This window comes from Hymenobacter latericoloratus, from assembly GCF_014199535.1.
Classification (GTDB): domain Bacteria; phylum Bacteroidota; class Bacteroidia; order Cytophagales; family Hymenobacteraceae; genus Hymenobacter; species Hymenobacter latericoloratus.
Genome location: NZ_JACHNV010000001.1, coordinates 969,445 through 1,084,787 on the forward strand (window position 1 = coordinate 969,445; position 115,343 = coordinate 1,084,787).

99 protein-coding genes (2 of these 99 only partly in view) are annotated in these 115,343 nt (G+C 59.0%); 49 read left to right on the forward strand and 50 right to left on the reverse strand.

Annotated features, from left to right (window positions below; all coding sequences use genetic code 11):
• Together rho and GGU46_RS04270 are read left to right on the forward strand one after the other, a co-directional pair.
• Nucleotides 1-1,085: the end of a transcription termination factor Rho gene (gene rho / locus GGU46_RS04265; protein WP_183402291.1), read on the forward strand. It extends 1,138 nt beyond the left edge of the window; 1,085 of the gene's 2,223 nt are visible here — the last part of the coding sequence; its start codon lies off the left edge, out of view; its stop codon occupies nt 1,083-1,085.
• 416 nt (nt 1,086-1,501) lie between these two features.
• Nucleotides 1,502-2,155: a DsbA family protein gene (locus tag GGU46_RS04270; protein ID WP_183402292.1), complete on the forward strand. Its 654-nt coding sequence runs from the start codon at nt 1,502-1,504 to the stop codon at nt 2,153-2,155.
• Between the two features lie 16 nt (nt 2,156-2,171).
• On the opposite strand, the gene GGU46_RS04275 is transcribed toward GGU46_RS04270, so the two are convergent.
• The 4 genes from GGU46_RS04275 to GGU46_RS04290 form a co-directional block, all read right to left on the reverse strand.
• Complete coding sequence (locus GGU46_RS04275) at nt 2,172-2,807, reverse strand: hypothetical protein (RefSeq protein ID WP_183402293.1); 636 nt, start codon at nt 2,805-2,807, stop codon at nt 2,172-2,174.
• 67 nt (nt 2,808-2,874) lie between these two features.
• Complete coding sequence (locus GGU46_RS04280) at nt 2,875-3,756, reverse strand: UbiA family prenyltransferase (RefSeq protein WP_183402294.1); 882 nt, start codon at nt 3,754-3,756, stop codon at nt 2,875-2,877.
• A gap of 61 nt (nt 3,757-3,817) precedes the next feature.
• A complete protein-coding gene (locus GGU46_RS04285) occupies nt 3,818-4,612 on the reverse strand; it encodes a class I SAM-dependent methyltransferase (RefSeq protein WP_183402295.1) in 795 nt (264 codons plus the stop codon).
• Between the two features lie 64 nt (nt 4,613-4,676).
• On the reverse strand, nt 4,677-5,111 hold the full coding sequence (locus GGU46_RS04290) for a hypothetical protein (protein WP_183402296.1): 435 nt from the start codon (nt 5,109-5,111) through the stop codon (nt 4,677-4,679).
• A 472-nt stretch (nt 5,112-5,583) separates the two neighbouring features.
• Between GGU46_RS04290 and GGU46_RS04295 the strand changes: the two genes are divergently transcribed.
• The 5 genes from GGU46_RS04295 (at nt 5,584) to GGU46_RS04315 (ending at nt 11,782) form a co-directional block, all read left to right on the forward strand.
• Nucleotides 5,584-6,222 carry a hypothetical protein gene (locus GGU46_RS04295; RefSeq protein WP_183402297.1) on the forward strand — a complete coding sequence of 213 codons (639 nt, stop codon included), beginning with the start codon at nt 5,584-5,586 and terminating at the stop codon, nt 6,220-6,222.
• 121 nt (nt 6,223-6,343) lie between these two features.
• Nucleotides 6,344-6,643 (forward strand): winged helix-turn-helix domain-containing protein, encoded by a 300-nt coding sequence (locus GGU46_RS04300; protein ID WP_183402298.1) that lies wholly within the window; start codon nt 6,344-6,346, stop codon nt 6,641-6,643.
• 51 nt (nt 6,644-6,694) lie between these two features.
• A complete protein-coding gene (locus GGU46_RS04305; protein ID WP_183402299.1) occupies nt 6,695-8,317 on the forward strand; it encodes a DUF4153 domain-containing protein in 1,623 nt (540 codons plus the stop codon).
• 185 nt (nt 8,318-8,502) lie between these two features.
• The gene (locus tag GGU46_RS04310) at nt 8,503-8,745 is read left to right on the forward strand and encodes a hypothetical protein (protein WP_183402300.1); all 243 of its coding nucleotides are present in this window, start codon (nt 8,503-8,505) and stop codon (nt 8,743-8,745) included.
• Nucleotides 8,746-9,394: 649 nt separating this feature from the next.
• A complete protein-coding gene (locus GGU46_RS04315; protein WP_215906252.1) occupies nt 9,395-11,782 on the forward strand; it encodes a transglycosylase domain-containing protein in 2,388 nt (795 codons plus the stop codon).
• Nucleotides 11,783-12,072: 290 nt separating this feature from the next.
• Here the strand turns inward: GGU46_RS04315 and GGU46_RS04320 are convergent, their stop codons facing one another.
• From GGU46_RS04320 to GGU46_RS04330, 3 genes are all read right to left on the reverse strand, one after another.
• Nucleotides 12,073-12,984: a TIGR01777 family oxidoreductase gene (locus tag GGU46_RS04320; RefSeq protein ID WP_183402301.1), complete on the reverse strand. Its 912-nt coding sequence runs from the start codon at nt 12,982-12,984 to the stop codon at nt 12,073-12,075.
• Between the two features lie 83 nt (nt 12,985-13,067).
• Nucleotides 13,068-13,754: a GTP cyclohydrolase I FolE gene (folE, locus tag GGU46_RS04325; RefSeq protein WP_183402302.1), complete on the reverse strand. Its 687-nt coding sequence runs from the start codon at nt 13,752-13,754 to the stop codon at nt 13,068-13,070.
• Nucleotides 13,747-14,154, reverse strand: coding sequence for a 6-pyruvoyl trahydropterin synthase family protein (locus tag GGU46_RS04330; RefSeq protein ID WP_183402303.1), 408 nt, complete (start codon nt 14,152-14,154; stop codon nt 13,747-13,749). Before GGU46_RS04330 ends, folE begins: the two co-directional genes overlap by 8 nt.
• Before the next feature lie 282 nt (nt 14,155-14,436).
• On the opposite strand from GGU46_RS04330, the gene GGU46_RS04335 reads away from it, so the two are divergent.
• The gene (locus GGU46_RS04335; RefSeq protein ID WP_139925908.1) at nt 14,437-15,147 is read left to right on the forward strand and encodes a DNA repair ATPase; all 711 of its coding nucleotides are present in this window, start codon (nt 14,437-14,439) and stop codon (nt 15,145-15,147) included.
• 86 nt (nt 15,148-15,233) lie between these two features.
• On the opposite strand, the gene GGU46_RS04340 is transcribed toward GGU46_RS04335, so the two are convergent.
• Both GGU46_RS04340 and GGU46_RS04345 read right to left on the reverse strand, forming a co-directional pair.
• Nucleotides 15,234-15,818: an inorganic diphosphatase gene (locus GGU46_RS04340; RefSeq protein ID WP_183402304.1), complete on the reverse strand. Its 585-nt coding sequence runs from the start codon at nt 15,816-15,818 to the stop codon at nt 15,234-15,236.
• Between the two features lie 47 nt (nt 15,819-15,865).
• Complete coding sequence (locus tag GGU46_RS04345) at nt 15,866-18,838, reverse strand: M1 family metallopeptidase (protein ID WP_183402305.1); 2,973 nt, start codon at nt 18,836-18,838, stop codon at nt 15,866-15,868.
• Nucleotides 18,839-18,976: 138 nt separating this feature from the next.
• Between GGU46_RS04345 and GGU46_RS04350 the strand changes: the two genes are divergently transcribed.
• The gene (locus GGU46_RS04350; protein WP_183402306.1) at nt 18,977-19,402 is read left to right on the forward strand and encodes a hypothetical protein; all 426 of its coding nucleotides are present in this window, start codon (nt 18,977-18,979) and stop codon (nt 19,400-19,402) included.
• A 111-nt stretch (nt 19,403-19,513) separates the two neighbouring features.
• Here GGU46_RS04350 and rplS read toward each other — a convergent pair whose 3' ends face one another.
• The 8 genes from rplS to GGU46_RS04390 form a co-directional block, all read right to left on the reverse strand.
• The gene (rplS, locus tag GGU46_RS04355) at nt 19,514-19,897 is read right to left on the reverse strand and encodes a 50S ribosomal protein L19 (protein WP_183402307.1); all 384 of its coding nucleotides are present in this window, start codon (nt 19,895-19,897) and stop codon (nt 19,514-19,516) included.
• A 181-nt stretch (nt 19,898-20,078) separates the two neighbouring features.
• Complete coding sequence (gene trmD / locus GGU46_RS04360; RefSeq protein ID WP_183402308.1) at nt 20,079-20,756, reverse strand: tRNA (guanosine(37)-N1)-methyltransferase TrmD; 678 nt, start codon at nt 20,754-20,756, stop codon at nt 20,079-20,081.
• Nucleotides 20,757-20,768: 12 nt separating this feature from the next.
• Nucleotides 20,769-21,350, reverse strand: a complete 582-nt coding sequence (gene rimM, locus GGU46_RS04365; protein WP_183402309.1) for a ribosome maturation factor RimM — start codon at nt 21,348-21,350, stop codon at nt 20,769-20,771.
• Nucleotides 21,351-21,465: 115 nt separating this feature from the next.
• Nucleotides 21,466-22,011, reverse strand: a complete 546-nt coding sequence (locus GGU46_RS04370) for a 30S ribosomal protein S16 (RefSeq protein WP_183402310.1) — start codon at nt 22,009-22,011, stop codon at nt 21,466-21,468.
• Nucleotides 22,012-22,201: 190 nt separating this feature from the next.
• Nucleotides 22,202-22,957 (reverse strand): acyl-CoA desaturase, encoded by a 756-nt coding sequence (locus GGU46_RS04375; protein ID WP_183402311.1) that lies wholly within the window; start codon nt 22,955-22,957, stop codon nt 22,202-22,204.
• 235 nt (nt 22,958-23,192) lie between these two features.
• Complete coding sequence (locus GGU46_RS04380; protein ID WP_183402312.1) at nt 23,193-23,900, reverse strand: RluA family pseudouridine synthase; 708 nt, start codon at nt 23,898-23,900, stop codon at nt 23,193-23,195.
• Between the two features lie 129 nt (nt 23,901-24,029).
• Nucleotides 24,030-24,845, reverse strand: coding sequence for a 3-methyl-2-oxobutanoate hydroxymethyltransferase (gene panB, locus GGU46_RS04385; RefSeq protein ID WP_183402313.1), 816 nt, complete (start codon nt 24,843-24,845; stop codon nt 24,030-24,032).
• A 143-nt stretch (nt 24,846-24,988) separates the two neighbouring features.
• Nucleotides 24,989-27,868, reverse strand: a complete 2,880-nt coding sequence (locus GGU46_RS04390; RefSeq protein ID WP_183402314.1) for a putative LPS assembly protein LptD — start codon at nt 27,866-27,868, stop codon at nt 24,989-24,991.
• Between the two features lie 99 nt (nt 27,869-27,967).
• On the opposite strand from GGU46_RS04390, the gene GGU46_RS04395 reads away from it, so the two are divergent.
• From GGU46_RS04395 to GGU46_RS04430, 9 genes are all read left to right on the forward strand, one after another.
• A complete protein-coding gene (locus GGU46_RS04395; protein ID WP_183402315.1) occupies nt 27,968-28,783 on the forward strand; it encodes an N-acetylmuramoyl-L-alanine amidase family protein in 816 nt (271 codons plus the stop codon).
• Nucleotides 28,784-28,848: 65 nt separating this feature from the next.
• Nucleotides 28,849-29,874: an MlaD family protein gene (locus GGU46_RS04400; RefSeq protein WP_183402316.1), complete on the forward strand. Its 1,026-nt coding sequence runs from the start codon at nt 28,849-28,851 to the stop codon at nt 29,872-29,874.
• Nucleotides 29,875-30,010: 136 nt separating this feature from the next.
• Nucleotides 30,011-31,639 carry an acyl-CoA carboxylase subunit beta gene (locus tag GGU46_RS04405; RefSeq protein WP_183402317.1) on the forward strand — a complete coding sequence of 543 codons (1,629 nt, stop codon included), beginning with the start codon at nt 30,011-30,013 and terminating at the stop codon, nt 31,637-31,639.
• A complete protein-coding gene (locus GGU46_RS04410) occupies nt 31,639-32,133 on the forward strand; it encodes a hypothetical protein (protein WP_183402318.1) in 495 nt (164 codons plus the stop codon). Before GGU46_RS04405 ends, GGU46_RS04410 begins: the two co-directional genes overlap by 1 nt.
• Before the next feature lie 6 nt (nt 32,134-32,139).
• Complete coding sequence (locus GGU46_RS04415; protein WP_183402319.1) at nt 32,140-32,505, forward strand: zeta toxin family protein; 366 nt, start codon at nt 32,140-32,142, stop codon at nt 32,503-32,505.
• A gap of 22 nt (nt 32,506-32,527) precedes the next feature.
• Complete coding sequence (locus GGU46_RS22285) at nt 32,528-32,659, forward strand: hypothetical protein (protein WP_262890920.1); 132 nt, start codon at nt 32,528-32,530, stop codon at nt 32,657-32,659.
• A gap of 117 nt (nt 32,660-32,776) precedes the next feature.
• A complete protein-coding gene (locus GGU46_RS04420; protein WP_183402320.1) occupies nt 32,777-33,244 on the forward strand; it encodes a hypothetical protein in 468 nt (155 codons plus the stop codon).
• A 102-nt stretch (nt 33,245-33,346) separates the two neighbouring features.
• Nucleotides 33,347-35,074, forward strand: coding sequence for a ubiquinone-dependent pyruvate dehydrogenase (gene poxB / locus GGU46_RS04425; RefSeq protein WP_183402321.1), 1,728 nt, complete (start codon nt 33,347-33,349; stop codon nt 35,072-35,074).
• A 245-nt stretch (nt 35,075-35,319) separates the two neighbouring features.
• A complete protein-coding gene (locus GGU46_RS04430) occupies nt 35,320-36,195 on the forward strand; it encodes a transglutaminase-like domain-containing protein (RefSeq protein WP_183402322.1) in 876 nt (291 codons plus the stop codon).
• A 165-nt stretch (nt 36,196-36,360) separates the two neighbouring features.
• Here GGU46_RS04430 and GGU46_RS04435 read toward each other — a convergent pair whose 3' ends face one another.
• Nucleotides 36,361-36,972, reverse strand: a complete 612-nt coding sequence (locus GGU46_RS04435; RefSeq protein WP_183402323.1) for a redoxin domain-containing protein — start codon at nt 36,970-36,972, stop codon at nt 36,361-36,363.
• A gap of 88 nt (nt 36,973-37,060) precedes the next feature.
• Nucleotides 37,061-37,720 carry a 4'-phosphopantetheinyl transferase superfamily protein gene (locus GGU46_RS04440; RefSeq protein ID WP_183402324.1) on the reverse strand — a complete coding sequence of 220 codons (660 nt, stop codon included), beginning with the start codon at nt 37,718-37,720 and terminating at the stop codon, nt 37,061-37,063.
• Between the two features lie 215 nt (nt 37,721-37,935).
• Between GGU46_RS04440 and GGU46_RS04445 the strand changes: the two genes are divergently transcribed.
• From GGU46_RS04445 to folB, 3 genes are all read left to right on the forward strand, one after another.
• Nucleotides 37,936-38,862: a WD40 repeat domain-containing protein gene (locus GGU46_RS04445; protein ID WP_183402325.1), complete on the forward strand. Its 927-nt coding sequence runs from the start codon at nt 37,936-37,938 to the stop codon at nt 38,860-38,862.
• 113 nt (nt 38,863-38,975) lie between these two features.
• A complete protein-coding gene (locus GGU46_RS04450; protein WP_183402326.1) occupies nt 38,976-40,025 on the forward strand; it encodes a DivIVA domain-containing protein in 1,050 nt (349 codons plus the stop codon).
• Nucleotides 40,026-40,246: 221 nt separating this feature from the next.
• On the forward strand, nt 40,247-40,603 hold the full coding sequence (gene folB / locus GGU46_RS04455) for a dihydroneopterin aldolase (protein ID WP_110977029.1): 357 nt from the start codon (nt 40,247-40,249) through the stop codon (nt 40,601-40,603).
• A 191-nt stretch (nt 40,604-40,794) separates the two neighbouring features.
• On the opposite strand, the gene GGU46_RS04460 is transcribed toward folB, so the two are convergent.
• Nucleotides 40,795-41,436: a hypothetical protein gene (locus tag GGU46_RS04460; protein WP_183402327.1), complete on the reverse strand. Its 642-nt coding sequence runs from the start codon at nt 41,434-41,436 to the stop codon at nt 40,795-40,797.
• A 266-nt stretch (nt 41,437-41,702) separates the two neighbouring features.
• Between GGU46_RS04460 and GGU46_RS04465 the strand changes: the two genes are divergently transcribed.
• The 3 genes from GGU46_RS04465 to GGU46_RS04475 all read left to right on the forward strand — a co-directional run bounded on the left by GGU46_RS04465 (nt 41,703) and on the right by GGU46_RS04475 (nt 47,844).
• Entirely contained in the window at nt 41,703-42,122 is a 420-nt protein-coding gene (locus GGU46_RS04465) for a BlaI/MecI/CopY family transcriptional regulator (RefSeq protein WP_183402328.1), read from the forward strand.
• Nucleotides 42,119-45,016, forward strand: a complete 2,898-nt coding sequence (locus GGU46_RS04470; RefSeq protein ID WP_183402329.1) for a M56 family metallopeptidase — start codon at nt 42,119-42,121, stop codon at nt 45,014-45,016. The genes GGU46_RS04465 and GGU46_RS04470 overlap by 4 nt, the downstream gene beginning before the upstream one ends.
• Nucleotides 45,017-45,249: 233 nt before the next feature.
• Nucleotides 45,250-47,844, forward strand: a complete 2,595-nt coding sequence (locus GGU46_RS04475; protein WP_183402330.1) for a DUF5916 domain-containing protein — start codon at nt 45,250-45,252, stop codon at nt 47,842-47,844.
• A gap of 137 nt (nt 47,845-47,981) precedes the next feature.
• Here the strand turns inward: GGU46_RS04475 and meaB are convergent, their stop codons facing one another.
• A complete protein-coding gene (gene meaB / locus GGU46_RS04480; protein WP_183402331.1) occupies nt 47,982-48,959 on the reverse strand; it encodes a methylmalonyl Co-A mutase-associated GTPase MeaB in 978 nt (325 codons plus the stop codon).
• A gap of 137 nt (nt 48,960-49,096) precedes the next feature.
• Here meaB and GGU46_RS04485 point away from each other — a divergent pair, with 137 nt between their 5' ends.
• On the forward strand, nt 49,097-50,497 hold the full coding sequence (locus GGU46_RS04485; RefSeq protein ID WP_183402332.1) for a DUF5723 family protein: 1,401 nt from the start codon (nt 49,097-49,099) through the stop codon (nt 50,495-50,497).
• 207 nt (nt 50,498-50,704) lie between these two features.
• Here the strand turns inward: GGU46_RS04485 and GGU46_RS04490 are convergent, their stop codons facing one another.
• The 3 genes from GGU46_RS04490 to GGU46_RS04500 all read right to left on the reverse strand — a co-directional run bounded on the left by GGU46_RS04490 (nt 50,705) and on the right by GGU46_RS04500 (nt 53,498).
• A complete protein-coding gene (locus GGU46_RS04490) occupies nt 50,705-51,805 on the reverse strand; it encodes a YncE family protein (protein WP_183402333.1) in 1,101 nt (366 codons plus the stop codon).
• Nucleotides 51,806-52,147: 342 nt separating this feature from the next.
• Nucleotides 52,148-52,705 carry an NUDIX hydrolase gene (locus tag GGU46_RS04495; RefSeq protein ID WP_183402334.1) on the reverse strand — a complete coding sequence of 186 codons (558 nt, stop codon included), beginning with the start codon at nt 52,703-52,705 and terminating at the stop codon, nt 52,148-52,150.
• 37 nt (nt 52,706-52,742) lie between these two features.
• Nucleotides 52,743-53,498, reverse strand: coding sequence for a L,D-transpeptidase family protein (locus GGU46_RS04500; protein WP_183402335.1), 756 nt, complete (start codon nt 53,496-53,498; stop codon nt 52,743-52,745).
• Between the two features lie 173 nt (nt 53,499-53,671).
• On the opposite strand from GGU46_RS04500, the gene GGU46_RS04505 reads away from it, so the two are divergent.
• Nucleotides 53,672-54,661: an alpha/beta hydrolase gene (locus GGU46_RS04505; RefSeq protein ID WP_183402336.1), complete on the forward strand. Its 990-nt coding sequence runs from the start codon at nt 53,672-53,674 to the stop codon at nt 54,659-54,661.
• Nucleotides 54,662-54,783: 122 nt separating this feature from the next.
• Nucleotides 54,784-55,230 carry a DUF4174 domain-containing protein gene (locus tag GGU46_RS04510; protein WP_183402337.1) on the forward strand — a complete coding sequence of 149 codons (447 nt, stop codon included), beginning with the start codon at nt 54,784-54,786 and terminating at the stop codon, nt 55,228-55,230.
• 148 nt (nt 55,231-55,378) lie between these two features.
• Here GGU46_RS04510 and GGU46_RS04515 read toward each other — a convergent pair whose 3' ends face one another.
• Nucleotides 55,379-56,170 carry an SDR family NAD(P)-dependent oxidoreductase gene (locus GGU46_RS04515; protein ID WP_183402338.1) on the reverse strand — a complete coding sequence of 264 codons (792 nt, stop codon included), beginning with the start codon at nt 56,168-56,170 and terminating at the stop codon, nt 55,379-55,381.
• A 206-nt stretch (nt 56,171-56,376) separates the two neighbouring features.
• On the opposite strand from GGU46_RS04515, the gene GGU46_RS04520 reads away from it, so the two are divergent.
• Complete coding sequence (locus GGU46_RS04520; protein WP_183402339.1) at nt 56,377-56,865, forward strand: ankyrin repeat domain-containing protein; 489 nt, start codon at nt 56,377-56,379, stop codon at nt 56,863-56,865.
• A gap of 245 nt (nt 56,866-57,110) precedes the next feature.
• Entirely contained in the window at nt 57,111-58,133 is a 1,023-nt protein-coding gene (locus GGU46_RS04525) for an SDR family oxidoreductase (RefSeq protein ID WP_246398630.1), read from the forward strand.
• A gap of 328 nt (nt 58,134-58,461) precedes the next feature.
• On the opposite strand, the gene GGU46_RS04530 is transcribed toward GGU46_RS04525, so the two are convergent.
• Together GGU46_RS04530 and GGU46_RS04535 are read right to left on the reverse strand one after the other, a co-directional pair.
• Nucleotides 58,462-58,761, reverse strand: a complete 300-nt coding sequence (locus GGU46_RS04530) for a hypothetical protein (RefSeq protein WP_183402341.1) — start codon at nt 58,759-58,761, stop codon at nt 58,462-58,464.
• A 53-nt stretch (nt 58,762-58,814) separates the two neighbouring features.
• Complete coding sequence (locus GGU46_RS04535; RefSeq protein ID WP_183402342.1) at nt 58,815-59,546, reverse strand: metal-dependent hydrolase; 732 nt, start codon at nt 59,544-59,546, stop codon at nt 58,815-58,817.
• Between the two features lie 162 nt (nt 59,547-59,708).
• Between GGU46_RS04535 and GGU46_RS04540 the strand changes: the two genes are divergently transcribed.
• Together GGU46_RS04540 and GGU46_RS04545 are read left to right on the forward strand one after the other, a co-directional pair.
• Nucleotides 59,709-59,870 (forward strand): hypothetical protein, encoded by a 162-nt coding sequence (locus GGU46_RS04540; protein WP_183402343.1) that lies wholly within the window; start codon nt 59,709-59,711, stop codon nt 59,868-59,870.
• A gap of 87 nt (nt 59,871-59,957) precedes the next feature.
• A complete protein-coding gene (locus tag GGU46_RS04545; RefSeq protein ID WP_183402344.1) occupies nt 59,958-60,122 on the forward strand; it encodes a hypothetical protein in 165 nt (54 codons plus the stop codon).
• A gap of 94 nt (nt 60,123-60,216) precedes the next feature.
• Here the strand turns inward: GGU46_RS04545 and GGU46_RS04550 are convergent, their stop codons facing one another.
• The 5 genes from GGU46_RS04550 to GGU46_RS04570 all read right to left on the reverse strand — a co-directional run bounded on the left by GGU46_RS04550 (nt 60,217) and on the right by GGU46_RS04570 (nt 66,115).
• On the reverse strand, nt 60,217-60,657 hold the full coding sequence (locus tag GGU46_RS04550; protein ID WP_183402345.1) for a hypothetical protein: 441 nt from the start codon (nt 60,655-60,657) through the stop codon (nt 60,217-60,219).
• A gap of 32 nt (nt 60,658-60,689) precedes the next feature.
• Complete coding sequence (locus GGU46_RS04555) at nt 60,690-61,277, reverse strand: 3'-5' exonuclease (protein ID WP_183402346.1); 588 nt, start codon at nt 61,275-61,277, stop codon at nt 60,690-60,692.
• Nucleotides 61,261-62,070: a hypothetical protein gene (locus GGU46_RS04560; protein ID WP_183402347.1), complete on the reverse strand. Its 810-nt coding sequence runs from the start codon at nt 62,068-62,070 to the stop codon at nt 61,261-61,263. Before GGU46_RS04560 ends, GGU46_RS04555 begins: the two co-directional genes overlap by 17 nt.
• 34 nt (nt 62,071-62,104) lie before the next feature.
• The gene (gene scpA, locus GGU46_RS04565; protein ID WP_183402348.1) at nt 62,105-64,225 is read right to left on the reverse strand and encodes a methylmalonyl-CoA mutase; all 2,121 of its coding nucleotides are present in this window, start codon (nt 64,223-64,225) and stop codon (nt 62,105-62,107) included.
• A 111-nt stretch (nt 64,226-64,336) separates the two neighbouring features.
• Nucleotides 64,337-66,115, reverse strand: coding sequence for a methylmalonyl-CoA mutase family protein (locus GGU46_RS04570; RefSeq protein ID WP_183402349.1), 1,779 nt, complete (start codon nt 66,113-66,115; stop codon nt 64,337-64,339).
• Nucleotides 66,116-66,272: 157 nt separating this feature from the next.
• On the opposite strand from GGU46_RS04570, the gene GGU46_RS04575 reads away from it, so the two are divergent.
• The 4 genes from GGU46_RS04575 (at nt 66,273) to dnaA (ending at nt 71,176) form a co-directional block, all read left to right on the forward strand.
• Nucleotides 66,273-67,514 (forward strand): porin family protein, encoded by a 1,242-nt coding sequence (locus GGU46_RS04575; protein ID WP_183402350.1) that lies wholly within the window; start codon nt 66,273-66,275, stop codon nt 67,512-67,514.
• A gap of 137 nt (nt 67,515-67,651) precedes the next feature.
• Complete coding sequence (locus GGU46_RS04580) at nt 67,652-68,416, forward strand: 5'-nucleotidase C-terminal domain-containing protein (RefSeq protein WP_183402351.1); 765 nt, start codon at nt 67,652-67,654, stop codon at nt 68,414-68,416.
• 128 nt (nt 68,417-68,544) lie between these two features.
• Complete coding sequence (locus GGU46_RS04585) at nt 68,545-69,474, forward strand: bifunctional metallophosphatase/5'-nucleotidase (RefSeq protein WP_183402352.1); 930 nt, start codon at nt 68,545-68,547, stop codon at nt 69,472-69,474.
• Nucleotides 69,475-69,676: 202 nt separating this feature from the next.
• Nucleotides 69,677-71,176 carry a chromosomal replication initiator protein DnaA gene (gene dnaA, locus GGU46_RS04590; RefSeq protein ID WP_183402353.1) on the forward strand — a complete coding sequence of 500 codons (1,500 nt, stop codon included), beginning with the start codon at nt 69,677-69,679 and terminating at the stop codon, nt 71,174-71,176.
• A gap of 244 nt (nt 71,177-71,420) precedes the next feature.
• Here dnaA and GGU46_RS04595 read toward each other — a convergent pair whose 3' ends face one another.
• Nucleotides 71,421-72,008, reverse strand: coding sequence for a hypothetical protein (locus GGU46_RS04595; RefSeq protein ID WP_183402354.1), 588 nt, complete (start codon nt 72,006-72,008; stop codon nt 71,421-71,423).
• Nucleotides 72,009-72,051: 43 nt separating this feature from the next.
• The gene (locus tag GGU46_RS04600; protein ID WP_183402355.1) at nt 72,052-72,480 is read right to left on the reverse strand and encodes an OsmC family peroxiredoxin; all 429 of its coding nucleotides are present in this window, start codon (nt 72,478-72,480) and stop codon (nt 72,052-72,054) included.
• Between the two features lie 240 nt (nt 72,481-72,720).
• On the opposite strand from GGU46_RS04600, the gene GGU46_RS04605 reads away from it, so the two are divergent.
• The 6 genes from GGU46_RS04605 (at nt 72,721) to GGU46_RS04630 (ending at nt 78,619) form a co-directional block, all read left to right on the forward strand.
• Nucleotides 72,721-74,214: a GH3 auxin-responsive promoter family protein gene (locus GGU46_RS04605; protein WP_183402356.1), complete on the forward strand. Its 1,494-nt coding sequence runs from the start codon at nt 72,721-72,723 to the stop codon at nt 74,212-74,214.
• A gap of 129 nt (nt 74,215-74,343) precedes the next feature.
• Entirely contained in the window at nt 74,344-74,646 is a 303-nt protein-coding gene (locus GGU46_RS04610; protein ID WP_183402357.1) for a hypothetical protein, read from the forward strand.
• 37 nt (nt 74,647-74,683) lie between these two features.
• Nucleotides 74,684-75,133, forward strand: a complete 450-nt coding sequence (locus GGU46_RS04615; protein ID WP_183402358.1) for a 3-oxoacyl-ACP synthase — start codon at nt 74,684-74,686, stop codon at nt 75,131-75,133.
• Nucleotides 75,134-75,178: 45 nt separating this feature from the next.
• Nucleotides 75,179-76,354 carry a 1-deoxy-D-xylulose-5-phosphate reductoisomerase gene (locus tag GGU46_RS04620; protein WP_183402359.1) on the forward strand — a complete coding sequence of 392 codons (1,176 nt, stop codon included), beginning with the start codon at nt 75,179-75,181 and terminating at the stop codon, nt 76,352-76,354.
• Between the two features lie 219 nt (nt 76,355-76,573).
• The gene (locus GGU46_RS04625) at nt 76,574-77,989 is read left to right on the forward strand and encodes a site-2 protease family protein (RefSeq protein WP_246398626.1); all 1,416 of its coding nucleotides are present in this window, start codon (nt 76,574-76,576) and stop codon (nt 77,987-77,989) included.
• Nucleotides 77,990-78,103: 114 nt separating this feature from the next.
• Nucleotides 78,104-78,619 (forward strand): DUF6702 family protein, encoded by a 516-nt coding sequence (locus GGU46_RS04630; RefSeq protein WP_183402360.1) that lies wholly within the window; start codon nt 78,104-78,106, stop codon nt 78,617-78,619.
• A 164-nt stretch (nt 78,620-78,783) separates the two neighbouring features.
• On the opposite strand, the gene GGU46_RS04635 is transcribed toward GGU46_RS04630, so the two are convergent.
• A complete protein-coding gene (locus tag GGU46_RS04635; protein WP_246398623.1) occupies nt 78,784-80,799 on the reverse strand; it encodes an OmpA family protein in 2,016 nt (671 codons plus the stop codon).
• A 314-nt stretch (nt 80,800-81,113) separates the two neighbouring features.
• Between GGU46_RS04635 and lon the strand changes: the two genes are divergently transcribed.
• The 4 genes from lon to GGU46_RS04655 all read left to right on the forward strand — a co-directional run bounded on the left by lon (nt 81,114) and on the right by GGU46_RS04655 (nt 87,156).
• Nucleotides 81,114-83,570 carry an endopeptidase La gene (gene lon, locus GGU46_RS04640; protein ID WP_183402361.1) on the forward strand — a complete coding sequence of 819 codons (2,457 nt, stop codon included), beginning with the start codon at nt 81,114-81,116 and terminating at the stop codon, nt 83,568-83,570.
• 121 nt (nt 83,571-83,691) lie between these two features.
• Complete coding sequence (gene porQ, locus GGU46_RS04645) at nt 83,692-84,753, forward strand: type IX secretion system protein PorQ (RefSeq protein ID WP_246398620.1); 1,062 nt, start codon at nt 83,692-83,694, stop codon at nt 84,751-84,753.
• A gap of 142 nt (nt 84,754-84,895) precedes the next feature.
• Nucleotides 84,896-86,308: an ATP-dependent protease ATPase subunit HslU gene (gene hslU, locus GGU46_RS04650; RefSeq protein ID WP_183402362.1), complete on the forward strand. Its 1,413-nt coding sequence runs from the start codon at nt 84,896-84,898 to the stop codon at nt 86,306-86,308.
• A gap of 119 nt (nt 86,309-86,427) precedes the next feature.
• On the forward strand, nt 86,428-87,156 hold the full coding sequence (locus tag GGU46_RS04655) for an SDR family NAD(P)-dependent oxidoreductase (protein ID WP_183402363.1): 729 nt from the start codon (nt 86,428-86,430) through the stop codon (nt 87,154-87,156).
• 52 nt (nt 87,157-87,208) lie between these two features.
• Here GGU46_RS04655 and GGU46_RS04660 read toward each other — a convergent pair whose 3' ends face one another.
• The 5 genes from GGU46_RS04660 to GGU46_RS04680 form a co-directional block, all read right to left on the reverse strand.
• Entirely contained in the window at nt 87,209-88,576 is a 1,368-nt protein-coding gene (locus GGU46_RS04660) for a RagB/SusD family nutrient uptake outer membrane protein (protein ID WP_183402364.1), read from the reverse strand.
• Between the two features lie 22 nt (nt 88,577-88,598).
• Nucleotides 88,599-91,673 (reverse strand): SusC/RagA family TonB-linked outer membrane protein, encoded by a 3,075-nt coding sequence (locus tag GGU46_RS04665; protein WP_317171856.1) that lies wholly within the window; start codon nt 91,671-91,673, stop codon nt 88,599-88,601.
• Nucleotides 91,674-91,992: 319 nt separating this feature from the next.
• Nucleotides 91,993-92,565 carry a hypothetical protein gene (locus GGU46_RS04670; RefSeq protein WP_183402366.1) on the reverse strand — a complete coding sequence of 191 codons (573 nt, stop codon included), beginning with the start codon at nt 92,563-92,565 and terminating at the stop codon, nt 91,993-91,995.
• Between the two features lie 53 nt (nt 92,566-92,618).
• The gene (locus GGU46_RS04675; protein ID WP_183402367.1) at nt 92,619-94,184 is read right to left on the reverse strand and encodes a SusD/RagB family nutrient-binding outer membrane lipoprotein; all 1,566 of its coding nucleotides are present in this window, start codon (nt 94,182-94,184) and stop codon (nt 92,619-92,621) included.
• Nucleotides 94,185-94,212: 28 nt separating this feature from the next.
• The gene (locus GGU46_RS04680; RefSeq protein ID WP_183402368.1) at nt 94,213-97,422 is read right to left on the reverse strand and encodes a SusC/RagA family TonB-linked outer membrane protein; all 3,210 of its coding nucleotides are present in this window, start codon (nt 97,420-97,422) and stop codon (nt 94,213-94,215) included.
• 1,324 nt (nt 97,423-98,746) lie between these two features.
• Here GGU46_RS04680 and GGU46_RS04685 point away from each other — a divergent pair.
• Nucleotides 98,747-101,791 (forward strand): SusC/RagA family TonB-linked outer membrane protein, encoded by a 3,045-nt coding sequence (locus tag GGU46_RS04685; protein WP_183402369.1) that lies wholly within the window; start codon nt 98,747-98,749, stop codon nt 101,789-101,791.
• Between the two features lie 17 nt (nt 101,792-101,808).
• Complete coding sequence (locus tag GGU46_RS04690) at nt 101,809-103,227, forward strand: RagB/SusD family nutrient uptake outer membrane protein (RefSeq protein WP_183402370.1); 1,419 nt, start codon at nt 101,809-101,811, stop codon at nt 103,225-103,227.
• Nucleotides 103,228-103,317: 90 nt separating this feature from the next.
• Here GGU46_RS04690 and prfB read toward each other — a convergent pair.
• From prfB to GGU46_RS04730, 8 genes are all read right to left on the reverse strand, one after another.
• Nucleotides 103,318-104,395 (reverse strand): peptide chain release factor 2 gene (prfB, locus tag GGU46_RS04695; protein WP_183402371.1). Its coding sequence is split into 2 segments (ribosomal slippage): nt 103,318-104,334 and nt 104,336-104,395, totalling 1,077 coding nucleotides; the frame shifts between segments, so codons are not numbered across the junction.
• 173 nt (nt 104,396-104,568) lie between these two features.
• Nucleotides 104,569-105,633 (reverse strand): branched-chain amino acid aminotransferase, encoded by a 1,065-nt coding sequence (locus GGU46_RS04700; protein WP_183402372.1) that lies wholly within the window; start codon nt 105,631-105,633, stop codon nt 104,569-104,571.
• Between the two features lie 159 nt (nt 105,634-105,792).
• Nucleotides 105,793-106,341 carry a cob(I)yrinic acid a,c-diamide adenosyltransferase gene (locus tag GGU46_RS04705; RefSeq protein ID WP_183402373.1) on the reverse strand — a complete coding sequence of 183 codons (549 nt, stop codon included), beginning with the start codon at nt 106,339-106,341 and terminating at the stop codon, nt 105,793-105,795.
• A 90-nt stretch (nt 106,342-106,431) separates the two neighbouring features.
• Nucleotides 106,432-107,151: an ABC transporter ATP-binding protein gene (locus GGU46_RS04710; protein WP_183402374.1), complete on the reverse strand. Its 720-nt coding sequence runs from the start codon at nt 107,149-107,151 to the stop codon at nt 106,432-106,434.
• Nucleotides 107,152-107,167: 16 nt separating this feature from the next.
• Nucleotides 107,168-110,164, reverse strand: coding sequence for a tetratricopeptide repeat protein (locus GGU46_RS04715; RefSeq protein WP_183402375.1), 2,997 nt, complete (start codon nt 110,162-110,164; stop codon nt 107,168-107,170).
• Nucleotides 110,165-110,227: 63 nt separating this feature from the next.
• Nucleotides 110,228-110,515 carry an Asp-tRNA(Asn)/Glu-tRNA(Gln) amidotransferase subunit GatC gene (gene gatC, locus GGU46_RS04720; RefSeq protein ID WP_139920000.1) on the reverse strand — a complete coding sequence of 96 codons (288 nt, stop codon included), beginning with the start codon at nt 110,513-110,515 and terminating at the stop codon, nt 110,228-110,230.
• A gap of 87 nt (nt 110,516-110,602) precedes the next feature.
• A complete protein-coding gene (locus GGU46_RS04725; RefSeq protein ID WP_183402376.1) occupies nt 110,603-111,406 on the reverse strand; it encodes a lysophospholipid acyltransferase family protein in 804 nt (267 codons plus the stop codon).
• 82 nt (nt 111,407-111,488) lie between these two features.
• Complete coding sequence (locus GGU46_RS04730; protein ID WP_183402377.1) at nt 111,489-112,061, reverse strand: NUDIX domain-containing protein; 573 nt, start codon at nt 112,059-112,061, stop codon at nt 111,489-111,491.
• A 431-nt stretch (nt 112,062-112,492) separates the two neighbouring features.
• On the opposite strand from GGU46_RS04730, the gene GGU46_RS04735 reads away from it, so the two are divergent.
• Complete coding sequence (locus tag GGU46_RS04735) at nt 112,493-112,738, forward strand: hypothetical protein (RefSeq protein ID WP_183402378.1); 246 nt, start codon at nt 112,493-112,495, stop codon at nt 112,736-112,738.
• A gap of 177 nt (nt 112,739-112,915) precedes the next feature.
• A complete protein-coding gene (locus GGU46_RS04740; protein ID WP_183402379.1) occupies nt 112,916-113,491 on the forward strand; it encodes a ribonuclease HII in 576 nt (191 codons plus the stop codon).
• A 287-nt stretch (nt 113,492-113,778) separates the two neighbouring features.
• Here GGU46_RS04740 and GGU46_RS04745 read toward each other — a convergent pair whose 3' ends face one another.
• Both GGU46_RS04745 and GGU46_RS04750 read right to left on the reverse strand, forming a co-directional pair.
• Complete coding sequence (locus GGU46_RS04745) at nt 113,779-114,222, reverse strand: response regulator (RefSeq protein WP_183402380.1); 444 nt, start codon at nt 114,220-114,222, stop codon at nt 113,779-113,781.
• Nucleotides 114,223-114,308: 86 nt separating this feature from the next.
• Nucleotides 114,309-115,343: the 3' portion of a sensor histidine kinase gene (locus GGU46_RS04750; protein ID WP_246398614.1), read on the reverse strand. It continues 471 nt past the right edge of the window; the window shows 1,035 of its 1,506 coding nt (coding positions 472-1,506); the start codon falls outside the window, past its right edge; the stop codon is at nt 114,309-114,311.

Genomic DNA, 115,343 nt, shown 5'->3' on the forward strand with positions numbered 1-115,343 from the left:
AAATGATGCCCGATGGCGGCTATGGTTTCCTGCGCAGCCCCTTTTACAACTACCTGGCCTCGCCCGACGATATCTATGTGTCGCCGCAGCAGGTCAAGCAGTTCGGCCTCAAAGCCGGCGACACGGTGAAGTGCTCCATCCGGCCGCCCCGCGACGGAGAGAAGTATTTTGCCCTGGTGGGCGTGGAAGGCATCAACGGGCGCTCCGTGGAGGAAGCCCGTGACCGGATACCGTTCAACAACCTCACCCCGCTGTTTGCTGAAGAGCGCCTGAAGCTGACCACCAAGTCGGCCCAGTACAGCACCCGGATTCTGGATTTGTTTGCGCCCATCGGCAAAGGCCAGCGCGGCCTGATTGTGGCCCAGCCCAAAACCGGTAAAACGGTGCTGCTCCAGGAAATTGCCAACGCCATTTCGGAAAATCACCCCGAGGTGTACCTGATGATTCTGCTCATCGATGAGCGCCCGGAGGAAGTAACGGACATGGCCCGCTCGGTGAAAGCCGAGGTGCTGAGCTCCACCTTCGATGAAACGGCTGACCGCCACGTAAAAATTGCCACCATTGCCATGGAAAAGGCCAAGCGCCTCGTGGAGTGCGGCCACGACGTGGTGATTCTGCTTGACTCGATTACCCGCCTGGCCCGCGCCTACAACACGGTGCAGCCGGCTTCGGGCAAAATCCTCTCGGGTGGTGTGGATGCCAACGCCTTGCACAAGCCCAAGCGTTTCTTCGGGGCCGCCCGCAACGTGGAAGATGGCGGCTCGCTGACCATCATTGCCACGGCCCTCATTGAAACCGGCTCGAAGATGGACGAGGTTATCTTCGAGGAATTCAAGGGCACTGGCAACATGGAGCTGCAGCTGGACCGCAAGCTGGCCAACAAGCGCATTTTCCCAGCCATTGACGTGCCCGCCTCCGGCACCCGCCGCGAAGACCTGCTCATGAGCAAGGATGAGCTGAACCGCATCTGGGTGCTGCGCAAGTTCATGTCGGACATGACGGCCTCCGAAGCCATGGAGTTCCTGAAAGACCGCATGAAAGGCACCCGCGACAACGAGGAGTTCCTGATGGCCATGAACGGGTAGTCCCCGTCTGGTACTTGGCCATACGCCAAGCAAAGGCCCGTTCTGCAGCTGCGGAACGGGCCTTTGCGCATAGTACGGGGGGTAGGGGAGAGTACGAAGTAGGCTAATGAAAAACCGGCGCCAATACAGCGAAGACAGCGCGGCCAGTATTACCCCAGGTGTAGCGCACAATGCTGGCCTCGGAGAGTTTAGAGGTGACACTGCTACCCAACCTAGGCCTTGCAGCGCGCACCAGTGCATGATTAGACCTGAGAAACAAAACCGGAATAGTTATACTGGTTAAGGTTACTGCCCTATTTATATACTACTCCTCTCCCTGTAAGCCCTGCTGAGGAGAAGGCAGGATGGTGTAAAATGCCGCCTTTCGTTTACCGGGTAGTTGTGCCGCTGCCCGGAACGCCGGTTCTTTGCAGCCTATGGAACAGCCGCTTGATCTTCCCGAACTACTTTACATTTTCGACCCTCTGTGTGCGTGGTGCTACGGTATGAGCCCGGTGGTGCAGCAGGTCCAGGAGGCCTTTGCCGGCCGCCTGGACGTGTCGGTGCTGTGCGGCGGCATGATAACCGGGGAACAGGTAGGCCCTATTGGTGAGGACTGGCATTTCCTGACCGGAGCCCTGGCCCAGGTAGAAAAGATTACGGGCGTGCAGTTTGGCGCAGCCTTTCGGGCCCGGGGGCAAGAGGGCCGCTACGTGCAGGATTCCGAGCCGCCCAGCCGGGCTATTCATACCTTCCGGCAGCTGCGCCAGGAGCACGCCGCCCGGTTTGCCCACGCCGTGCAGCAGGCGTATTTCCGGGATGGCGCCGATTTGAACGACCTGGCTACTTACGAGCCCCTGGCCGCTGCCTACGGCGTAGAGCCCACAGATTTCCGGCAGCAGCTTACGCGCCCCGAAACCATTCGGGGAACCCAGCTGGAGTTTGCCGCCGTGGGTAAAACCGGGGTGCAGGGCTTTCCAACCCTGATTCTGCGGGTAGGCAGCCAAGGTTACGTGCTGGCCCGCGGCTTCCAGCCGTTCAACGCCCTCCGCCGCGACTTGGAAGAAGCTTTGCGCCAGGCGGAGGGGTAGGGTTGCCGCATACCGGCTAGGGTATGCGCACAACCTGCTTGCGCAACGGCGACCAGGCAATGGTGTGGCGGTCTTCTTTCCCTACCAGATACTGAAAGCCTATTGCCTCGGGGCGGCGGCGCAAATCGTCCCAGGCGGCGCGGTCGGTACCGGCAGGGGCGTCGGCGGCGGCCGGAAAGGTAGCGGCGGCCGCTACGGCCGGGCGGCGGAAGTTTTGGTCGGCAAAGAACTCCCGGATGCGGCGGTGTACATAAGCTTCCCGCTCGGCCTGAGTGGCGGTGGGGCCCGGCATGTCGTACACCATGGCTGCTTCCAGATCAGGGGCCGACAGCACTTCCCGGAAAATAACCTGGCCCGCGGCCGTTGTAATCGTGAGCGTGGCCTCCGCGGTGAGCACCGAGGCTCCGCGCAGCACCAGCGAAAATGCATCCGGGGAGCCGGGCGAGGAAAACAGGTGCCGGCGGCGGGCTGTCAGCAGCGTATCGGTTTGGGCATCAACGGCTGCCGGACGCGCCGTATCCAGGGGCTCGGCGGCAGTAGCCGTGGCCGCATCGGGGGTGGCCGGGTCGGGAGCGTCTTTCCCAGACTCAGGGCTGGGAGAAGAGCAGGCCGTAGCCAGCAGCAGGAGAGGGGAGAGCAGCAGGGCGCGCATAGGAAAAGCAGCAAATAGGAGTGAGCTAATGTACGCAAGCGGACTGGTTACCAGATGCTGCCCGTAGCTACCACCGCTGCCAGAGCAGCATCAGCAGAAAGGCCGCGCTTAAACACAGCGAGGAAACCTGGTTCATGCGCATGGTATGGTCGAAATCGGCGGCTGACTCGTTCTGCCACACGGCCCGGGCCCAGCGCAAAAACAAAACCACTACCGGGCCGGTAGCAAGCAGAAAAATAACGGCATGGGCGGGCTCCCGGCGCCCCAGGTAAGCGGCCACCAGTACGGCCGCGCCCGTAGCCAGGGCCGCGCCCGCAAAAACAAACGTGCCCCGGATACCCAGGCGCAGGCTTAGGGTCCGGTCGCCGCGGCGGGCATCTTCGGCGTGCTGGTACACCTGGGTAAGGGGGTAGGAGCCGCACAGAAACAGGCTGCTCACTAGAGCCAGCAGCAGGTTATCGGGGGCCAGCACCCCGGCGGGGCCGGCGCCTACCCCCACCTGCGTCATCAGAAACGTGTAGGCCCCCTGAAATACCACTACCACCGCCGTGCTCAGCAGTGGATATTTTTTGAGGCGGATTCCCTCGTAGCTATACGCCTTCGAAACCAGCAGATACACGGCCACCATTCCCCCAAAGGCCAGGCTCAGCAGCCCGGCCCCCAGCACCGCCAGCGCGTCGAAAAGCCAGACCAGGTGCAGCAGCTCCCGCGATACTGTGGGTGGCTGGCGCAACCCGCCAATGCTGCCCTCATCCCGGTCGTAGTAGCTGTTGTAGCCGTTGGAGGCGGGGTAAGCCAGCAGGTGCAGCACCCCAAACACCGCCGCGGCCCGCCACCCCCCGAAGGGTTGGCGCAGGGCACTCAGGCCAAACCAAAACACGGGCATCAGGTACACCGAAAACGGAATGCGCAGCAACGGCAGCGCGCGGCGGTAAGCAGCAAGAGGCATAGCACAGGGAGGGGAACGGGCCGACAAGCCGCCGGGAGCAGCCTGAGGCGCAAGCTACGGCTTACCGCCCGGTTTCGTGGGGCACCCCCAGCAGATACGTAACCTCCGGCCCCCACCAGTGCCGCACTACCCCCGCCTGCCACCGAAACGTGCCCGCCGGATCGGCGCGGTGGGCCAGGGCCAGCAGCTGCCCGGGCGGATAGAGTCGCAGAATGGATACGCAGCCGTCCCAGATAGTAAACAGCGGAATCAGGGGCAGCACGTAGGTAAAGAACAGCCGGCTGAGGCGGAAAGGCCGAATGAAGGGTGTAATCAGCAGCTGGGCCACGGGTAGCACGGTGCAGGCCAGCAGTAGCTCGGCCCAGTGCTTGCCGGCCCCCTCAAACACCCCAATACCGGCCCGCTGCCGCACGGCATCGGCCAGAATGGCCTCGGCCGCAGCGGGCGGGAAGTGGTGAAACGCCGAGAAAATGGCGCGGAAGCCGGTGAGGGCAGCCGGTACGGCGGTGGCATCTACGGCGGCGGCCTCGTAGCCCAGGCCGGGCGTGTGGGCCTGCAGCAGCTGCCAGGCGGCGGGCTGGGGATAAAGGTCCGTAAGCGTTACGCGGGCCTCGGGCAGGCCGGTAGCCCGGAGGCGGCGCAGCACCCCGGCCGTGCCGCCCCCAGCGCCGGCGCCCAACTCCAGCATGTGGGCCTGCCGGGTTTCGCGCAGGGCGTCCCGCAGCAGCGGCACAATGGGCTGGTAGGTACCCAAAGCCGATATCATAAACCGCAGGTAATCCATCATGCCCGCCCGGATTACCGCCGGAAACCAGGACAAATCTTCAAACTCAAACAACTGGAGGCGCAGCTTCATGGGAGTACCCTACGCGAAGCAGCTGAAGATGGCTGTGCCCGGGCCAGGTGGTGCCCGCCGCGCGTTAGTCGCAGGCGGTAGTGCGGTTGGTGCTTTCGCGCTGGCCGGGGCTGTAAAGCCAGAGCACCGTGAGCATGGCGGCGGCCCAGTACGGTAGCGACATGCTCAGCAGGTCGTGCACCGAGTTGATGGGGAGCAGTAGTTCCAGCAGCTTGTTGGCCAGCAGGAAAAACAGGGTTACGCCAATCAAAGCCAAAGAGCGGCGCGACAACCCTACCTGCAGGTGACACATCAGACTGAAGAAAGGAATGACGAGCGGCACGATGCACAGCGAAACCAAGGCTGCAACCAGGCCCGTGAGCAGGGCAACCGGGTAGTCGTCCACCCGCTCGAGGGAAAAGTCGAGCAGCAGCCACAGGGTGCCGCCCAGGTTAGCAAAAGCCCAGAGAATAAAGGCGCGGGCAATAGTGGAGTAGGCCGAAGTATTCAGTGTTGCCATAATGGTAAGAAGTAAAGGAAACGTAATGAGGCAAAGCGGAGTGGGAGGTAGCAATGGGGGTAGTCAGAAGGTCAATACGCCCTGAAAACATAGCTGGATTGATGTAGAGGCAATTTTTTGTTGGGAATGTCCTGTCTCGAATTGGGCCGTTTGTGGGCGTGAGCCGGGCTGACACGCTTTCGTTTCCTGAAAGCTGGCGTGCCGGTGCCCCCCGCCCCGGCGTGCCCACCCACTTAGCTCCTTGGCCGCCCTGCCTCGCCCGCGTGGTAATTCGCTGGGAGGCTGAAGCTTGAGTCTTAGAATAACCCAGGGCATTCGGGGCGCGCCCTGGGCTGGGCGGGCAGCAACCAACGTCAGCCTTACTCAAGGGCGACGAACCATCTTGGGAAAGAAGCCGCAAAAAAATGTTGGCTACACTGCTAGGAAAGTCGGGTAAACCTCACTTGCTTTGCAGTGCAAAGTTCTTTAAGCCATGTCGAAGCCCGGACCTGACCCGCTTGCTCAACTCACCGAGATTCGCGCCATCATGGAGCGGTCCTCCCGCTTTATTTCGCTCAGTGGCCTTTCGGGGGTAGGGGCGGGGGTAGTGGCATTGCTCGGCACGTGGGCGGGGCATGGGTATCTGCAGTGCATTTATCCGGCCGGGGGGTACCTGCAGCTGGTAGATAGCAGCCCGGCTGAGCGGGAGCAGCTATTACCACAACTGCTGCTGCTGGCATTCGGCATCATTGGGGCGGCCCTGGCGGTAGCTACTTTCTTCACGGTGCGCCGGGCCCGGCGGGCGGGCCAGCCCTTGTGGAGCGCCCTGGGTCGGCGGCTGGCCCTGAGCCTGATGATTCCGTTGGTGGCCGGCGGCTTGTTTTGTCTGGCGCTGTACTGGCAAGGGGCCGTGGCGCTGGTAGTGCCCGGCATGCTGCTGTTTTACGGGCTGGCCCTGCTCAATGCCAGCAAGTACACCCTCGACGAAATTAGATGGCTGGGCCTCACCGATATCGGGTTGGGGTTGGTGGCCGTGTTGTTCCCCGGCTTCGGGTTGGCGTTCTTTGCGCTCGGTTTCGGCCTGGGGCACATCATTTACGGTCTGCTGATGTATAACCGCTACGAACGGTAAGCGTGTGATGAAGAGCTGAGGGAAGAAGCAAGGAGTGCCCGGTGGCCTACGCGGCTTGGGCGCATCCAACGTTCTTGTAGCCTCACTACTGCATCACTCCATCACCTCTTTAGTTCTCTCCTTGAAACACGTCATCCACACGCTCAATAAAGCCTTCGACAACCGGGTCCGGTTGGGCGTAATGGCCGTGCTGATGGCCAACGACTCGGTGAGCTTTAATGAGCTGAAGGAAGCCCTGGACCTAACCGACGGCAACCTGGCCAGCCACGTTGCGGCCCTCGAAAAAGCGGGCTATGTGCTGGTAACCAAGCAGTTTGTGGGCAAAAAGCCGAACACCACGTACGCGGCCTCCACCGAGGGCAAATCAGCCTTCCAGGACCATTTGGCCGCCCTGGAAAAACTGCTGCGCGGCGAAGCGTAATTTTTTTGTGCCTGTACTTTGAAACACAAAGTTCTTTATAAAACCAACTTCATGAACGCTATTACTTCTTCCCGGCTCGCACCTGCTCCCGCGGCGGCCCTGTCCCGCCCGGCGCCCATTCCGCTGTCGGTGCGGCAGAAGCTGCTGATTCCGCTGGGCGCGGTCCTGTTCGACGTGTTGTTCTGGAATCAGGAGGTAGGACTTAACCTAGCCTTATACACCCTGCTGGTGGTTGGGGCTACGCTGGCCGGCTTGCCGCGGTACGCCGCCGCACGCCGCTCCGGCTACTTCTGGCTGATGGTGGGGGGCACGGTGCTGAGCGCGGGCTGTGTGCTGCTGCTGGGCTCGGGGGTAGCCAAGCTGGCCTGCGTAGCCTCCCTGGTGATGATGCTGGGCTACGTCAATCAGCCCCATCTGCGGCTGGTGGTCTTTGCCTTGCTTACGGCCCTGAGCAGCGCCGTGCGGGTAGGGCCCGGGCTGTTGCCTTACCTGCGGCTGCCGCAGAACAAGGCGGGCTCCTGGCGCCGCACGCGCTTTTACGGCCGGGTGCTGTTGGTGCCGGTGGCTATACTGGTGCTGTTCCACGTCTTGTTCAGCCTGGCTAACCCACGCTATAGCCAACTGGCGTCGGTCCTATTCCAGCGGCTGGGCGAGTGGCTGGCGGCGCTGCTACCGGCCATATCGGTGCCGCACCTGCTGTTTTTTCTGCTGGGCCTCTTGCTTACGGCCGCGGCGCTGGTAGTCGTGCCGTTTCACTTCTTCCAAGATCAGGAGTCGCGCCTGGGGGAATTTGTGCGCCGGCAGCGCGACCGGGTGGCTTCCCTGAGTGTGCGCAACCCCAATTTCCGGGCCCGCCGCTTTCGCTCCCTTGATCTGCGCAAGGAGTACCTGGCCGCCCTGGCCGTGTTCGGGCTGGTGAACGTGCTGCTGCTGGTAGTGAACATCATCGATATCAACTGGATCTGGCTGGGCTTCACACCTACCCCTGGCTTCGACCTGACCCAATTTGTGCACGAGGGCACCTACGTGCTGATTCTGAGCATTCTGGTGGCTATGGGCATTGTGCTGTGGTTTTTCCGCCGCAACCTCAACTTCTACGGCCCCGGCCTGCGGGCCTTGCGTTGGGGCGCCACGGTGTGGGTGGTGCAGAATGCGGTGCTGGTAGTGTCGGTGGGCCTGCGCAACTACTACTACATCACCTACACGGGCCTGGCCTACAAGCGCATTGGGGTATATGGGTTTCTGCTCCTGACCTTGTTCGGGCTGGGCACGGTGCTCTTAAAAATCTGGCAGCGCCGCTCGGCTTACTCGCTGGTGCGCCTCAACGGGCTGGCCGCGTACGGCGTGCTGCTGCTGCTGGCCCTGGGCAACTGGGAAATCTGGATGGTGCGCTACAACCTGAGTCCGCGCTTCCGGGAGGTGGATCTGGGCTTTCTGCTGGAAATGCCCGAGCGGGCACTGCCCGAGCTGGTTGCCCGCCAGAGCGTGCTACAGGGCATGACGCGCATCGTTGTCAGTTCGCCCGGCAGCTACACCGAGCTGCGGGCTACCCCCTCTGAGGCCCAGGAAGCCATCCGGGGCCGCGTGGCGGCCTGGCGCCGCAACTACCCCGAGTACCACAGCTGGCAAAGCTGGACCTACGCCGAGGCTACCGCTTACGAGCAGCTGCGGTAAGTTCTGGCGGCTTCCCTGGCAGCCATGTGTTTATCCGACCCGCCTGTATTGCTACCCCCATCTATTCCAGAAACCTATTGGCTATCCTTTCTCAATTATGGCTGCCAGGCTGACCGCTGGTTCAGGGCAAACCGCCTGATTACGCAAGTTCTGTTTTCCCTTTACTTCCTACCCCTTCTTATCTCATGAACCTTGCCCAACTTGGCCTTACGCTGGCAGGTAGCCTGCTCTGCGCCGGCTGCATCGGCGCCCTGGCCGTTCTGCTAACCTGGCGCGAACGGGCCGCCTCGGCCCCGGAGCGGTGGCAGCGGCTGGTAACGGTGGTGCTGCCCGGCTCGGTGGTGCTGCTGGGCCTCATGCTCTGGACGCTGCTCCACGTAATGCTGCTGTGGGCACCCGGTGCGGGCGGCTCGGTGGCGGCTCGCTAGTGTGTAGCCCGGCGGCTCCCAGCCACTGTTTTGCTTCTTCTGTACCAGAAACGGGTTTGGGCTTCACCAGGGGGTAGGGGTTGATTACCCGATGCCCCGGACCCACTTCTCTCAAGATTTCTTACCCAGCGCAACTGCTTTATTTTATCCGCTACACTGTGCTGCGGGCCGTACCGTGGGCTTTGTGGTGGGTAATGGGGGTAGGGTTCTTCTGTGTCCTCAACCTGGTTTTGGCAGATGAGGTATGGCCGAATACCCCTAAGGCGGAGCCTGTATTCACGGGCGGACTGTGCACCGCCCTGGCTACGCTGCCTTGGTTTGCCGCCGTTACCGCCCGGCGCATAAGCCAGAAAGTGGGGAGCTGGTGGTGGTGCGGCATGTGGTGGCTGGTGGCCCTGGGATGTTACCTTGTAGCCGCAGTATCTACTTTTATATTCTGTATAGTCGTGGTAAGTATGTGCTGGAATATGGTGGCGTTGATCTTTCGCTAACACAGAACGCTAAGCTGATGGATAGTTTGCTGCCAGAAGCCAGGTAGCAGGGGTGACGCGGGTGAAGGATGCCTTTTCATCTTCAGGCCGCCCGTAACTGGTATATTTGCGGCTCCCAAACCGGTCCCGCCGGCTTTGCCCGCCTCACTGCGCTCTGCATGTCCGCTCCTGATTCGTCAACTAAGAAGCCTTCCGCTCGTCCCGCCCGGAACTGGCCTAACATTCTCTCGCGCACGCTGTGGGGGATTTTTGTGCTCGGGGCCGGCATTTTTCTGCTTTACCCCATTCTGGTGAGCATGAACTTCATGTTCCTGTTCGGGAAGTCGCCGAGCCTGGAGGAGCTGGAAAACCCGCGGGTAGAGCAGCCCTCCCAGGTGTTCACCGCCGATGGGGTGCTGATTGGGCGCTACTTCCGCGAAAACCGCTCCCCGGTGCCGCTGAGCAAAATGTCGCCCTGGCTGATTAAAGCCTTGGTTGCCACCGAGGACGTGCGCTACCAGGACCACTCCGGCATCGACCCCAAGGCCATTGCCCGCGCCGTGGCGGGGGTAGCTACCGGCGGCAACGGCGGCGGGGGCTCCACCATCACCCAGCAGCTGGCCAAAAACCTCTACAAAACCCGCCGCAAGGAGAATATCGGGCTGCTGGGTCACCTGCCGCTGGTAGGAACCATCATCAGCAAAACCAAAGAGTGGCTGACGGCCGTGGAGCTGGAGCGCCGCTACACCAAGGATGAAATTCTGGCCCTGTACTTTAATACCGTAGAGTACGGCTCGCAGGCCTACGGCATCAAGGTAGCGGCCAAAACCTTCTATAGCACCTCCCCCGACAGCCTGACCATTGAGCAGGCCGCCATGCTGGTAGGCATGCTCAATAACCCCACGGCCTACAACCCCAAGTTTCACCCCGTGGCGGCCCGCAAGCGCCGCGACCTGGTACTGACCCGTATGGGCCAGGCCGGGGTGCTGACGGAAACCCAGGTAAAAGCCGAGCAGGCTACCCCCATTGTGCTTCAATACCAGGTTGAAAAGCACGTCGATGGGCCCGAAACGTACTTCCGCGGAGCGGTGAGCCAGTTCGTGAACGAGTGGTGTAAGAAGAGCGGGTACGACATGTACCGCGACGGACTGCGCATCTATACCACCATCGACTCGCGCATGCAGAGCCACGCCGAAGAAGCCGTGCAGAAGAAGATGAAAACTCTGCAGCGCACCTTCGACAACTTCTGGCGCAACCGTGGTAAAAACCCGTGGGTAGATGAGGAAGGCAATGAAATTCCCGACTTCATTGAAACCCAGATGAAGCGCACCGAGCAGTACAAGGAGCTGGCCGAGCAGTACAAGGGCCGGCCCGATCTGCTCGACTCCGCCCTGCACCGCAAGCGCCCCATGAAGGTGTTTACCTGGAAGGGCGACGGGGACACCACTCTGGTGATGTCGCCGCTCGATTCGCTGGCCTACTACAAGCGCTTCCTGCGGGCGGGCATGATGACCATGGACCCTTTCACGGGCCAGATTAAGGCCTGGGTGGGTGGCCTCAACTACCGCTTCTTCCAGTACGACCACGTCAAGCAGGGCAAGCGCCAAGCCGGCTCTACCTTCAAGCCTTTCGTGTACCTCACGGCCCTCGATAACGGCTACTCGCCCTGCGACCGAATCCGGGATGAGCGCGTAACCATTAACTACGTGGAAAACGGGCAGCCCATGGAGTGGAAGCCCGACAACGTGACCCGCGAGTACACTGGCATGAACATGACGCTGCGCTACGCCATGGCCCGCTCGGTAAACTCCGTAACGGCTCAGCTAACCGAGAAAGTAGGTTGGGATAATGTAGCCAAATACGCCAATAAAGTAGGCATCCGTAGCAAGCTGCTGCCGGTACCCAGCATCGGTCTGGGTTCGGGCGGTGACGTTAGCGTGTACGAGATGGTGAATGCCTACAGCACCTTCGTGAACCAGGGCTTCCGACCCGAACCCATGATTGTAACCCGCATTGAGGACCAGAACGGCAACGTGCTGGCTCAGTTCGACCCCCAGCAAAAGCGCGTGATACCGGCCGAAACGGCTTGGCTAATGACCTACATGCTGCGCGGCGGCATGGAGGAGCCCGGTGGGACTTCCCAGGCCCTGTGGGACTACGAGCTCTGGAAGAAAAACAACCAGATCGGGGGCAAAACCGGCACTACCTCCAACTACTCCGACGGCTGGTACATGGGCGTCACCAAGGACCTGGTAACCGGCGTATGGGTAGGGGGTGAGGACCGCAGCATCCACTTCCTGAACTCCCAGCAGGGCGAAGGCGGCCGCACGGCCCTGCCCATTTTCGGCACCTACATGGAGAAGCTGTATCAGGACCCCGAGCTGGACATCCGCATGGGCCCCTTCCCGCAGCCCACCGTCAAAATCACGAAGAAGTACGTCTGTGTAACCGCTGAGCCGCGCCGCCGCCGTGAGGCCGAAACCGTGGATACCATTGTGGTAGATAACCTGCTGGAAAACCTCAATAACGGCAGTGTGCCCCTGCCCGATAGTCTGGGCGGAGGATAAAAAACGGGCTACCTGCAACCAACAAGGCTCCCTTGGTGCATTGCAAGGAAGGAGCCTTATTTGTTTTAGCCGCGGCGAAACCGATGCAGCCCCCATAGTCCGAGCAGGCACCCGGCGGCTACTACCCCGGAAAGCAGCTGAAACTTGCGGCGCCACGGCTGCGTCGTGTGCATAGCATGGGTTGTTTCCAGGGAGTTGCTCCAGGCAATAAATGCGTCTGCAATTCAGGTACCCCAGAAGCACCAGCCAGCTTCCGAGCACCAAGCGCAGCAGCCCGCGCATGGGGCAGCCTACTGTTCTCCGTAAAACGACTCCAGGGCTTCCCGCAGGGTCGGAAACTCGAACCGGAAGCCCTGCTGCAGCGTCTTCTCGGCACTTACCCGCTGAGAGGCCAGCACAATTTCGCTCATCTCGCCCATCACCAGCTTCAGCCCGAACTCGGGTACTTTCGGTAGCACCAGGGGGCGATGCAGCACGGCCGCCAGGGTTTCGGTAAACTCTTTGTTCGTGACGGGGGTAGGGGCCACGGCATTGAAGGTGCCCTGCCACTGGGGCTCTTCCATGGCTTGAATAAAGAGCCGGCACAGGTCATCGAGGTGAATCCAGGACATGTACTGCCGGCCCGAGCCCAGGGGGGCGCCGGCCATCAGCTTCACGGTGCGGGCCAAGGGCACCAGAGCACCACCCTCGGGGCTCAGCACAATGCCAATCCGGAAAATAGCCGTCCGAATCCCGTCTTCGGCCACGCTCTGAGCAGCAGCTTCCCACTGCCGGCATACCTCGGCCAGAAAATCATCCGGGGCCGGCGGGGTTTCCTCCGTTACTATCCGGTCGTCCTGGTCACCGTAAATACCGATGGCTGAAGCCGAAATGAAGGCTTGCACGTGGTGGTTGCCCGTGGCCAGCTCCCGCGCCATCAGCTGGGTACCCGCCAGGCGGCTCGACAAGATTTCGCGTTTGCGCTCCTGGGTCCACTTCCCATCCGACACACTGCTGCCCGCCAGATTGATAATATAGTCGGCGTAGGGCACGGCGGCTTCATCAATGGTACCGGCCAGCGGGTCCCAGCGGAAGCTGCGGTAGCGCCCGTTGCCGGGTGTGCGACTCAGCAGGGCCACTTCGTAGCCGGCATCAATAAGCATTTCGGCGAGGCGGGTGCCAATCATACCGGTGCCCCCGGTAATCAAAACTTTGCGCGACATGGGTGGGAACGGGTAGCTCAGCGCCCCCGTGGGGTAGCGCCTGGGGTAATAGGTGCGAAAACGACGGGAAAGCTAACAGCTTTTTATTTGCCAAGCAGCCGCAGAAATTCCTGCCGCAAGGCGTTGTCGCGCCCGAAAGCGCCCCCGTATTCGGCCGTAAGGGTGCTGCTGCTCGTGTCGTTCACGCCACGGCTCATTACGCAGAGGTGGTCGGCCTCAATCAACACGGCCACATCGTTGGTGCGCAGGGTGTTTTTGAGCTCTTCGGCAATCTGGCGTGTCAGGCGCTCCTGCACCTGGGGGCGGCGGGCAAAGTACTGTACTACCCGGTTCAGCTTGCTCAGGCCCACTACATGCTCGCCGGGCAGGTAGGCCACGTGGGCCTTCCCGATAATGGGCACAAAGTGGTGCTCACAGCACGAAAACAGCGTGATGTCGCGCTCCACCAGCATGTTCTGGTACTGGTAGCGGTTCTCGAACAGCTTCACGTCGGGGCGGTGCTTGGGGTCGAGGCCCTTGAACCACTCCTGCACGTACATTTTCGCTACCCGCTTCGGGGTGCCGCTCAGGCTGTCATCGGTCAGGTCAAGCCCAAGAATCTGCATGATTTCCCGGAAGTGGCCCGAAATAGCTGTAATCTTCTCGTCGTCGCTGAGCTGGAAAGCATCAGAGCGAAGGGGGGTGCGCAGGTCGGCCGGTAGTTGGGCATCAACGGCGGGACGGTTCGCGGCGCCGTCCGCGGCAGCAGCCGCAGCAGCGGTGTTATCCATGGTATTCTACAAAATTGCGTTCGGTCTCGTACAGCGTGACCGACATGGTCAGGTGCTCTTCCACGTGGGGGCGCAGCCGGTTCCAAATCACTACGGCAATATTTTCGGCCGTAGGATTCAGGTGGCGAAATTCCTCCGTGTCCAGATTCAGATTCCGGTGATCAAAGGTATCCAGAATCTCGCGTTTGATCAGGTCGCTCAGCCGCTTCATATCATATACATAACCGGTGGCCGGGTCAATCTCGCCGGTCAGGCGCACAATCAACTCGTAGTTATGTCCGTGATAGTGAAGATTATTGCACTTGCCAAACGTGTCCTGGTTCTGCTCAGCGCTCCAGGACGGATTGTGCAGGCGGTGAGCGGCGTTAAAATGTTCCTTGCGGCAGACGGTAATAGGCATAGTCGAGACTAAACGCGGCCACGCGGCTTTTGTTTACACCATATCCGAGAATATCAGGCAGTTGCCCTCGGGCAGACGGATAAGCTCAACAGGAAGAAATGCCAGTTATTGGTATATAAGCAACTATGAATATTAATTTTCCAACAAAAGACAGCTTTCTTCAAAAAAAACAATCTGCTCCCTGGTAAGATGCTGGGACACTAGTTAAATTTGATGAGTTGGAACTGAGTTGACCAACCTTCAAACCTGCAAATCATTTTTTCTCAACCCATTTCATTGTCTATGAAACGAGGCGTACTCTTCTCTCTGCTGCTGATGTTGGCAACGTCGGTGACTAGCCTGGCGCAAAAGTCGCCTGTTGATGAAACGGACATGGCCGTAAAAGGCATTCCGCGCAAAGGGCAGCGTGTTTCCGTGCAGCTGGACAGCAAGCGCGTAGAAGAATCCTGGAAAAAGCAGCTGGACGAGCAGTTCGGCAGCAAAGTAAAAGCTGACAAAGGCGTGTACACCATGGACGGGGTCGTAATCGAATCCGTATCCAAAACGCCGGTGCGCGTAATCAGCAAAGTAGATGCTGTGCCGACGGGCACCACCATCTGGTGGTCGATTGACCTGGGCAACGCTTACCTGGGCAAAGAAGCTACTCCGGTGCAGTGGAAGGCCGCCGAGGGCTACCTCAAGGATTTCGCCCGGAAGCTGTACCGCGAAGACTTGGCCGTACAGGTGGCCGAAGCCGAGAAGGCGCTGGTGTCGTCGCAGAACAACCACATGGCCGTAATTGCCAAGGCCGATGCCATCAAGAAGGACATCGAGAAGAACAAGGCTCGCAAAATTGAAATTCAGCAGCAGCTGGCCCAGAACGCCGCTGAACTGCAGCAGTACAACAACCAGGTGGACATGAACCTGAAAGAGCAGGAAGCTGCCCGCGCCGACATTGTGAACATGCGCGTAGCCCTGGAAGCCGTGAAGGAGCGCATGAACAAAATTGAGTAGTCTGCTTACTGCTATCCTCCGCGTATAGAGAACAAAAAGCCCCGCCTGAATCAGGCGGGGCTTTTTGTTTGCGTAGCATCTGGTGGTTACCGCAGCCACCGGCGGATATACTGCTCGGCGGCTTTCTCATCTTTCCAGCCCGCAATGCGGGTTGCGCCGGGGCGGCCCCGGTGCTGAAACCACAAACTCAGTGACTGCCGCACACCGGGGTAGCGGCGGTTAAGCGTAGCCCAATCGGTAGCATCGGGTAGGATGCGCTGGGCCGGCCGCGCGGGTATGGCTACTACTACCGGTTCCAGAGAGCCATTGCTATCCAGTAGCAACAAGGCCAGTGGTACCACTTCCAGCACAGTGCCCGCCGGCTGGGTTTCGGCCAAAACCAGGGCGGGTACCGGCTTGGCGACTGAAGCCGGAGAGTCTGAAACCTGCGTGCCGGGTACAAAGCCCAGGTTGCCAGGCACTGGCAGAAATTCAATCGTCTGCCCGACGCCTGCCTGCTGCACCGGCTGAAACTCTTGGGCGCTGGTATTGTAGCGCACCTCCTGGTTGGTACCGGCCGGCATTTCTACCACCACTTGTACCAGCTTGCGCTCGGCCGAATAAGTAGGCAGGTCAGTGTAATCGGTGCGGCAGCCGCTGAGCCCAGGCGCACCTGTGCTGGCTAAGGTCATCAGTAAAATCCAACGCCAGTGCATAGCGGAAGTTTTATGATTCGCCTCTACTGGGCCAGCTGTTCGTCGAGCAGCCGGAACGGGTTCAGCTGTTCTATATGCAGTACAAACCGGATGCGGTCCGTGAAATCCTTGCGGCTGCCGGGTAAACCGTTGGTGTACTGGGAGCCGACCACGGGCAAATATACCCGCAGGATGTTCTTGGCCAAAGGCAGCACCAAGCCGGCATCGTAGTACAGGGTTTGGGCACCCTGGTCGCCGGGGCGGATCTGGCGGGAGCGGCTAACAGCGCCGAAATCGGCGAACAGGGCCAGGCTGGTCACCGGCAAATCGGCTTCCAGGCCCAGGGTACTGAGCCAGCGCTGACTGCCCACAGGCAGGTAGGCCTTGAAGGCCCCGTCCCGGTCATCCGTCTGGTGTATCTGGGCCGTGAAGGTATCCGAAATCTGTTGCCGGTCAAGGAAAGCCGTCTGACGACGATAGTCCGGGCTACCGCTCAAGCCCACATAAAATGGATTATCAGCCGATGACTTCAGGAAGTAGCCGCCAAACAAACGGGCCCGAATCTGCTTTTTAGCGCTGTAGTAACGACCATAAGTGGCCGTAGCCCGGAGCAGGGCGGCTTCCCGGCTCGGGTTATCAACCGATAAATCCGGGGTTAGGTAGTTGAACTCCAGGTGGCCCGACCAGTTCTGGAGGGCATTACCGTGGCGCACCCAATACTCCAGGGTCTGGAAGCTGCTGGTTTGTCTCAGGTCCTGGTCCCGGACGGCGGTATTGGCAAAGCGCAGCAAGTGCTGAGGCCCACCAAAGGCCGAATGGGGCAGCATCAGCGTAAGGCTGGGTTCTACCTTGCGGTAACGCTCAAAGCGCTGAACCAAGATACCCGTCAGTAACTGCCGGGCTACCGTGCGGGGTAGCACATTCAGGCTAATGCTGCCAATGCCGTTCAGTTCCCGGCGGTTGAAGCTGTACATGGGCATAGCCAGATAGTTCAACCGCTTGGGCGCCAGGATATTATTGTAAAAGGCGGCTCCCAACATAAATTTATCGGAAGTGTTAGCGCCTACTACCGGCAGCCAGTTGATGAAGTTCCGGTCCCAGCGCTCCACACTGGCCAAGGGCTTCAGCTGCAGGGGTTCCCAGGTGCGCAGGGCACCGCTAATCCGCAGCTGATCGTCGCGGCGGTTTAGTTGGGGCGTCAGGTAGGCCGGGTCCACTACCACGCTGGCCACACCGGCCCGCCGAAAGTTCAGCTGGGTTTCGTCCTGTTCGTCATCCTTGGTGCCACCAAATACGGGCGTCCATTGCATTTCCAACACCTTGCCCTGGGCATCGAGGGTCGCAACGGGTACCGCAAACGGAGCCGGCGAATCGTTGCGCACCAGCACCTTCACGGCATCCGGTTGCACCAGCAAATCAGACACGGCCGCCTCGTAGCGGTTCTGGGTTGCAAGCATGTCGCGGAAAAACCAATCCAGCTTCTGTCCGCTCACTTCCTCAAACACGGCCTGCATATCGGCGGGATAGGGGTGGCGAAACTGCCAGCGCTGATAGTACGTGCGCAGGGCAGCATCAAACTTTTCCTGACCCAGATAACCCGCCAGATATTTCAGCAAAGACGCCGTTTTGCTGTACACGATAATGCCATAGTTGAGCTTACCGTAATCGGGCGAAGCAACGCCGCTCACGGCCTGATCGAGGCCCCGGGCGGCTACGGCCTGGTAGGGAACCTGGTTAAGTGCCGCCGCCGGCAGGCCATCCAGTCCCAGCTTCGTGGCCAGGCCCGGCGACTTCACCAGAAACTCCAACTGCCCGGCCACTGGGTTATCCAACTCGGCCACGCGGTTTTCCACGTAGGAGTTCACGCCTTCATCCAGCCACGGAAATTCCCGCTCATTGGAGGCCAGGATGCCGTAAAACCAATTGTGGCCTACCTCGTGCACAATGGCCGCGGGTTGCGTTACGGTTACCATTGGGTACTCCATGCCTGAGCCGGCACTCAGGGCGCCGTCCACGGCCGTTGCGGAGGCGTACGGATACTCGCCCACCCACTGCGAGTAGTAGGTTAGGGCCTTGTTCACATCCTGCAGGCCCTGCACCCACTTTTCGGCGTCTTTGTTGGTAAACAGAACCCACGAGGTTACTGGCTTGCCGGAGGGTAGGGTAACGCCGCTTTTAAGCACGTTAAAGCGTTTGTCGGCAAACCAGGCAAAGTCATGTACCCGGTCCTGAACGTAGCGTAGCGTTTTAGTTTCGGCAGCCGAAGCCGGAAACGACAGGTCGTTGCCGAAATCCTTTTGGGTTTTCTTGGCAGCCGTAGCCGCGGCCAACTGGTCGAGGCGGTGTTGCTCGTCGGGGTTCTGCAATACCCCCGTAGCCCCTACCACGTAGTTGGCTGGCAGGGTAATGCGAACGTCGAATGAGCCAAACTCCGAGTAGAACTCGCCCTGATCCAGGTAAGGCATGGGGTGCCAGCCCTTCTGATCGTATACGGCAGGCTTGGGGTACCACTGCGTAATCTGGTAGCTCTGGTTAACGTGCCCGAAGCGGGAAAAGGAATCGGGAATTTTAACCCGGAAGGGAGTAGTAATGGTGATGCTGGCGCCGGGTGCCAGGGGCTGGGGCAAAACCAGGCGGGCCATATCGGGGCTGCTTGCCTCAGGCACCAGCTGGGCGGGCTGCCCGTTCACCCGAAAGTCCAGCCCATCTATAAAGCCGCGCTGTTGCTGGGTTGCAAACTGAAACTTACGGCTACCGTTGCGAAGCTGCTGCCGGGCAAAGGCCGTTTCGTTGTTGCGGTACGCATTAGGCCAGAGGTGAAACCAAAGGTAGGGCAGGGCATCGGGCGAGTTATTCGTGTAAATAATTTCCTCACGGCCGTTGAGCATATGCTGCTGGTCGTCCAAGGCTACGTCAATGGAGTACTCTACCTGTTGCTGCCAACCCGGAGCCGGCGCTTGCGCGTAGCCGACGTAGGATAGAAGTACCAGACCAGACAGGCTGAAAAACTTTTTCATGCGGAGAGGAGGGGAGGATACCGGAACGAAAGTAGGTCTTCGGCCCGGAACATGCGTTACAACCTTTGGCTGGTGGGTGCGTTTGCACGGATATTCATAACCATACCGCTGCCCGGCAGCGGCCTAACCCGACTACCTATGTCTTTCCACAAGCAGCCCAAAGACGACACCCAGCACCAGAACCACCTCGATGGCGCCGTGAATATCCTGACGGGTAACCTGCAGGAAGAAGCTACCCGCGCTGGTCTTGATAACCACTTCCAGCGTTGGATCGAGGACCTGAAGGACACCAACAACCCCGAGCTGCACCAGATTGTAGTGGATATGCAGGCGTTGAAAGCGCACTTTGGCGGGGGTACTATTGATAAGAGCTTGGTAAGCCAACTGCTCAGCCGCCTCGGAGCCAATACCAGCAAAGCAGCAAACTTCGCCGATAACCCCAACACTGCGCAGCGCATTACTAATTTAGGCGAGGCGCTCAGCGCCGCCGCCCGGCAGGTAAGCAGCGGCGGCCAGTCGAGCCCGGAGCAGGACTTGCAGCAAAACTCCGCCCAGAATTCATAGCAACTACCAGCCCAGGCAGCGCGCGCTGTTTCGCTCTTGCCTTGTACAAAAGCAACAGGCCGGCTCTCCTTGCGGAGGGCCGGCCTGTTGCTTTTGCATATGCCGGGTTGCTTACGCAGTAGCTTTGGCCACCACGTTGGTGTTGCGCTTCTCTTTGATGCGAGCTGCTTTGCCCGACAGGCCACGCAGGTAGAACAGACGGGCACGACGAACCTTACCACGACGCACCATCTCGATTTTCTCGATGTTGGGCGACAGCAGCGGGAAGATACGCTCAGTGCCAATTTGGTTTGAAATCTTACGAACCGTGAAGGTTTCACCGTTCGAGTTGGTGTTCTTGCGCTGGATAACTACGCCCTGGAACTGCTGCACGCGCTCCTTGTTGCCCTCACGAATTTTCACGTGGACATTGATGGTGTCACCGGCGGCAAAGTCGGGGAAGCTGGCGCGGCGCTCCTGGGATTCCTGCTGGATAAAATCGAGTAGTACGCTCATGGCTGGAAAAACTGTGAAGGACGGCCGCGCCGCCCTGAAGGGTTTCAGGTAAAGAGGCGCAAATATAGCCCTCTATTTTGGAATTGTGAAATGGTGAGCCGATGAAATTGTGAGTTCAACGTTCTGCCTGCGTTACTTACAGGTGCGGCGGGGCAAATCCGTTCTTCACAATAGTGTAGGCTTACTCTTGTAATAAATCTGGCCGGCGCTGTTCAGTGCGGGCCAGCGCTTGCTCGTGTCGCCAGAGGTCAATTTTCGGGGTGTTGCCCGAAAGCAGAATTTCCGGTACCGGCAAGCCACGCCATTCGGCAGGGCGGGTGTAAACCGGCGGCGCCAGTAAGTTATCTTGGAAAGAGTCGCTTAGCGCCGATTCTTCATTGCCCAGTACGCCCGGCAGCAACCGTACCACGGCATCCACCAGTATGGCAGCCCCGAGTTCCCCGCCGCTCAGCACGAAATCACCAACGCTGATTTCGTGGGTGATGTACGCCTGCCGGATTCGTTCATCCACGCCCTTGTAGTGGCCGCAGAGAATGAGCAGGTTGCCAGCCAAAGAAAGCCGGTTTACCAGGGGCTGACGCAGGGTTTCGCCGTCGGGGGTCATGTAGATTACCGCCGCGTAGGAGCGCTGCGCCAGTAGCTCATCAAAGCAGGCTGCAATCGGCTCGACGCGCAGTACCATGCCGGCTCCACCTCCAAACACGTAGTCATCAATCTGACCGTGTTTGTTAATGGCGTAGCGGCGCAGGTCGTGCAGATGAATTTCGGCCAGTCCTTTGTCCTGGGCGCGCTTCACGATGGAGTGCGCAAAAGGGCTGACCAGCAAATCCGGCTGGCACGTGACGATGTCAATCCGCATAGCAACGACCGGCTAAGGCTCCACGAATTCGTCGGGCTCGTCCCGCTCCCGCGAGGCCGGGGTCAGGTACACGTCAAGCAGGCCTTCCGGCAGATTCACGTGGAGCTTCCGCGCCGGCTGGTCGGCGTGCAGAATCAGCTCATCCACCACCGGAATCAGGATTTCCTGCCCTTTGTAGCGCATGGCCAGTACATCCTGCTGGGGCAACTCGTAGAAGGTTTCTACGGTGCCCAACTCGCCCAACTGCTCATCTACTACCAGGTAGCCAATGACGTCGTGGAAGTAGAACTGGTCGTCGGGCAGAGCGGGCAGCTCGGTTAGCGGGCGCCAAAGCTTGGCGTTACGCAGGGGTTCGGCCTCTTCAATGCGGTCCAAGCCTTTGAACTTCACGAGGGCACGCTCTGTGCTTTGGGGCTGGAACTTCTCAACGGTGTATTCCGTGAGCTTACCGGGCGTGGTGGGCAACTCCACCCACACCGATTTTAGCTTGCGGTAATCATCGAGGTTATCCACGTCGAAGGCAGCAACCACAAAGCCTTTCAGGCCGTGGGGCTTTACTACCAAACCCAGCTCGTAGCAGTCATCAAGAGTCATGGCGAGGAAAGGGGAGAAGAGAAAACGTGCGAAGGTGATGAGGCGGAATAAGGAAAAGGCGGTTAGACCGTCTATCGTCCTTATTGCCTCATCACCTCCTTACGTGAGCCTGAAATTAGGCGCCGGCTTCCTCAGTGGTTTCGGCCGAAGCTTCCGCGTCGGTCGTTTCGCCTTCGGCGGCAGGAGCGTTAGCAGCCTCCAGAGCGGCTTGCTTGGCACGCTGCGCTTCGGTGCGGGCTTCTTTTACCTTGGTTTCAGCGGCCAGACGCTGCTGACGAGCTTCTTCCTTGGCGTTGCCCAGGTTGGTGCGCTTGCCTTCGATTTTAGCGTCCTTCTGCTCTTTCCAGGCGGTGTAGCGCTCATCGGCAGTTTCCTGCGAGATGGCGCCTTTGATTACGCCCAGCTGCAGGTGCTTGCGGTAGAGCACACCACGGTAAGAGAGCATAGCACGCACGGTATCGGTGGGCTGGGCACCTTTCATGATCCAGTCGAACGCCTTGTCACCATCGAAGTTGATGGTAGCGGGGTTGGTCTGGGGGTTGTAGGTACCGATTTTCTCGATGAAGCGGCCGTCGCGGGGCGAGCGGGAGTCAGCAACAACGATGTCGAACTGAGCGGCCTTTTTGCGGCCGCGACGGGCGAGGCGGATTTTAACTGCCATAAACCGGTTTGGTTAAGCGACGCATCCCGTGCGTCTGGTTGAAAATGAGGTGCAAAGGTAATCATAGATTTCGCGGATTAAAAGCATTACCCGGATTCAATCTGTGCCTCGGCGCGACTGGTAAGCTAAACGGCATGAAAAAAGGCTGCTTCCGGTGGGAAACAGCCTTTTCAAGAGTGGTGTCAGTTGCTTACGCAGCCATGTGTACGGGTTGCTGCCACTTGCGCTTGACCTTCACTACCCCTATCTTATCCAAACTCCAGATAAACATGTAAGTGGGGTCAAGCTCCCACTTCTTCACGCCGAAGTTGACGCGCATGGGCAGCTTGTGGTGGTTGTTCTGGAACAGCTCCCCGAAGGCCAGGAAGTCGAAGGGAAGCGTGTTCTTGGAGTGGTCGTGGTTATCGAAGTTCTGGTAGCCGTATTTGTGGCCGCCCCAGTTCACGATGGCTCCGTGGATAGGACCCATCAGGAAGTGGATGGGCAGCAGCAGGAACTGCCACCAGGCCGTAGCGAACTGCACATAGAACAGCACATACAGCGCGCCCCAACCGATGCGGGAATACCACTTGTCGCCGAGGTTCTCTACGGCCCGCCACTCGGGGTAGTCACCTTCGAAACGCTGAGCCAGTTCGTAGCGGTTGTTCAGCACATCATTGTAGATGTTCTTGGTCTTCCACATCATCGTGAAAGCATTAGAAGAGTACAATGGGGAGTGAGGGTCCAGTTCCGTATCGGAGTAGGCGTGGTGCATGCGGTGCAGCAGCGCGTAGGCCCGGGGCGAAAGAAACGAGGAACCCTGGCAGATGTACGTGAACAGGAAGAAGAACCGCTCCCAGAATTTATTCATCGTGAACATCTTGTGAGCCGCGTACCGGTGCAGATAGAACGTCTGCGTAAAGAGCGACAGGTAGTAGTGCGCTACGAAAAAGAAGAGTATCGCCATGGGCAAAAAGTTAGAGGTCGAATCCAGTGGTGGCCGAAGCCCCAACGCGCAAAGCGGAAAAGCGGGGTATTAGTTCAGCCGTGGTTTTACAAAACTACGGCCACCCCTACCCAGAGTGCAATTCGCCTTTTCAAAAGGCCAAAATGTTGTTCAGGTTCAGCAAAGGTGAGGGGGTAGCAGATAACGACCTATGATCTTCGTCATCTGCTACCCCCTTTATCGGGCTGAAACGCTTTTAGTAATAGGCCTCAGCGGCTTGCCAGTGGGCTACCTCAGGCAGCGGGGCCCGGAAGCACATTTCCTCCTTGGTAACGGGGTGCTGAAACTCCAGCTGCCGGGCGTGCAGGGCAATGCTCACATCGGGCAGGGGCGCCAGGAACCCGTACTTCACATCTCCCACAATGGGCGTACCCAGACCGGAGCTAAGCTGCACCCGAATCTGGTGGGGGCGGCCGGTAATAGGATTAACCTGCAGCAGCCAACGGGAGCCTGCCTGGCCCAGCACCTGGTAATCCAGCTCCGATTTCAGGCCCTGGCTGTGACGCTCCGGGTAGGCTTTGGTGGTGTTGCGGATGGGATCTTTTACCAGCCAGTGCGTCAGGTGGCCGGTAGTGGGCTCCGGGCACTTACCGGTCAGGGCCCAATACGTTTTGTGCACCTTGTTGTCGCGGAACATTTCGTTCAGGCGGCTCAGGGCCTTGCTGGTTTTGGCCAGCGCTACCACGCCGCTCACGGGCCGGTCGAGGCGGTGAGCCACGCCCACGAAAGCGGCGCCGGGCTTCTTGTACTTGAAGCGCAGGTATTCCTCGGCCTTAGCGGAGAGGGGCTCGTCGCCGGTGGCATCGCCCTGCACGAGCAGGCCCGCGGGCTTATTGATGATGAGCAAGTGGTTGTCTTCGAACAGAATTTCCTTCTGCTCCGACCACAAATTCGGACGATTCACTCTGGAAAAATTACCAATTAATAATTAGCAATTAAGAATTGTAAAAGCGCTTTGAAGGCGTACAAACGCGGCAAAGTGGGCAAAAGCAATTCTAATTATTAACTATTAATTATTCAGTACTACTTAAAATTAATACGCTTCGTCCTGGGTAGGGAAGTCGCGCGACTTTACATCCTGAATGTAGCGCTGCACCGCGTCGTGCATCACATTGCCGAGGTCGGCATACCGGCGCAGGAAGCGGGGCTTGAACTCCTTGGTGATGCCCAGCATATCGTGCACTACCAGCACCTGGCCGTCCACCTCGGGTCCTGCTCCGATGCCAATAACCGGAATGGTAAGCTTCTCGGCTACCTGCTTGGCCAAAGAGGAAGGTATTTTTTCCAACACCAAGGCAAAACACCCAATTTCTTCCAGCAGCAGCGCGTCTTCAATCAGCTTCTGCGCCTCCGCCTCTTCTTTGGCCCGCACCGTGTAGGTGCCAAATTTATAAATACTTTGCGGAGTAAGGCCCAGGTGACCCATCACGGGAATGCCAGCCGTCAGAATGCGGGTGATGCTGTCCTTGATTTCGGCCCCGCCTTCCAGCTTGATGCCGTGGGCCCCCGATTCCTTCATAATCCGGATGGCCGAGCGCAGGGCTTCCGACGAGTTGCCCTGGTAGGAGCCAAAGGGCATATCTACCACCACAAAGGCCCGCTTTACGGCCCGCACCACACTCTGGGCGTGGTAGATCATCTGATCAAGGGTGATGGGTAGGGTAGTTTCGTGGCCGGCCATCACGTTGGAGGCCGAGTCGCCGACCAGCAGCACATCTACCCCGGCACCGTCCAGAATCTGGGCCATGGAGAAGTCGTAGGCAGTGAGCATGGAAATTTTCTCGCCGCGTTGCTTCATGGCCAGCAGTTGGTGCGTGGTCACGAGTTTGACTTCTTTGTGCTGGGACATGGGCTTGGGGGTCTTAGAGTCTTGGATATCGTGCGGAAAGCCGGTGGCCTAACCGGAAGCCAAAACTGCGGATTTTTTTAGAAAGAGGGCCACCCGCCCATTCTGCCCAAAGCCTACTACCCCGCCAGGCCCCAAACTCCTGCTTAGAAATTCAGGAAGGTTTTGTTGCGGCTCAGCTTCAGATCCTGAAGTAAGGTTGATTTCGCGGCGATATTGACGAAGTAGCCCCGGGTAGGGCCAAACGGGCGCCAGTTGCCGGTGATCTGCCAGCAGTGCAGGTCCTTGGTGATATCGAGGTTGGTAAAGGCCGGCGTCTTGTTCACAAAATCGTAGTTGGTGCTGAAGCCGAAGCGCAGGGTTTCGGTGAGCTTTACGGAGCCGTTCAGGTTCAGAGAAGCTCCCGAATAGGGGTTAAGGCGAGGACGGTTCAGCCGGGACGGCAGCGGCCCCGGGTCGCGGTAGGATATGGTCAGGTTGGTGTTCAAATCCCAGGGAATGCTGAAGTCCACGTAGTCCTCGTAGGGGTCGATGCGGGTAGGGGAGCCCAGGGAAGGGTCGTTGACGGGGGCTACGTCGCGCCGAATGGTGGACTTGCGGTTGCCCTGGGCGGGGTTGAACTGGTAGGTAATGGTAGTGGAAGCGTCCATCAGGCGGGCCAACCGGATTTTGTCCTGCTGCCACAAGTACTTGTCCTTCAGCATACCCAATGAGTCGCGCTGATAGAAGCTGAAGCGGGCGTTTATATTGACGCTCAACTTCCGGGCTATCTGCGTGCGGAAGCCACTTTGTAAGTCCTGGAGCTTAAAGCTGGGAGCGGCAAAATCGTAGGCCGTGCTGAAGTCCAGCCCATCAATGAGGCTTACTTTGTTGAAGGGGGTAGTGCCGGTGGTATCGTTGGAGTTGCGCACCTTCATTTCTACCTGGTTTTGCAAGGAAAAAGTCAGCAGCCGCACGTCGCGGGTGGTGCGGGCCGCAAACAGCGAGTTGGTAAAGCGAGGCAGCAGCAGCCCGCCCTGGTTGTCGCGGTACAGCGCGGATTCGGAGTAGAGCTGGCCGGTAGATGGGTCGCGCAAGTCTCCCAGCTGCACTAACTGATACGGCTGGTTCCGGTTGTTTCTGTCGAGCGGGGAAGGCGGGGCCGGCGAGTAGCTGAACGTAAGCAGGGGCGTTACTTTGTGGCGCAGGGCCTGAATCTTGCGCGTGCCCTTGCGCACAATGGTACCGTAGAAATTGGTGCCCAGGTTGGCATTGGCCGAGAAGTTATACAGGCGGTTGAAGCCGCGAATGGTGTCGATGCGCACGGCCTGGGCTTCCCGCACAAACTGGTAGTTCAGCTCCTTGAAGTACCAGGTTTCGCCGTAGGTTATCCCCGGGTTGAAGTTGAAATACTTCAGTAGGTTGAAGCTGCCCAGCGTAATGCCAAAATCGTGCTGCATGCCAGTCTGGGAGTTGCGCAGCAGCTTGTTGAGGTTGGAAAACCGCACGGGCAGCACGGTGGTTTCGTTGGAGCCGCCCAGCAGCGGAATGGCTCCCCCGTTGATCTGGCGGGCCGGCAGCGAGTTGGACAGCGTGTTGTTGTAGCGGACGGTGTAGGAAAAAGCCAGCTGCTCGTAAATTTTACCCCGCGACTCCAGACCCAATAGCTCGTACACGTACTGGCGCGCCAGCTGCGCCGATACGTCGGGCAGAATGAAGTCCATGGTGCCGGCCTGGGTGTTTTGGTTCTGGCTCAGGTTGACGCTGTAGTTGATGGGCGCGTTGCGCAGCTGCTTGGAGTAGCTGATGTTGGACTGGAACGCGGGCGTGAGGTAGAGGCGCTGGTTGTAGGAGTTCTGGCGGTAGTAGTTGTTGCTGCTCACGTTCACGTTGGCCGAGAAGCGGCCGCCGTTGGGGCGCGGCACGGGGGTGTGGTTCCAGGCCAGGGCGAAGTTGCGCGAGGAGCGCGGAATGTTGTAGGCCGGGTTGGTATTGACGTCGGTGCTGCCCAGCAGGCGCTCAGTCGGCTGCTCGCTGTAATTGAAGGAGAACAGCCCACTAAAGCGGTAGCGCGTGATGTACTGCATTTCGGCCGTGCCCCGCCAGCCCCCGAACCGGTCGGCGTTGCCGGAGTAGATGTCGCCGGTGAGGCGCACGCCAATGTGCTCGTTAGCAGCCCAGTAGTAGCCGCCGTTGCGCAGAAAAAAGCCCCGGTCAGCGGCCTGCCCGAAGGTAGGAATGATCAGCCCCGAAGCCCTTTTGTTGCTTTTGGGGCTGGGAAAATAGCCAAACAAAAAGCCCAGCGGCGTCGGAATATCGCCGATAACCAGATTGAAAGGACCGGTTACTACCTTTTGCTTCGGGCCCGGGACCAGCTTCATTTTGCTGGCGTTGATGTAGAAGTGCGGGTGCTCCAGGTTGCAGGTGGTATATACCGCGTTGCGGCCGAAGGCTTCCCCCAGCGCATTCTTTTTGAGGGTTTCAGCGTGAATAAAGCCCTCACCCTGCTGGGTAACCACGTCGGTAATGCGGCCCCGCTTGGTTTTGATGTTGTAATCGATGCGGCCGGCCTGGTAAGATTCGGCACCCTGCTTGAACAGGGGGCGGTCCTGCACCCGGCCGGTGGAGTCCTTGGTGCCTTCGGCCGTAACCAGGTTTTTGCTGTAGTCAACGGTAATCAGCGCGGCCTTCAGGTTCATGGTCCCGTAGTCCACGTTGGCTTTGTCGTACAGGATGGCGCGCTTGTTCTGCACCTCAAACCGGATGGAATCTTGGGCCGTGTACTTAACGGTGGTTTCCACGGCGCCTTTGCGCCCCCCGGCCGCCACGTTCAAGGAGTCGGGAGTGCCCTGAACAACCGCCGCAGTATCGCGCACGGGGGCCGCGGGCTGAGGGGCGTTCAGGATGCGGGGCGCGGGCCGCACGTCTTCGGGCACGTTCGTCGTGCGGGGCCGTTGCTGCGCCTGCCCGGAGTGCAGCAGGCCCAAGCTCAGGAACAGAAAGAGCAGTAGTGGTAGCCGCGGCAGCGGGGAAAGCGCACTCCACATAGAATTGAACACAGGCGCGAGTGGGGCCACGTAGTTTTTATCGTTTATTTTGTGGCGGTTTGCAAAGGTAGCGGGTCGCTGCCCCAACTAACGAACTCCGTGCGGAATATTGTCGCTCTGGGCACGGCGGCCCTGCTATTTCTCGCCGGCTCTACTTCCTCTTCTACTCCGCGGGCTACGGCGCCCGGCGGGGCGGCTCCCTATAAGTATCGGCTGCGGACGGTGGTGCTGGATGCCGGCCACGGCGGCAAAGACCGGGGCTGCGTCGGCGTGAAGGCTCGCGAGGCCGATGTGGCCCTGAAAATTATTCTGGAGCTGGGCCGGCAGATTGAGGAAAACATGCCCGAGGTGAAAGTGGTGTACACCCGCAAAACCGACGTGTTCGTGGAGTTGGCCGACCGCGCGGGCATCGCCAACAAGCATAACGCCGACCTGTTCATCTCGGTCCACTGCAACGCCAGCGCCCCGGCGGCCATCGGGACGGAGGTCTGGACCATGGGACCGCACAAAACGGACGCCAACCTCTCGGTAGCCAAGCGCGAAAACGCGGTAATTCTGCAGGAAGAAAACTACCAAGAGCGCTACAGCGGCTTCGACCCCACCTCGCCCCAGAGCCACATCCTGTTTTCACTCTACCAGAGCGCCCACATGGTTAACAGCCTGCGGTTTGCCCAAAAGGTGGACCGGCAGTTCCGGACCACCGTGGGGCGGCCCTCGCGGGGCGTGAAGCAGGCCGGCTTTCTGGTGCTCTGGAAATCCACCATGCCTTCGGTGCTGATTGAGTCGGGTTTTCTGACTAACCGCCAGGAAGAGCAATACCTAAACGATAAAGCCGGGCAGTCGTATATGGCCTCGGGTATCTACCGGGCCTTCCGTGACTATAAAAATGAGCTGGAAGCTACCACCGGTGAATAGCCTTGCCTGGCCGGTGCCCCCCGGTCCGCTGCTCCCGACTCCCTCTTCACCCAACTGCTGACCCCGTGTCGAAAGAAATCAAAGTGGCCCTGCTGGGCATTGTGGCCGTGGCCCTGCTGATTGTAGGGTTTAACTTCCTGAAGGGTAGTAATATTCTCTCCACGGACCGCACGTACTACGCCAAGTACGACAACGTGGACGGCCTGAACGTGGGCAACCCTGTTATCCTTAACGGTATTAAGGTAGGCCAGGTCAAGGAAATGACCCTGGTGCCGGAGGAAGGCAACCGCGTGAAAGTAGCCGTGGAGCTGCAGAAAGGCGTTACCGTCGGCGACTCCACCGTGGCCAGCCTGAGCGGCTCGCTGCTGGGCTCCAAAACCATTACCCTGTTTCTGGGCAAGAACACGAAGGTGTATGATGGGGGCGAGGAGCTGAAATCGTACACTGTGGCCAGCATTACCGATGCGTTTCAGGCCAAAGCCCTGCCCGTGCTGGGCACCGTTGACTCTACCTTGATTAAGGTGAACGGCTTTCTGAACAAGGATGCCAAAGTAAGCCTGCAGGCTACCCTGCAAAACGCCCAGGGCAGCACCGAGGCCCTGAAAAATCTGCTGCTGATGAACCAGCGCAATATCAACCAGATTACCTCCAACATGGCCCGCCTCACGGCCGACCTGAACAAGACCAGCGCCAAGTTCGACCGGATTGCGGCCAACTTCTCTACCCTCAGCGACTCGCTGAAGAATGCACCCGTGGGTCCGGCCATGCGCAAGCTCAACGCCACCATGACGGAAGCCCAGGGCACGATGACTACCCTGAACCGCTCCCTCAGCGACCAGCAGGGCTCCCTGGGTAAGCTCCTGCGCGATTCTACTCTCTACAACAACCTCAATGCTACGGCCGCAAGCTCCAACGCCCTGCTGCAGGATTTGAAGGCTAACCCCAAAAATTACGTGCACTTTTCGGTGTTCGGGGGCGGCAAGGCCAAGCAGAAAACCGAAACGACCACCAAGCCTAACGGCGAGGTAGAAAAGGAAACCAAAACCGTAGTGCCCGCCACCGGCGCGGTTGTGACGCCCGCCGCTAACTAGCGCCGTGAGGGCGTGCAACTGGCAGCAAGCATGGTAGGACCACACCGGCAAATCCTTTTACCTTTGAAATCCGCCCCACCCAGGGCGGATTTTTTGCTCTTACCCACCCATCCCACCCACTTTTTATCCCACCCCAATGGACCTCGAGTTCAACAAAAACGAAGACAGCATTAAGCAACTCAACTTTCAACTGCAGCAGCGCCTGCAGCGCGTGGCCCTGGGCGGCGGTGAGAAGCGCATTGCCGCCCACAAAGCCAAGGGCAAGCTCACGGCCCGGGAACGAATCGAGTACCTGCTCGACAAAGGCGCAGAAACCGTGGAAATCGGGGCGTTTGCGGGCGAGGGTATGTACAAGGAAGAAGGCGGCTGCCCCTCGGGCGGCGTGGTAGTGGTTATCGGCTGGGTGCAGGGTAGGCAGTGCGTGGTCGTCGCCAACGACGCCACCGTGAAGGCCGGAGCCTGGTTCCCGATTACGGCCAAGAAAAACCTGCGGGCCCAGGAAATCAGCATTGAAAACAAGCTGCCCATTATTTACCTGGTGGACTCCGCGGGGGTGTACCTGCCTATGCAGGACGAAATTTTCCCGGATAAAGAGCACTTCGGCCGCATCTTCCGCAACAACGCCGTCATGAGCAGCATGGGCATCGTGCAGCTGGCCGCCATTATGGGGCCCTGCGTGGCCGGCGGGGCGTATTTGCCCATTATGAGTGATGAGGCCATGATTGTGGACGGCACCGGCTCAGTGTTTCTGGCCGGTTCCTACCTGGTGAAATCAGCCATCGGCGAAACCATCGACAACGAAACCCTGGGCGGGGCCACTACCCACTCCGAAATTTCGGGCGTGACGGACTACAAGTTTGCCAATGACGAGGAATGCCTCGACCACATCCGCAACATCTTCGACAAGCTGGGCGGCCACGCTACGGCTGGTTTCTCGCGCAAAGCCCCCGCACCGCCTAAGGAGAACCCCCAGGAAATCTACGGTCTGCTGCCCGCCGACCGGGTGAAGCCCTACGATATGATGGACATCATCCGGCGTCTGGTGGATGACTCGGAGTTTGAGCCCTACAAGGACCTTTACGGCCAGAGCCTGATTTGCGGCCTGGCGCGCATAGATGGCTGGGCCGTGGGCATTGTGGCCAACCAGCGCAAAATCGTGAAAACCAAGAAGGGTGCCATGCAGATGGGCGGCGTTATCTACTCCGACTCCGCCGACAAAGCCGCGCGCTTCATCATGAACTGCAACCAGAAGCGCATTCCGTTGGTGTTTCTGCACGACGTGTCGGGCTTTATGGTGGGTAGCCAGTCGGAGCACGGCGGCATTATCAAGGACGGGGCCAAGATGGTGAATGCCATGAGTAACTCCGTGGTGCCCAAGTTCTCGGTAATTGTGGGCAACTCCTACGGGGCTGGCAACTACGCCATGTGCGGCAAAGCCTACGACCCCCGCCTGATTGTGGCCTGGCCCACGGCCCAACTGGCCGTAATGAGCGGAGCCGCCGCCGCCAACACTCTGCTGCAGATTCAGGTAGCCGCCGCCGAAGCCAAAGGCGAGAAGCTCACCGACGAGGCCAAGAAGGAGATGTTCGACCACATCAAGGCCCGCTACGACGAGCAACTCTCGCCCTACTACGCCGCCGCCCGCCTCTGGGTCGATGCCATCATTGACCCGCTGGAAACCCGCAAAGTCATTTCCCAAGGCATCAGCATGGCCAATCACGCGCCCATTGAGAAGGCATACAACGTGGGCGTGATTCAGGTGTGATGACTATTCTGCTGGAGGATCCACCTCAGTTTCGGTGGCAAACGGACTTAGATAGGTTGCTGCCAACGATTCGCCAACCGGTTGAAGAGTTGAATTGGGTTGTTTCCAATCTGCAGTGCTGGCATTTAAAAGAGTTTGTACCGACGGTTGCTGCTTGGGAGGCACAAATGGAGCATTATTACTCCTACACTGTAGTGTCCGGCAAAACGCTTTATGACACTTTTGTTGATAAGAACATACAGGTGGTATGGGGTGTTTTCTGTGGCATTTCGGGCAACTTACCGGATTTGTCCAAAGATGAAGTTCCTTATGCTGATGGCAACCGAGAACTGTGGACTGAGCCGGAGTCGTTTCAATTGACTGCGTCTGAAATAGAAATTGTGTGCTGGGACAGTCACATCACTTGGGTAAAGTTTCGAGATGAAAGCCAAGGGGATGAGTTTCTAAAGGCATTTCCAGGCGGACAAATCTTACGAAACCCTATAGCAGAGTAGAATCAGGTGAAAGCTCTCTACCTCCTGGCCGGCTGCAATGGCGCGGGCAAAACTACGGCCGCCTACGCTCTGCTGCCGGGTCTGCTGGAGTGCCGGGAGTTCGTGAATGCCGATGAAATTGCGCGGGGCCTCTCGCCGTTTCAGCCCGAAACCGTGAGCGTACAAGCCGGGCGGCTGATGCTGACGCGGCTGCAGCAACTCTTGGCGGCCAGCGAAACGTTTGCGCTGGAAACCACGCTGGCTACCTGGCACTACCTGTCTTTTATCCGCAAAGCCCAGACACTGGGGTATTCGGTGCATCTGTTCTTCTTCTGGCTTAGTACCCCGGAAGCCGCCGCTACTCATGAACAAACCGGAAGAAGTGCTTTATAGCAGTGAGCAACTGCAAGCTGCATTGCATATTGCATACGAAAACATGCTGGCCTTCAAGCGCTACAAGCAGACGCCTGTAGTAATCGTGCGCGACGGGCGGGTAGTGGAAGTATCACCCGATGAGTTGACTGCTGCTGATCAGAAGGCCGCGTAACCGGATACTGAGTTGAACCAGCAACGGCCCGCCTGCACCACCCGGTGCGGCGGGCCTTTTGCGTTTCATAGGCACCGGCCCCGTACCTTTGCCGCCCACCTTACCGCCTACCCCTCCGTGACCGACGCACCCTCTGCCGCCTTCGAAAAAGCCCGTACCGGCCTCTGGACCAGCCTGCAGAAACACCTGGCGGCTGTGTACGCCGCCGAGAAAACGTTTCTGGCGGCCACGGCTTTCGTGGAAGCCTACCCCTTTGCCCTGCACACGGCCACTGAGGAGCAGCAAGCTGCTTACCAAAGCGCCCGCCACAGCCTGCGCGACCTGTACACCGACGAAACCACCCAGCTCGATACCCTGGTAAAAGCCATCCGGACCAAAGGCTACTCCGAGGATCAGAAGAAACAGCTCTACCTCCTGATTCTGGGCTATATGGATATTGCCGCCTCCGTATTTGAGCTGCTGCATACCCACGTGCCCACCAAGCAGCCCGAGGACGAGGAGCTGGCGGCCACCGCCGATAAGTTTGAGCGAGTGCGCAAATTCGCCCGGCTGAACGTGAAGGGGTTGGCGGGTTTGCTGGGGTAGGAGCCAGCAGACAGAGCCGCCGCTTCTGCGCAAAATACCGGTAGCAGGCAGCGCCCGGCGGCTTCCGGCCGTATAGCCCCTCTGGACTTAACCCGGAAGGCTATGGCGAAGAAAACTGTCTCGGAAATTATTGTGGATACCCTGCAGGCCGCCGGCGTGACGCGGGTGTACGGCGTGGTGGGCGACTCGCTCAATGGCATTACTGAGGAAATTCGGAAGCGGGAGGGCATTGAGTGGGTGCACGTGCGCAACGAGGAAGCCGGGGCCTTCGCGGCCGGGGCCGAGGCTCACCTGACCGGCGCGCTGGCCGTGTGCGCCGGCTCCTGCGGCCCCGGCAACACCCACCTGCTCAATGGCCTCTACGACTGTCACCGCAGCCGCGTGCCGGTGCTGGCTATTGCCGCCCAAATTCCCAGCGTCGAAATCGGGACGCAATATTTCCAGGAAACCCACCCTGAGCATACGTTTAAGGAGTGCAGCGCCTACTGCGAGCTGATTGGCGTTCCGGACCAGGCCGTGCGCACTACCGAAATAGCCATCCAGACGGCCCTTACCCAGCGCGGGGTTGCCGTTATAGTAGTCCCCGGCGACATTAGCCACCAGAAAGCAGAAGCTCCGGAGCCCCGCCTCCCCGTGCTGCGCAGCCGGGCTACCCTAGTACCGGCCCTGGAGGATATCCGCGCCGCCGCCGACCTGCTCAACACGGCCGACAAAGTAACCATCATGGCCGGGGCCGGCTGCGCCGAAGCCCACGCCGAGCTGCTGCAGGTAGCCGAGCTGCTGGGCGCCCCCGTGGTCCATGCCCTGCGCGGCAAGGAATACGTGGAGCCCAACAACCCCTACGACGTGGGCCTGACCGGACTGCTGGGCTTTCCCTCGGGCTACGAGGCCCTGATGGACGCCGACGCCATGCTCATGCTCGGCACCGATTTTCCCTACGCCCAGTTTTTGCCCCAGGATGTGCGCACCGTGCAGGTGGACGTTCGTGGGGAGCACATTGGGCGGCGGGCCCGGGTAGAGGTAGGCCTCGTGGGCGACGTGGCCGCCACGCTGCGCGAGCTGCTACCCCTGCTCAACCACAAACAGGACCGCCACCACCTGGAAAAAGCCCTGGAAAACTACCGTGACACCCGCGCAAGCCTCGATGAACTGGCCACCGGCGAGCCCGGCGACACCAGCATGCACCCCCAGTACCTAGTGCGCCTGCTGAATGAGCAGGCCGCCGAAGACGCCATCTTCACCTGCGACGTGGGTACGCCTACCATTTGGGCGGCGCGCTACCTGCGCATGAACGGCCGGCGCCGCCTGGTAGGCTCCTTTAACCACGGCAGCATGGCCAACGCCATGCCCCAGGCTCTGGGAGCTCAGCTGGCTTTTCCCGGCCGGCAGGTAATTGCCCTGGCCGGCGACGGGGGCTTTGCCATGCTCATGGGCGAGCTGCTGACGCTGAAACAGCTGAAAGCCCCGGTGAAAGTTGTTATCTTCAACAACAACAGCCTGGGGTTTGTGGAGCTGGAAATGAAGGCTGCTGGCATTCTGGAGTACGGTACCGAGCTGGAAAACCCCAGCTTCGCGGCGCTAGCCGAGGCGGCCGGCGTGCGTGGCATTCGGGTAACGGACCCGGCCCGGCTCCCGGCCGCCATTGCGGAAATGCTGGCCCACCCGGGGCCGGTTATTCTGGATGCCGTTGTCAAGCGCGCGGAGCTTTCCATGCCGCCTACCATCCAGAAGGAGCAGATGTTGGGCTTTAGCCTGTACACCCTGAAAGCCATTATGAGCGGCCGGGGTGATGAAGTGCTGGAGCTAGCTAAAACCAATTTGTTGCGGTAGCCGGCCCCGGGCTGGCCCGAAAGGCCGGGGGGCTGGTTGCCTCGCCCCGCGAGGGGGGGTAGGGCAGCGCATCTGGGGCCTACCCCAAAAGGCGGCCGATGGGTGCGGAGCCGGTATTTTTGAACAATCTAGCCCTTTCGCTATGTTATCCAGTGGCAACCGGCGTCTACCAACCGGCGTCAGTTGCTTTTATTTGCTCTTTCCTGCCGTTAGGGCTACCCTGAGGTAGCCCGTTTGTCCGCTACATGACCAACAAAGAAATTAAAGCCCTCATCTCCCTGCTCGATGACCCCGAAGTTGCCCCGCAGATTCAGGAGAAAATCCAGACGCTGGGCGAAACCATTATTCCGTTTCTGGAGGAGTCGTGGGAGGAAAGTCTGGACCCGCAGCAGCAGCAGCGCCTGGAAGACCTGATTCACCATCTGCAGTTTGAAGGGCTGCAGCAGCGCTTGCGCGTGTGGCGCGACTCGGGTGGTGAGAACCTGCTGGAAGGCATGTGGCTGCTGAACTCCTACCAGTACCCCGACGCCGATTTTCAGGTACTGAACCGGGCCATTGAGCAGTTGCGCTTTGAGGTCTGGACACTGCTGCAGCCCAACATGCACCCCGCCGACCAGGTGCAGACCCTGAACCACGTACTGTTCCGGACGCATAAGTTTGCCGCTAACACCCAGAACTTCCATTCGCCGGCCAACTCTATGCTGCACCGGGTACTGGAAACCCGCCGGGGCAACCCGCTCACGCTCTGCGTAATTTATCTGCTGGTGGCTCAGCGGCTTAAAATGCCCGTGTTCGGTGTGAACCTGCCCAACCTGTTCGTGCTGACCTACCGGCCCGAGGGCGCGCTGGAGCCGTTTTATATTAACTGCTACAACCGGGGCCTTGTGCTTTCGCGCACCGATATTGAGCACTACATCGGGCAGCTCAACCTTACGCCCAACGAAATGTTCTTCGAGCCCTGCTCGCACATTGATATTGTGCGCCGGGCCCTACGCAACCTGCAACTCAGCTTCGAGAAAATGCAGGAACCAGCCAAGGCCATAGAAGTAGGCCAGCTGTTGGCTATCCTGACCAGCGAATCAGACGCCACGGATGGAAACTCCGGGCCGAACGAGGAATAAGCGTGTGCCTCAAAAAAAAGCCGGGCCGCCGATAGTACATCGGCGGCCCGGCGCGTTTGGCGGAATGTGGTAGTGGTATAAGCAGCAGGTCAAACGCTTCGTTTCCGCCCGACAGAGCATTCTGGCAGGCTGTTTACTACCCGGCCGCTCAGTTGGCAATGAGCCTTAAAACCGCCTGATGAGGCAGCCGGCGGCGCGCTTATCGGTAACGCCAACGGGCCTGCCCGCCAGCAGGTTATTGAGGGCATCGGCCAGGTAATGCTCCTTGGCGTAACCCTCCACCTGCGGGTTATCGTCGATGGCGCCCTTGTAGCGCACGGCAAAGCCGTTGCCCACGGGCTGCAACACCACTACTTCCGGGGTTTTGGTAGCCCCCAGCAGAGTGCTCACTTTCTGGCCTTCATCCGTAAGCAGGGGTAGGGCAACGCCCCCCGTGGTTTTTACTTTAAGTTTTTCGGCGTCGCCGGTATCGGCGCTGGCTTCCAGGTTAATGGGAGCATTCACGAACAGAAACTGCACCCCTTTGGCGCCATACTCAGCGCTCAGCGAATGCAGCCGGCCTTCGTAGAGCTTAGAGAACGCACAGGTGGGGTTCATGAAAACTACCACCACGGCCTTGCTGCCCGAGTAGCTTTTCAGGGCTACCTCCGTGTTGGCGCTGTTTTTCAGGCTGAAGTCGGCCACCGAGCGGCTGCCCTGCGCGCGGGCCACGCCCACCGCAACGGTGCAGAAAAGCAAAGCAGCAGCAGCAACAATGGAAATGCGACGAAGGGACATAGGAGAAGGGAAGAGGTGAACTTGTGAAATGGCGAGTTTGTGCTTGAAATAGTGCGAATGACCTGGCTTAAGCGACCAGCCCACTGTTTCACCAATTCACTACTTCACCAATGGCGTAAGTTAAAACGTAGTCGGGAGTTGGGCGCAGGTAGCGAATGTGGTGTTGGCTGCGGAAGTTTTCGAGGAGCAGGTGTCCCGTCAACACACCGGCCTCCCGCAGCTCAAACGGGCTGAGCAGTAACTGCTCTTTAAACACCAGGCCCCGGCGACTATGCAGCTTGTAGAGCGTCTCTTTGGCACTCCAATAGAGACAGTATTTTGCTGTTTCGTTGCCAGCGTTGGCCTGCTCCGCTTCCGATAGAAACCGGCGGGCCAACTGTTGCGCTTTGGGCCGTACCTGTTCAATATCTATGCCAACCGCGGCCTGGGTAGAAAGTAAGCCGGCTACCCACTCGCCGGAGTGCGAGAGGGATACGCCCGCGGCGGGCAGCTCCGGGAAGTAGGGGCGGCCGTTGGGGTCGTTGTGCAGGGTAGCGGGCGTGTCGTTTAGCTCGCGCAGCAGATAGTGGGCCAGCACCCGCCCGGCCAGCCACTGCCGGGCCCGCAGTTCGTCGCGCCCAGCGGGGTAGCGGGATAGGTAGTGTGTTTGCGCCGGCAGCAGGGGCCACAGCTCCTCGGCCGCTTCGGTAAGGTGCCAGAGGCCCAGCACGCAGGTTTGCGAAACAGGGGAGAGGGAGTGGAAGGGCAAGCAGTGAACGGGTAGGTGAATGAATAAGTGAAGGTACGCTCGGCTGGTAAAATGGTCATGCTGAGTGAACGGAAAAGGGTGAGTCGGGCGCGGGCAGGCAAACCGGCTGCCTCTCTTCACTCAGCATATCAGGGCCTGTCAATAGCCGGGCTGCGTGCGGGTGGCGTTCCGGCGGTATCTTTGCACGCTCTTTCACCCAGTTACTGATTTATTCCTTGTCTTTCCGTCCTCAGGTTCAGAAGCTTGCTGCCCTCACCGGCCACCGCGACTGTGTGTACGCCCTGGCCGGCACGGCCGGGCAGGATACATTCTACTCAGCCGGGGCCGATGGCCTGGTGGCCGCCTGGAGCGTGACGACCCCCGAGCAGGACGGCGAGCTGGTGGCCAAAGTGGAAAACTCGGTGTATGCCCTGCGGCATCTTCCTGACCGGAATCTGCTGGTACTAGGCCACAACTTCCAGGGTATTCAGGTGATTGACCTGGCCGAAAAGAAACTGGCCTACGCCACGGCCCTACCCCCAGCAGCCATTTTCGATCTGGCGTATTCCGAAGCCCGGCAGCGCCTCTACGTAGCCCTCGGCGATGGTACCCTGGCCGTGCTGCGCGCCCCCGATTTCAAGGTCGAAACCCTGGTGCGGCTCTCCGGAAAAAGCCTGCGCTGCCTGGCCCTGCACGAGGAACGCAACGAGTTGGCCGTAGGTGGCTCCGACTGGCAGGTGCGCATTCTGGACACCAACTCCTTGCAGGTAAAATACGTCATCGAAGGAGCGACCAACTCGGTATTCACGGCCGGCTACTCGCCCGACGGGCGCTACCTGCTCACGGCCGGCCGCGATGCGCACCTGCGCATCTGGGAGGTGGCGGCCGGCTACCGGGAGCACCGCACCCTGGTGGCCCACATGTTCACCATCAACCACCTGACTTTTTCGCCCGACGGCGCCCTGCTGGCTACCTGCAGCATGGACAAGAGCATTAAGCTCTGGGATGCCCGCTCCTGGGAGCTGCTGCGGGTAGTAGACCGCGCCCGCCACGCCGGCCACGGCACCTCCGTAAACAAGTTATTTTGGCCGGGAAGGCAGAATAGGCTAGTTTCGTGTAGCGACGACCGTAGCCTTGCGGTGTGGCAGCTTGGCGCAGAGTAGATGGTAATAGGTAGTAAAACCATCGGTTTTGCCCCGTGGCCGGGCAGATACCCGGTGTGCTGCCTCGCTGCCAGTTGCCAGCCCCCCGCCCCCTACCCCCCCCCGTACGACCCATGAAAATTACCGCCCTCGATATCCGGCAGAAAACCTTTGAAAAAGCCTTTCGGGGATTAGATAAGGATGAAGTACAAGCCTTTTTGCTGACGCTTTCCCAGCAGTGGGAGCGGATGGGCGACGAAAACCGGGAGTTGCGCCTCAAGCTGGATCATGCCACCCAGGAAGTACAGAAGATGCGCGAGGTAGAAACCAGCCTCTACCGCACCCTGAAAACGGCCGAGGACACCGGCAACAGCATTACCGAACAAGCCCAGCGCGACGCTCAGCTGCGTATTCGGGAGGCCCAGCTGCAGGCCGAGCAATTGCTGGCCGATGCCCGCCAGAAGGCCCGCAGCGTGGTAGAAGATGCCTACCAGCAAGCCGAGCGCACCGTGGCCGACATGCAGAAGGAAGTAAGCGGCCTGGGCCAGGAGTGCCAGCGCCTGGAAAACCTGCTCGATGGCCTCACCCACGATTTGCACCGCTTGGCTTCCGATGCGCTGGACAAGGTAGAAAAAGCCCGCAGCCGCCCGAAAACCAGTACGGCCGCCATCCTTTCGCGGGCCGCGAGCGTAAAAGTGAACCGTCCGCGCACCGCAGACGACTCACCTAAGCCCGATGCTCCTATGTTCGTTTCCACTGCTCCTACTACTTCTGCTGCCGCTGCGGTTGCCGGCGGTTCTGCGGCCAGCTTCTCCGAGCCGGTAGCGGCCCCGGCGCGTACAGCCTCGCCCGAGAAAACTCCCGCTACCACGGGCTACAATCCTAAACCCGGCCAGCAGCCCGACCCCGGCGCCCCGGCCCAGCAGCCCGGCCCGGAGATTGAGCGCCCTGGCAGCCCCGGCGAGAACCCCGGCATTTCGCCGGCCCCCCACGTGAACCCGCCGAGCCCCTCACGGGTCCCCGAGCCCGACGCGCCCCGCGTGGAGCCCCCCGCCCCCGATATTCAGCCCATCGGCCCCGGCCACCCCGAAATCAACCAGCCCGCCCCGGTTACCCACCCTGGCCAGCCCAGCTTCGCTACGGCGGCCCCGCTGGGTGAGAAGTCGTTTTTCGATGAGCTGTAGGCCTTTGGCCCTACCCAATCCACTGACACGAAGCCTGCCTCTCGGGGCAGGCTTCGTTGTTTTACAGAGAGAATTTTAGCCTACCGGAGCAAATAAAGCAGCTGCCCCTGGCCTTGGCTGGGCCCTGGGTACTTGTCGGTGGCATTACACGCGCTTTGCTTCCGGCCTGCCCACGCGGCACGGGCAGCACTCCTTAGTTCAACCACTCACCAATTCATCATATGGGCCAGATTGCACTGGAAGGCATGGAGTTTTTCGCCTTTCACGGATACTACGACGAGGAACAGAAAATCGGCAATAAATACGGAATTGACCTCTATATCGATACTGATCTGCACGCGGCCGGCGCTTCTGATCAGCTGCGCGAAACCGTGAACTACGAAGTGCTCTATAGGGTGGTGGCCGAGGAAATGCGGGCCCCGGCCCGGTTGCTGGAGCACCTGGGTCACCGCGTCATGGACCGGGTTCTGGAGGAGTTTCCCTATATCGAAGGGGTGCGGGTCAGCGTCTCGAAGTTTAACCCGCCGCTGGGGGGCATCTGTCACCGGGCCCGCATTACCCTGGAGCGGCGACGGTAACGCCTGCACCTGCCTGTCTGCGGCGGGTAACATGCTGCTACCGGAAGGTTGCCGCTGGTGTCGCCCGCCCACTGTCTGCCTACCCTTGGCGATAAGCTAAATCAGTAGCCAGCATCCGGGCCAAGCGCCCGGCCGAAAGCTTCCGGCCCTGGGAGGGGGTAGGGGGGTGGGAGTGTTCCCCCCAACGGCTGTCAGCTGAGGCTGGGCGGCGTGAATTGCTTTATCTCGGCTAACAACAGCTCCTGAGCACGCCGGAAATCCCGGGGACGTTTGTCGCTGACAATGCTGGAGAAAACAGGGTCTTCCCGGAGACTGTTCAGGTCGTCGGTCGGGCTGGGTATGCCGTGAAGCCGGCGGGCCGCCTGCAGGGCGTGGTAGCGGACCAGATAATCGGGGTGGGCCAGTAAGGCGATGATGCGCTCAACAAGGTCCGCGTTCAGCTGGGCGCGGGTGTAGTAATAACCCAGGCCCATCAGGACATCAATAAGCGGGTAAGTATCCCGGGTTTCGAGCACGCGCGCTACCTGCTGTAAGTCAAGTTGGGCGGGGTCAATCTGGCTGATGGCTTGCAGCACATAGTTTGCCGCCCGGGGCAGGTAGTCGTGCAGGGCGGGTAGGGCAGGCCGGTACCGTAAGTAAGCCAGCCCAAGCACCACGCGCGGGTCGGCCGGGCCTTGCCGCAGCGCCCGCACCAGCTCCGCCGCGGCCAGCTCCTGCTCGGCCGCTGAAAGCTGGTTAAGCGTTGCCGCCACGTCGATAACCGAGTCGTAGCCATCGTGCCAGGCCAGGTAGTTGTCAATGGGACCAAAAAAAGCTTGCCGGAAAAATTCCATCAAAGAAGAAGTCAGCGCAACGGGCGGGGTAGGGCGGCAAAGCTAGAAAGGCTGAGGCAAGTAACTCAGTAGCAGAAAGATTAAATATTATACGAAAAAAATCGTAGATTAAACTTGCTTCTACGATACGCTTCGTATATGTTTGATGTACGAACTGATTCGTAGAAACCGGCTGCCTGTTTTTCCGGCGCGAAGGAAAACAACCGCAGGCAACGGCCGCGCCTCAGTCGGACGTCTTTTCCCTGGTACCGCTTACCCCTTGTGTGATGAGTAAATCTTCCCTTCCTAAACCCACTGAATCGGAGCTGGAAATTCTGCAGGTGCTTTGGCAGCACGGCCCCAGCACGGTCCGGTTCGTCAACGACGAGCTGAGTCGCCGGCGCGAGGTGGGCTACACCACTACGCTGAAGCTGTTGCAGCTGATGCTGGAGAAAGGCCTGGTGCTGCGCGACGACGAGAGCAAAACCCACGTGTACCGCGCGGCAGTGCGGGAAGAGGAAACCCAGGGCCTGCTGATTGACAAGTTCGTGGAGTCGGCCTTCGGAGGCTCGGCCATGAAGCTGGTCATGCAGGCCCTGGGCAACCGGCGCACCTCCCGCGAAGAGTTGGCCCAGATTCGGCGCCTGCTCAACGACATCGAAATCCAAAACGACACAACCCCACCCTCAACCGACGATGCCCCATGAACTGGCTCGAACAATTGTTGCCGCCCGCGCTGGTACGCGCCCTGGGCTGGACGTTAGTGCACTCCCTGTGGCAGGGCGCCGTGGTAGCCCTGGCCCTGGCGGGCTTGTTGCTGCTGTTGCGCCGGCATAGCGCCGAGGTTCGCTACCGCACCGCTGGCCTGGGGCTGGCCGTGCTGCTGCTGCTGGCGGGCGTCACGTTCGGGCGCTACTATGTAGCTGCTCCTGAGGAAGCCGCCGTAGCGGGCTACATGGCCGGCGACGAGACGGCGGTGCTGTCCAACGGCCTCGTGCCAGCCGAAGCGGGCATCAGCACGCCTGTACTTCCGGCCGATGGCCTCGTGACAACGGAGGCTGCTGCCGTGGCAGCCGCTCCCACCGGCCTGCAGGCCTGGCTGGTGTACTTTGATGAGAATATTCCGGTGCTGGTGGCCCTGTGGCTACTGGGGTTGCTGACTATGACGCTCCGCCTGCTGGGGGGGCTGGCCTACGTGCAGCGCCTGCGCCGTTACCGGGTGCAGCCCTTGGCGCCGGAGTGGCAGGAGCGGCTCCAGCAGCTGGCTGCCCGAACCGGCCTGCAGCAGCCCATTGAGTTGCTGGAGTCGGCGCTGGTGCGGGTGCCGGTAGTGGTGGGCCACCTGCGGCCGGTTATTCTGCTACCCCTTGGTACCGTTATGGGCCTGAGCACTACGTATCTGGAAGCTATTCTGGCCCATGAGCTGGCCCACGTGCAGCGCCGCGACTACCTCATGAACTTGCTGCAGTCGGTGGCCGAAACGTTGTTTTTCTATCATCCGGCCGTGTGGTTTATTACGGCCTGCCTGCGCACGGAGCGCGAAAACTGCTGCGATGATGCCGCTACCGCCCTGGTGGGCGGCAACCCCCTGACCGTGGCCCGCGCCCTGGCCGCGCTGGCCGAGCTGAGCGTGGCACCCGAGCCGGTCAACCAGTTTGCCTTGTCGGCGCTGGGCCACGATGGCTCCGTGCTGGGCCGCATCCGGCGGCTGGTGCAGGGCCGCACGGCCCCTACCTTCTCCGAGGGGTTTATGGCGGCTTGCGTGGTGCTGGGCGGCATGGTGCTGCTGACCTCGGCCGTGGCCATGGCCGACCCGCGGCCGGCCCCTGGGCAGAAGAGTGGTAGTGGGGCCCTGGCGCGCCTGCCCTTCCTGGCCGCCGACCCCGATACAACCCGTAAAAAGGGGGAGGTAGCCGCTGAGTTCACTATTCCGGATGCTGATGTGCTTAGCCCCCTCGCCCCGCCCCTTTCCCTGCCCGAGGTGCCTGCTGAGGCGCCGGAGCCCGATGAAATAGTGGTGCCCGAGGTAGAAGAAGCAGTAGCCGCCGCAGAGGCATCGGCCGCTGACGCCGCCGACGACGATGACGACAAAGACAAGAAGAAGCGCCGCAAGGGCGCCCGGCAGGTAGTTGTGGTGCAGGAGCCCCGCCGGGGTGGGGCCGGAACGGTGGTTATCGAGAAAGACAAAAAGGGGCGGATTACCAACCTCTCGGTGAATGGCCAGCCGGTTGACACGGGCCAGAATGGCAACAAGAAAAGCCGGAAGTCGGAGCAGCCGGTAGAAGTGATTCGGGTGCCCGCCGACAACAGCTGGTCGAGCAACAATTTCCGGTTCGACGACAGCTTTGCCCGCTCCTTCCAGTTTCGGGGCTTTGACGCGGGCGAAATAGCCCGTATCCGCCGCGACGCCGACCGGGCCGTGGCCGATGCCCGCCGCCAGCTGCGCGAAAATCCGCAGTGGCGCACCAACACCTTCCGCTTCCGCAACGAGCAGACGGAGGCCCTGCGCCGCGCCGAGCAAAGCCTGCGCGAAGCCGTTAACAATGCGCGCACGGATGAGGAGCGTGAGAAAATGCAAGAGGCCCTGGAACGCCTCCGCGACCGGCAGGAAAGCCTGCGCGAGCAGCGGCAGGAATGGCTGCAGGACGAGGCCGAGGAGGCTCGCAGCCTGAACGGGGGCCACTGGAGCGCCGACCTGAATGAAGAACATGCCCGCCGCCTTGGCGAAGCCGCCCGCCGCGAGGGCGACGTAGCCCGGCGCGAAGGCGACCGGGCCCGGCGGGAAGGCGACATTGCCCGGCGCATCGGGGATTTGGCGCGCCGCCAGGCCACGGCCGATGCCCGCAAGGACACCCGCGAAGCCAACCGCCTCGGACTGGAAATGAAGGCCCTGGAACGCCAGCTGGAGGCCGCTCACCGCGAAACGGAAGTGGCCCACCGCGAAACGGAGGCCGCCCACCGCGAAACCGAGCGGGTGGAGCGCACCCTCCGCCCCGGCGGTAGCGCCAGCAGCCCCGCCCGTCGTCCCGGCTCCGCCACCGAAGATGCGTTGCGTGCGGAGCTGCGCAAGGATGGACTGATCAAGGACACGGAGAATTTCCAGTTCAGCCTTACCCCTACAACCCTCACCGTGAACGGTAAAAAGCAGTCCACGGCCCTGCGCGACAAATACCTGCGGTTAGTGGAAAAGCAGCGGGGCCGGAAGCTGGGGCCTGCCAGCTCCTACATCATCAACCGCCAATCGTCGGGTAGCACTACCAACGGCGGGCCGGGGTGGGCTCCGCAGCCACCGCGTCCGCCCCGGGCGCCCCTGGCCCCGGCGGCCCCGCCCGCTCCCACAGCTCCCCAGGTACCGGCCCCGCCGCTGCCGCCGGCGCCGCCCCGCGTCAACTCGGATGAGGTGCGGGCCGAGCTGCGCCGGGATGGTTTGCTGGGAGCCAGTGAAAAGGCGTTTCAGCTTCAGCTCAATGAATCGGGGCTGACGGTGAACGGTAAGAAGCAGCCCGATGAGCTAGCCGAAAAGTACCGCCGCCTGCTGGGCTCACCCGCCAGCAACGGCGGTAGCACCCGCAGCAACATTCAGATTTCTGTGAGCGAGTAAAGCACAACACTACCTGCCCGGCCGCCGCAATAACGGCGGCCGGTTTTTTTATAGAGAATTCCGAATACAGCAGGCAACGGTTACCCAGGGCAGCGCATCTATTGCAGCATCCCGCCGGCGCTCCGACCCGCGGCGCACTACCCCTGGCTTACCGCCTAACCTGCCCCCGCCGGGCAGCCTGCTCACCACCTGTTTTGTACTGCTTGTCCCAGCTTTATTCCCACCGATTTGTTGTGAACTGTTCCCGCGCCCTGCTTCTGGTTTGCCTGATGCTGCTGGCTGGTCTGGCCCGGGCCCAGGCACCTGCCGCTCCCGCTACCGGCGCCGCCGTGCCGGCCCCCAAACGCCAGCTCCAGGCCCTGCGCATCACCGAGGCCATTAAGCTGGATGGCGTGCTGGACGAGGCCATCTGGCAGCAGGCCCCCATGGCCACCAACTTTATTCAGAACCGCCCCAACCCCGGCCCCCCCGAAAAGCACCCCACCGAAGTGCGCGTGCTCTACGACGATGCCAACCTCTACATCGGGGCCATTATGCACGACGTGTCCCAGGACTCGATTCTGCGGGAACTCTCCCCGCGCGACGACGCCAACAACACCGATTTTATTGGGGTGTTTCTGGATACCTACCACGACAAAATCAACGGCTACGGCTTTTTCGTGACGACGGGCGGGGTGCAGATGGATTGCCGCTACTCGCCGGCCGGGGGCGAAGACTTTAACTGGAACGCCGTGTGGGACTCACGCACCAGCCTGCGCGGCACCGATTGGGTGGCCGAAATGCGGATTCCGTACTCAGCCATCCGCTTCAGTAAAGTTCCTGAGCAGCTCTGGGGCCTCAACTTCATGCGCCAGCGGAAGCGCGATAACCAGGCCTTTTTCTGGAATGAGGTGAAGCCCGCCGTCGATGGCTTTGTAAACCAGTGGGGCGAGCTGCAAGGCCTGCGCGACATTAAGCCGCCGCTGCGCCTCTCACTCACGCCCTACGTGTCGGGCTACGTGAACCACTACCCCTACAACGAGCAGGGCACCCGCAATGCCAGCACTAACTTTAACGGCGGCGCCGACGTGAAGTGGGGCATCAACGAAAGCTTTACCCTGGACGCTACCCTGGTGCCCGACTTCGGGCAGGTGCAGAGCGACAACCAGGTGCTCAACCTCTCGCCTTTTGAGGTGCAGTTCCAGGAAAACCGCCAGTTCTTCACCGAAGGCACCGAGCTGTTCAACAAGGGCGACCTGTTTTACTCCCGCCGGGTAGGGGCTACCCCCATTGGGTTCAGCAGCGTGTACAACCAGCTGCGCGCCGGCGAAATGGGTACCGATGGCACGCGCCGGCCCGGCGAGGTAGTGGTCAGCAACCCTGGCGTTACGCGCCTGCTGAACGCCACCAAAGTATCGGGGCGAACCAAGCAAGGCCTGGGGGTGGGGGTGTTCAACGCCCTCAGCAACAACGTGTACGCCACCGTGCGCGACTCACTGGACGGGCGCGAGCGGGAGGTGCTCACCCAGCCCTTCAGTAACTACAACATTGTGGTGCTGGATCAGAGCCTGAAAAACAATTCCTACGTTTCGCTGATCAATACCAACGTGACGCGCTGGGGTAGCACCTACGACGCCAACGTAACCGGAGGGCTGTTTCGCTTTGCCAACAAAAAAAACTCCTACGCCGTGAGCGGGCGACTAGTGTACTCGCGGCGGCGCGGCCAGCAATTTGGCTCCCAGGAGCAGATTGACGACCAGGACGGCTACAAGTACCAGGTGGGCATCAGCAAAATCAGCGGCAATTTCACTTGGGAGCTGGGCCAGGGTATTGAGTCAGACAAGTACAACCCGAACGATCTGGGCATTTTGTTTGGCAACAACAACATCAGCCAGTACCTCAACTTCAGCTACAACAAGTACAAGCCCTTCTGGAAGGTCAATAACTTGTACAGCTGGTACAGCCTCAACCACTCCCTGCTCTACAAGCCTACCCGCTACCAGAACGCCAGCGTGGCGGCCGGCTTCAACACCACTTTCACGAAAAGCTTCCTGACGGTAGGTGCCAACTTCGATGCCAACCCCGCAACCCACGATTTCTATGAGCCGCGCCAGTACCCGTTGGGCGATTACTACGTGCACGTGCCGGCCAATGCCAACGTGGGCGCCTTTCTCTCCTCCGACTACCGCAAGAAACTGGCCTGGGACGTAAACGCCGGGGTGCGCTGGTACGCCGAGGACGAGCGCCTGCCGCGGGCCCGTCGTATGGGCTACGGCTGGAACGTGTCGCCGCGCTACCGCGTCAGCAACCAGCTTAATTTCCGCTATTCCCTGGACTGGAACCTGCGCCAGAATCAAATTGGCTACGTGAACGGCGACCTGGACACAAGCCTGCCCGATGACGCCGACTTCCGCGACAAGTATCCTACGGATGTGCTGCTGGGCCGCCGCCGCGTGCTCACGGTAACCAGCACGCTGTCGGGGGCTTACACCTTCAACAACCGCATGTCCCTGACCATTCGCACGCGCCACTACACCAGCACCGTAAACTACTTCGACTTCGCGCGCCTGGAAAAGGATGGTCGCGAAACGCTGGTGGACTACCGCCGCAACCGCGACAATACGTTCAATGCCTTCAACGTGGATGCGGTGTACGCGTGGTGGTTCGCGCCCGGTTCGCAGGTGAGCATTGTCTGGAAAAATGCCAGCTCCTCTTTCCTGGAAGCCAACGAGGCTACCCCCCTCTACTTCAGCAACCTCAGCAATACCATCAACACCCCGCACAACAACAACCTGTCCATCAAGATTCTGTACTACCTGGACTACCTGATGCTGAAGCGGCGCGGCTAATTTTCTGCCATCCGCTTAACTGTCACAAGCCCCCGGCGCTCCGAGCGTTGGGGGCTTTTGGCTGAGAGAGGGGGTAGGCAAACTCAAGGCCCGGGCTGTACCAGCGTGCACGAACAGCCTGCAACCCGACACAGCTTCTACAAACCCAGCAGTTCCTCGGCGGCCCCAAAGGCCGATTTGCGGCCATCCATTACCTGCTGGCGGATGGCGGGCAGCTGGGCGGCTACGTCGGGGCGGGCGTAGAAGCGGGTTTCCAGGGCTTCCCGGATGGTTTCGTGGAGCCAGTGCAGATTCTGCTCCTGGCGGCGGCGCTGAAAGTAGCCGCTTTGCTGGGTTTGCTGCACGTACTGCTCCACCACGGCCCACACTTCCGGCACGCCCGCTCCTGATACGGCCGAGCTGGTGGTAACCACGGGGCTCCAGGCACTGGGTGCCAGCGGAAACAGGTGCAGCGCATTCTGATATTCGGCACGGGCCCGGCGGGCGGCCTGCTCGTTGCCGCCGTCGGCTTTGGTGATGGTCACGGCATCGGCCATTTCCATAATGCCCTTCTTGATGCCCTGCAGCTCGTCGCCGGCCCCGGCCAGCATCAGCAGCAGGAAAAAATCGACCATGCCGTGCACGGCGGTTTCGCTCTGGCCTACCCCCACGGTTTCCACGAAGATGACGTCGTGGCCGGCCGCTTCGCAGAGTACCAGGGCCTCGCGGGTACTGCGCGTAACGCCACCCAGACTACGCCCAGCCGGGGAGGGCCGGATGAAGGCCTGTGGGTGAGCGGCCAGCTGGTTCATGCGGGTTTTGTCGCCGAGGATGCTGCCGCCGCTGCGCTGGGAACTGGGGTCCACGGCCAGCACGGCCAAGCGCTTGCCCTGCTCCCGCACCAGATGCAGGCCCAGGGCCTCAATAAACGTGCTTTTTCCTACCCCCGGCACCCCCGTAATACCCACCCGCACCGAGCGGCCGGCGTGGGGCAGTACCGCATCGAGCACCTGCTGGGCCAGGGCCTGGTCCGAAGGCAGGGTGCTTTCGACCAGGGTAATGGCCCGGCTCAGCAGCACACGGTTGCCGGAGAGGATGCCGTCGGTGTATTCAGAAACGGAAAAGCGTTTGGCCATTAGAGCAGGAACGGAGCCGGGCGGGAAAAGTAGCGCCCTGGCCGGGTAATAGAGCCGCAAACTACCCCATATCGTACATTTGAAAAAATGGCCGCAGGTGCGCGTCGTTCGTCTGTCGTCTTTCCCTCCACCGCATCATGGGCAAAAATCTCTACTCACTTCTCGCGGCCTTCTTGCTGGGTGGCACCCTGCCGCTTTACGCCCAAAACGAGCTGAGCAACTTCACGGCCACCGGCCGCGGGGGCGTGGCCACCACTTTCGCCTCCGATTATCAGGCTATTGGGATTAACCCGGCCAACCTGGGGCGGGTAGGCGGGGCCACGGTAGCCTTTACCATCGGCGAGTTTGGGGTAGGGGCCGGCTCCCAGTCGCTCACGCGCCAGCAGCTGCGCCGGTTTATCACCGATACCAACCAGGGCCTCACCCTAACCGATAAGCAGGAACTGGCCCGCGCGTTTACTTCCGATAACGCCCTCAACTTCAACGCCGATGCCACTACCCTGGCCCTGGCCGTGCAACTGCCCGTAATTGGGGGCATTGCCATCAGCAACCGGGTGCGTACGGCCGGGCATGTGGGCCTGAACCAGAACGCTGCCGAAATTACCTTTCTGGGCCGCGACGCGCCCATTTACGCCTCGGCCAGCGCCGGCAACCTGCCGCTGGTGTCGGAGGCGCTGGCCGGCACCGATATCCAGCTGGCCGTGCTGAACGAGTTCAACCTGGCCTGGGGCACCCGCCTGATTGATCTGCCCCTGTTTCAGCTCTCGGCCGGCGCGGGTTACCGCTACATTCAGGGGGTAGGCATTATCGATATTCGGGTGCAGCCGGGCAACCTGCGGGCCTACAGTTCCATGTCGCCGGTGTTCGATATTGATTACGGCAGCATGGTAAACAACCCCAGCTTTAACCTGCGCAGCGGCGGCAGCGGCCTCCGGCCCGTGGGCAAGGGCCACGGCTTTGACCTGGGCCTGGCGGCTGAGGTAGGCAAAGCACTCCGCCTGGGCGTGGCCGTTACCGACCTGGGCCACATGACCTGGGAGGGCAACCTGCTCACGGCCAACGACCAGAAACTGAAGCAGCTGAAGTCAGAAGGGGTAGGGAGCTACAACTTCATCAAGGAAGCCGCCGAAATCTTTGCTACTGGCACCGACAGCCTGTTCACCTACGAAACCGGCCAGGAGCGCCGGGCCGAGCTGCCCACCAAGCTGCGGGTCGGGGCCGGCCTGCGCATCAGCGAGTTCTTTGAGGCTGGCCTCGACGTGACCCTGCCGCTGAACAGTGTGGCCGGCAACATTACTACCCCCTTCGTGGGCGCCGGCCTCGATTACAAGCCCACCCGCTGGCTGCGCCTGAGCAGCGGCCTGACCGGCGGCGCGGGCTACGGTGTAAGCGTGCCCTTCGGTATCACCCTGGCCACCCGCGTATACGAAGCCGGCCTCAGCACCCGCGACGTGGCCGGCCTGCTCACCTCCGAGAATCCCTACCTCTCGGTTGCCGGCGGCTTTCTGCGCTTTAAGCTGGGCGGCAAAACGCAGTAGCAGCGAATGAGTAAGTGAATGAGTGACGTGTCATGGCGAGGTACGAAGCCATCCTTCCTGACCAACGCCCTACCCCTTGAAACGTGACAAGCCCTTGACGACTGCGCGAGCGTCAAGGGCTTGTTTGTTTATCAGGCTTGTCACACAGAGAGGAAGGATGGCTTCGGTGCCCTCGCCATGACACACTTCACTCACTTACTTTTTCACTTACTTCCCCGGCTCCGTAATGAAGTTAGGCAGGCCGAGCTTGCTGCGGCGGCCACCGAGCTTCAGGCCGTTATCAATGTACTTGGCGGTGGCGGAGTTGGGGTTCTGGATGATGCCCAGGAACATGTTGTCTTCGCGGGCCACGTAAATATTGCCGTCGGGGGCACGCTGCAGGGAGCCCACTTTGCGGTTAGCCGATTTGCCTACCACGGTGGCTTTGCCGGTTTTCAGATCGAACTGAAAAATCTGAGCTTCCCCGCCGCCTTCGCCATTGCTGGAGCCGTAAAGCTTGCTGCCATCGGGCGAAAACTCTACCCCGTAGGCTTCGGGGTAGGGGGCGAAGGATTTGGCGTTGCGCACCTGCCCGGTAGCGCGGTCGAAATCGAATACCTCGTACTTGTTGGCTTCGCGCCAGAGGGCCACGGCCAGCTTGCGGCCATCGGGCGAAAACTTCATGGCCCCAATGGCATTGCGGCCGGGGCCGGCGTGCATGCTGCCTACGTTGCTCATAATCGGCTTGCTTTCCACTCCATCGGCCGTTACCAGAAAGCTCACGAAGGCATTGGAATTCCAGCGGTGCGCCACAATCCAGACGTCGCGGCCGTTCTGGTGGCGCACGGCGGCCAGCTTCTCGGCCACCGGCGTGATGAGCAGAGCGTTGGAGCGGGGCACGTCGCCGAGGCCGTTTTCGCGGGTCATGTCCACGGTGGAGTAGCGCAGGCCGTTGGGGCCACCCTGGGCGCCCACCGTAAACACGTAAAACACGTTGCCGCTCCCCGGGTCGGGCACAATGAGGGCGCTTTGGGTGCTGGAGTTGGAGCCCATCAGCTTTTTGCCGTTGGGCATTACCTGGTGCTGGCGGTTGAATACAAACTCACCGTTGGTGTAAAACAGCAGCTGGCCCTGCTGGTTGGTAGCCACCGCCGAGCCCTCGTAGGTGGTCATCTTGCTGGTCAGCAGGGGGGTAGGCGCCGAGCCATCAGCCGGAAACGTAAGTCCGGCCTGTTGGCCAAACAGCCAGATAGATTGCTCGCGTTGAGCCAGTACCGCGCCGGGCAACAGCAGCGCCAGCAGCAACGGCAAAAGCGAAAGTCGTTTCATAAAAGTCAGTCGTGTAAGCGAGCAGGTAGAACGCAATTTCGTGCCAAATTGGGGTGTATGGGGTGAAACGTGAGGAGGTAAATGGTAACAGGTAAACAGAGCGTCATGTCGAGCTTGCCGAGACATCTCGCGTGCTGATGTTGTCGTGCTAATTCTCAGGCCTCATCTGGCGTCCGCTTAACAATAGTGTTGCAACGAAGCAGTAGAGATGCTTCGACTACGCTCAGCATGACAGTTACTTTGGCAATGACCGCACGCGAGATGTCTCGGCAAGCTCGACATGACGTTCCTTTTTACCTGTCACCTGTCACCTGTCACCTGTCACCTCCTCACCAACGACCCCTAAACCTCCCACTCTCCGGCCAGCAGGCGCGGGATAATGGGCTGAATGATGCGGTAGCTGGCGCCCCACAACGGGTAGTTGTTGCCCACGCGGTAGAACGGCACCAGGCGGGGGCCGGGCCAGCCGGCCAGCTCCCAGGTTTCCTCCGTGTGGTTCGTGACGTCGGCCAAATGGCGGAGCGGAATTTCCAGCACCTCGTCTATTTCCGAGGTTTGCCATTGCCAGACTTCCGGCCGCCGGATACGGCCCAGAAATGGGGCAATCCGGAAGCCGCTGGGTACTGCTACGGGGGGCAAGGCCGCCAGCACCTCCACGTTGGAGGGGGGTAGGCTGACTTCCTCGAAGGCTTCACGCAGGGCCGTGGCTTGCAGGTTTTCGTCCTCGGGCTCGTGCTTGCCACCGGGGAAAGCCAGCTGGCCGCCGTGCACGCCAAACGCCGCCCGGCGCACCATCACTACCTGTATTTCGCCGTGCTCGTCGCGGAAAACGGGCACCAGCACGGCCGATTCGCGCAGGTTTTTCGGCACAATGAAATCGTAAATGCTAGGGGTTGCCATGGGTGCAAGGTACGCACGGCCCGGCCTCCCTGTTCGGCTAGCGTACGGAGTACGCGCCGGCGCTGCCCACCGTAACTAGGGGCAATTGGCGGTTATCCTCGAAGTACTGATAGCCTGCCGCCAGCTGCTGCCAGAACCCTAGGTGTGGGCTCATCAGGCGGCGGGCCAGGTTTTCAGGGGTAAGCTCAAACGGGAAAATGTGAATCGGAATAGCCGTTTGCCCGGCCGCGCGGGCTTCCACGGCCAGCACGTACAGCTCCCGGATTCCGGCGTCGGTGATGGGCAGGCAGCCGATGGTGACGTTGGAGCCGTGGATGAAGATGTCGTTGCCGGGGTCGAGGGTGGCGCTGCGGTGCCGGTCGGCGGCGTTGGGGTAATCGAGGCCCAGGGACAGGTGGTACTTGCTGTCGGGGTTGAACCTATCGATGGTGTAGAAGCCTTCCGGAATCTGGCCGTCGCCGGCCTGGCGCTTGGGGCCGAGCGTGCCCGAGGTGCCAGCCAGCCGGAAGGTGCGCAGCAGCACAAACTGCCCGGTGCCCTGGTTGCGGCCCCACACTTCCAGCCGCCGCCCTACCTTAAACGCCCGCAGAAACAGCTCCAGCCGCTCAGGAGCCAGTCCGTGCCGGCGCAGCAGGGCATGAGCCGATGTTTCGTGCAGGGTGTAGGCCGCCCGCACGCGCGGAAACCGGAGCTGCTTGCTACGAAACGTGGGGTTAGGCTCGGGGCGGCGGGCCGAAGAGCGGGCATAGAGGGTGAGCAGCAGAGCCGCTCCAACCAGCGCTAGAAAACGCATAGAATAAAGGATAACAAGCCCCCGAAAACGTAGCCGGGGCACAATGCAACCTCAACGGTAACCGCTTAGGGCTTAGTATAGGCGAAGAGGTATATAGAAAAATAAACCTGATTTCTGGTTAGGTTAGGGAAGTAGAACGTCATCATCCGCCGGCCGTTTTTCGTACCGCTGCTATGCCTTCCGCTTCTGCCGTTTCCGTGGCTGCTCCCGCAGTAGCCTACCGCCCCGACCCGCTGGGCCACGATTTCGAACAGCTCGTGCTTGCGCAGCCCCACGATTACGAGGGCCGGGTGCAGGCCGTGCTGGTGCGCTACCGCCGCGAGCCGCCGCAATCCGCGGCCCCCGCCGTGCTCTACGTGCACGGCTTCAACGACTACTTTTTTCAGCGCGAAATGGCCGTGGAGTACACCCGGCACGGCTGCCGGTTTTTCGCCGTCGATCTGCGCAAGTACGGCCGGGCCCTGCTACCCCACCAGCGGCCCAACAACGTGCGCGACCTCGCCGAATACTTCGCCGACCTGGATGCGGCCCTGGCTCAGCTGCGGGCAGAAGGCTACGCGGATGTGGTGCTAAGCGGGCATTCCACCGGTGGCCTTATCACGGCCCTGTACGCGGCCCAGCGCCCGAAGGCCGGACTGGTGGCGTTGGTACTGAACAGTCCGTTTCTGGAGCTGCGTCAGCCCTGGCTGCGGCGGCACGTGGCGGTGCCCCTGGTTGTGGCCCTGGGAGCCCGCTGGCCCGATTTGCCCCTGCCCGCCGGCCTACCCGATACTTACGGCCAAAGCCTGCACCGGGCTTACCGCGGCGGCTGGGACTACGACCTGGCCTGGAAGCCTAACCGGGTGTTTCCGGTGAATGCCGGCTGGCTGCGGGCTATCCGGCGCGGACAGGCGCACGTACGGCGCGGATTACACCTGCCGCTGCCGGTGCTGGTGCTCCACGCCGAGCACAGCGCCGGCGGCCGTAGCTGGCACCCCGACTTCCAGCGCGCTGACATTGTATTGGATGTAGCCCACATCAAAGCCCTGGCCCCACGCCTCGGCCCGCAGGTAACCATGCGTGCCATACCCGGCGCCGTGCACGATGTCTTTCTATCGGCCCCCGAAGTGCGCGCCTCGGCGTATGAGCAAGTGTTCCAGTGGCTGGCCGGGGTAGCGAAATGAGGTTGCCAAAACAGCCCACGGTAGCGCACACTACCCGCAAGCCATAATGGACCCTAGAGCTAGTGACCGGACTTAGCTTTAGCTTAAGTGGCTATTCCTTTCTACTTCACTAACTCTTTCCCATGGCTACCCTTCTTGTCTTTATCAGCGCTTTGGCGGGCACCGTGCTGCTGGGCAGCACCCTTGGGCCAGCGCAAACCCTACCCCCCGGTTCTCTGGCAACCGTAGTGAAGGAAGCCAAATGGCAAAAACGGGTGCTGCTGCTGTGCGCGCCCACCCCCAACGACAGCGAGCTGCGCCAACAGAAGCAGCTTCTAGGCCCTGTGAAGGCTGACTTGAACAGCCGCGACCTGCTGGTGCGGGAGGTTATCTGGAGCCAGCTTCCGGCGGCCGACCAGCGCTATTTGAGTCGGGAGCTGGGGGTAGGCAGTTCAACTTTTCAGGTGGTGCTGATTGGGAAGGATGGGGGCGTGAAGCGGCGCGAAACTCAGGCCTTGCCGCCCGCCCAGCTATTTTCGACCATTGATGCCATGCCCATGCGCCGCCAGGAAATGAAGCGTCCCCGGTAGCCATCAGCTTTCTACCCCCCTGCAACCTGACAAGCCCCCGGCGGATGGTAGCGGCAGGGGCTTGTCAGGTTGCAGGGGGGGTAGCACATTGGTCAGGACGGATGGCTTCGTCGGGCCTCCTCGCCATGACACTTTACTCATTCACTGCTTACCCAATGCTCCGGACCACGCCGCCATCAACTCGAACGGAGGCGCCGTTGGTAGCCACCGACAGGGGGCTGGCAAGGTAGGCTACCATGCTGGCAACTTCCTCGGGCCTGATGAAGCGCTGAAGCAGGGAGGAAGGGCGGGCGTCGCGGAAGAACTCGTGCTCGGCTTCCTGGCGAGTTTTGCCTTCGCCGGCCAGCTTCTGCAGAAACTCCTCTACCCCCTCCGAGGCCGTGGGGCCCGGCAATACCGAGTTTACCGTTACCTCCGTGCCTTTGGTTAGCTCGGCCAGGCCGCGGGCTACGGCCAGCTGGGCGGCTTTGGTGGTGCCGTAGTGAATCATTTCCGCCGGTATCTGCAAACCCGATTCGCTGGAGACAAACACGATGCGGCCCCATTTCTTTTCCAGCATCTGCGGAAAGTACTGGCGCGAAAGGCGCACCCCGCTCATCACGTTCACCTCGAAGAAGCGCAACCAGTCCTGGTCCGGAATTTCAGCGAAGGGCTTGGGCTCGAAAATGCCCACGTTATTGATCAGAATATCCACGCTGGGCACTTCCAGCAGAAGGTAAGTTACCTGCTCGGGCTTGCTGAAATCGACGGGCACGGTGCGGATGGCGGCTGCGGGCGTTTCCTGCAGAATGGCGGTGCGGGCTTCCTGCAGGCGGGCTTCGGTGCGACCAGTCAGGATAACTTCGGCGCCCTCGGCGGCCAGGCGGCGGGCAATAGCCAGCCCAATGCCGGCGGTGGAGCCCGTAATCAGGGCTACCTTTTTCGCGAGTTGTAAATCCATCAGGGAAAGGGTTTGGAGGTCAGGGTGAGGTAGCATAACCCGCCGCGCCGGGTTTTGTCAGCGGAAGCCGGGCAGTTTTGCCCCGCGGCCAACCTCATCTATTTTGAGCGGGCATCGTATTGGGTTGCAACCCCGCGCCCCGGAAGGCAGCTCAACCAATTCCGCCGTTTCGGGTTGTGTACTACTCATCAACGCTACCCCTCCCCATGTCCTTTACCTCTTCCCGTCCCGAAGACCTGCTCACCAACGCTGCCCGCATGGGCGATGTGGAAACCATTAAAACCCTGCTGGCCGAAGGCGCCGACGTGAATTACCAGGATGGCCGCGGCTTCACGCCCCTTATTCTGGCCGCCTACGATGGGCACATCGAAGCCACCCGTGTGCTGCTGGAAGCCGGCGCCAACCCCAACGTGCACGACGCCAGCGGCAACACTGCCCTCATGGGCGTTTCTTTCAAAGGCTACCCCGAAATAGCCCAGCTGCTCATCGACAATGGCGCCGACCTGAACGCCCGCAACGGCAACGACGGTACGGCCCTCATGTTTGCTACCCTCTTCGGCCGCCACAACATGGTGCCGGTGCTGCTCAAGGCCGGGGCCGATGCTACCCTGCGCGACGTGCGCGGCCTTTCCGCCCGCGACCTGGCCTTGCAGCAAGGCAACGAAACCGCCCTCAACCTGCTTCCTCAGGAGTAGGCAGGCGTTAGTCTCCGAACGATTTGGTCATGCTTATACCCTATGTGTCAGGCTGAGCCCCGCGAAGCACCTTTACCGCTTCGTTGCTATTCTCTGTTGATTAGCCAGAAGTGGAGGTCCTTCGCGGGGCTTAGCCTGACAGATGGTATAGAAAGGTCAAGCTCAGCATAATTCTGGCATCGGCTGACCGTCAGCGGCATCTGGTCGTACAGGGAAGTTGACTTGCGCATTTTTCCTGTATGACTATGAAACTCAAACCCCTAAAAAAACAAACGCTTGTAATCACCGGCGCTACCAGCGGCATTGGCCTGGCCACGGCCCGCATGGCCGCCGAAGCCGGCGCCAACCTGGTGCTGGCCGCCCGCAGCGAAGAAGACCTCCGCCACGTAGCCGCCGACCTCACCAAGCGCGGCGGCAAAGTAGCCACCGTAGTAGCCGACGTGGCCCGGATTCCGGACATACAGCGCGTAGCGGCCACGGCCCGGGAGCGGTTCGGCGGCTTCGATACCTGGATCAACAACGCCGCAGCCTCTATCTGGGGGCGCCTGGAGGAAGTCAGCGACGAGGACAGCCGCCGCATGTTCGATACCAACTACTGGGGTGTGGTAAATGGCTCCCTGGAAGCCATTAAGCACCTCAAACAGCACGGCGGGGCCCTCATCAACCTGGGCAGCGTGGCCTCTGATATTGCGTTTCCGCTTCAAGGGCAGTATTCGGCCAGCAAGCACGCCATCAAGGGCTTTACCGATGCCCTGCGCATTGAGCTGGAAGAAGAAGGCGCGCCCGTGTCGGTAACGTTAATCAAGCCGGCGGCCATCAACACGCCGTTTCCGCAGCACGCTAAAAACTACATGGACCGGGAGCCCCAGCTGCCCCCGCCCGTGTACGAGCCCGAGGAGGTAGCCCACGCCATCATTCACGCGGCTCAGCACCCGGAGCGCGACGTGTACATCGGGGGCGGGGGAAAAATGTTCAGCTCCATGAACAAGCATTTCCCCAAAGCCATGGACTTTATGAACGCCAAGGCTACCATGAAGATGCAGACCCGCGACGAGGCCCCGCGCCACCCCGCCGGCTCCCTGCACCGCCCCGAAGTCCGGGACGGCCGCGTGCACGGCGACCATCCGGGCTACGTCATGAAAAAAAGCCTTTATACCCGCGCTAGCCTGCACCCCGTCCTGACGACAACCTTCGCGGCCCTGGCCGGCGGCGTGCTGGTAGCCCTGCTTTCCGGCAGAAACAGCCCGGATAATAGCGCCAGCGAGTAGGTTTCAGAGTGATAAAGAAAAGCCTCCGGCTGCACTGTGCGGCCGGAGGCTTTTGCGTGTATGTGGGGGGTAGGATTTTACCAGCAGACCGTCATTCCGAGCGCAGTCGAGGAATCTCGCGTGCTGACGTTGCCAAGGTAACTGTCATGCTGAGCGCAGTCAAAGCATCTCTACCGCTTCGATATAGTGCTATTAATTAGCCAAAGGGAGAGATGCTTCGACAAGCGGACGCCAGATCAAGCATGACGGTTACTTTGGCAACGTCAGCACGCAAGATTCCTCGGCTCCGCTCGGAATGACATTCTATTATACCGGTGCCGCTGCCTGCCTACCCGCGCTTTTCCAGGGGCTGCCAGGTTTGCTCCACCACGGCGGCGGTGTTGGTGGATAGAAAATCGTTGTACAGGTCTTCGGCCGGACCTTCGCCCAGCAACGGTTTGCCTTCGGAGGGCAACACCAGCAGCAGGGCGGCCGGCGAGAGGCCCAGGGCGGCCGTGAGCTGGTGGAGCAGGGTAGCGGGGTCGTCGGCGTAGGCTTCCTGCAGCTTTACCACCGTGAGGTGCTGGCCTTTGTGCTCAATCTGGGCGAATACGCCCGCCGGGCCGGTTGAAAAGTTTTCTGGTTCCATAGAGGCTGGGGTTTTCCTACCCCTATACGCAAGCCCAGCCCGCAGCGCCGACTTTACCGCAGCGGGCCGAGGTCCAGCGTATCGCCGGGGGCCAGGGCGTGCACCGTGGCCGGGCTGCCAGTGGCTAAGGCGGCCAGCAGCTGCGCGGGCGTGCCCACCAACGACGGAAAGGTGCCGTAGTGAAACGGCACCACGTGCGGCACCCGCAGTAGCCGGGCCGCGTGGGCGGCTTCGCGCGGACCCATCGTGTACCGGTCGCCGATGGGTAGGAGGGCTACGGTGGGCTGGTACAGGTCAGCCAGCAGGGTCATGTCGCCGAACAGGGCCGTGTCGCCGGCGGCGTAGAGCACGGTGCCATCGGAAAACCGCAGCACGTAGCCCACGCCCTCGTGCGGAAAGCCGGTGCGGCCATCGGACAAATCAACGTGGGCGGCGTGGTGGGCCACCGTCATGGTCAGGCGCAGCTGCAGCACCTCTACGCTGCCGCCTACGTTCATGGCCTCGCACTGGGCAGCCGGCACGCCCTGCTCCCGCAGGTAAAACCGCACCGGCGCGGGCGCTACCACCCGGGCTCCGGTGCGGGTCAGCAGGGCCGGCAGCTCGGCATCCAGGTGGTCGTCGTGGCCGTGGGTGAGCAGTACCAGGTCGGCGCGCTCGGGCTGGCGCAGGTGTTCGGGCACGTAGGGGTTGCCCGTCAGCCACGGGTCGAGGAGCAGGACGTGGCCCTCGGGGCTGGTGATGCGGAAGCTGGCGTGGCCCAGCAGCTGCAGGCGGGTAGTTGACATGGGGGCAGGGGGTAGGGGGTAGGGTAGGAGGGCGGCCCGAAAGTACGATTATCCCGCAGGCCGCTCACTACCCCCGCGGCACGCGCCAGGGGCTGGTTATCTTCGGAAGCTTGGGTTCTTCCGCCTATATTTAACTACCACCCTACCCCTGCTTTCCTTCCTATGTCGTTGGTTTCGCCTGTTTACTTTAAAAATGCCGCGGCCCGCATCACGGAGAGCCCCGAGGGGTTTGCCGTGGTGAAGTGGCACAAAGGCGTTCGTAAGCCCGAGGACTTCCGGGCCGTGCTCCGCCACCTTGACCGGCTATTCCGGCTGCGCCAATAAAGCAAGCTGCTGGCCGACCAGCGCGAGCTGACGCCTTTCACGGAGGCCGAGCGCACCTGGGTGGTAGAGGAGTGGCTACCCCGCGCCGTGGGCGAAGGCCCGTACCGCTACGCCGCCGTGCTCCTGCCCCTGGACGTATTCGCCCGCCTGGCTTCCAAATCGGTGATGTCCGAATCGTACAAGAAATTCCTGGCCTACCAGTTCTGCGAAACCGAAACGGAAGCCGCCCAGTGGCTGCGGCAACAGCACTAGCAACCACCGGAACCGGAGATACTGCCCGGCTCAGGCAAGCTCACCCGGCTGCACTACTGCCAACAAAAAGGCCCGCCGGAAGCGGGCCTCTTTGTTAGAGTATGGTAGCTACATCGAGGGTAGCCTGCCCCGCCACGGGGCCCGGCACCTGGGTCCGGCGCAGCAGGGTAGCTATGTGCTTGGGCAGCTGGTTTACCGTGAGGGGTTGCAGGGGCCGGGCCACCACGTAGTAGCGCGTATCGGCGCGTTCGTGCAGGCGGGTTTTGGCGAAGGAGAACAGCCCGCGCCGGGCGTAGCGCGCAAAGCCTTGGTAGCTGCCCTCCTCCGTGCCCTCGGCTACCCCCGCCGCCACCGCCGAATCGGTTTCCGGCAGCGTCAGGAAATACTGGTGCAGCTCCAGCAGCACCTCCTGCGAAGCCGCCACCGATTCGGGCAGTATCCCGCCGCCGGAAGCCACGTGCAGGATATAGCCGTTGCTATCCGTAGCAAACCAATCAATATCCGCGTCTTCCTGGTCTATTTCGTCAATGCGCATGAGTCAAGGATAAGAAACGTAAAATTTTGATTTTATAACTCTTTGTCTTTGTGTAGCTCAAAAGCATTTAAAAGATTCTTGTATACATTGAAACACAAGCTAGCATCTTCCAGTGCATTATGGTAGTTAGATCTTTTTATATTGAAATAAGTTGCACAATCAGTTAGTGATTTGATGTCTGGATGTATAAGTCCAAGAGTGACAGCTAATTTAGATATAGATTGAACGTCAATATGTCTATAATTTATTTTGTTATATTCACTATTCATTCCTGTATTAAGACACATTTTTTTAAAAAAAGGAACATCGAATCCTATATTCCAGGCTCCAAAAATAAAATCGTGACCTATTTTATTGAAAAAATCCTGTGTTACTTCTTTCTGACTCGGGCTATTGGTTAATAATTTGTAATCTATTCCATGAACTTCTTTAGCTGATAAATCAATAACATTATTCTCTAATCTTATTAATGAGCTAAATTCACAGCGTTTTATCCCATTGTTGTCAACTAAGATAGCGCCAATTTGTATTGGTTCGTCGTTGAATATGTCAATTCCTGTTGTCTCAAAATCTATAAAGCAAATAGGCTGTTGCGAGAATTTTTTAAGGTTTGAAAACATATTCTTCAAAAAAGTTTGGATCACTTGTTACACTGCTTAGTTCCTCCATGCATTTATTGTAAACGGAGTTGTTGTCGTCAGTTTTCCTGAAAAGAAAAGCGAAAGGCTTTATGGATTTTATATGAGAAATTTTAGATGGGACTAATAATAGTTCGTTATCGAACCTATAAAAAGAATAAAACACAGGGTGTCGTTTGACAAATACAATTCTTATTTTTGCTTTTAATAATTTTTTTGATTTTAAATCATTAAATGCTCCAGTAAGCATGTTTTTAGTTTCTACTATTTTGGATTTTATGCTTACTTGTGAGTTTTGATTTCCCCAATGTTGTTCAAGGGGAGGAATGAATATATTGTCTTCGTGAGCAAGATAAATATTAATATTTTTACCCTTTTGACGTGCTAAATTCATCAAAGTGTCATTGTGGCTATTAAATAAAGTCTGTCCATATGTTAAGTACATATCAATTTGGTTTGATTTTGCTAGAGTTCCTCGAAAATCGAAATCACTAAAACTTGGGAAATAATTAATTAGCCCAGCTCTAATGACCTCTTTTGATATGTTAAAATTATTTAGCATATCGTCGTATACTTCTTTTCTGGATACTAAGTCAAAATACAAACCGACAAGTAGACCCGTTAATACCGCTACGGAGATATTGTTGAATAAATTTATAGCGGGAACCCAACCTCCTTTTGGGTAATTTGATTTGTATAACTCTGATATTAGTATAATTATTATTGTTGTTAATAATATTAAAACATTTCTAGATGAAAGAATTTTAGATTTCATGAAATTTTTAATAATTATGTGTAAAGTGTTTGTGTCAGGCTTCTAACTTCTCCAAAATCTCCTGCGCTGCTACGGCAATAACAGTCCCGGGGCCATACACGCCGACAACGCCGGCGTTGTAGAGGAAGTCGTAGTCTTGGGCGGGAATGACGCCGCCGGCAATAACGAGGATGTCTTCGCGGCCGAGCTGCCGGAGCTCCGCAATGAGCTGCGGAATCAGGGTTTTGTGGCCGGCGGCGAGGCTGCTCACGCCCACTACGTGAACGTCGTTCTCGGCGGCCTGGCGGGCTACCTCGGCGGGCGTCTGGAACAGGGGCGCAATGTCCACGTCGAAGCCTACGTCGGCGAAGGAGGTAGCAATTACTTTGGAGCCCCGGTCGTGGCCGTCCTGGCCCATTTTGGCCACCATCATGCGGGGCCGGCGGCCTTCGCGGGTGGCAAATTCGTCGGCCATCTGGCGGGCCTTGGCAAACTGCTCGTCGTAGTTCATTTCCTGAGAATACACGCCCGAAATAGCCCGAATGGTAGCCTGGTGGCGGCCGTACACTTTCTCTAGGGCATCGGAAATCTCGCCGAGGGTAGCACGCAGGCGGGCGGCCTGCACGGCCAGGGCTAGCAGATTGTCGTTGCCGGTGCGGGCAGCTTCTGTCAGGGCCTCCAGGGTCTGCTGCACGGCGGCGCTGTCGCGGGTGGCTTTAATCTGGTTCAGGCGCGCAATCTGCGACTCGCGCACGGCGGCGTTGTCGATGTCGAGCACCTCAATATCGGTGGCCTCGTCTACGCGGTACTTGTTCACGCCTACCACGATTTCCTTGCCCGAGTCGATGCGGGCCTGCTTGCGGGCGGCGGCTTCCTCGATGCGCATTTTGGGCAGGCCGGTTTCAATGGCCTTGGCCATGCCGCCCAGCCCCTCTACTTCCTGAATCAGGGCCCAGGCTTTATCGGCCAGCTCGTGGGTAAGGGTTTCCACGTAGTAGGAGCCGCCCCAGGGGTCCACCACGCGGGTAATGTCCGTTTCGTGCTGAATATAGAGCTGAGTGTTGCGGGCAATGCGGGCCGAGAAGTCGGTGGGCAGGGCTATGGCTTCGTCGAGGGCGTTGGTGTGCAGGCTCTGGGTGCCGCCCAGGGCCGCGGCCATAGCCTCGATGCAGGTACGGGCCACGTTGTTGAAGGGGTCTTGCTCCGTGAGCGAGTAGCCCGAGGTCTGGCAGTGCGTGCGTAGGGCCAGGCTCTTGGGGTTTTGGGGCTCGAACTGCTTGATAAGCTTGGCCCAGAGCAGGCGGCCGGCCCGCATCTTAGCAATTTCCATAAAGTGGTTCATGCCAATAGCCCAGAAGAACGACAGGCGCGGAGCAAAGTCGTCAATCTTCATACCCGCCGCCAAACCGGCCCGCACGTACTCCAGCCCATCGGCCAGGGTGTAGGCCAGCTCCAGATCCGCAGTAGCCCCGGCTTCCTGCATGTGGTAGCCCGAGATGCTGATGGAGTTGAACTTGGGCATATGCTGCGCCGTGAAGCTGAAAATATCCGCAATGATGCGCATGCTCGGCAGGGGCGGGTAGATGTACGTATTGCGCACCATGAACTCCTTCAGAATATCATTCTGAATGGTGCCCGCCAGCTTCTCGGGCGTTACGCCCTGCTCCTCGGCCGCCACAATGTAGAAGGCCATAATGGGCAGCACCGCCCCATTCATGGTCATCGACACCGACATCTGATCCAGCGGAATCTCATCGAACAAGAGCTTCATGTCCTCCACCGAATCAATAGCCACGCCGGCCTTGCCCACGTCGCCTACCACGCGCGGGTGGTCGGAGTCGTAGCCCCGGTGGGTAGCCAGGTCAAACGCCACCGAGAGGCCCTTCTGTCCGCCCGCCAGGTTGCGACGGTAGAAAGCGTTACTTTCCTCGGCGGTTGAGAAGCCCGCGTACTGCCGGATGGTCCAGGGATTCTGGATGTACATGGTGCTGTAGGGCCCGCGCAGGTAGGGCGCCTGCCCCGCCCCAAAACCGAGGTGGCCGAGGTGCTGCACGTCCTGCGCGGTGTAAAACTGCTTCAGCGCAATGCCTTCGGGCGTGGAAGTTTCGGTAGCGTCAGCGGGCGGCGCGGGCAGCTGAGCCGCGTCGTAGGCTATAGTTGAGAAGTCGGGCTTCATTTCAGTTAATAGTTGTGAGTTGCCAGTTGTCAGTCAGGTAGGAGTAGTGGGTTATTGGTTGCCAGACCATCTTAAAAAAGAACTGGCAACGGACAACTCACCACTGACAACTCATTTTTTCCCCTGCAGGCGGGCCAGTACGTCTTCAGTAGAATATCCCTGCACGGTGAATTCCTTGAAGCCGAACACGTGCACGGCTTCCTGCATGGTGGCCAGGTCGGCGGTGAGCAGGGCGGGGGGGATGAAGTTGGGCTCGTCGATGGGGACGTGGCTGATAGCGCGGGAGAGGCGGCCGAACTGCTCGGGGGTAGCGTACATCAGCGTAGCTTCCTCGGCCGAGGAAAACAGCACCGACAATGTGCCCTCCGGGTGGGCGGCGCGTAGCTCCAGCCGTTCCGTTTCCGGCAGGGTTTGCAGAAACGACTCCAGAATAATCTGGTTGGTGTGGGCGCCCAGCAGCACCATGGCGGCGCGCTTCTTCTTTTTCTCCCGCCGCTCGAAGTGCAGGGCCGTAGCCAGCCGCAGTACCTCGGTGGGGTAGGTGGCCCGGGTGCTGTCGAACTCCCGGCTGCGCAGCAGGCGCTTGGGGTTGTAGTCGAACTTCTCGTTGGGGTTCTGAAACTTGTTGGTGCCGACTACTACCTGCTCGCCGTTGGCAATGCGCCGGAACTGCGCCTGGGCCGAGGCGTGCAGCTCCTGCATAACCAGCCCCGTAGCGGCGGGCAGGCCACCGGCCGCTTCTATCTTCTGGAACAGCGCCCAGGCCTCGCGGGCCAGCTGGTCGGTGAGGGTTTCGAGGTAGTAAGAGCCGGCGGCCGGGTCCTGCACTCTATCGAGGTAGGCTTCCTCGCGCAGCAGCACCGGCAGGTTGCGGGCCAGGCGCTCGGCAAACTCGTTGGGGGCGTGAAACAGGCAGTCAAAAGCGCCCACGCTCACGGCATCGGCCCCACCCATTACGGCGCTCATGGCCTCGGTGGTGGTGCGCAGCAGGTTGGTGTGCGGGTCGAGGGTAGTCTGGCTCCAGGTGGCGGTGCTGGCGAAAATGGTGAGGCTTTGAGTTGCTTCGGGGGGTAGGCCGTAGGCGTGCAGCAGGGTAGCCCACAGGCGGCGCAGGGCCCGCAGCTTGGCTATTTCAAAAAAGTAGTTTGGGCCCACGGCTACGTGCAGGTGCATGGCCGCGGCTACTGTTTCCACGGAAAGATGGGTGGCAGGCAGCTCGCTGAGGTAGGCGGCCGCCGTGGACAAGGCAAAGGCAATTTGCTGGGTAGCCGTAGCGCCGCGGTTACCATAATAGGCTACATCCAGCCCCAGCGCCCGGAACCCGGGCCAGTTTTCGCTCAGGCGGATAGCGGTACGCACCTCATCCAGCTGCGCCTTCAGGTCGGGGGCGTGGCGGGTAACTGGGTCGGCCACCAGGAAGCCCCGGGGCGAAACGTCCAGCGCGGCCAGGCGCTGCATCAGGCGGCCCGCGCCGCTGCGCACGGTGTAGCCCACGTACGTGTCGGCGAGGGGTAGGCGCTGGTGTAGCTGCTCTACATCGAAGCCCTCGGCGTGGCCCAGCACGAAGTGGGCGCCATCGGCCCCACGGGTCAGGGCGTCGGCGGCCCGTTCCACGGTTGCGCGGCCGCGCTCCAGGGCGGGTACCGAGTACGTGGGCACATTGCGCCAGTGGGCCTCGGGCCGGACCTGGGGGGTAGGGGAGCCGCCCAGCTGCTGCAGGGCTTCCTGATGGTAGAAGGGCTGCACCGCAAACCCGTCGGGCGTCTGCCAGGTCAGGGCGGCGGGGTCTTTGCCCTTCAGGTCGCGGGCAATGCGCTCCTGCCACTGCGGAGTAGTAACGGCGTCAAACTCAGAAAACGAAACAGGCGCGGGGCGCGGCGAATCGGCCATAATGCGGCGGGTGGGGTGGGAGAAAAATGGCCCCGAGAGGCGGGCTTAAAGATACCGGTTCGGGCTCATAATGCCACCTTGGAAGCGGGTAGCTCAACCCTATACCTTTGTGCGCTTTTTTAGGATGCTTCCCATCCGCGTTTTCTATTTGATTGTTGTGTACCTGAAACAACCTGTACTCCTCGGAGCTCTCCTGCTTGGGGCTGCTTTCGCGCAAGCTCAAACCAATTTCCGGCCCGGCTACGTGGTAACACTGGCCGGCGACACCCTGAAGGGCGAAGTGGACTCGCGCGGAGCCCAGCGCAATGCCCGCCTCAGCCGCTTCCGGACTGCCAAATCAGCTCCTGTTACCGAATACCGCCCCCAGCAGCTGCGCGGCTATGGCTTCACCGACGACCGGGTGTACCAGACGGAAACCGTGCTGCTCAGCGACTCAGTTCGGCGCGAAGGATTGCCGGACCTGAAAGAAGAAGCTTTTCCGCGTGCTTCTTTTCTTGAAGTAATTGTGCAAGGCCCAGCCAGTCTGCTCTACCTGCGCGATGAGCGCAGCAAAGACCATTATTACCTGCGCACGCCGGGCCGGCCTCTGCAAGAGCTGATTCAGACAACTCAGGAGGTAGTGCGGAATGGAGTCACGTATTGGCAAAAGTCGGATGAGTTTCGACGTGTCCTGGCCGCTGCTACCCAGCAGTGTCCGGCGGTACAGCCTGCTATTACTACCGTCCGGTACGACCAGGCTGGACTCATCCGCATTGTGCGCGCTTATAACGAGTGCGTTGGTGGGGTGTCAGTCGCGCCGGCAGCTGCAAGCCGTAAAAATCATGTGCGGTTAGGCCTAGTGCTGGGGGCCGAGAGAAGCCAGCTTGTTTTAGATGACTACCCCGATCTGCAGGCCAAAGGTACCAGCTCGGTTCAGCCGGTAGTGGGCCTGGCCGCAAATCTTTACCCGACCGGCGCGAGTCGCACCCTTTCGGCGCGGGTCGAAGCGCTGTATGAAAAGCAGTCCTACCGGGCCGAAACCCGGTTGAGCACCGGCACCATGCGCAACTACCGCGTAACGCTGGAAAGTATCCGGTTGCCCATAACAATACGCTATACGTACCCGAAAGGAGCTGTCCGGCCGGTTGTATATGCTGGCTATGCATTCGGCCTTTTCCTGACAAATACCGCTGAGGTTCAAGGATCTTACGGCTGGAACCCGTGGCTATTCGCCAACAACCCACGCGACCTGGAGCAGGGCATTATGGTAGGCGCCGGCCTGACAACGGCCCGGGCCGCCGGCCGCAATCTGGCCGTGGATCTGCGCTACGAGCGCTCCGACGGATTTCTTGATGCAACAGCTCTGGGCAGCCGCGTCAACCGGGTTTACCTGCTGCTGAGCTACGACCTGACCAAGTAAGCCCGCCAACCAGGAGCCGGGAGCAGAAGACCGGCCTTCTGTTCCCGGCTTCTTCTTTCAGGGGGAAGCAGCCTCATCACCTCAACTCCCGTCGTGTGGCCTTACCTTTGCCCTTCGTTTTTCTTTCCTCTGACCCCATGCAACTTCTTCGTTCCCGCTTGGCGGCCTTAAGTCTGCTGACGGCCGTAGCCCTGGCCCCCGCCTGCCAGCGCGGTGCCTACGTGCCCAAGGCTCAGCTGGCCCCCGTTACGGCCCAGCCCGTCGGCAAATCCGCTCCCGAGGACCCCCAAGCCGCCGCCACCATTGCCCCCTACCGCCAGCGCGTAACCGAGCAGATGACGGCCGTCATCGGGCAGGCCCCGGTAGCTATTACCAAAGGCGGCGGCGAGTCGCCGCTGTCCAACTTCGTGGCCGATATTCAGCGGGTGCGGGCCAGCCGGGAGCTGAAGCAGCCCATGGACCTGGGCGTGATGACCAACGGCGGCCTGCGGGCTCCCATCCCGGCCGGCGCCGTTACCGTGGGCTCGGTGTTTGAGCTCATGCCCTTCGAGAACGAGCTGGTAGTGCTGGATGCCCCCGGCGCCGTGGTGCAGCAGCTTTTCGACTACGCCGCCCGCGTTAAAATGCCGGTTTCGGGGGCTACGTACGTGGTTTCGGCCGAAGGCAAGCCCCAGGAGGTGCGCATTGGGGGGCAGCCTCTTGATGCTTCCCGCACCTACACCATCGCCATTTCCGATTACCTGGCCGGGGGCGGCGACAACCTCACGTTCTTTAAGGCCCTGAAGCCGCGCGGTACCGGCGTGCTGCTGCGCTCCGCCATCGTGGACTACATCCGCGAGCTGGCCCAGCAGGGCAAGCCCATTGAGGCCAAAGTAGAAGGCCGCGTGCGGATGAGTAACTGAGCAGAAAGAGTAATGGCATAGCTGCGCGGTTGGCGCGAGAAGTGCTGCCACACCACATCTATTCCGTTACTCCGCCACTGCGCTACCCTTCTTACTCCCTTATTCAATTCCTCAGCTACTCTTCCACCATGGACCGTCGCGAATTTCTGAAGCATACCGGCCTGGGGGCCGCTACTCTGGGCCTGCTGGGCGTTTCGGCGCTGCCCGCCACCGCCGCCGATAAAAAGGCTACCCGCCTCACCATTCTGCATACCAACGACATGCACTCCCGCATCGAGCCCTTCCCCGACAATGCTACCCAATGGGCCGGCATGGGCGGCATGGCCAAGCGGGCGGCCCTCATTGAGCAAATCCGGAAGCAGGAGCCGAATGTGCTGCTGCTGGATTCCGGCGACATCTGGCAGGGCACGCCCTACTTCAACTTCTTCCAGGGCGAGCTGGAGTACAAGCTGATGAGCCAGATGGCCTACGACGCCAGCACCCTGGGCAACCACGACTTCGACAATGGCCTGGAGGGCCTGCAGAAACAGCTGCCCCACGCCACCTTCCCCTTCCTGATTGCCAACTACGACTTCTCCCAAACCATCCTGGCCGGCAAGTTTCAGCCGTATAAGGTGTTCGAGAAGCAAGGCATCCGGGTGGGCGTGTTCGGGCTGGGCATTGAGCTGTCGGGCCTGGTCGGCGACAAAAACTTTGGTGCCACCCAGTACCTCGACCCCGTGGCTACGGCCAAAAACATGGTAGCCAAGCTGCGCGGCCCCGAGAAGTGCGACATGGTCATCTGCCTCTCTCACCTGGGCTACAAGTACGAAAGCGCCAAAATAGACGACCGGAAACTGGCCGCCCAGGTCAGCGGCATCGACCTGATTCTGGGCGGGCACACCCATACCTTCCTTGAGAAGCCCGAGCCCATTGCCAGCCCCAACGGCCGCACCACCCTGGTGAACCAGGTGGGCTGGTCGGGCATCAACCTGGGCCGCCTCGATTACTCTTTTGAGCGGGGCGCGCGCCAGCCGGTGGTAGCCGCTACCGCCGTTGTTCCCGTACAAGCCGCGTAGTTACCAGGGAACGGCTTCGGTAGTACAGTGGCGCCGCTCCTGTGGTAAAAAGGCATAATAAGCAAGGGTTTGGGGCGTTTTTTTGTCTCCTGACTTTTCCACATTTTTGTCTCCCCCTAGAAAAAAAAGGGCCATTTTTGGCCGGTTGCCAGCCTGTTACTCTCCCCACCTGCACACCTGTTGCTTTTGCCCTATCTGATTGATGCTGAAGGATTGTCGAACCGTATGGGCCAACTGTCTTCGCGTCATCAAGGCAACGATTGGTGAGCAGAGCTTCCGGACGTGGTTTCAACCCATTGTGCCGGTGCAGCTCCACAATAACGTGTTGTTGATTCAGGTGCCCAGCACCTATTTCTACGAGTTTCTGGAAGAGCACTACGTGGAGGAGCTCAAGCGCGCCATCCACCAGGAGCTGGGCCCCGAGGGCCGGCTGGAGTATAGCATTGTGGTGGACCAGGGCAATGCCCAGCAGAAGCCGCGTACGCTCAACCTGCCCACCACCCGCAAAGCCGCCGGCCCGGCCGCCGTTGTTACGCACGCGGCTACCTCCCTGGCGGCCAGCGCCCTGACGGGCTCGGCCCGCAATACGGCCGCCGCCTCGGTGGCGCCCGCCCCAGCCCCGCCTACCCTGCGCAACCCCTTCGAGGCCAGCAAAACCATTGAGCGCGACTACCTGAAGTCGCAGCTGAATACTACCTACACCTTCGAGAACTACATTGAGGGCGACTGTAACCGCCTGGCCCGCTCGGCGGGTTTGGCCGTGGCCAACAAGCCCGGTACTACCTCCTTCAACCCCTTGATGGTGTACGGGGGGGTAGGGCTGGGCAAAACCCACCTGGTGCAGGCCATTGGCAACCACATCAAGGCCACGAACACCGATAAGTTCGTGCTGTACGTGTCGGCGGAGAAATTCACGAATCAGTTTATCGAAAGCCTGCGCTCCAACCAAGTGCAGGACTTCGCCAATTTCTACCTGCTGGTGGACATTCTGATTCTGGACGACGTGCAGTTTCTGTCGGGCAAGGACAAAACCCAGGAGATGTTCTTCCACATCTTCAACCACCTGCACCAGGCGGGCAAGCAGATTGTGATGACCTCGGACAGGCCGCCCCGCGACCTGGTGGGCCTGGAAGACCGTTTGCTTTCCCGCTTCAAATGGGGCCTGACCGCCGACCTGCAAAGCCCCGACTTTGAGACGCGCATGGCCATCATCCAGAACAAGATGCAGCAGGATGGCATCGACATCCCGCCGCAGGTAGTGGAGTACCTGGCCCACTCGGTGAATACCAACGTGCGGGAGTTGGAAGGCGTACTGATTTCGCTGGTGGCCCAGAGCAGCCTCAACCGCCGCGAGATTGACCTGGAAATGGCCAAGCAGGCGCTCCGCCACATCATTGAGGAGGTAGAAGCCGAAGTGAACCTCGATTTCATCCAGAAAACCTGCGCCGAATATTTTGGCGTGCCCCTGGATTTGCTGAAGGCCAAAACCCGCAAGAAAGAGGTGGTAACGGCCCGGCAAGTAGCCATGTACTTCGCCAAGGAGCACACTACGCACTCTCTGAAAAGCATCGGCCACCACTTCGGCGGCCGCGACCATAGCACCGTCATTCACTCCGTCCAGACGGTGTCGGACCTGATTGACTCCGACAAAGCCTTTCGGGGCACCATTGCCGAGCTGCGCAAGAAATTCGCCGGCAAGTAAGCTGGGTTTCCTACCCCTAACAAAAAGCCCAACCGTTACTCACGGTTGGGCTTTTTGTTAGGGGTAGGGATACGCGGCCTGTTATCCGCTCCGGTCCGACAGGCGAAGCTCATCCGACCGGTTGGCTTCGTGCTGACTGCCGGCTGAAGAGGTTCGGGCAACTACAAAGGGTAGGCAGCCGAATGCGGATGACGCGAACATCAACCGGTCGGACGGGCTCCGCGCGTCGGACCGGACCGTGGGCCTACGCTTGCGTGTCGCGCAGGTCGATGTTGTGCTTGGCGGCGAAGGCCCGTACCTGCTCGCGCATGAGGCGCTTACGCTTGGCGCCCTTCACCTGGCGCAGGCTCATGGCGTAGGTACCGCCTTCCTTAAGCAGCAGGCGCAGCTGCTGCGGCACCAGCTCAAGGCTGGCAATGCCCTCGGCCGGGAAGGCCTGCTTGGGCCGGAACAGGCCGTCTTTGTGCACAATGTAGGCGGGCGTAAACTCCAGGTAGCTCTGCGTCCCGAACACCGGCGCGTTGTGAACCAGCACGTAGCCCAGGTAAATCAAACTGAACACCAGGAAGACGTAGTGCAGAAAGTGCATGTCGCTGGCGCCTTCGCCCGTTACGATGAGGGCCACCGTGTAGCCAATCCAGAGCAAGCCCAGGAAAAGCTGACCTAAAAACGGAATGCGCTGGGTGTTGGCGGGCTGAAGACGAATGCGGGTAGAGTTGGGGTGCATAAGGGCGTTGAAGTCGCTGAGACTGGCAAAAGTAAGCAGTTCAGCCTTCGTTGGTTGCTTTTCCGGGTTGGTTTTATAGTTGCGCCCGCCGCAGGGGGTAGGCACCGCCGCAAAACCAACCCGGCAATACAGAAGGACGCAGGCCTGTTTATTTCAGCGTAGCCGAGGCCAGCTCCATTTCCGGCACGGCACTAAGCACCTGCGAAACGGGGCAGTTTTTCTTGGCCGTTTGGGCATACTGCTGAAATTCTTCCTGGGAGAGGCCTTCCACCTCCCCTTCAGTAGTCAGGCTGATTTTCACGATTTTGGGCACTTCGCCGGCGGTATCCAGCGTCACCTTCGACTCGGTGCGGATGTGCTTTACCTGCTTGCCGTCTTTGGTCAGAATGCTGGTCAGGAACATGGTGTAGCAGCCGGCGTGGGCCGCCCCAATCAGCTCTTCGGGGTTGGTGCCTTTCTGCCCCTCAAAGCGGGCGCCCACCGAGTACGGGGCCGATACCGTGCCGCTCTGGGTGGTAATCGTGCCGCTGCCTTTACTATCGCCGTTCCATTCGGCGTTGCCACGCTGGTTGATCATGAGGTGAGGGAATGAAGAGTGAAGAAGTAAACTTGTGTGCTTCCTACGAAAACCAGCGGCCAAGGATAAGCTCGGGGGTAGCAAACCCGTGTTGCGGGAGCTAGTACCTTTGAGTTCTTCTTTAGTTAAAAGCAAACCATCGAACCCTTTGGGTCGGCCGATGTGCTTGCCCTCTTTGAGTTCTTCTTTAGTTAAAAGCAAACCCATTCACGCTTCTACTACCCTTCTCCTCCAACGTTCATGGGCCTGAAATCTACCCTAAGCCGGCCGCTGGCCGCTTTCGTTGCCCGGCAGTATCGGCAGTGGCAGCAAGACCCCATCGGCACCCAGCAGCGCCTGCTGCAGGCCCTGTTGGCCCAGGGGCAGCGCACGGCCTTCGGGCGCGACCATCACTTTGCCGGCATCCGGACGGCCCAGGATTTTGCCTGGCAGGTGCCCGCGCGCGACTACGAAGCGCTCAGCCCTTACTTCAACCGGGTGAAGGCCGGGGAGCCGGATGTGCTGTGGCCGGGCAAGCCGCTGTACCTGGCCAAAACCAGCGGTACCACCTCCGGCGCCAAGTACATCCCGATTACCAAGGACAGCATTCCCAACCACATCAACGGGGCCCGCGACGCGCTGCTGCACTACGTGCACGCCACCGGCAAAAGTCGTTTCCTGGATGGCAAGCTGATTTTCCTGTCGGGTTCCCCGGAGCTGGAAACGGTGGCCGGCATTCATACGGGCCGCCTCTCGGGCATTGCCAACCACCATGTGCCCGCCTACCTGCGTCGCAATCAGCTGCCCAGCTACCAGACCAACATCATCGAGGATTGGGAAACCAAGCTTGACCGGATTGTGGACGAAACCTTGCCCCAGCCCATGTCCCTGATATCGGGGATTCCGCCCTGGGTGCAGATGTACTTTGACCGCATTGTGGCGCGCACGGGCCGGCCGGTGGGGGAGGTATTTCCGGGGTTCGATTTGTTTGTGTACGGAGGTGTGAACTTCGAGCCCTACCGCAAAAAGCTGTTCGAAACCATTGGCCGCCCGGTGGACAGCATCGAGCTGTTTCCAGCCTCTGAGGGCTTCCTGGCTTTCCAGGACGAGCCCGGCAACCCCGGTATGCTGCTGCTGCTGAACGCGGGCATCTACTTTGAGTTTATTCCGGCCGAGCGGTTCTTCGAGAAAAATCCGCCCCGCCTGACCCTGGCCGAGGTGGAGCTGGACAAGAACTACGCCCTGGTGCTCAGCTCCAATGCCGGCCTCTGGGGCTACAGCATCGGCGACACGGTGCGCTTCACCCAGAAATATCCCTTCCGCGTCGTCGTGACGGGCCGCATCAAGCATTTCCTATCGGCTTTCGGCGAGCATGTGATTGGCGAGGAGGTAGAGCAAACCCTGCGCGAGGCCATGCAGCAGCACCCCGAGGTAGAGGTAGTAGAATTCACAGTAGCCCCCCGCGTCAGCGACGACCCCGCCGTGCCTTCCCGCCACGAGTGGCTCATTGAGTTTGCCCACCCGCCCCACGATGCCGCCGCCTTTGCCGCCGCCCTCGAGGCCGGCCTGCGCCGCCGTAATGTGTATTACGATGACCTGCTGCGCGGCAACATCCTGGCCCCACTGCAACTCACGCCGCTGCCGGCCGGGGCATTCCAGCGCTACATGAAAAGTCTGGGCAAGCTTGGCGGCCAAAACAAAGTACCCCGGTTAAGCAACGACAGGGGGGTAGCGGAAGGGTTGTTGGTGGGCTGATCTTAATGAGGTAAGTTGCCGCCGACCAAATCTTATAGTATCCTATTCATTTCACTCACCAAGCCCATGAAAAAAGTAGTGTCTGTGGTTGTGGCTGGCTTCTGTGCCGTATTCGCTTCGGTAGCTTTTATGAGTGCGACTTCCCCGGAGCCAGTGGAGGGCCGCACGGAAGAGTATGCGGTAGTGAGCGTGTACCAGTACGGCAAACGCAACTTTGTTAGTGTAACCATCGGCTCCAAGCCCAGCGAGGAAAAGGAGTACCAAAAAGAAAAGAATGATAAGCGCTACGATCTGGCCCCGGTGTTAGCTGAGGTGGAAAAGTTGAATGCCCAGGGCTATGAACTCGTCAATAGCGCGGCCGCCATGCACAGTGTGGAAGGGGGCGGCGGCCTGCCCTTCTATTCGTTCATTATGAAGCGCCGCCTGCGGTAGGCGGCGGAAAGCTTACCTTCCTGACCGGTACCATTTGATGAGTCTTAAACCCCAACTTCACGCCCTATGCCTGGCCTACGTGCAGGAGCGTATAGCGGCCTGCCAGGCGGCTATTCAAGCGGCCCAGGAATCGGCTAACTCCGAAACCAAAAGCAGCGCCGGCGACAAGTACGAAACCGGCCGGGCCATGGCCCAGAACGAGCGGGACCGAAACGCCGTGCAGCTCCAGCAGGCCCTGCAGCTACAGGGCGAAGTGCAGCGCATCAACCCCGAGCTGCCCTGCGACACGGTGCGGCCCGGTGCCCTGGTTGCCACCAGCATGGGCCGGTTCTACATCAGCATCAGCGCCGGCAAGCTTACCGCGGAGGGGCAAGACTACTTTGCCGTATCGGCGGCGGCGCCCGTGGCGGCGGCGCTGGCGGGCAAGCGGGCCGGGGAGCAGGCCGCGTTCAACGGCAAGCCAGTTCGCATAGAAAGCATAGTCTAGAAAACAGAATGCGCGGGCAAGTCCGGCTTCGCGCTACTTTTGTACATGTCCTTTCCTACCCCCAAGCGCGTTACCCTGCTCGGCTCCACCGGTTCCATCGGTACCCAAGCCCTTGATGTGATGCGCGCCCACCCCGGCAAGTTCACCGTCACGGCCCTCTCGGCGCAGTCCAATGCCGAGTTGTTGATTCAGCAGGCCCGCGAGTTTCGGCCCGCCGCCGTGGTTATCGGCGACGAAGCCAAATACCCTACCGTAAAAGCCGCCCTGGCCGGTCAGTCCGAAACCGAGGTGCTCACCGGCCCGGCCGCCCTGGCCGACGTAGCCGGCCGCGACGATACCGACGTGGTGCTTACGGCTATGGTGGGCTACGCCGGGCTGCTGCCCACGGTGCGCGCCATCCGGGCCGGCAAAACCATTGCCCTGGCCAACAAGGAAACGCTGGTGGTGGCCGGGCAGCTGATTACGGACCTGGTAAAGGAATATGGGGTAGGGCTCTATCCCGTCGATTCGGAGCACTCGGCCATTTTTCAGTGCCTGGTAGGGGAGGAGCAGAACCCCATCGAAAAGATTATCCTGACGGCCTCGGGCGGGCCGTTCCGGGGCCGCACCCGCGAGCAGCTGGCCCTCGTCACGAAGGCCCAGGCCCTCAAGCACCCCAACTGGGATATGGGCGCCAAAATCACCATCGACTCGGCCTCCCTGATGAACAAGGGCCTGGAGGTGATTGAAGCCAAGTGGCTGTTTGGCCTGCGCGACGACCAGATTGAGGTAATCGTACACCCCCAAAGCATCATCCACTCCCTGGTGCAGTTCGAGGATGGCTCCCTGAAGGCGCAGCTGGGCCTGCCCGATATGAAGCTGCCCATTCAGTACGCCCTGGGTTACCCCCAGCGCCTGCCCAGCCAGTTCCCGCGCTTCCGCTTCCTCGACTACCCCCAGCTTACCTTCGAGCAGCCCGATACGGACACCTTCCGCAACCTGGCCCTGGCGTTCGAGGCCATGCGGCGCGGCGGCAATGCGCCCTGCGTGCTGAACGCCGCCAACGAAGTAGCCGTGGCCGCCTTCCTGCGCGACGAAATCGGGTTCCTGGAAATGTCGGAGGTAGTAGAAACCAGCCTCGCGCGGGTTTCGTACCTTGCCGCTCCTAGCCTGGAGGACTACGTGCAAACCGACCTTGAAACGCGCCGCGTGGCCCAGGAGCTAACCGGGGCCCGCGCCTGACACCCTGGCCGGAATGGCACTACCCTCGGGTTCGGTGCGTTGTTTGTCATACCGGGTGAGGAGGTGGAAAGGAATGAGGGGATGAAGTGAAGAGGTGAGGAGGTACATAGTGACAGGGAACAAGTTCTGTCACCTTTTACCTGTCACTTGTCACCCCATCACCAATTACCCCATCACTTCATCACCTCCTATCACCTCATCACCTAATTACTTCATCTTTTGGAAGAACTTATCATGGCCGGGCAGATGCTGCTGGGCCTTTCCATTCTGGTTGGCTTGCACGAGTTCGGACACTTTGCAGCGGCCAAATACTTTAAAATCCGGGTCGATAAGTTTTACATCTTCTTCGACTTCCTGTTTCCCCTGCCTGGGGTGATGAACTTTGCCCTGTTCAAGAAGAAAGTGGGCGAAACGGAGTACGGCCTGGGCTGGTTCCCATTGGGCGGCTACGTGGCCATCCACGGCATGATCGACGAAACCCAGGACGCCGACAGCCTCGCGGCCGAGCCCCAGCCCAACGAGTTTCGGGCCAAGCCGGCCTGGCAGCGCCTGATTGTGATGCTGGGCGGCATTATCATGAACGTCATTACCGGCATCGTCATCTTCTCGCTTATCACCTTCAAGTACGGCGAAAGTTATCTGCCCTTGTCGGAAGTGCGCTATGGAGTTGACGTTAGTGAACTGGGTAAGAAAATCGGGTTTCAGCGCGGCGACAAAATCGTTAAGATTAACGGGCAACCGTTCACTGATTTCGAGGATATCTACAGCGTAGATGCCTTGCTCGGGACCAATGCCTACTATACAGTGGATCGTAACGGTCAGATAGTAGATATTCCGGTGCCGAACAATTTTATGGACGATTTGGCTGATGCGAAAGAGAGATTCGTCACGCCTCTGATTGCATTCAAAATCGAGCAAGTTGTCATAAACACTCCGGCGGCTAAAGCCGGTTTGCAGGCCAACGATAAGATTCTGAAAGTAGGAAATCAGGCTGTTCCTTTCTTCTCTGATTTGCAAAAGGCCCTGAAGGCGAATGCCAACAAGGTAGAGCATCCGTCGCTGCTGCAACGCTTTCTGAACTGGATTCGGGGTGTCAAACCTAAAAGGCTTACATCTAACGCTACTCCGTTACTGGTGGAACGCGCCGGTAAGCAGCTTACCCTGCCGGTAATGGTTGATGAGGACGGCCGAATCGGGTTTGCTCCTAAGCTGCTTATCAAAGATGGGGTACATCGCTATGGTTTTGTGGAGTCTATAGGCGTAGGTACCAAGCAAGCTTTTGGGGTCGTCACTACCCAGATTGCAGGCTTCAAAAAAATATTTAGCGGCGAAGCGTCGCTCAGCAAATCGTTAGGCGGCCCGGTAGAAATAGCGCAGCAGTATGGCGGGCAATGGGACTGGTTCCGTTTCTGGACCCTGACGGGAATGCTCTCTATGGTGCTGGCCTTTATGAACCTGCTCCCGATTCCGGCCCTCGACGGTGGCCACGTCGTCTTTCTGTTGTACGAGATGATTGCTGGTCGCAAGCCTTCTGATAAATTCCTAGAGAATGCTCAGAAGGTAGGCATGCTGCTTATTCTGAGCCTGATGGCTTACGTTTTGGTAATTAAGCAAATTATCAACGCTATTGGCTAAGAAGTAGGTCCTGTACCTGCTTCCCGTAAAGCCGTGCTACCTGCTGAGGTGGCACGGCTTTTATGATAGACCTGGCACCTGCAACCGTGCCGTGGTATTTCACTTCTTTTGCCCATGTTTTCTTTTTCATCGTTCCGGCGCATCGGGCTGGTAGCGGCCTTGCTGCTGGCGGCCCATGTAGTGGCCTGGGCGCACGCCTACCACGCCAGCATCCTGGAAGTGCGCTTCAACCCCGGCAAGCAGCGGCTGGAAATGGCCCTGAAAATCTTCATCGACGACCTGGAGCAGAGCCTGTCCGTCGGGAAGCCTACCCCCGTGCGCACCGATCAACTCGCGCGGGCCCAGCTGGATCCGCTCCTGATGGAGCTATTGCGCCGCTCGGTGCAGTTCAGCGCCCGGCCGGGGCAGGCGCTGCCGCTCACGCTGGTGGGCCTGCAGAAAGAGAAGGACTCCTATTGGGTGTATTTCACGGCGCCGATGCCCGCCGCGGCTACCAGCGTAAGCCTGCGCCACCAGCTGCTGCTCGACCTGTTCCCCGACCAGATGAACATCGTCAACCTGGAAGCCAAGGGCCAGAAGCAAAGCCTGCTCTTCCGCGACGGCGAAACCCAGCAGCAGCTGAAGTGGTAAACAGTGTCAGGGCGAGGACGCAGGACGACGCCATCCTTCCTGACCAACGTGCTACCCCCTGAAACGTGACAAGCCCTTACCTCCGTGCTGGAAGTAAGGGCTTGTCACGTTATTCGGCTGGTCACGCACAGAGGAAGGATGGCTTCGCGCTGCTCGCCATGACGTTACCAACCGCCGCTGCCGCCGGCATCTTTCTGCTCGCTTTCCGGCTTAATCAGGCGGAACTCTACGCGGCGGTTAGTGCGGGCGTCTTCCTCCGTCGCCTCGGCCTTGAGGGGTTGGGTGCTGCCGTAGCCCATGCTCTCAATGCGGTTGGGCTTGAGTTTCCCCTTTTGCTCGATGTAGCGGCGGATGGCTTCGGCCCGGTCCTGCGAGAGGGTCATGTTAAAGTCCGGGTCGCCTTTGCTGTCGGTGTGGCCCGAAATGCTGAGCCGGAACGTGGGGTGGTCCACCAGGAACACGGCAATGCGGTCCAGAATGGGGTGCATGCTGGCCCGGATGTTGGCCTTGTCCTGGTCAAACTCGATGTTCTTGAAAATCAGCGGGAGCTTGTAGTCGATGGAGTTGGTCATCAGCTTCATCACCGTGTCGCCCTGCAGGGCAAACTTCTTTTCCACGCTGAAAAAGTCGGGGCTCTGAATCAGCATCACGTAGTGCGAGCCCTCAATCAGGTCAAAGTCGAAGGAGCCGTCGTCGCGCAGGTACTTGCTGGCTACCTCAATGCCGTTATCTGTATCAATAATGCTGACGATACCGTTCAGCGGCCGGCGGCTCACCGAGTCAATCAGGGAGCCCGCTATGTGAGTAGTGGCCAGGGGCTGGGCCTCCATGGGTAGCGGAAACGAGAAGAGGTCGAGGTTCTTCATTTCCTTTTCCTCGGAGCGGGCGTAATACAGGCTCTTCGATTCAGAGTCAATCGTGAAGTAATATTCTGAGCCTCTGCCGTTCACCAGCGGCCCAATGTTGATAGGCTCCTGCCAGCGGCCCCGCACCCGGTACGTCTTATAAATATCGAAGTCGCCGAAGTTGAGCAGCTGCCCGCGGGAGCTGAAGTAGAGCACATGGTAGAGCGGGTGGTAGAAGGGGCTTACCTCACTTTCGCGGGTGTTTACCACGGGCCCCATGTTCTGGGCCTTGCCCCACTGCCCGTTCTTCTGCTTTACCGTGTACCAGATGTCCGAAAGGCCAAAGCCGCCCAGACGGTCAGAAGCGAAGTACAGCGTGTCTTCGCCGGGGGAGAGGGTAGGCTGCGAGTCCCAGGCCGTGGAGTTGACGTTGCTGCCGAGCGTTTTAGGCGCCGTCCATTGCCCCTCCCTGAAGGTCGAAACGTACAGGTCGCAGTTGCCGTGGCAGGTAGGACACTCGCAGCGAGCGAAAAACAGCGTTTTACCATCCTTGCTGATGCAGGCCGAACCCTCGTTGTAGGGCGAGTTGATGGGTTTGGGCAAGGGCTCGGCCTCCGTCCAGACGCCGTTTTCGCGCCGGGAAGTGTACAGGTCCTCATCGACTACCCCGTGAATGCCGCGCATCTTGCGCTTCGAGGAGAAGATAAGCTGGTCGGCGTCGGCGTTGAGGGTAGGGCCGTAGTCCTCCACTTTGGAGTTGATGGCGTCGCCCATGCTGGTGTACACGCCTTTGGGCGGCCGGAAAGCGGCAATGTTTTTCCGGTACTCTACAATGTCGTAGTACGTTTTGAGCGGCACGTACAGGTCGGCCGTTTTCTGCTCCAGCGAGTCGTAGTAGAGCTGCACCTTTTTCAGGTCCTGGCGGCGGTGCTTGAGGGCCAGGCGGTAGTAGGCCTTGGCCCGGTCTTCGTTGCCGGCCTTTTCCCAGAGCTGGCCCAGGCGCCAGAGCAGGCCGGTATCCTTGTAGAAGTTCTCGATGCCAAACCGGCTCACGTACACGTCCAGCAGGTTGCGGGCGGCGTTCCAGTTTTTGCGCTTTTCGGCCCGCTGAATTTCCCGGAGCGCTTTTTTATCCTCGAAGTACGCCAGGCGGTTGATGTTCGGGAAATCGGGGGTAGCGTCGGTGCGGGCCCGGGCGCTCCGGATAACTTTGGCGCTCAGCTTCCGTTGCGCGTTGGGTAAGCTGCTTTTTTGCTGAGCCTCCACCACAACAGGTAATACCAGTGCCAGCAGCAGCAACGGTCCAGAAAGCACGAAACGGAAAAAGCGAAGCATAGCAATGATAGAGCACAGAAGCGGTGGGAGCCGGCAAGCATCAAAAATAGGAATTTTTGGATGCAGCTCTACATCCTCTGCCTCTTCAGGGCCAAGCCTTATTTTTGGGTCTGCCATGGATGAGCTCTGCCGATGTGGCCGGCCCGGTTGGTGGCACGGCGCTTGACCAAATCCATACCTTCGGGTAACTCCCTACGTTTAAGCCTAAGCTTATCCCGCGCTCCTGTCATTCTGACACGCAGCGTTGCTTTTCTGTCTCTCCCTGCATGAGTCGATATAATTCACCCAAGTCACCGCTTTCCTCCTTGTTGCTGATGGCTGAAGATGCTGAAGAAATGGTGTCCATTGTGGCCGCCGACCCCGATCAGACGCTCAGCGCCGACGAATCGCCGGAGGTGCTGCCGCTGCTGCCCGTGCGCAACACGGTGCTGTTTCCGGGGGTAGTGCTGCCCGTCACGGTTACCCGCAAGAAGAGCATTCGGCTGGTGCGCAAGGCCTACCGCGGCAACAAGATTGTGGGGGTAGTGGCCCAGAAAAACGGGCAGAGCGACGACCCTACCCTGCAGGACTTGTATCAGGTAGGCACCATGGCCAAGATCCTGAAGCTGCTGGTGCTGCCTGATGGCAATACCACCATCATCATTCAGGGCCAGTCGCGCTTCCGTATTGAGGCCGAGGTGCAAAGCACGCCCTACCTCACGGCGCGGGTAAGCTACTCGCCCGAGGCTTTTCCCAACAAGCAGTCCAAGGAAGTAAAAGCTCTGGTGTCGTCGTTGAAGGAAGCGGCGGCCAAAATGCTGAAGCTGAACCCCGAGATTCCGCAGGAAGCCCAGGTGGCGCTGGATAATATTGAGTCGCCTTCGTTTCTGACCCATTTCCTTTCTTCCAACATCAACGTGGAGGTAGGAATCAAGCAGCAGCTGCTGGAAATCAACGACGGCGTGGAGCGCGGAACCCAGCTGCTGGAGCTCATGCTGAAGGAAATTCAGCTGCTGGAAATCAAGCGCGAAATCCACACCAAGGTTCACACCGACATCGACCAGCAGCAGCGCGACTATTTCCTGCGCCAGCAGATTAAAGTGCTGCAGGATGAGCTGGGTTTTGACGGCCCCGACCAGGAAGTGGAAAAGCTGCGCCAGCGTGCCAAAGACAAAAAGTGGCCCGAGGCCGTAGCCAAGCACTTTACCAAGGAGCTGGATAAGCTCACCCGCATCAACCCCCAGGCCGCCGAGTACCCGGTAAGCGTAAACTACGTGGAGTTTCTGCTGGACCTGCCCTGGGGCGAATACACCAAGGACAACTTCAACCTGAAGCGCACCCAGAAAATCCTCGACCAGGACCACTACGGCATGGAAAAGGTGAAGGCGCGCATCATCGAGTACCTAGCCGTGCTCAAGCTGAAGCAGGACCTGAAAGCCCCTATTCTGTGCTTGTACGGCCCTCCGGGGGTAGGAAAAACTTCCCTGGGCCGCTCTATTGCCAAGGCGCTGGGCCGGCAGTACGTGCGCATGAGTCTGGGCGGCGTGCGCGACGAGGCTGAAATTCGGGGGCACCGCAAAACCTACGTGGGCGCCATGCCCGGCCGCATCATCTCCCAGATCAAGAAGGCCGGCGCCTCCAACCCGGTTATCGTGCTCGACGAAATTGATAAGCTGGCTTCCGACTTCCGCGGCGACCCCTCGTCGGCACTGCTGGAAGTGCTGGACCCCGAGCAGAACTCCACCTTCACCGACAACTACCTGGAAGTAGAATACGACTTGTCGCGGGTGCTGTTCATTGCCACGGCTAACTCCCTGGAAACCATTCAGCCCGCCCTGCGCGACCGGATGGAAATTATTGACCTGACGGGCTACACCCTGGAGGAGAAAACCCAAATTGCCAAAAAGCACCTCTGGCCCAAGCTGCTGCAGGAGCACGGCCTCGGCCCGAAGGATGCCGGCATCAGCACCTCAGCCCTGCAGCGCGTGATTGATGACTACACCCGCGAGAGTGGGGTGCGCAGCCTGGAGCGCAAGCTGGGCGCGGTAGTGCGCAACGTGGCCAAGAGCAAAGCCATGAATGAAGCCTTCCCCTCGACCCTGGAGCCCAAGGACATCCACCGCATCCTGGGGGCCGCCATCTTCGACCGGGACCAGTACCAGGACAACGAAACTGCTGGGGTAGTTACGGGCCTGGCCTGGACCAGCGTGGGCGGCGACATTCTCTTTATCGAGAGCCTGCTGAGCCGGGGGAGGGGCAAGCTCACGCTGTCGGGCCAGCTCGGCGACGTGATGAAGGAATCGGCCGTGACGGCCCTGAGCTACCTACGCAGTCGGGCCGAGGAGCTGGACATTGATTACCGCCTCTTCGATCAGTACGATTTGCACATTCACTTCCCCGAAGGCGCCGTGCCCAAGGATGGGCCCAGCGCAGGCATTGCCATTTTCACCAGCATTGCCTCGGTGTTTACCCAGCGCAAAATTCGGAGCCATTTGGCCATGACGGGCGAAATCACGCTCCGCGGGAAGGTGTTGCCGGTGGGCGGCATTAAGGAGAAGATTCTGGCGGCTAAGCGGGCCGGCGTCCGCGACATTATTCTGTGCCCCAAGAATAAGAAGGACATCGACGAAATTCCGACCGATTACCTCAATGACCTGACCATCCACTACGCTGACCGAGTAGATGATGTGCTGCGGGTAGCGCTGCTGGAAGAAAAAGTAGCTCACCCTATGAAACTGGTGGTGCGCGACGAGGCGCCAGTGCCTGCTTCTCCAAGCGTGGAGGTTAGCTAGAGCTGCCAGAATTCCCTACCCCCTCGGTGCCGCCAGGGGGGTAGGGAATTCTGCGGCCGGGCACGCAATAAAGCGGCGGAAGTAGGCGTCTTATCGGGCAACCTGCTTTATCTTTCCCCCGATGATTCGACCCCTACGCCACAGCCTTTTTTTGCTTCCTTTCCTGGCGCTGGGCCTTGGCGGCCTTACTCCGGCTATGGCCCAGATTGGCGGGCAGCAGGCATTTTCCTTCCTCAATCTGCCTACCAGTGCCAAGCTGGCCGGGCTGGGCGGCGTGAACGTTTCCTCCCGCGACGCCGATGGCACCATGATCTACGGCAACCCGGCCCTGCTGAACGCCGATATGGATGGGCGGTTGGCCCTGGGCTACGTCGATTATTTGGCCGATATCAAGCAAAGCACGGCCGTGTACGTGTTCAATACTGAGAAGGCAGGTCGGTTTGGCGTAGGGCTTACCTACCTGAGCTACGGCAACTTCGAGCAGTTCGACGCGGCGGGAAACTCACTAGGTCAGTTTTCAGTGAACGAGTACGCCCTGAGCATTGCTAACTCCTATACCAGCGGGGCCTTTACCATAGGCGGCACCCTCAAGCTGGCCGGATCGGGTATTGCCGGCAACCACTCGTTTGCGGCTTTAGCCGATGTAGGCGGGCTGTTCAAGCACCCGGAGCAGGACTTCACCGTAGGCCTGGTGGTGCGTAATGCCGGTATTCAGCTAAAGCCTTACGATGGCGCTGACCGGGAGCCCATGCCGCTGGATGTAGAGCTGGGCACCTCGTTCAAGCCTGAGCACCTGCCGCTGCGTTTTTCCTTCACGGCTCACCACCTGCAGCGCCTCGACATTGTGTACCTCGACCCCAACCAGCGCGGGCAGCTGGACGAGAACGGCGAGGAAATCAAGCCTAAGAAGAGCTTGGGCGACAAGATTGCCCGGCACTTTGTGGTAGGCGGGGAGCTGCTGCTCAGCAAGAACCTGAACCTGCGCGTAGGGTATAACCACCTGCAGCGCCGGGAGCTGCGCTTGGAAAATACGTCGGGCGGCGCAGGCTTCTCTTTCGGGGTGATGCTGCGCGTCAGCCAGTTTCAGCTTGATTATACCCACGCCGGTTACCATGCTTCTGGCGGGGCCAACTACTTCACCATTGCCCGCAACCTCGATTCTCTGTTCAAAAAATCACAGTAACTACTCGCTTTTCCTACCCCCTGGCTCGTAGCTAACCTGGCAGGCTTCTGGCCTCTGCTCTTGCTACAACTACCTGTTCTTCCTTCCGCCAAATTTTAGAAGTCACACCGCTTCGTTATTCGGCTTGTTTACCCTGATTCTTATGCTCGACTCCGCTGAGTTTCTCACCCCGGCCCAGATTGTGGCCGAACTCGATAAATACATCATTGGCCAGCACGAAGCCAAGCGCCACGTGGCCATTGCCCTGCGCAACCGGTGGCGCCGCTTGCACGCCCCAGCTGCTATGCAGCGCGAAATCGTGCCCAACAACATCCTGATGATTGGCTCCACTGGCGTCGGCAAAACCGAAATTGCTCGTCGTCTGGCCAGCATTTCGGGTGCTCCGTTCACTAAAGTGGAAGCCTCTAAGTTCACGGAAGTAGGCTACGTAGGCCGCGACGTAGAAAGCATGGTGCGCGACTTGGTGGAGCAGTCAGTGAACATGGTGAAGCAGCGCCGCAAGGAAGAAGTAAAGGTGCAGGCGGCCCAGGCCGTGGAAGATGCCATTCTCGACATTCTGATTCCGCCGGTTACTACCTCGGTTGCTACTCCTAAACCCGCTCTGGGCTTCCCAACTACCGCTGCCAATGAAGTGCCTGATTCCGACCACGAACTGAACGAGCGCACGCGGGAGCGGTTTCGGGAAAAGATTCGGAATGGGGAAATGGACGAGCGCAAAATTGAAATCCGGGTGCAGCAGAACAGCAGCCCAGGCATTGGTGTAATCGGCGGCCCGGCCGGTATGGACGAGGCCAGCATGGCCGGCATCCAGGACATGCTCGGTTCCATGCTACCCAAGAAGACCCGCAAGCGCAAGGTAACCGTAGCTGAGGCTCGCAAGATTCTGCTCGATGAGGAAGCCGCCAAGCTCATCGACATGGACGAGGTGAAGGATGAAGCCATCCGCCACGCCGAAAACGCGGGTATCATCTTCATCGACGAAATCGACAAAGTAGCCAGCCGCAGCGGCAAGGGTGGCGGTGGCCCCGATGTAAGCCGGGAGGGCGTGCAGCGCGACCTGCTGCCCATTGTGGAAGGCTCCGCCGTGAGCACCAAGTACGGCATCATCCACACCGACCACATTCTGTTTATTGCGGCCGGCGCCTTTCACGTAGCCAAGCCTTCTGACCTGATTCCGGAGCTGCAGGGCCGTTTCCCCATTCGGGTGGAGCTACAGAGCCTGAGCAAAGATGACTTCTTCCGTATCCTGAAAGACCCGAAAAATGCCCTCACCAAACAGTACGAGGCCTTGCTGCAGGCCGAGGGGGTAGCCCTGTCGTTTGAAGACTCAGCCCTAGAGCGCTTGGCTGAAATTGCGTTTGAGGTGAACAGCGAGGTGGAAAACATCGGAGCCCGGCGCCTGCACACCGTTATGAGCCGTCTGCTCAATGACATCCTGTTCGATGTACCCGACAAAATCGGCCCGAATGCGCGGATTTTAGTTAACCGCGAAATGGTGGAAGAGCGCCTGCGCGACATGGTTCGTAACCGCGACCTGAGCCAGTATATTCTGTGAGGAGGGGAAAGGAAAAGACATTCAGCTGCTTCAAACAAAGAAAAGAGGCTACTACGGTAGCCTCTTTTTCGGTTTAGACCGTACTTTTTACCAGCCTCTCACCTCCCTCACCCAGCCTTATGCATTATTACATCATCACCGGAGCCAGTCGCGGGCTAGGCAAAGCCTTGGCGGAAGCTGTGCTGCGCCTCCCCGATACAAAGGTTGTCGGCGTTTCGCGCCACGCCACCATTGAGCACGAGCGGTACGCTCACCAGCCCCTGGACCTTTCTGATATGCTAGCCGTGCAGAACAATCTGCACAAAGTATTTCCGCAGTGGCCCGATGCTGAAAGCATCACCCTGATCAACAACGCCGCCGTACTTGGTGAAATTGGCTACCTGGGTGAGCACCAGAACGAGCACTTTGAGTTTGTGTTTGATGTGAATGTTGTGGCCCCTGCTATGTTCATGAACACCTTTCTTAGCGCTTACGGCGGGTTGTCAGTACCGCGTACCATCCTTAACATCAGCAGCGGTGCCGCCCAGCGGGCCGTTGACGGTTGGGGCGCCTATTCAGCTTCCAAAGCTGCCCTCGATGCGCTGTCCTGCACCGCTCAGAAGGAGCAGGACCTGCGCGGCAGCGGCATCCGGGTCCGCAGTCTTTCCCCCGGCATTCTCGACACAGCCATGCAGGAGCACATTCGCACTGCTGATGAGCACAGCTTCAGCGAAGCCGCTCGGTTTGCAGGCTTTCATCAGGAAGGAAGATTGGCCCAACCGCGGGAGGTAGCAGAAAAAATTGTAGGATGGCTGCAACAGCCCGCGCCAGCCAACGAGAAGGTAGTGCTCCGCATAGATGCGCTATAAAAAAGCCCCGGCCAGTAAGGCCGGGGCTTTTTTAGGGTGGGGCAGAAGCGACCTAGTAGCCGGGGTTCTGCTTCATGTTCGGGTTGTTCTGAATCTCGCGGAACGGGATGGGGAACAACAAACGAGTTGGGTCTGTGATGCCCAGTACGGTCTGGGCCCGGTTGGTGCGGATAAGGTCAAACCACCGGTGCCCTTCCAGCGCTAGCTCTATCCGACGCTCCTGATAGATGGCGTTCAACAGCGAGGACTGCGTCAGGCCCGTTGCCAGGAGTGCGGGCAAGCCAGCCCGGGTGCGCACCCGGTTTAGCAGGGTTAGCGAGCCAGTCAGGTCCTGCAGTTGGGCTTTGGCCTCAGCTCCCGTCAGCAGGACCTCGGCCAAGCGGAATATTTTGTAGTTGTCGGTGCCGGTACCAGGGTCTCGGTACTTGATGCCGGTGCCAGCAACTACCGCACGGTTGGCGATAACAGGGGTACCATCGGAAACGGTAGCGTTGCGGCGGGTATCACCCGTTTCGTAAGCCGTCAGGAGGGTACTGGCGGGGCCATTCGGGTTCACCTCATTGCGGCCACCGTTGGTAGTAGGCAGGTTGAAGAAGGCAAACTGGCTTTGCGTGTTAGCGTCAAACTGCAGCTCCAGAATCGATTCGGTGGTGTTCTCCGACGTGAAGTTGGTAGCGTAGCTGGGCGTAAGCTGGAAACGGTTGCTGTTAATAATCTGATCAGCCGCCGTTTCGGCTTCCTTCCATTTGCCGGCATACAGCTGCACTCGGGCAATCAGAGCCTGGGCCGCTGATTTAGTTGCCCGGCCGGTGCCCGTATCGGGCAGGTTGGGCAGGGCCTGATTCAGGTCAGCCAATACCTGCGTATATATCTGTTCCTTGGTGCTGCGTGCTACAAAGAGCGAGTTATCAGGCGTTGAGGTTGGCGTCAGAATAAGAGCGGCATCTCCCCAGAAACGGGTCACGTCGAAGTGACAGTAAGCCCGGATGAACAGTGCTTCGGCGATGATGCTGTTCTTCTCCGCGTCGGCCAAGCCGGTCACGTTTGGAGCGTTGGCAATTACGTTATTGGCCCGGTTGATGGTCCGGTAAATTGCGTAGTAAACGTTGGTGAGGGTAGTGTTATTCGAAATGATATTTCGAGTTTTTACCTCCGCCAACTGCGGGAAGGTGCCGGTGTGTGCCAGGTTGTCGGCGGCCAAATCAGCCAACAGGGGGTAGTACAGCCCCAAATAGTCGGCACTAGTCATGGCGCCGTACACGCCTATAATGGCACCGCGGGCACCGGCAGCATCGGTGAATACGTCATCCCGGTCAACAGAGGTCTGGGGGGTAGGGTCCAGGAAATCAGAGCAACTGCTGGCGCCAAAAGTCAGCAATCCCAGGGTAGCGAGTGTGAAAAGCTTGGAACGAAAGTTCATAGTAACGAAGTCTCAAGAAAGGTTAGATACCCAGGTTTACACCAACCTGCACAGTACGGGCTTGGGGGAAAGTCAGGAAGTCAGTACCCAAAGAGGTATTGCTACCGCTGAAGGTGTTGATTTCCGGATCAAGACCGGAGTAGTTGGTGAAGGTGAGTAGGTTTTGCCCTGAAACATACACGCGGGCGTTTTGCAGGTGCAGCACGCGGGTAGCACCGGCCGGAAGGTTGTAGCCCAGGGTCAGCGTTTTTAGGCGGGCGTACGAACCATCTTCCAGGAAGCGGTCGGAAGTACGACGGTTATTGTTCGGGTCACCCCAGGCCGCCCGAGGGAAGGTGGTGCTGGGGTTAGCAGCCGTCCAACGCTCCCGGGTAGAAGCCAACTGGCCAAACTGAGCATTCATACCCTCCGCAAAGGCCCGCGTGTTGTTATAGATTTCGTTGCCGTACTGGAATTGGAAGAAGAAACCTAAGTCGAATCCTTTGAAGGAGAATTGGTTGTTAAGACCGCCAAAAAACTTCGGCTGAGCTGTACCAATGATCTTCTGGTCGTCGCCGGTGATTACACCATCATTGTTTAGATCCTTGAAGCGGATATCACCCGGAGCGGAGCCCTGCTGGTACACAGCGGTAGCGCGGCCAGTCCTAGCCCGGGCGGCCTCCGTGTCTGCGGTAATTTCGCCTTGTGTCTGGTAAATCCGGTCCACTACGTAACCGTAGAAAGAGCCCAAAGAGTGCCCTACCCGCACCTGGTTGGCAAAGCCCGAGAGGAAGGGGGCGTTATTTACCAACTTGGTTACCTCGTTACGGATGAAGGAGATGTTGGCGTTGGTCGTCCAGGTGAAGTTGTCTTTGGTGAAATTCTGGGTCGTGAGCTCAAATTCAAGGCCCTTGTTTTCCAGCGCGCCTACGTTCTGGGTTACCGAAAGGAAGCCAGAAGTCAGGGGCAGCGGACGGTTCAACAGCAGGTCATTTGACTCCCGACGGAAGGCGTTGGCCGAAAGCAAGATACGGTTGTTAACAAAGCCCAGGTCAATGCCTACGTTGATTTCGTGCTGCTTCTCCCAGCTCAGGTCATTCACGCCAATTTGCGTGGGCACCAAGCCGGAAATCTGGTTGTAGTTGGCCAGGTTGCCCGCGCCTACCCCGTAGAGGTTGCGGGAAGCAAAGTTGCCAATCTCGAAGTTACCCGTCTGGCCGTAACCAGCCCGCAGCTTCAACTCACTGATAGCCGTTTTGGGGAAGAAAGATTCCTCCGAAATGCGCCAGCTACCTGAAACGGCGGGGAAGTAGCCCCACTTGTTGTCAACCCCGAAGCGCGAGGAACCGTCGCGGCGCACGGAAGCAGCCAGAATGTATCGGCCCTTGTAATCGTAGTTCGCGCGGGCAAAGTAGGAGAGTAGGGTCCAGAGCGTGCCATCCGACGAAGCTTCCGTCCGAACGGAACCGGCCGCTAGGCGGGTGATTTTGTTTGTGGCAAAGCCGCTAACCGTGGTAGTAATGCCTTCCTGCACCGATTTCTGCGCGCTCTGGCCCAGCAGCATCGTCAGGTTATGATCCCCGAAAGACTTGTTGTACGTCAGGGTGTTTTCGGTTAGCCAGCTGATGTCGTAACGGCTGTTCGCGTTACCCAGGCCGTTGCTGCCGGCGCCCTGCAAGAGGGTGCTGGGGACAAACCGGTCTTCCTTCAGGTTCAGGTAATCAGCGCCAAGCGAAGTCCGGAAGCGCAGGTCCTTAAGAATGTCAAGCTCCGCGAAGACGTTACCAATCACACGGTTATTGCGGGCTTGCTGCAAGGGCAAAGAAGCAGCGGCCAGCGGGTTTTCAACCGATGAATACGGGTCGCGGGCAAAAGTGCCATCTGCGTTATAAATGGGCGTTTGAGTGCCCAGCAGAATGGCGGAGCTAAGTACCCCGTAAATGTTGTTGTCGTTCTGAATGCGGTTATTCAGCGAGCGGGAGCCGGTCAGGTTGAGGCCAATACGCGCGCGGTCTGATATTTTATTATCAACGTTGATGCGTACGCTACCCCGCTGGAAGTCTGAACCCTTCACAATACCTTCCTGATCGAAGTAAGTACCCGAAATCAGGAAGCGGGTGCGGGCATCGCCCCCAGAAGCCGTCAGGGTATAGTTGCCAATCTTGGCGGTGCGGAACACTTCATCCTGCCAGTTGGTGCTGGCGCCGGTGAACAGGGCTTGCGTAGAAGTTGGGTTGGCAGCTACATAACGAGGTGCAAGGCCAACGTTTGTGCGTGCTTCATTAATCAAGTCCTGTGCTTCCTGCCCATTCAGAACGTCCAGCTGCTTGATGCGCTGCTGCACCCCCTGGTACACATCCAGGCTGATTTTGGTTTTGCCCGTCTGGCCCCGCTTAGTGGTTACCAGTACTACCCCGTTAGCGGCCCGCGAGCCATAAATAGCGGCGGCGGCGGCATCCTTCAGCACCTGAATGGAAGCAATGTCATTCGGGTTAATGTCAGACAGTGCGTTCAGCTGCTGGTTACCCACGGCAATGTTGGAGTAGCTGCCGGTATTGATCGGCACCCCGTCAATTACATACAGCGGGTCGCTGCTGGCGGAAATAGAGTTGTTACCCCGAATACGAACAGCAATACCGCCACCCGGAGTACCCGAGCTAGCCGATACCTGTACGCCTGCTGCCCGGCCCTGCAGTACTTGGTCAATACCTGCAACAGGCTGATCCTCGAACTGCTTGGCATCAATGGAGGCAATAGCACCCGTGACCAGCGCTTTGGATTGTTGCCCGTAGCCCGTTACCACTACTTCGCTGAGCTGCTTGCTGTCCGGAGCCAGACCAACGGTTATACTGCCGTCCCGAATAGGTTGCTCAAGGGTGAGGAAACCTACAGAACTGAAAGTAAGGGTAGTGGCAGTGGTGGGAGCGGTAAGTGTAAAAGTACCGTCTGAGTTGGTCGATACGCCCGTGGTAGTACCCTTTACCAGCACGGTTACGCCGGGCAAACCTTCACCAGTCGTACGGTCCGTTACCCGTCCAGAAACAGTACGGGTCTGTGCAAGTGACTGCGTTGCCATTAAAGCAAGTGCAGGCAGAGCAGCTAATAGTAGTTTTTTCATGTATGCACTAGGTGTGTTGAAGATGTTTCGCTTTGAGAGCTATTCGATTGAATTATTGCCAAAATAAGGAGATAAAAATTATCAATCTATTTGATGAGTAAAAAACATGTGCAGCTCGACCATATTTCTCGGCCAAGTGCAGCAATTCCTGGGTAAATGGAAATCTTTTGCCAGTGAATTGATAACTAGTCGTAGCCTTCTGTGATGATACCGCCTTGTGGCAGGTTGCTAAACACTTAGTTTCATGGGCAGGAGAGCCCGAATTAAAACAAAAAAGCCCCAGCTGGAAGCTGAGGCTTTTTTTATCATTAAAGGTGACTTACTTGATAACAGTCACAAGGCCAGTATAAGGAGCATTGGCCTGAGTACCGGACACTACTCCCCCTGAGAGAGGAGTATAGACTACCCGGCGGCCATCCTTCAGCAATAACTCATATGAGAAGAGGAACCCTTCGTTTTCCTTGAGGGAAGCACGAGTCAGGGTCGTGCGGGCCCCGGCCTGCGAGGCGCCAGTAGCACGGGTTAGACCCGTGATAACCTCGTTCAGGCTAACAGTAATGTCGGCAGAGGCTGGCGGCACGGTTTTGAGCAACACACGCGGTCCTAGGCCCAACGCTGGGGTAGCGGCTACGTTATATCCGCGGAATGAGCGGTACACCTCAACAGCCTCAACGGCGTTGAGGTCGCCGCCTTTCACCTCAATGGAGAAAGTTGCCGTAGGGTTACCAGTGCCGGCAATATCGCTCAGTTTAAATGTACTTTGGCTGGCAAGGTTGGTGAAAACCACAGGAAGCTCCTCTGTTTTGGGGTAGGGGAGATTGTCCTCGTCCCGGCAGCTGGAGAAGCTGAATGCCGAAGCTGTTAATAGCAGGGCATAAAAAAAATTTTTCATGGTAAGGTCAGTTGAGGTGACTACTAATGACGGGCTTCTAGGGAAGCAGCGTCTTAGCGGTCCCAGAAGATTTTTTCCGTCGTGATGTTCGGCTGCGTCTTGGGCGCGTTAACGTTGGTCAGCAGATCATTCAGGCGGTAGGGCAGACGCACTGGAAACGCACCGGTTTGGGTTGTCTGCGGGTCATTATCGGTGTCCGCAAACGGAACCGCTGGGAAGCCAGTCCGGCGGTAGTCGGTGTACACATCAATGCCGGTACCGAAATTGGCGACGTACTTTTCCGTCATGATGATGTTCAGTTTCTCACTGGCGGAACCGGCATCATAGCGGGTTAGGACGGCCGTACGGTAAGAATCAACTGCGTCCTTGCCAATTGTGGGGCTACCGTCGGCGGCGGCAATGGCATTCACCTTGTTGAAGGCAGCATTAAGGGCGTCGCTCAGAGCCACACGGGCAGCGGCAGCGTTGTTGAGTACAGTTAACTGAACCTCGGCCTCAATGAATTTACGGCTAAAGAAAGTAATGAAGCGCTGTGCCACTACACCTTTACCTGAGGCACCGGTAGCCGTTCCACCACGGTTATCATCGTAGCGCCCTCCTACGGGGTAGAGGCCTTGCAGCGTACGCAGGTTGGTGGTGTTGGCGCTGGCCTGTGGCCCAATGCTGCCAAAGCGCACCGAAACAAAGCGGCCATCTTGGTAATCAGCCGTGGAAAGCGCTGCCGTAGAGTTGTACTGGTTGAAGAAGTAGTATGGAATACGTGGGTCGGTATTCTTCTTCAGCAAATCGTAGAAGTACGGGTTGACGTTGTTCTCACGTGAGGAAGCCACGTAATCGCCTTGGAAGCCAGGATTGCGGTTTTCGGGCGAAGCAGCGGATGTATTGTACCGGAACTCAAAATCGTCGGCCTCCGTGATAAGGTCAGCCGTCAGCAGCGGCGTTACGTCAGCGCTGACGTCGCGGGTTAGCCTTACCTGGTTGTAAAGCTTTAGCTTAAGCGTGTTAGCCAAGCGGATCCACTTCGTGCTGTTACCCCCGTAAATGAGATCATCAGTGGAAGGATTACGACTTGAGTCCGTACGCTTCAGGTTGGTGATACCGGCATCGATAAGACGAAACAGGTCGGCATAGATAGCTGCGTCGTCGTCGAACTTAGGATCCGGATTCTGAAGCCCCAGCAGAGCTTCTGAGTAGGGAATATCACCCCACATATCCACCATCTCGCTAAAGATATACGCCTTCTGAATTTGGGCGATACCCACGTAGGACCAAGCACCTGATGCAGTGGCGCGGCTAATGACCTGCTCATTATTTTCCAAAGCACTGGTGTAAAGGCCCAGCCATTGGTTGTTGAACGTGGTGCCGTCGAGGCTGAAGGAGCCTACCCGGAAATTTACCAATTGCTGCATGATAGCCGAGGCCGGTTGGCTGAGGCCCTGCACGCTATTGCCCAGGTAAGTTGCCATAGCTGCCTGCGTGGTAGGCATCAGCAAGGTGACGGGAACGTCCACCGGATTGATAGGGTCGGTGTTAACGTCAAGAAAGGTGTCGCAACCGGTCAGACCACCCACCAGGACAAGCGCCATAGCCAGTGTTACCGGAATCTTCGTTATTTTCATGGAATGTGCGATTAGATGCGGTTGGAACTTAGAAATTCACCCGCAGGTTCACTCCGTAACGACGGGACGTAGGAGCGTTGGTGTACTCGAAACCTTGGGCGTTGGAAGCGCCATAGGTGTTGGTTTCGGGGTCGAAGTTGGAATGCTTCGGCACGTTCGGCGAGAACCACCACAGGTTGCGACCCGAGAGGCTCAACGTTACGCCGCGGAAGGGTGTTTTTTCCAGAATAGAAGTGGGCAAGCTATAGCCCAAGGTTACTTCCCGTAGGCGTACTGTCGTGCCATCATATACCGAAAACTCTGAAGGACCGCTCAGCGCAGCTGAGCCCGTCCCGAAGTAATAGTCGTTCAGGGTGATAGCCGTAACGTTGCGGATGGTGCTGCCATCCTGAGCTAGGGTAGGCTGCTGCGTATTCGGGTTGCCATACACGCCGTCAATGACCAGGGTCTTCTCCCGATCCTCCGTGTCTTGGGTTACGCCCCGGCCCATCAGGGACGCTAGGGTAGTGGAATATACGTCGCCGCCTTTACGGAAGTCAATCACGCCCTCGAGGGTAAGGCCCTTGTAAGTGAACGTGTTTGTGAAACCGAAGATGTAATCAGGGTTGGGGTTGCCAATGATTCCTGGGGTCAAGCTGCGGATGATCGTGCCGTTTGCAGCATTAATCAGCACTTTGCCCGACTGAGGGTCGCGTGCGGCGACCGACCCCAAGATCTGACCGTAGGGCTGGCCCGGACGGTGCACCGCCTGGGGGTCGGAGAAGAAGTTACCGCCCAGCAATACCTGTTCCGTACCTTCCCGCAATTCCTCGATGATGTTGCGGTTGCGGGTGAAGGTGGTGAAACTGGTCCAGCGGAAGCCACCGGCATCCACCGGAATCAGGGTCAGCGTACCTTCAAAGCCCTTGTTGGAAATCTCTCCGAAGTTCGTCACGTACGACGTGAAGCCTGTGGCGTAAGCCAAGGGCACGTTGGATATCTGGGAGGTAGAGCGCTTATCGTAGTAGGTGGCGCTGAGCACAACCCGATCCTTGAAGAAATTCAGGTCTGTACCAAATTCCAGTTCTTTAGAGAATTCTGGCTGCAGATCCAAGTTACCAATGGCCCCGCTGATGGCCGCACCGGGCAGGCCGTTGAACGGGAAGCCCGTGCCGCCAGCGTTGTTACCAAAGAAGGGATTGAGGCCGAAGCGGTTATTGATAACGTAAGGTGAGGCATCCTTGCCGGCCTTGGCAAAGCCAGCACGCACTTTACCTAAGTTCAATACATTAGATTCAATGCCGAAAGCTTCGGTAAAGATAAGTGAGGCACTAACGCTGGGATAGAAGAAGCTCCGGTTGTTCTTGGACAGCGTAGAAGTAAATTCGTTTCTGGCTGTACCGTTGAGGTAGAAGAAGTCCTTGTAACCCAGGGTCACGTCGGCTAACACCCCAGCCAAGCGGCGTTTAGTAATAGCCGAGCCATTCTGCGCTACTTTAGTTGTGTTGGTGATGTCGTCGATGTCGAACGTAATATAGTTAGAGCCGACAACAGAGGAGGCTTCAAACTTACGCTGGTTAGCATTCGCGCCCACAATAGCTTTCAGGCTGATGTCCTCTGTGAGGTCCCGATTGGCCGTGAGCAATGCCGTTCCCTCCAGTTCGGTGTTGCGAATGTAATCCTGAATGATTTCGCCCAAGCCGCCGGCCCCTACCGAGCCCGGCCGCAGCACAGAGCGGCGGTTGTCGGTGTAGGTGTTCAATCCTCCGACAAAGCTGGCAGAAAGCCAATTGGTGATATCGTAGCTTAGGTTAAGGCTGTTAACCACGCGGTCCACGCGCGAAGTGTAACTGTTGTACCGAGTAGACCAATAGGGGTTATCAGCCTGGCCGGTAAGCCATGCAAACTGCGAAGCACGCGTAAGCGGGTTCTCATAGGGTAAACCCGTGAGGTCCATGTTGCGCGGGATGAACATCATCCGGCCGAAAGCCGAAGCATTACCAATGGCGTTGTTAGCTCCAAGCTGCGGACCTTGCTGGTCGGTGTTCGAATATGTGATGTTAGCCCCGATACGCAGCTTGCTGAACTGCCCCGAACCACCTGCACTCAAGCTGGTACGGTTAAACTTCGACTCCGGAATCATCCCCTTCTGGTCGGAGCGCGAAAGCACTGCCCCAAACGTAGTGTTCTCGCCGGTGCCGGAAACGTTGATGGAGTTTTCGTACAGGCTACCTGTATTAAAGAAGTCCTTAACGTTATTCTCGAACGCTTTGTAAGGATAGCGTGCTCCTTGGAACTCAGGGAAGGCAGCAATTCCACTTAGGGGGTGGAGCACATCAACCGGGGCTTGAGCGCTGCCGAAGGCCGGGCCCCATGACCCGTTAGCTGCTGAGTAAACGAAGTTTGCCCCTGACCCATACTTATTCTGATAGTCAGGCAGGTTAGCTACCTTCTCAACGGAATATGAGGTGTTGTATCCCACCCGGATGCCCTTGTCGCCACGCTTACCAGAACCCGTTTTTGTCGTGATAACAATAACGCCGTTGGCGGCACGGTTACCGTAAAGAGCGGCGGCAGCCATACCCTTGAGCACGTTCACCGACTCAATGTTGTTAGGGTCAATGTCAGCTGCCCGGTTAGAATACGACGAGCCGCGGGTGAGGCTGTTATCAGAGTTGGTCTGCTGGTTGTCGTAGGGTACACCATCAACAATGAACAGAGGCTGGTTGTCACCGTTAAGGGAAGAGCTGCCGCGAATTGTGATGCGAGTAGCAGAACCCGGAGCTCCGTTGGCGCCCACAATGTTTACCCCAGCTACTTTCCCCTGGAGCGTCCGCAGCACGTCGGGCTCCGACTTTTGCACTACCTGCTGGCTTTTTACCTCAGCAACGGCGTAACCCAGGGCGCGCGACTCGCGCTGGATACCCAAAGCCGTTACTACTACCTCGCTCAGCTGTTTAGTATCAGCAGCGAGCCCCACATTGATTTGCGTATCGGTACCAATGGGGCGTTCTACCGTAATAAACCCAATGGAGCTGAAAACCAAAGTGCCGTCTCCGGCAGGTACAGTCAGTGTGTACGTACCGTCGGAGTTGGTTGAAATACCGTTGTTGCTACCCTTCAGCAGCACGGTTACCCCCGGCAAGCCTTCGCCTGTCGTGCGGTCCGTTACTCGGCCGGAAACACTCCGAGTTTGGGCTACCCCCTGAACGACACTTAGTGCCGCCAAAGGCAGACCCATGAGTAAGGATTTTCTCATGGAAAAGAAAAAAGATAAAGGTGAAAATGCGCGGTTTCAGGAACAAGTACCGTTCCGCGCTTAAAAATAAGCAGAGTTTATTGAAATATGTGTCTTAAAACAGTTTTGACACTATTAATAATGTCAAAAACCTCTTTAGTCTCCGCTATATGCTATAGCTAGTAGCAGGCAATAGTTTTAAAGATGTATATCAGCTATATAGAATTTATAGGTGTATGTAGTTTTTGATGTAAATGTGATTAATATAATCGTGATTTGATTAAAATAATTATATTACATAAGGCTTTGTATTGTGTTGTTAGCAATATCAAAATCAATCTGGATCCTATGAGTTAACATCAGTACTATTGTTTGCGGTGGCTCCCCTGCTTCGAACTGGCAAGTGTATTCTCGTAGATAAGATTTGTACTTAATAAAGAGGGGTTTTAGGGTTAGTTAGCTATATCAGATAAGCAATTGGATAATGTATTCTGATGTATATAGCTAATTAGAAGTGTGTTAGCATTATGTTGGTGTTTGCTTTCTCTAGTCTCTGTGAGCTATGTAATATTTGGTATTGTCAAGTGACGTCAGTTGGTGCTATGCAATCAGATAAAATTTCAGAGCAATAAGGGCCAGCAAATCAACGCTTCATACCAGATCCGTTTGCGCAAGAGTAATAGAAATTGGATATATAGGTGTCTGTAAACGGAACCGTAATCATCCGTCTAAAGCCAGACTCAGGAGTCTTACTATACAGGTTGGGCCTAAAAAATGCAACAGATAACACAGCGTACTGTAGCTGAACTGTTGATTGCTTCCAAGCTGGGGCTTTTACATCCTATTTAACTGCTAGGTGATATAAAAGTGTGGAATAATTACACGATATATTATTTGCTAGAATTTCCAGCAGTTTCCGCTACGGGTCTCTTTTTGCAATTAGCTCAGGCGGCCCCTTGTGCTGCTTTGGCATAAGCCCACAACTATGGAGCTAAGCTTGGCCGAACAAGTAGGTTCAGCCGGACAGTAACTTTCACCGCAACAGCACAATGGCTGGAGGAATGTAGTTAGGCGGACTTGATAACTCACCGGAATAGATGCGCCCAAACCCACTGATGGCATCAGTGAATTTGGGGCATAAAATGGATTGTGGAGCCAACAGTAGAAAAGCACTTGATAACTCTACTCACGCCACGGCTAGTGGGAGGCTATAGGGTAGGGTAGGATACCCCTGCTTTTTAAACTGATTGAATTTTTAATGTATAGAGCAGATTCTTGTCATGTTGGCAAAGAAACAATTCGTTTATTTACGGCATCGTAAGTTCATTCTAACATTTTCACTCACATGCGCAAAACAATACTTTCTGCGCTTCTGAGCGCGCCCATCCTGTTGCAGCAGGCCGCCGCCCAGAACCGCGAAATCTCCGGGCGTGTTACTGATGCCTCTAATGGCCAGGGACTTCCGGGGGTTACTGTTCTCGTGAAAGGCACCACTATTGGTGCTTCAACCAACGCTGATGGCGGGTTTACCATAAGTGTGCCCGCTTCCGCCACTACGCTGGTTTTTAGCTCGGTTGGCTACGCTGGTATTGAGCGTGCGATTGGTACCAGTTCTACGTTCAACGTAAGCCTAGGATCCAGCACCCGCAATCTGGATGAGGTAGTTGTAACGGGTCTGGCTACCTCGGTTAAGCGTTCAAACCTAGCTAACGCTATTACAACCATTTCTGCCAAAGAATTGGTTGGTAGCACCCGCCCGGTTACCGTTGATGCCGCTTTGAGTGGTAAGGTAGTAGGGGCTAACATTGCCCAGACTAGCGGAGCGCCCGGTGGCGGTTTATCAGTTCAGTTGCGGGGTATTTCCACTATTAACGGTTCTTCGCAGCCTCTGTATATCATTGATGGCGTGTATGCCGTTAATGCGGAAGTTGGCAACGGAGCGGGAGCTGCCGCCTTTACGGGAGCCGCTGCCGGAACTGGTCGTACTACGCAGGATAATGGTATTAACCGCCTTTCCGACCTCAACCCCAATGACATTGAGAGCATTGAGATTCTGAAAGGCCCTAGCGCCGCCGCTATCTACGGCACACGGGCTAACGCAGGGGTAGTAATTATCAAAACCAAGCGCGGGGCTGCGGGCAAAACCCGGATAAGCTTCAATCAGGACCTTGGTTTTGCCAAAGCATGGCGCCTGTTGGGCAAAGAAGACTGGACGCCGGCCAAAATTGACACTTACTACGCTTATCCCTCCAACGCAACTGCAGCTCAGATTGCCGCCGTTGATGCTACCCGGGCAGCTGAAAAAGCGAAACTGGCTACAGCGCAGGCGGCTGGTAACATATACGACTACGAGAAGGAAATTTACGGCAATACGGCCTTCCTACGTAATACTGGCTTAAGCATCTCCGGTGGTGATGAGCGCACAAAGTTTTTCGTGTCAGGCTCAACCACCAACGAAGAAGGCATTGTAAAGCGCACAGGCTTCGAGCGACACTCCATCCGGGCCAACGTAGATCATAAGATCGGGAAACGAATTGATTTGGGCGTAAGCGCCAACTACATCAATTCTATGAACCGGCGTGGTTTTACCGGTAATGACAACCGGGGCATTGCTCTGGGCTATACACTGGCATACATTCCTAGCTACGCACAATTGCACAAAAACGAGTTGGGTCAGTTCCCTGATTCGGAATACACCGGTGACAACCCCCTCGCAGTAGTTGAGCGGGCCATCAACGAGGAAACAACCAACCGTTATGTGCAAACGGCAAACCTGACGGTAAGACTTATTGACACGGAAGCATCGTCCCTGCGATTTGCAGCGCAAGGCGGGGTTGATTTTTCCAGCAGCAATGCCTTGCTGGCTTTGCCCTCTGATCTGCAGTCGCAACGTAGCCTGGCACTACCAGGAGCTGCCCGGGTAGCCAAAAACCAGTTTTTCAACTCGAACCTGCAGGGGTTCCTGATTTATGATTGGAAGCTGGGCGACGCGGTAAACCTGACTTCTCAGGTAGGTACGGTGAGGCTAGGTCAAAAAACGAATCTTACGTTCAACCAAGGCCAAAACCTGTCCCCTGGCCCGCCTTACACCCCCAACCGCGGAACCGTAACTACGCAGGAAACCGTCATTACGGAAGAAGCGGATTTGGGCTTTGTGGCCCAGCAGGAAGCTAACTTCCGTGACCAGATTATTGCCACGGCGGGTATTCGCTTTGACAAGTCAAACCGTAATGGCAACCCGGACAAGTACTACGCTTTCCCCAAAGCGTCATTAGCCGTCAACATTGCCAAGTTTGGTTTCTGGTCGCTGGAAACCATGAACCTGTTGAAACTGCGAGCTGCTTACGGCGAAACCGGTGGCCCGGCCTTCTTCGGTGCCCTTTATTCGCCCCTGACTGCTACTTCAACTGGTGGTCGCCCGGGCCTGCTGACTTCTACTTTGCTGGGTAATCCGGATATCAAGCCGGAAACTGCTTCGGAATTGGAGTTGGGTATTGACCTGGGATTCCTAGACAACCGGATTGCGCTGGAAGCCTCGGTGTACAACAAAAAAGTATTTAACCTGGTAAATACGTATGCGTTGGCGCCATCAACTGGCCTGACGTCCATCCGGGCGTACAACATCGGCGACCTGCGTAACCAAGGACTGGAGCTCGCGCTGAATGTCAACCCGGTTCGCAGTAACCTCATCAACTGGAATTCCTCTACGCAGTTCTGGCTGAACCGCACCGAGGTAACGAAGCTGTATGATACCCCGCTAGTAGTGCCTCCTTTCAACACTGGGTCGGGCTTTGGGGCGACGTTTGGGCGTAACGTATTCGTGGAAGGAGAATCACCTTCGCGTTGGTTTGGTACCCCTAACGATCCGAATAGCCCCAACTTCAGCGGGCTGACGCGCTACGAGGATGCGCAGCCGAGGTTCCAAATGTCGTTCCTCAACTCATTTACCATTGCTCGTAATCTGGAGCTTTCCTTCCTGCTGCACTGGAAAAAAGACGGCTACAACAGCAACCTGAGCCGCTTGTTGAAAGACGAGGGCGGCACGACCGAGGACTGGAGCAGCCCAAGCCCCGAGTCGGGTGTTCCCAATGGCATCTATCGCCAAGGGCTAAGTGCTCGTGAATTCATCCAGAATTCAGGCTACGTTCGCCTGCGGGAGGCTTCTGTTTACTACTCCCTGCCCGCTAGCATCCGCACCGCCCTGTTTAAGGAATATGTGCAAAACATTCGGTTTGGTGTATCCGGGAACAATTTGATTACCTGGACTGATTATGTAGGCTACGATCCAGAGGTGTCCAACTTCGGTGCCACGTCCAACTTCGCGCAAGTAGATGTAGCTGGCTACCCAAGCACGCGCCGGATCTTCTTTCATATCAACCTTGATTTCTAAGGGTTTCTCACCTCATTTTGACACTCAATCTCATGCGATATTTACACCGGAAGATAACCGTAGCGGCCGCATTGGTGGCACTGCTCGGAACTACTTCGTGCGGTTTCTTCGAAGTTGATCCCATACAGGACCCCAACAATCCCAGCCTGGGGTCAGTATTAAACAATGCCAACAAGGCGCAGCTTGATGCGTTGGCGGTAGGGGTAGAGGCGTCGTTGCGTAACGCCCACACCGGCAATGCCCCGTATAACTGGGTGGCCGGAACGCTAGGTAGAGAGGTGACTATTCTGGCCTCAACCGAGTCGCGGTGGTACGGGGAGCTACAAGGCACCCGTAATACCCTGGACGATGCTGCGTATTACAACGGCTATTACACCCCTTTGGCGCAGACGCGCCGGGCCGCTCAGATATTCCGCGAATCGGCCAATAATAGCCAGGCAGTTAATGACGAGCAAAAGCAGGGTATTGCGGGCTTTACGCATACCTACGAAGCGCTGGCTCAGTTCATGCTGTTGAATATGCAGGGTAGCAACGGCATTCGTATTGCTGTTAACGACCCGCTGAGACCAGGCAAGTTCGTGACGCCGGCGGAGGCCCTGACTAACATTCGCCAGTTGCTCGATCTGGGCGCTAGTGAACTGGATAAGGGAGGTGCCGCTTTCGGCTTCCCATTGTCAACTGGATTTACCGGCTTCAACACCCCCACAACTTTCAAGCAATTCAACCGCGCCCTGGCTGCTCGTGTTGCCTTGTATCAGAAGGATTACAGCGGTGCCCTAACCGCCCTGAACGGGTCGTTTATAACCCGTACCGGTGCCCTGACTCTGGGACCTAAAATCACGTTCAACCCTGCTATTGCTGGCGACGCCGGTAATGCCTACTTCCAGGTTTCGAACAACACCGGTTCCAACGTTATTGCGGTGCCAGATAACTTCGTAACGGAAGCAGAAACCGGCGATGCTCGGTTAAGTAAGGTAGGCCGCCGTACTACTCCTCGTGTTACGGGTGGAATTTCGTTGCAGTATGAATCCCGGCTGTTTTCCTCTAACTCCAGTCCTTTGGATATCATTCGGAACGAAGAGCTGATTCTTATCGCCGCTGAGGCGAAGGCGAATACAAATGATTTGCCCGGTGCCCTGGAGGACGTGAACGTTATCCGCACTCGTTCCGGCAATCTGGCCGCTTTGCCGGCTGGGTCTTTCTCGTCGCTGACGAAAGCCATGGACGAAATCATTAAGCAGCGTCGCTACTCACTTTTCTTCGAAGGGTCGTACTTCTTCGACTTGCGGCGTACGGATCGTTTGAAGCCTGTTGTGACAGTAGATGCTACTTCCACTCCACGACAGACGTTGGCCTTCAGCACAACTCCCTACAATCTGCTACAGAATATGCCTAAGCCAGCGGCTGAAAAAGCCTGGGATGCCACTAATCCCTAAGCTGGGTTAACTACCAATAAAAAAGAGGCTGCTCATCTGAGCAGCCTCTTTTTGTTAGAACCAGTCCGTTCTTCAGTAAGAAGATCGTAGCTAATTCTGCATCAAATAGCCCTTGATGTATTCTTCCAAATCCCCATCCAGCACGTTCTGTACATCGGTGCGCTCGATGCCCGTGCGCAGGTCTTTGATGAGCTTGTAGGGATGCAGCACGTAGTTACGAATCTGGGAGCCGAAGTCGATACGCTTCTTGCCAGCCTCTACAGCGGCGCGGGCCTCGTTGCGCTTATCCAGCTCCAGCTGGTAGAGGCGCGACTTAAGCATGCGCAGGGCGTGCTCCTTGTTCATGAGCTGGCTGCGCTCAATCTGGCACTCAATCACGATACCCGAAGGGGCGTGCTTGAGGCGTACGGCGGTTTCTACCTTATTCACGTTCTGGCCGCCTGCCCCGCCCGCCCGGTAGGTGTCCCAAGTAATATCGGCGGGGTTGATTTGAATGTTGATGGTATCGTCCACCACCGGGTAGGCGAAAACAGAGGCAAACGAGGTATGCCGCCTGCCGCTGCTGTCGAAGGGCGAAATGCGCACCAAGCGGTGCACCCCTATTTCACTTTTGAGGTAACCGTAGGCAAACGCACCATCAATTTCCAAAGCAGCGGATTTGATACCAGCTCCTTCACCAGGCTGATAGCTTACTTGCCGCACAGTGAAGCCCTGCTTTTCGCCCCACATGATGTACATGCGCATGAGCATTTCGGCCCAATCCTGGCTTTCAGTGCCACCCGCACCGGGGTTTATTTCCAGAATGGCGGAGAGCTGATCCTCCTCATCGGAGAGCATGCGCTTGAATTCCAGGCGCTCTACCGCCTGCTGGGCTACGGCAAACTCACGCTGCATTTCGGCTTCCTCAACTTCGCCTTCCCGGTAAAAGTCATAAAGCACCTCAGTGTCACTTACTAGCTTTTCTACGGCTTCGTAATCGTCGGTCCAGACCTTAACCGCCTTGATTTCCTTCATGACGGCTTCGGCCTTTTTTGAGTCATCCCAGAAGCCGGGCGCCGTGGTCTGCTGCTCTGTTTCTACTACCTGAGCTTTGCGGGCATCGTAGTCAAAGATACCTCCTCAGGGCCTCAGCGCGGCCCTTCAATTCCTTCACCTGGTCGTGGGTCATGGAAAAAAAGAATGAATGATAAAACGAGTGGTGCGTCCGGCTTGGCGCATTACCGGCCAAAGGTCAGCATAAATCAGGTAGCCGCACCTGCCCACCAGCTGAAATGCTATAAAGCAAAGCGGACGGTGCCTAGGGCGCCGTCCGCTTTGAGTGATAGGGTAGGGGTAGGAAAACTAAATCCGCACCATCCATTCGTGCACGTCGGGAGCGTCACCGCTGCGGATGGCTGCCAGGGCGGCAGAAACGCGGTGGGAGAAGGCATCGGCGGCGGGAGTAGGGAGGGGGTAATCCTGGCCCTGGTAGCCAATAACGGCAATTGGCGCAATGGTAGCGGCAGTGCCTACCCCGAATGCTTCCTGCAAGGTGCCATTGGCCTGCGCTTCCAGGATTTCTAGAGCCGAAACTTTGCGCTCCTCCACCGGCATACCCCAGTCGCGAGCTAGCTGAAGCACGCTGCGGCGGGTGATGCCATCCAAGATAGAGGTGCTCAGGGCCGGTGTGACAATGCGGTTATCAATTACAAATACGGCATTCATGGTGCCGGATTCCTCCACGTATTTATGCTCGGAGGCATCCGTCCAGATCAGCTGGTTATAGCCTTCCTGCTGGGCCAGCTTAGTGGGGTACATGGCGGCTCCATAATTGCCGGCATTTTTCGCAAATCCGGCGCCGCCCTCAGCCGAGCGTACGTACTTTTCTTCGAAGCGTACGCGCAACGGCTTGTTGTAGTATAGGCCTACCGGGCAGGTGATAATCATGAAACGGTAGGAGTCAGATGGGCGCACCCCCAGCATGCCATCGGTAGCAAACATAAAGGGCCGGATGTAGAGGGCGCTGCCGGGGAAGTTCGGCACCCATTCGGCATCCAGCCGGATCAGCTGGCTCAGGCCCTGCATAAACAGCTCCTCTGGTACCGCGGGCATGCACATGCGCTCGGCCGAGAGGTTCAGGCGGTGCAGGTTGTCATAGGGGCGAAAAATGAAAATTTCGCCCTGCTGATTCTTGTACGCCTTCATGCCTTCAAAAATGGCCTGCCCGTAGTGCAACGCCGAGTTGGCCGGGCTCACGGGCATATCAGCGTAAGGCACAATCTGCGGCTCCTGCCACTCGCCATTGTGGTAGTCCACCACGAGCATGTGGTCGGAAAAAGTCCTGCCGAAATCGAGCTGGTCGAAATCTACTTCAGCAAGACGCGAGGCGGTAGTCCGCTGCGTAGGAATAGTGAGGGTAGCAAGCATGAGGAGTGGGGTGGGAAAAGGTAACAACTGCGCATCTGCCGCCGGCCAGGGAAATAGCCGGGGAGCTGCGGTGGGGTGGGTGGGAAAAGAAAAGAGCGTGATTGGGTAAAGGTGCAGAATTTCTTCCGAACACTTGTTAGTTCAGAAGGGTGCCGCTCCTTACATGCGGGGCTCCCACTTTACTTCCTCGGCGTTCAGCTCGTGGGCCATCTGGCGGCTGAGCACGAAAAGAAAATCGGAGAGACGATTGAGGTACATCACCACCAGATCGGCCACGAAGGAGTCTTCGCGCAACTGAATCACCAGCCGCTCGGCTCGGCGGCATACGCAACGGGCTACGTGAGCGAAGGAAACCGACTGATGCCCGCCGGGGAGTACAAACACGCGCAACTCGGGCAGGCTCTCGTTCATGCGGTCCATTTCGCGCTCCAGCAGGGCAACGTCTTCGGGGCGGAGGTCCGGAATTTTCATCCTGGATTTTTCCGGATCAGAAGCCAGGGAGGCGCCAATGGTAAAAAGGCGGTCCTGAATTTCCTTGAGTAGGTCGCGGCGAGTGGCATTCACGTCCTGGTCGCGCACCAGGCCCACGTAGGAGTTTAACTCATCCACCGTGCCGTAGCAGTCTATGCGAAGGCTGGATTTGGGCACACGGGTCCCGCCAATAAGCGAGGTTAGGCCCTGGTCGCCGGTTTTGGTATAGATTTTCAACAGAGAGGCAAAAACAGTAGAACGGAAAAAACCAACTACTAACAACCGGCCCAAAATGTTGGCCCAGGTCGGTACACGAGGCCCCCGAAGCTATTGATTCGCCAGTTGATGGGTGGCTACGTCGTTATTAACCACATCTGACTCCACAAGGCCGTCGCGCAGGCGCACGATGCGGTGAGCGTGGCGGGCAATATCCTCCTCGTGCGTCACCATGATGATGGTGTTGCCGCGCACGTACAGCGCCTCAAACAGCTCCATAATTTCGTGGCTGGTGCGGGTATCAAGGGCACCGGTGGGTTCGTCGGCGAGGATGATGCTGGGGTTGTTGACCAGGGCCCGCGCAATGGCCACGCGCTGGCGCTGGCCGCCGCTTAGCTCATTGGGCTTGTGCATGGCCCTTTCGGCCAGCCCTACGCTGCGCAGGGCTTCGCGGGCCATTTCCTGCCGCTCGCTTTTGCCGTACCCCGCATAAATAAGGGGTAGGGCCACGTTGTCGAGGGAGGTAGCCCGGGGCAGTAGGTTAAATGACTGGAATACAAAGCCGATTTCCCGGTTTCGTACGTCGGCCAACTGATTGTCCGTCATGTTGCTGACATCCTTGCCATTGAGAATGTAGCGGCCGCCGGAGGGAGTATCCAGGCAGCCTACAATATTCATCAGCGTGGACTTACCGGAGCCGGAAGGACCCATGAAAGCAACGTACTCACCCCGCTGAATGGTAATGGACACCGATTGCAGGGCGTGAATTTCCTCGGTTCCCATGCGGTAAACTTTGGAAATATCAGTGGTTTCGATAACGGGATACAGCATAACCAGTGAGGCCAGGTTAGTTCCAGGGGGCACCCGAGGAGGCATAAGCCGCCCGCCGGGCCGCGTACTCTGTACGAAAGGTAGCGTAATCTGCCGGGGAAAGCAACGCTCCCAGGTGAGCCAATGGCGCCTCAGCGTACTCGGTCAGGCCTACTGGCACGGCGGCCAGCACGTAGGCCTTGAGCAGCCCGGCCGACTCGGGGTTGTACTCAATGCCTCGCAACAGCGTGTTGTAGGCGGCCGAGAAGTTGCGCTGACGGGTGTAGAAATCAGCGGCAGCTATTACCCCGTTTTCCACGAAAGGTGCTTCCCGAACCAATTGGGCGTACAGTTGCCCGGCCTGCTTGGGCTGCTTGTCGGCTTCGGCCAGAGCCGCCCGGAAATAGAGGCGGTAAAACTGGTCAAATCCCTCAAAACGACCTTGGGCTACGAGCTGACGAAGAGCTGGCCACTGTTTTTCCTGCGTGTATAGTTCGCCCCGCAGCACATTCCAGCGGGAGGCGGTTGGCGCATTAACCGGCGGTGCGAAATCCGCCAGGGCCTGCCGGACCGCAGGCAACTGCCCAGCTTGCAGTACGCGGGGCAACTGGGCCAGCAGGGCCTCTGAGCGCAGGGCCGGAACTGATAGGGTCCGGGCGGTTTGGAGCAGGTCGGTGGCGGGTAGCTCGTCGCCGCGGACAGCCACGTATTGTACCCGTAGTGAATCGGGAGCTTGTAAATAAAACGTGCGAAAATCCGGGTCGAGCACAGCCAATAGGCGACGAGCAGGCGGAATTGAGACCAGATCGGCTCCGGTTGCGGCCTGGCGGGCTACGCGCCGCGCGGAATCAGGCTGATTGCTGAGAGCCAGGGCGTAAGCCGCCGGGAGGGCAGCCGTAGGAGCACCATTTTCCCGGGCCTCCGCCAGCCGGGTAGCCGCCGGAGCTGGCAGGTGCTGGTCAAGCAGCCACAGGCCCTGCAGCTGTTGATAGTACCCGGTGGCGGGGCCAGAGCCGGTAGCCAAAGGCAGAATAGTGGTTTGCGCCGCTACCGGCCGCCCGCCGTAGTGCTGGGTAAGGGCCCGCAGAAAATTCAGCTGGTCGAGGTAAGCGCCATTCCCGGGGTTGGCTGCCAGTTGGGGTAGCAAGGGCAGGAGGGTAGTATCGCGGCGCAAGGCCCGGTTCAAACCATCGTGGTAGAGACGGGCGAAGCCGGCGGTAGTAAGGGCCGCCGCTGTATCGGGTAGCGGAACGCTACCTGCGGCCTTGCCAGTGAAGCGGGCCAAAAGCAGAGCATTACTACGCAGGGCGTCGTCCGTAGCGTTCAGCCCCTGCGGCATAAGCGTTGCGGCGGCAGCCCACTGCTGCTGCCGGATCAGGTAAGCCAAGCGGTTGGCCAGCAGCACTACATCGTTGGGGGCTGCTGCTTCAGCCCGCTCCTGATATATTTTCACCGAATCGGTCAGGGTGGAGCGGGTGTAGAGCTGGGCCAGGTCGCCGTTGAGGCGGGCGCTTCGGGGAGCAGCCTTCAGTGCATCGCGCAGCACATTGAGGCGGTCGAAAAAGTCGCGCGGCTCGTTATAGAGGGCGGCGAGCCGGAGCGAAATCTTTTCAGAAGGACGGCGGCCCAGGGCCCGGCGCAGAATATTGATTTCGTTCTGGCGCTGCTGGCGGAAGCGGTAGAGCGCCGCCCGGCCCAAGCTGGCCTTGTGGTTGTGCTGGTCCAGTACGTCGCTTTCGGCGTAGTAACGTTCGGCCAACAGTGCCTGCGACAAGTCATCAGGAGTAAGCTCGCTTTGCAAACGGGCCAAATCACCCAGGTTGTTGTAGTAGCCGGCTTTTACTTGATTGGCGATAGTGAACTGATTGCGCAGCAGTACCAGCCCCAGCAGCCCAAGCCCCAGCCCGTACATGGCATAGAACGGAAAGCGCCGGGGCTCATACACAACCCGGTGCACGGGCAGTTTCTGGCGCAGCAGCGGGGCAAAGTTCAGCAGCACGTACAGCAGAAAAGCACCCCCCACGCACAGCAGCGCCAGGGCCGTGAAGTCGCGGGCCGCCAGCAGCAGCGGGTCGTTGGCAGTAGCCAGGGCGTAGCCGAGGGCCGCCGCACCCACCAGTACCAGCACCAGATACAGCAGCTGCATGCCGGCGTGATAAGGTACCCAGGCGTGGTACGTAGTGGCCCGGCGCCGAAGTCCCAGCCAGCCAATCAGTGCGGCCGGCAGCAGCAGCACCAGCGGATCGAGGTGCCAGCCAGGAGCTACTTTCACCTCGCCGTTGTTCCAGTAATACAGCAGCAGCGTTCCCAGATACAGGCCACTGGCCAGCACGAAGGGCAGCACCCCGAAGCGCGCCGCCGGCGTATCGGCCTGGGTGTTTAGCCACAGCAGACCATGCACGTTCTCGAAGGCAATCCACAGCACCAGCAGGGCAAAGGCCACCGCGCCGCTTACCGTGAAGAAACCGCTCAGGTGCAGAGCCGTTACCTCAGCCGGAGCCGGACTCTGCGTAAACAACAGGGCCCCCAAGCCAGCTACCAGAAGGCCGAAGAGCAGCAGGCGTTGCCGCAGACCCGTTTCCGGCCGAAAAGCGTGGAAATAGTAAGCCGGCAACCCCAGTGTGACTAATGCCAGCACCAGAAAATACTGCTGCTCAGCATCAAACACGCCCAGCAGGTCCGCATTCAACGACATCAGCAGGAAGATGACCAGGGCCATACCTGCCACGAAGGCCGGTCGGGCCAGGCGGCTGACAACCGCCAGAAAATAGGCCAGCCCTACCCCCAGCAAGCCCACCAAGGCAAACGCTGCTTCGGAGCGCAGGAAGGGGCCGGCCACGTCGTAGGTTTGGGTAACCAGGTACGTGTTGGCCTGCACCGGCAGCGCTTCCAGGCCTATGCGCACGGTAGCTACAGTGGTGGGCACAGGGGTTAGCTGCGCTACCGGCCGGACCGGCAGCACCGCATCCTCGGCGGTAAAGTAGTGCCAGCCCGCCGTTGCCACGGCCAGCACGGCGCCTAGCGCAAGGAGCAAAAGCGCACCGTACCACTGGGACGGACGCGACGAAACGATGGGGGGAGCGGCGGGCACCAACGGTTAATCCAGCACTTTGGGTACGCGGAAGTAGTCGGAGTCCTTGCGCGGGGCATTGCGCAGGCCATCCTGGTGGCTCACTGTGTTCTGCGGCTCGTCGGGGCGCAACACGTTAATTTCCTGCGACAGGTGCACCAGCGGTTCCACATCGGTGGTATCCAGCTGGCGAAGCTGATCCACCCAATCCAGGATTTTATTCAGGTCGCCGAGCATTTGCTGCTCTTTGGTGGCGTCAAACTCAAGGCGGGCTAGGTGGGCCAGGCCGCGAAGGGTAGCAAGGTCGGTGCTCACGGGATAAAAGAAGATGAAAGGTAAAGATGAGAAATTGAAGCCGGGAAAGCAGCAGGCTGACCGAAAGCGGTTGGAGCGCCGGGTGGCTCAGGCCCGCACCAGGGGCTGTGGCGCCGGCTGCCGCCAGGTGCTGGCTTCCGGAATACCGCCCGCCTCGGGCCGCAGGGCACTGGCAATGAGGTCGTAGGCGCGCTGCTTCAGGGCCGGTGCATCGGCGGCGGTAAGCCCGGTGGTGGGCAGGGGCGGGTGCACGATGATGGCCAAGCGGGAGTAGCGCACCCGCAGGCCGCTAACATCGGGCATAAAGCGGTGGTTCAGGGGCATGGTAATGGGCACGATGGGTACCCCCGCCGCAATAGCCAGTTGAAACGCGCCATCCTTGAAGGGCTCCAGCTGCTGGCCGGGAGTTTTGGAAATGGCGCCTTCCGGAAAAATAACCACGGAGCGGCCCGACTCCAGCGTGCGGCGGGCCTGCACCATGGCGCGGCCCCGGCTCACGGCACTCTCGCGGTCCACGGTGATGTAGGCGCGGCCAAAGATGGGGCCCCACACCGGTACCCGGGCCAACGAGCTTTTACCCATAATATTAAGCCACCCCGGAATGGTGCGGAACAGCAGCGGAATATCAATGTAGGAGCTGTGGTTGGCTACGTACACGCAGGGGTGGCCAACCGGCAGCCGATGGGCGCCCACGGTTTCTACCGGCATGCCCCACATCCGGATGAAGAGCTTGCTCCAGTACCGGTTAAGCGTGTGCAGGTAGCGGTGCCAAGCGGGCCGCTGGCTGAGTGCCCACTGCAGCGGATACGTCAGCACGAACGGCATTACAAACCAGAACGTAGCCCAAGTGGTGTACAATCGGTGGCCAATAAAGCGAAGCAAGCGCGACATGGGGGCAAAAGTACGGGGAATGTGAAGAAGGGCCCTCGGTTCAGCCAGCTTGCCGACGGCTGCGGGACGTTGCCGGTTGCTGCTACACGCCCAGCAGCCGGGCCGCTTTCAGCAAGCCCGCCACACTAATGGCATCTGTAATCCGGCTTTCCATCACCAGCTCCACGGCCTGAGCCAGGGGGAGTTTCCAGAGGCGCAGGTCCTCGGTTTCCTCGGGCTCTACTGCGCCCTGAGTCAGCTCCTGAGCCAGGAACACAAAGCCTTCTTCATCCGTGACGGAATTGGAGGTATGCAGGCGCATGATGTTGGTCCAGCGGGCGGCCAGCAGGCCGGTCTCCTCGCGCAGCTCCCGCTGGGCCGATTCCAGAATATCCAGCTCCACAAGGCCCCCGCCCATCGGAATTTCCCAGCTGTACTCGCTCAGGGCGTAGCGGTACTGCCCTACCAGCCACGTATTGCCCTCGGCATCAACCGGAATGATGCCCAGCGCTTTGTTCTTCATGGAAACGACCCCGTAAATGCCTGGGTTACCGGCGGGGTTGATGATCTGGTCCTCCCGCACCCGAATCCAGGGGTTCTGGTACTTAATCTCGGAATTCAGGCACTGCCAGGGGTTGTGCGTTTCATCAACGTGCGGAGCGGAAGTAGGAGCCATGCCGGGGAATAGAAGAAGATAAAGAATAACCGCAAAGGTAGGATACGGCGTGTTTTTACATAGGCGCTGCAACTCTCGCCGGGCAGAACGCGCAGTTTGCCGGGCACGAGTGGCCGTTAAGCCAATAACGCGGCGCGGCGCTTTCCGGCAAGCTTACCTTTGACTCAGTAATAAAGCAGCGCGCGTAGGGTTTATGGAAAGGAAGGCTCGTACCGCGAAGTGTTGACCACCGGCAAAAGGAGTAGGGTGGATGAATGATATTTGTCGGTCAACGCGACGGAAAAAGCCGCTGCCTCAGGCAGCGGCTTTTTTATTGGCGCCAGGAGAAAGGGGCCCGAATCCTGTAAGCCGGTGAGGCTAACCTCAGCCTTGGGGCCTGCGTAGGAAACCGTAATCGGCCGTTCATTTCCCGACCGATGCTTTCCTTTTTTATGGCTAATCAACCGAAAAACCAAGCATCTCAGCCGCAGTCCGGCGACCCGCTCTTCAACCTCAAGCACGCCCAGGCCGAGTCGGAGCTGGCCGAAAAAACGGGTGGCCTTGGCCCAACTACCAACGTGTACATCACCACGGACGAGGACGATTCCATCGATGAAGGCCCCCGCGACAAGCAGGGCTTCCGCCGCGGCGAGTCGGCCGGGTCGGATGCGGGCTCCACGGCCGGCAGTCACAAATAAAAAATCAGGTACGCGCCAACCGTACATAAGCAAGCATTCTTGCTAGGAAAAGCCTCTGCGGGCGCTTCGGCCGCCGCAGAGGCTTTTCTTATGTGGCATCTTCTGCCAAAGGCTTTGCCTACCCCCAGCCTGAGCCATAAGCCCAAAGCCAGTAGTAGCTGCGTATTTTTGCGCCGTATGTTACTAGCCTCCCACACCGGCGAGCCATTGGAAGCCGGCCTCGATGAAGCGGGCCGCGGTTGCCTGGCCGGACCGGTCTTTGCCGCCGCCGTCATTCTACCGCCCGATTTTGCCCCGCGCTACCTCAACGACTCCAAGCAGATGACGGCCAGACGCCGCGAGCAGGTGCGCCTTGAAATCTGCCAGGAAGCCATAGCCTGGGCCGTAGCTGAGGCCTCGCCCCAGGAAATTGCCAGTATCAACATTGCCCAGGCCAGTTATCTGGCCATGCACCGCGCCGCCGAGCAACTGCAGCCGCGCCCTACCCATCTGCTGGTCGATGGCAACCGGTTCCGGGCCCACGCGGCCATTCCGCATACCTGTATTATCGGGGGCGACGCCGTGTACCGTTCCATTGCTGCCGCTTCCGTACTGGCCAAAACCTTCCGCGATGAGCGTATGCGGCAGCTGGCCCTGGAGTATCCGCACTATGGCTGGGAGCAAAATGCCGGCTACCCTACCGCTTCCCACCGCACCGCCATCCGCGACTTTGGCCCCACTGAACATCACCGCATGGGCTTTCGGCTGCTTTGAAGAGTGGTGAATTGGTGAGTTGACACTTTACAAGGGCTGGTGGGGTAGGGGTAGGCGCGGGGGGCGGACCGCCAGCCCTACTTCTGAACTTGCAGAGGCTTTGTGGAAATAAACCATCGGTAGTAAGCCACGGGCCATGCCGTGCAAAAAGCCCCAGCGGGGCGCCACCACTCGTTCAACGATGGGTGACGCCCCGCTGGGGCTTTGCGCTATCAGGAGGGGTAGGGCCTGCTGCTGGTCTGCCAACTTATGGACCTGCCGGGCGAGGGGGTAGGACGGCCTCTTATTTACTCCTTCAGGCGCAGCAAGTCCAGGAAAAGGCTGAAGCCGTCCACGGTGGTGCCCCCCTCCCCGAAACTGTCGAAGCTCAGCGGTTTGATAATGTAACCGCTCACGGCCAGGTCCTGGGCCTTGAGGCGGTCGGTTTCCAGGTCGGAGGTGGTGGTGATGAACACGTTGAGGCCGACGAACTCGGGGTCGGAGCGCAGGGTAGAAAGCAATTCCAGCCCGTTCATGCGCGGCATGTTCAGGTCGAGCATCACCACGCTGGGCTTCGGGATGGCGGATTGGCCGCCTTCGCCGCGCAGCATGTTCAGGGCCTCGCGGCCGTTGCGGGCAATGTAAAGGGGCACGTTCACATTATGTTTGCGTAGCTCGCGCTGCACGTTCATAATGTCCAGCTGGTCGTCCTCAACAAGTAAAATGCTGGGTTGTTCAGAAGCAGAAGCCATAGTGATAAGAGCAGGATAGGTGCCTGATGGCAGCTGTTTTTATACGGCAAGTAACGCACAATGGCGAAAAGAACCGGGGTAGAAGCCTAGGCTTCGGCCCGGCGCACACGCTCTTTGGGCCAGGTAAAGATGAAAGTCGCGCCCTGACCCTCAGCGGATTCAACGCGGATGGTGCCCCCTTGGCGCTCCACAATTTTCTTGACAATGGCCAGCCCCACGCCCGTGCTTTCCAGCGTGTCGCGCTCGGTCAGGGTCTGGAAAATGACAAAAATCCGCTCGTGGTATTCCGGCGCAATACCGGGGCCGTTGTCGGTAACGGAAAAGGTGTAGAACTGGGGGCCCTCCACGCAGCCAATGCGCACGGTGCCGTGCTCCGGCTGGTGATGATACTTGAGGGCGTTGCTGATCAGGTTGGTAAATACCTGCTGTAGCTGCACGCGGTTGGTGTGCAGCGTAGGCAGGTAGAAGGGCAGCTCTACCTCAAAGCCGGCCGGCAGCTCCAGGGAGTCAATGATTTCGCGCAGCAGCTGGCGCACAAACACGGGCTCATCGGCCTGGGGCGTGCGGCCTACGCGGGCCAGATCCAGAATACCAGTGATGAGGCTTTCCATGCGCCGCACCCGGGTGCGCATCAGCTGCAGGAACTCGCGGATATGCTCGGGCAAGTCCTGGCCCATGTCTTCCTCAATCCACCGCGAAGCAGTTTCAATACCTCGCAGGGGCGCCTTCAAATCGTGGGATACTACGTAAGCAAACTGGTCTAGCTCCTGGTTGCGCTTTTCCAGCTGCTGAATGTTGGCATTAATCGTATCCGTCATGGTATTAAGCGAGTCGGCGAGTTCCGTCAGCTCATCCTGCTCCTGGTCGCGCACCTGGGCCGTGTAGTTGCCGGCCGCAATGCGCTGGGCCTGGCTGACCATGCCCCCGATGCGGCGCGAGAGCTGGCGCACGAGGTAGGAGGCGTACAACAGCCCCAGGAAAATGGTAGCCAGCGTGATGCTTACCGACAGAATGCGGGTTTCCCGGATACTGTCGCGGAGCTTGATGCGCTGCTTGATCCGGATTTCGGCTTCCACCTTCTCGAAGGCCGCAAACAGTACCCGAATCTGATCCATGAGCTT

Excerpts from the sequence above, each read along its gene's own strand:
- GGU46_RS04530 (WP_183402341.1), bottom strand. The coding sequence starts at position 58,761 with ATGGAACCAGAAAACTTTTCAACCGGCCCGGCGGGCGTATTCGCCCAG.
- GGU46_RS04730 (WP_183402377.1), bottom strand. The coding sequence starts at position 112,061 with ATGGCTCCTACTTCCGCTCCGCACGTTGATGAAACGCACAACCCCTGG.
- folE (WP_183402302.1), bottom strand. The coding sequence starts at position 13,754 with ATGGATAACACCGCTGCTGCGGCTGCTGCCGCGGACGGCGCCGCGAAC.
- GGU46_RS04525 (WP_246398630.1), top strand. The coding sequence starts at position 57,111 with ATGAAACTCAAACCCCTAAAAAAACAAACGCTTGTAATCACCGGCGCT.
- GGU46_RS04450 (WP_183402326.1), top strand. The coding sequence starts at position 38,976 with ATGAAAATTACCGCCCTCGATATCCGGCAGAAAACCTTTGAAAAAGCC.
- rimM (WP_183402309.1), bottom strand. The coding sequence starts at position 21,350 with ATGACTCTTGATGACTGCTACGAGCTGGGTTTGGTAGTAAAGCCCCAC.
- GGU46_RS04680 (WP_183402368.1), bottom strand. The coding sequence starts at position 97,422 with ATGAGAAAATCCTTACTCATGGGTCTGCCTTTGGCGGCACTAAGTGTC.
- GGU46_RS04435 (WP_183402323.1), bottom strand. The coding sequence starts at position 36,972 with ATGTCCCTTCGTCGCATTTCCATTGTTGCTGCTGCTGCTTTGCTTTTC.
- meaB (WP_183402331.1), bottom strand. The coding sequence starts at position 48,959 with ATGGCCAAACGCTTTTCCGTTTCTGAATACACCGACGGCATCCTCTCC.
- GGU46_RS04615 (WP_183402358.1), top strand. The coding sequence starts at position 74,684 with ATGAGTCTTAAACCCCAACTTCACGCCCTATGCCTGGCCTACGTGCAG.
- GGU46_RS04270 (WP_183402292.1), top strand. The coding sequence starts at position 1,502 with ATGGAACAGCCGCTTGATCTTCCCGAACTACTTTACATTTTCGACCCT.
- GGU46_RS04535 (WP_183402342.1), bottom strand. The coding sequence starts at position 59,546 with ATGTCAACTACCCGCCTGCAGCTGCTGGGCCACGCCAGCTTCCGCATC.
- GGU46_RS04605 (WP_183402356.1), top strand. The coding sequence starts at position 72,721 with ATGGGCCTGAAATCTACCCTAAGCCGGCCGCTGGCCGCTTTCGTTGCC.
- GGU46_RS04620 (WP_183402359.1), top strand. The coding sequence starts at position 75,179 with ATGTCCTTTCCTACCCCCAAGCGCGTTACCCTGCTCGGCTCCACCGGT.
- GGU46_RS04665 (WP_317171856.1), bottom strand. The coding sequence starts at position 91,673 with ATGAAAAAACTACTATTAGCTGCTCTGCCTGCACTTGCTTTAATGGCA.
- folB (WP_110977029.1), top strand. The coding sequence starts at position 40,247 with ATGGGCCAGATTGCACTGGAAGGCATGGAGTTTTTCGCCTTTCACGGA.
- GGU46_RS04700 (WP_183402372.1), bottom strand. The coding sequence starts at position 105,633 with ATGCTTGCTACCCTCACTATTCCTACGCAGCGGACTACCGCCTCGCGT.
- GGU46_RS04285 (WP_183402295.1), bottom strand. The coding sequence starts at position 4,612 with ATGAAGCTGCGCCTCCAGTTGTTTGAGTTTGAAGATTTGTCCTGGTTT.
- poxB (WP_183402321.1), top strand. The coding sequence starts at position 33,347 with ATGGCGAAGAAAACTGTCTCGGAAATTATTGTGGATACCCTGCAGGCC.
- GGU46_RS04610 (WP_183402357.1), top strand. The coding sequence starts at position 74,344 with ATGAGTGCGACTTCCCCGGAGCCAGTGGAGGGCCGCACGGAAGAGTAT.
- GGU46_RS04490 (WP_183402333.1), bottom strand. The coding sequence starts at position 51,805 with ATGAAACGACTTTCGCTTTTGCCGTTGCTGCTGGCGCTGCTGTTGCCC.
- GGU46_RS04570 (WP_183402349.1), bottom strand. The coding sequence starts at position 66,115 with ATGGCCGATTCGCCGCGCCCCGCGCCTGTTTCGTTTTCTGAGTTTGAC.
- GGU46_RS04500 (WP_183402335.1), bottom strand. The coding sequence starts at position 53,498 with ATGCGTTTTCTAGCGCTGGTTGGAGCGGCTCTGCTGCTCACCCTCTAT.
- GGU46_RS04510 (WP_183402337.1), top strand. The coding sequence starts at position 54,784 with ATGGCTACCCTTCTTGTCTTTATCAGCGCTTTGGCGGGCACCGTGCTG.
- GGU46_RS04580 (WP_183402351.1), top strand. The coding sequence starts at position 67,652 with ATGCAACTTCTTCGTTCCCGCTTGGCGGCCTTAAGTCTGCTGACGGCC.
- GGU46_RS04335 (WP_139925908.1), top strand. The coding sequence starts at position 14,437 with ATGAAACGAGGCGTACTCTTCTCTCTGCTGCTGATGTTGGCAACGTCG.
- GGU46_RS04280 (WP_183402294.1), bottom strand. The coding sequence starts at position 3,756 with ATGCCTCTTGCTGCTTACCGCCGCGCGCTGCCGTTGCTGCGCATTCCG.
- GGU46_RS04555 (WP_183402346.1), bottom strand. The coding sequence starts at position 61,277 with ATGTTTTCAAACCTTAAAAAATTCTCGCAACAGCCTATTTGCTTTATA.
- trmD (WP_183402308.1), bottom strand. The coding sequence starts at position 20,756 with ATGCGGATTGACATCGTCACGTGCCAGCCGGATTTGCTGGTCAGCCCT.
- GGU46_RS04315 (WP_215906252.1), top strand. The coding sequence starts at position 9,395 with ATGTCCGCTCCTGATTCGTCAACTAAGAAGCCTTCCGCTCGTCCCGCC.
- GGU46_RS04660 (WP_183402364.1), bottom strand. The coding sequence starts at position 88,576 with ATGAACTTTCGTTCCAAGCTTTTCACACTCGCTACCCTGGGATTGCTG.
- panB (WP_183402313.1), bottom strand. The coding sequence starts at position 24,845 with ATGTCCCAGCACAAAGAAGTCAAACTCGTGACCACGCACCAACTGCTG.
- GGU46_RS04430 (WP_183402322.1), top strand. The coding sequence starts at position 35,320 with ATGACCAACAAAGAAATTAAAGCCCTCATCTCCCTGCTCGATGACCCC.
- GGU46_RS04670 (WP_183402366.1), bottom strand. The coding sequence starts at position 92,565 with ATGAAAAATTTTTTTTATGCCCTGCTATTAACAGCTTCGGCATTCAGC.
- GGU46_RS04305 (WP_183402299.1), top strand. The coding sequence starts at position 6,695 with ATGAACGCTATTACTTCTTCCCGGCTCGCACCTGCTCCCGCGGCGGCC.
- GGU46_RS04290 (WP_183402296.1), bottom strand. The coding sequence starts at position 5,111 with ATGGCAACACTGAATACTTCGGCCTACTCCACTATTGCCCGCGCCTTT.
- GGU46_RS04495 (WP_183402334.1), bottom strand. The coding sequence starts at position 52,705 with ATGGCAACCCCTAGCATTTACGATTTCATTGTGCCGAAAAACCTGCGC.
- GGU46_RS04410 (WP_183402318.1), top strand. The coding sequence starts at position 31,639 with ATGACTATTCTGCTGGAGGATCCACCTCAGTTTCGGTGGCAAACGGAC.
- GGU46_RS04635 (WP_246398623.1), bottom strand. The coding sequence starts at position 80,799 with ATGCTTCGCTTTTTCCGTTTCGTGCTTTCTGGACCGTTGCTGCTGCTG.
- GGU46_RS04320 (WP_183402301.1), bottom strand. The coding sequence starts at position 12,984 with ATGTCGCGCAAAGTTTTGATTACCGGGGGCACCGGTATGATTGGCACC.
- GGU46_RS04520 (WP_183402339.1), top strand. The coding sequence starts at position 56,377 with ATGTCCTTTACCTCTTCCCGTCCCGAAGACCTGCTCACCAACGCTGCC.
- GGU46_RS04735 (WP_183402378.1), top strand. The coding sequence starts at position 112,493 with ATGGCTAATCAACCGAAAAACCAAGCATCTCAGCCGCAGTCCGGCGAC.
- GGU46_RS04485 (WP_183402332.1), top strand. The coding sequence starts at position 49,097 with ATGGGCAAAAATCTCTACTCACTTCTCGCGGCCTTCTTGCTGGGTGGC.
- GGU46_RS04655 (WP_183402363.1), top strand. The coding sequence starts at position 86,428 with ATGCATTATTACATCATCACCGGAGCCAGTCGCGGGCTAGGCAAAGCC.
- GGU46_RS04560 (WP_183402347.1), bottom strand. The coding sequence starts at position 62,070 with ATGAAATCTAAAATTCTTTCATCTAGAAATGTTTTAATATTATTAACA.
- GGU46_RS04675 (WP_183402367.1), bottom strand. The coding sequence starts at position 94,184 with ATGAAAATAACGAAGATTCCGGTAACACTGGCTATGGCGCTTGTCCTG.
- rplS (WP_183402307.1), bottom strand. The coding sequence starts at position 19,897 with ATGAGCGTACTACTCGATTTTATCCAGCAGGAATCCCAGGAGCGCCGC.
- porQ (WP_246398620.1), top strand. The coding sequence starts at position 83,692 with ATGATTCGACCCCTACGCCACAGCCTTTTTTTGCTTCCTTTCCTGGCG.
- GGU46_RS04505 (WP_183402336.1), top strand. The coding sequence starts at position 53,672 with ATGCCTTCCGCTTCTGCCGTTTCCGTGGCTGCTCCCGCAGTAGCCTAC.
- dnaA (WP_183402353.1), top strand. The coding sequence starts at position 69,677 with ATGCTGAAGGATTGTCGAACCGTATGGGCCAACTGTCTTCGCGTCATC.
- GGU46_RS04345 (WP_183402305.1), bottom strand. The coding sequence starts at position 18,838 with ATGAAAAAGTTTTTCAGCCTGTCTGGTCTGGTACTTCTATCCTACGTC.
- GGU46_RS04295 (WP_183402297.1), top strand. The coding sequence starts at position 5,584 with ATGTCGAAGCCCGGACCTGACCCGCTTGCTCAACTCACCGAGATTCGC.
- GGU46_RS04540 (WP_183402343.1), top strand. The coding sequence starts at position 59,709 with ATGTCGTTGGTTTCGCCTGTTTACTTTAAAAATGCCGCGGCCCGCATC.
- GGU46_RS04275 (WP_183402293.1), bottom strand. The coding sequence starts at position 2,807 with ATGCGCGCCCTGCTGCTCTCCCCTCTCCTGCTGCTGGCTACGGCCTGC.
- GGU46_RS04600 (WP_183402355.1), bottom strand. The coding sequence starts at position 72,480 with ATGATCAACCAGCGTGGCAACGCCGAATGGAACGGCGATAGTAAAGGC.
- GGU46_RS04745 (WP_183402380.1), bottom strand. The coding sequence starts at position 114,222 with ATGGCTTCTGCTTCTGAACAACCCAGCATTTTACTTGTTGAGGACGAC.
- GGU46_RS04470 (WP_183402329.1), top strand. The coding sequence starts at position 42,119 with ATGAACTGGCTCGAACAATTGTTGCCGCCCGCGCTGGTACGCGCCCTG.
- GGU46_RS04310 (WP_183402300.1), top strand. The coding sequence starts at position 8,503 with ATGAACCTTGCCCAACTTGGCCTTACGCTGGCAGGTAGCCTGCTCTGC.
- GGU46_RS04330 (WP_183402303.1), bottom strand. The coding sequence starts at position 14,154 with ATGCCTATTACCGTCTGCCGCAAGGAACATTTTAACGCCGCTCACCGC.
- GGU46_RS04390 (WP_183402314.1), bottom strand. The coding sequence starts at position 27,868 with ATGTGGAGTGCGCTTTCCCCGCTGCCGCGGCTACCACTACTGCTCTTT.
- GGU46_RS04740 (WP_183402379.1), top strand. The coding sequence starts at position 112,916 with ATGTTACTAGCCTCCCACACCGGCGAGCCATTGGAAGCCGGCCTCGAT.
- GGU46_RS04375 (WP_183402311.1), bottom strand. The coding sequence starts at position 22,957 with ATGGCGATACTCTTCTTTTTCGTAGCGCACTACTACCTGTCGCTCTTT.
- GGU46_RS04370 (WP_183402310.1), bottom strand. The coding sequence starts at position 22,011 with ATGGCAGTTAAAATCCGCCTCGCCCGTCGCGGCCGCAAAAAGGCCGCT.
- GGU46_RS04550 (WP_183402345.1), bottom strand. The coding sequence starts at position 60,657 with ATGCGCATTGACGAAATAGACCAGGAAGACGCGGATATTGATTGGTTT.
- hslU (WP_183402362.1), top strand. The coding sequence starts at position 84,896 with ATGCTCGACTCCGCTGAGTTTCTCACCCCGGCCCAGATTGTGGCCGAA.
- GGU46_RS04710 (WP_183402374.1), bottom strand. The coding sequence starts at position 107,151 with ATGCTGTATCCCGTTATCGAAACCACTGATATTTCCAAAGTTTACCGC.
- scpA (WP_183402348.1), bottom strand. The coding sequence starts at position 64,225 with ATGAAGCCCGACTTCTCAACTATAGCCTACGACGCGGCTCAGCTGCCC.
- GGU46_RS04460 (WP_183402327.1), bottom strand. The coding sequence starts at position 41,436 with ATGGAATTTTTCCGGCAAGCTTTTTTTGGTCCCATTGACAACTACCTG.
- GGU46_RS04465 (WP_183402328.1), top strand. The coding sequence starts at position 41,703 with ATGAGTAAATCTTCCCTTCCTAAACCCACTGAATCGGAGCTGGAAATT.
- GGU46_RS04515 (WP_183402338.1), bottom strand. The coding sequence starts at position 56,170 with ATGGATTTACAACTCGCGAAAAAGGTAGCCCTGATTACGGGCTCCACC.
- GGU46_RS04340 (WP_183402304.1), bottom strand. The coding sequence starts at position 15,818 with ATGACCTTAGCCAGCACAGGTGCGCCTGGGCTCAGCGGCTGCCGCACC.
- GGU46_RS04685 (WP_183402369.1), top strand. The coding sequence starts at position 98,747 with ATGCGCAAAACAATACTTTCTGCGCTTCTGAGCGCGCCCATCCTGTTG.
- GGU46_RS04350 (WP_183402306.1), top strand. The coding sequence starts at position 18,977 with ATGTCTTTCCACAAGCAGCCCAAAGACGACACCCAGCACCAGAACCAC.
- lon (WP_183402361.1), top strand. The coding sequence starts at position 81,114 with ATGGCTGAAGATGCTGAAGAAATGGTGTCCATTGTGGCCGCCGACCCC.
- GGU46_RS04630 (WP_183402360.1), top strand. The coding sequence starts at position 78,104 with ATGTTTTCTTTTTCATCGTTCCGGCGCATCGGGCTGGTAGCGGCCTTG.
- GGU46_RS04405 (WP_183402317.1), top strand. The coding sequence starts at position 30,011 with ATGGACCTCGAGTTCAACAAAAACGAAGACAGCATTAAGCAACTCAAC.
- GGU46_RS04585 (WP_183402352.1), top strand. The coding sequence starts at position 68,545 with ATGGACCGTCGCGAATTTCTGAAGCATACCGGCCTGGGGGCCGCTACT.
- GGU46_RS04725 (WP_183402376.1), bottom strand. The coding sequence starts at position 111,406 with ATGTCGCGCTTGCTTCGCTTTATTGGCCACCGATTGTACACCACTTGG.